Here is a 115,343-nt window from a genome sequence, read left to right as displayed (position 1 = left end):
ACCGTCACAAACCATCAACCTTTTTACCCGGTTTCTGGTCATGGTAATCATGGCATTAAATAAGAAATCACCTTGGTTTACGTGCATCACCGGAAATGTTGCAATCTCGCCAACGGGCGCGTCCTGTGGGAAGTTATCGAGCATTACAGCGTGCAATAAATTGGTTCGTGTGACGATCCCATACGGTAAGGAGCCTGAACCAAAATCTTTTATGCCTTTGTCGTCTAAATGCACCAGCGCCGAGTCTAAGCCTTGCTCTTTTAGGATTTGAGTCACTTGGTTGATGGGTTGCCCAGGATCAAGAATCAGTGGTGGGTGATAGATAGAGTCATCCACTTTGGTCAATATAAACTCGGCAAGGTTTTGTTGCTGCTGAGCGGCCTCTATCAGAGCTTTCCGTGTCGACAGGTTACTATCAAAGTAGGCGGCAAATTGACCATTGGCGTGATAAAGATCGAGAAAAACATCGGTAGGCAGTAGGTAGCTCAAGGTGTCTTCGAGTGCGATATATTGATGTTTGGTGTGAGGTTCAAACTGGCTGCGCACATCAAAAATATCGTCATTGGCGTAATGTGCGTAAATCTCACCATCACTGCTCGCGCGCTCTTCAACGGCTCCTTTGATCAGGATATGCAGGTGTCTGCTCGGCCTATCTGCTTCCAGTATCACTTCTTGAGAGCGGTAATACACCACGTCTAATGAAGAGCGAAGCTTCAATTGTTCCGTATCGGACAGGCTATCGAAGGGTGGGTGCTGCATATTAAATTTTTCAGGCATAAGCATCACAAGAAGTGGGAGTCTTTAATCAGTCTGACAAAATACCAGCGAAGCTCCAGACGACTTTAGTCTAAATGCAGACTAGATATCGATGAACGTGATATAGCTTGGTGATAAGTGATATCTAGGCTAATTGAATATAGGAATGCTATCCCAGTAATAATTCCCTTTTTCATCCTACTCTAGATAGGCATAATTGGAGCCGCCTTTTTCCGCACACTTTCATAGGTTATTTATGTTTAGCCCCTCTCCTTACGGATGGATATCTCAGTATTTTCTTGGTTTCTTTTTTGCGTATGGTGTGTACTTGCCATTTTGGGCGTTGTGGTTTGAAGACCAAGGCGTTTCTGCAGGAGACATCGGTGTATTGATTGGTATTGGTTTTGCGACTCGCTGTGTTGCTAACCTTGTGATTACGCCGCGCATCCATAACGTAGAGAATCTTTTGCCCGCTCTGCGCTGGTTGAGCTTCGCCTCATTGTTATTTGTTGGTTTCCACTTCTTCACTGGAGGCAGTTTTCTATTGATGCTGTTGGCAACAGTATTGTTTAACCTGTGTTGTGGGCCGGTTATCCCTCTTTCTGACGCAATGGCTAACCATTACAGTCGTCTTAAGATGCTTGACTATGGACGCACTCGTTTATGGGGTTCGATTGCTTTTATTGCGGGTTCAACCGTGGTGGGTTATTTAGTCGCACAGTTTGGCACTGATATGATTTTGTATACAGCGCTTGTTGGTGTGCTGTTGTCGTTAGTGTTGGCGATGAGAAACCCTAACGTGATGCCAGTAACGCAATCTGAGAAACAAGCAGTGCGACCAAAATTAGGTGAGTTACTGCGTGAGTCGTCTGTGGTTAAATTTTTGGCCTTGATGGCGTTGCTGCAAGGTAGCCATGCGGCTTACTACAGTTTTAGTGCGATTTACTGGAAAGAAGCCGGTCACTCAGAAGCGATTATTGGTTATTTATGGAGCCTAGGCGTTGTTGCTGAGGTGGCTGTGTTTGCTCTCAGTAAGCGCTTATTCTCTGGCTGGTCAATGCGTACTCTGTTCGTGGTAGCTGCAATCGGTGTGATGGCTCGTTGGGGGATTACCGCATCAACAACGGCAATTTTCGCCTTGGTTATGGTGCAAATGCTGCATGGTGTGACGTTTGCTATGGCGCACATCGCAGCCATTCAATACATTCAATACATTCAATCAGAAGAACAGAATAAAATGGTCGCGCTGCAAGCTCTGTATAATGCGATCCCATTGGGAGCTGTTATCGCACTAATGACGACCTTAAGTGGTTGGGGCTATGAGCTTTGGGGGGCAAACATCTTCTGGGGTATGGCCGCGATGGGGGCTCTTGCTCTGTTCATTAAGTTGGACGAGAGAAGTTCAGTGGTTGAGATTAATCAGTCAGGTTCGGAACAATTAGAATCTAACAGCAAATGCTGATAATTAGAGTCTGAAGCACAGAATTTAAGCGATTCGATTGAGTTAATGACCCATCCTTAGTTAAATGAAACCTCTCCCTTATGGAGAGGTTTTTTTATGGATGAAAAAGGGTTTTTAATGCAAGGATGGATAGTAATTCCAGTCTCTTTAGCCTATTTGGGCGTGTTATTTCTGATCGCTTGGTATGGAGACAGGCAGGTTCGTTGGCTATCGCGTTGGCGCCCATGGATCTATAGCCTTTCGATTGCCGTGTATTGTACCTCTTGGACTTTCTATGGAACGGTCGGACAGGCGAGCAATAACCCATGGTCCTTTTTACCCATCTATCTCGCCCCCATTCTGGTCTTTACACTCGGGTGGCGGATCTTGGCGCGGTTGATCCTGATTGCAAAGCGTGAACACATCACTTCAATTGCCGACTTTATCGCGGCTCGTTATGGAAAATCTCAGGGCTTGGCTGTTGCCGTCACCGTGATTGCCGTGGTCGGTATTCTTCCTTATATCGCGCTACAGCTGCGTGGTATTACGATGGGGCTAGATATTGTTGCGCCAAACCTAGCGTCTGATTTCGGCTATCAGGATTATCACGTGTCTTGGTTTGTGGTCGGTGCTTTGGCCATTTTTACCATGCTGTTTGGTACAAGACACATTGATAACACAGAACATCACCGTGGCATGATGATGGCGGTGGCGTTTGAATCTATCGTTAAGCTTGCAGCATTCTTGATTGTTGGCCTGTTTATTATCTACCTGGCGATGAGCAGTGACAAAATTGACTTGTTTGATGTGGCGGCTTCCACCTACGAATCGCCTAATATTCCGACCTTAATTATTCATACCGTTTTGACCATGTTGGCGATTGTCTGTCTGCCGCGTCAATTCCACACCATGGTGGTTGAGAACGAACGTCCTCAAGATTTGCATACCGCTCGCTGGTTGTTTCCTCTTTATTTGATTTTGATGGGCCTGTTTGTGCTGCCAATTGCTTGGGCAGGACAAGGGCTGCTCACCGACATGCCGGCTGATACTTACGTGATCAGTGTACCAATGGCAGAAGGTGCGAATCACATTGCTTTGTTAGCTTTCCTCGGAGGTACTTCGGCGGCGAGTGGCATGGTGATTGTCTCGACCATCGCATTAGCGATCATGGTATCGAATGATTTAGTGATGCCATTGCTGCTGCGCCGTATGCGCCTAACTCAAAGAACCCATCGACATTTTTCTGGCATGTTGCTGGTGATTCGACGCGGGTTGATTTTACTGCTGTTACTGGGTGCTTGGCTGTTCTATCAAGCGCTCGATACCATTCACTCACTGTCGGCGATTGGCTTTCTTTCCTTTGCGGCGATTGCTCAATTCGCGCCAGCACTTATTGGTGGTTTGTACTGGCGTCCGGGCAACCGGAAGGGGGTTTATGTCGGCTTAATGGTGGGCTCGTTGATTTGGCTGATCACCCTGATGAGCCAAACCAGTATGCTGGCGGGCGATAGTGAAAGTAACCTTTTACTGTGGATTATCACGCCACCAGAGTTGCTCAACAGTTGGGAGATCAGCAGTTCAAACTGGGGGATTGTGCTGAGTATTTTACTGAATACTTTGTGTTATGCCGTGGTTTCGATGGTGACCAGACCAAGCCTAAGTGAGCGTTTACAATCGGCTGCTTTTATTGGCACACCATTACCAGAAAATGAGAACATCAGCCTCTATCAGAGCCGTGTGACGGTCGCTGAATTAGAAATGCTGGCGTCTCGTTTTGTGGGGCGTAAGCGTGCGAAAAGTGCCTTACAGAGTTATTGGCAACAGCACGGGCAGCCGCTACTTCCTAACCAACAAGCGCCCGCAAGCCTGATTCGACATGCAGAACGTGTGCTCGCTGGTGTATTCGGTGCATCTTCAGCTAAGTTAGTACTTACTTCGGTCTTGCAGGGCAGAAATATGCAGCTTGAGGAAGTGGCGACCATCGTTGATGAAGCCTCTGAACTGTACGATTTCAGCCGTGGTTTACTGCAAGGTGCGATTGAACATATTGGTCAAGGCATTGCCGTAATTGACAAACAAATGAGGCTGGTGGCGTGGAATCAACGTTACTTAGAACTGTTTGAGTTCCCTGCAGGCTTGATTCAGGTGGGTCGACCCATTTCAGATGTAATTCGTCACAATGCTGAGCAAGGTTTGTGTGGCCCAGGCGACCCAGAAGATCACGTTCGACGCCGTGTTTATCACCTTGAGCAAGGCACGCGACACACCTCATCTCGTATTCGTCCGGATGGTCGAGTGATTGAGGTGCAAGGTAACCCAATGCCAAGTGGTGGCTTCGTCATGAGCTTTACCGATATCACGGTTTTCAGACAAGCAGAGCAAGCGCTAAAAGATGCTAATGAAAGCTTGGAATCGAGAGTCCATGAACGAACTCAAGAGCTCGAGAAGCTTAACCATCGTTTGGTAAAGGCGACGCAAATATCTGACCAAGAATCACAATCTAAGAGTCGTTTTCTTGCGGCTGTTAGTCACGATTTGATGCAGCCATTAAATGCTGCTCGCTTGTTTGCTTCTTCGCTATCTGAGGTCGCAAAAGAACAAGAGGAGAAGCAGCTTTCTTCTCATATCGAAAGTGCGTTGGGTGCGGCTGAAGATCTGATTGGCGACCTGCTTGATATCTCGCGATTGGAGTCAGGAAAATTAGAAACCAACATTCACGCGATTGCCGTGCATGATGTACTGACCAACCTGAATGCAGAATTTAGCGCTTTAGCGACACAGCAAAAAATACAGTTTCAGATGATTCCATCGTCACTGTTTATTCACTCTGACCCTAAGTTATTAAGACGAGTGATTCAGAACTTTTTAACGAATGCGTTTCGCTATAACCCTGAAGGGAAAGTGGTCCTCGGTGCGAGACGAGTGAATGATCAGGTACGAATTGATGTGTGGGATAACGGAACCGGTATCGATGAAGACAAGCAACAAGAGATCTTCGAAGAGTTTACGCGAGGTAGCCAAGTACGAGCCGATCAGGGGTTGGGATTAGGGTTGGCGATTTCGAAAGGGATTGCTCATGTGCTTGGTCATCAAATATCGATGCGTTCATGGCCGGGAGAAGGTAGCGTCTTTTCCATCACCTTAGCGAGAGCAGAGCAGGTGGCTCCGGTTGTACAAGCTTCGACGCCAATGGCGACCAGTGACATCGAACATCTGAAAATACTGTGTGTCGATAATGAGCGCGAGATTTTAGTCGGCATGGAGAACTTGATTGGTCGTTGGGGCTGTGAGGTTAAGACCGCCGTCGACTTAGTCGAAAGTTTGAAGTGTCTCGATGATGATTGGCAGCCGGATGTGATTTTCTCTGATTATCGCCTCGATAATGGCCGAACGGGTCTCGAAGTGTTGCAACAATGCCGTTTACGTCTTGGAGATTCTTTTGAAGGGGTCATTATCAGTGCAGATAGAACCGATGACATGTTGGCAGCAATAAAAGCCAATAGCTTCAGCTTTATCGCTAAACCCGTCAAGCCGCTAAAACTCAGAGCGGTACTGAATCGGGTGAGTTAATTAGGAATAATCAGCTCGAATTCCTAATTAATGAACGGATGTAAAAAAGGCCTCGGATGAGGCCTTTTTTGTTTCAGTAAGGATCGTTAATGCCTATTCGCTTTTTAACTAACTAGCCCGCAATACCGCCCTGCGTCAGCGTGCTTGGATCAAGCAGCTTGCTGAGTTCTTCTCGGCTAAGATCCGTTTCTCGTTCGGCCACATCAAGAATCGGTAAGCCCTCTTTGTAGGCTTTCTTGGCAATATCAGCCGCTTTTAGGTAGCCAATCACAGGGTTAAGTGCGGTCACCAGAATTGGATTCTTTGACAGTGCCAAATCGAGGTTGTCTTGGCGTACCGTGAAGGTAGAAATCGCTTTATCAGCCAGTGCGACTGAACTGTTTGCTAACAACTCTATGCTTTCTAATACGTTATGAGCAATAACGGGCAGCATCACATTCAATTGGAAGTTACCCGATTGGCCTGCAATCGTAATGGTGGTGTCATTGCCAATCACTTGTGCTGCCGCCATTGCAGCTGCTTCTGGAATTACAGGGTTCACTTTGCCAGGCATGATCGATGAACCCGGCTGTAGAGCCTGCAACTCAATTTCCCCTAAGCCAGCCAACGGCCCTGAATTCATCCAGCGAAGATCGTTTGAGATCTTCATGATCGCAACTGCTGCAGTTTTAAGCTGACCTGACAGTGCAACGATCGCGTCTTGGCTACTGAGGTTAAAAAAGAAGTTTTCACTCGAGGTAAAACTGATCTTTGTCGATTGAGACAGGTTACTTGCAAACTTATCGGCAAAGCGTGGGTCGGCATTAATCCCCGTACCTACCGCTGTACCACCTTGAGCAAGCGCCTTGACTGCTGGCAAGCTGCTTTCTATCGCTTGCTTGGCATGTTCAATCTGAAATTTCCAACCACCAAGCTCTTGAGCAAAGGTAATCGGCATTGCATCCATTAGATGGGTACGGCCAGTTTTGACTACCTCAGCAAGTTCATGCTGTTTTACGGTAAGCGCCGCAAAAAGGTGGGTAAGTGCAGGCAACAGCTTATTTTCTGCCATCAAAGCGACACTGACTTGGATTGCTGTCGGCACGACATCGTTACTGCTTTGCCCCATGTTTACGTGATCATTCGGGTTCACGTCTCCTTGCAGGCTTCTTGAAGCGAGTGTCGCAATCACTTCGTTGGCATTCATGTTGGAGCTTGTACCAGAACCGGTTTGGTAAACATCAATAGGGAATTGCTCGAGGTGTTTACCCTCAATGATCTCTTGGCTAGCTTCGGCTATCGCGTTGGCAATATCACCTTCTAATAAACCTAACTGAGCGTTGGTATCGGCGGCGGCCTGCTTAATCAGCGCCAGTGCTTGAATGAAACTGGCTGGCATCTTGTGTGAACTAAACGCGAAGTTATCAGCGGCACGTTGAGTTTGAGCTTGGTATAGCGCATCGGCAGGAACTTTCACTTCGCCCATGCTGTCTTTTTCTATCCGAAATTGTAGGGTCATCTTCTATCCTTGTTAGCCAAGTGGGGCTTGGACTTGTTGTAGTGTTTGGCTGAGATTCAAAAAACGCGCTTGGCCTTGAGGCTGCTGGCAGTAGTGGCGTTTCAAATAAAATAGTGGTGAGTGAATAGAGTCTAGGCAGATATGACGAAAGGCGAAACTGCGTTCTGGAGACTCAATCGCTTCAATCAAATGGAAGAAAACTTGGCGCAGATACAGCTCGCACAACAAGATATTTTCTTGGGCGGCATGCTTTTCATAGTAAGCAGAAAGCGTGAGTGCGCACTCGATATACTCTCGAATCACAAACGGTTCATGGCCTTGAACTTGTTCTAATGAAGCAAAGCGATCCTGTGCTTTGTAAAACCTCGAATAAAGAACCTGCTGCTCTTTCATCATCTGCATCTCATCAATGAGTGTTAATGATAATTATTATCAAATGAGATTTTAAAAACAACCCTTTGTTTCTCTTTTTATAAAGTGAGTAGGAAAAGAAAAAGCCGATACATGAAGTATCGGCTTTCTGGAGTCAGTACCTAATCCCTACAATGTAAGTACTGATTCATTTTTGCTAAACATCTTTGTTTCGTGGTAGTGCTTAGTGGTCGTGAGCTTCACCAGCACCTTTCGGGTAACGAATGTTCTCAACCATCTCTTGTACATCTTCAGGAACTTCAGCGGTCACTTTGTTCACTGCAATTGATACTACGAAGTTTAGACACATACCTAGCGTACCGATGCCTTCTGGGCTGATACCAAACCACCAGTTTTCCGGTGTGCTTGCTGCTGGGTTAATGAACTTGAAGTAGATGATGTAGCTTGCTGTGAAGGCAATACCTGACAACATACCTGCAATTGCGCCTTCCTTGTTCATCTTCTTGTAGAAGATACCTAGGATGATCGCTGGGAAGAAGGATGCTGCGGCTAAGCCGAAGGCAAACGCTACTACCTGTGCTACAAAGCCTGGTGGGTTAATACCCAAGTAACCTGCACCTACAATCGCGATCATGGCAGCTAAACGAGCGGCTAACAGCTCCTGCTTGTCGGTCATGTTTGGTCTAAAGCCTTTCTTCAACAAGTCATGTGAAATCGACGTTGAGATTACCAATAGCAGACCCGCGGCTGTTGATAGTGCTGCGGCTAAGCCACCAGCTGCAAGCAGTGCGACAACCCAGTTTGGTAGTTTTGCTAGTTCTGGAGAAGCCAGTACGATGATGTCACGGTTAATCTTCATTTCGTTGCGTTCGTCGCCCGAGTAGAACATTTTGCCATCGCCGTTCTTATCTTCCCAACCAACTAGGCCAGTGCTTTCCCAGTTTTTGTACCAGCTTGGTGCTTCTGCTGCTGCGACACCTTGCATGTCTGGGCCATTAATCGTTTCGATCATATTTACACGAGCGAAGGCTGCAACGCCTGGCGCTGTTGTGTATAGCAATGAGATGAACAGTAGTGCCCAACCCGCTGAGATACGAGCATCACGTACTTTTGGTACCGTGAAGAAACGAATGATTACGTGTGGAAGACCGGCAGTACCTACCATTAGAGCTGCACAGATGAAGAATACATCTACCATGCTCTTGTTACCTTCGGTATAGGCGGTAAATCCGAGCTCTTCGGTTAGTCCATCCAGTTTATCAAGTAGGTATACATCTGTACCTGATAGAGTCGAGCCCATACCAACTTGTGGAAGTGGGTTACCTGTCATCATGATTGAGGTAAAGATTGCTGGAACAAGGAAGGCGAAAATGAGGACACAGAATTGAGCTACCTGCGTATAAGTGATGCCTTTCATACCACCAAGCACTGCGTAGAAGAACACAATACCCATACCAATGATGATGCCTAGGTTAATATCAACTTCTAGGAAACGAGAGAATACAACGCCAACACCACGCATCTGGCCTGCAACGTACGTAAATGATACGAAGATTGCACAGAATACCGCTACCATACGTGCTGTTTTCGAGTAGTAACGTTCACCGATGAAATCAGGAACCGTAAACTGACCGAACTTACGTAGGTAAGGTGCTAAACATAGCGCAAGTAGTACATAACCACCTGTCCAACCCATTAGGTAAACCGCACCGTCGTAACCAACGAATGAGATGATACCTGCCATTGAGATGAATGATGCTGCCGACATCCAGTCAGCGGCTGTTGCCATGCCGTTTGCTACTGGGTGTACGCCGCCGCCAGCAACGTAGAATTCACTCGTTGTTCCAGCGCGAGCCCAGATTGCGATGCCGATATAGACTGCGAAAGTAATACCGACGAGAATAAACGTCCAAGTTTGAATATCCATGTTCTAGCCTCTAGTCTTCCTGTACGTTGTATTTTTTGTCCAGCTTATTCATGCGAACAACGTAAATAAATATCAACGCCACGAAGGTATAAATTGAACCTTGTTGAGCGAACCAAAAACCTAGCTTAAATCCGCCAAATTGAATGGTATTTAGGACATCCACAAATAAGATGCCAGCGCCATAAGACACCACAAACCAGACTGCGAGTAGTGTTCCCATTATTCCCAAGTTTTCCTTCCAGTAGGCTTGAGCATGTTCCGTAGATTCGAACGCCATTGCCTTCTCCTTTAATTCCGTTTTCGTAGAAACCGTTTTTGTGAAACCGTTTTGTAAAATAGCGTGTTAACGTAATGTTGCGATTTAGAATGTAGCAAGGATAAGTCAAGGGATCTGTGCAACTTTAGTCGGGACGCTATTAGCGCTAATGTACTGAAATATGGGAGCTAGAAGACAGAACCATAGAAAAACGTGATGTTACAATGATGTTAAATTAGCCAAAGGTCTAACAAAAAGGGATGAATTAGAGTGCGAGTCATAAAATTTAACAACTAAATGACTCAGAAACGGTATTTAGTCCTGCATATGACACGAAGCGAAATATAAGTTTGTTATAGTAACTATGGTGCTTTCACCGGCCGTGACTTGCTTAACGGCAGAAGATCAACAGGCTTAAAGCTCGGGTTTTATTCTTTGGGGGAACGAATTGGACGCAATAACCATTAATCACTTATTTTTGACTGGTGCCGTACTCATCGCCATCAGTGTACTTTTCTCACAAGTGTCCTCTCGATTGGGCGTTCCGATTCTTTTGATCTTCCTTTTCGTTGGCATGCTAGCCGGTGAAGATGGACCCGGTGGCATTAATTTTGATGATTACTCACTCACTTACTTGGTGAGTAATCTTGCGCTTGCAGTGATCTTGCTTGATGGCGGTATGCGAACCAAGGTTGCGAGTTTCAAGGTCGCTTTCTGGCCGTCGCTCTCGCTGGCGACGATAGGTGTCGCATGTACAGCAACCTTAACCGGATTAATGGCGGCTTGGCTGTTCGACTTGTCATTGATGCAGGGTATCTTAGTTGGTGCGATTGTCGGTTCGACCGATGCAGCTGCGGTATTTTCTTTGTTGAAAGGGCAGAGCCTCAATGAACGCGTTGGCTCAACCCTAGAGATCGAATCCGGTACCAATGACCCAATGGCGGTCTTCCTGACCGTGACTTTAATTGCGCTACTCGGCACCCCAGACGCCGAGATGGGAATGAACTTCCTACTCAAAAGCTTCGCGATGCAGTTTGGTATCGGCACCCTCGTTGGTATTGGTGGTGGTTGGGTTCTATGGAGTCTAATTAACCGAGTGCAGCTGGCCGATGGCCTTTACTCGATTCTGGTGCTCAGCGGGGGCGTGGCGCTGTTTGCGTTCTCTAACATGCTTGGTGGCAGTGGCATCTTATCGATTTACCTCGTAGGTCTGTTCATTGGTAATCGTCCAACGCGTTCTCGACACTCTATCCTTAATGTTCTTGATGGCATGACGTGGCTAAGTCAGATCGTGATGTTCTTGGTGTTGGGTTTATTGGTGACACCATCGACCTTAATGGACATTGCACTTCCTGCGTTAGCACTGGCTTTCGGTATGATTTTGTTTGCTCGTCCAGTGTCGGTTTGGTTGGGTTTGCTGCCGTTCAGAAGCTTTACCACCAAGGAGCGCTGGTTTGTCTCTTGGGTCGGTTTACGTGGTGCAGTGCCGATCATTTTGGCGGTTTTTCCGATGATGGCTGGCCTGCCAAATGCCCAACTTTACTTCAACATCGCCTTCTTCGTGGTTATGGTTTCGCTGATTGTTCAGGGCGGTAGCTTGATGAAAGTTGCGAGGTTGGCTCAGGTGACCTTACCACCGACACCGACACCGATTTCTCGTACCGGCATGGAGATTTATCCGACCAGTGAGTGGGAGATGTTTGTCTACAAGCTGAAAGAGGAAAAGTGGTGTGTTGGTGAACCGCTTAAGCGTTTGTCTATGCCTGAAGGGACGCGAATTACGGCGCTGTTTAGAAAAGATGCTTTGCTTCACCCATCGGGCAGCACTGTGTTAGAGGCGAACGATATTCTCTGTGTGCTTGGCCAAGATAAAGACCTAGATAGCCTAAGTGCGCTATTCAGTGAGGCTCCTCTAGCTGAAGAGGCCGCTCGATTCTTTGGTGATTTCTTCTTGGATGTCGAACTATCGGTTGCAGCAGTCAGTGATTGTTATGGCATTGAACTGGGCTCGGAAGAAGAGCGAGAAATGACGCTAAAACAATTGGCTGAGCGAGAGCTTGGTGCCCACCCTGTATTAGGCGATAGTTTTGTGTGGCATGACATTACTTGGGTGGTTGCAGAGATAGATGATCATAAAGTCGTCAGGTTGGGTTTATGTTTACCAAAGACGACTTTAGAAGAGGATATAAGCGAAGCCTAGTTGTGGACTTCTTGTAGCAAGATAACTGCTTGAGTTCGGTTTTTCACATCCAGTTTACGGAAGATGGCTGTCATATGTGCCTTGATAGTCGCTTCCGAAACATTCAATTCATAGGCGATTTGCTTGTTCAGTAGGCCGTCTGAAAGCATCCCTAACACCTTGTATTGCTGAGGCGTCAGTGTGGAAAGCTTTTCCGCAAGGTCGCTACAGGCTGCATTGTTGGTGATAAGCCCTTCAGGAAAGAACGGGTCGCCATTCAGCACTTGATTCAGTGCACTGACCAATTCACGCATATCACTCGACTTAGGGATGAAGCCAAAGGCACCGTGGCTCTTCACTTGAGTGACAACGCTGGCATCCTCGCTGGCTGAGATCACCACAATCGGTAAATCTGGATATTCAGCACGCAGTTGAATTAAGCCCGACATCCCGTTTGCTCCCGGCATTTTAAGGTCGAGAAGCAACAGGTCGGGTTCATCTTCTTTTTTTAGTAGAGTCAGTAAGGCATCGAGAGAATCAGCCTCAAGCAGGTTCGCACCGCTGATAGCCATATGAACTGACTGAAACAGGGCGTTGCGAAAGAGAGGGTGGTCATCAGCAATGATGATGGTATAGGTCGAGTCCATGACGTTCATACTTTTAACAATTTAGTTAATATTTATTATCATCCTGATTGAGTATGTGGACAATATCTATGCATGAAAAGTCTGAACCATATCGACTTTTATCCCCGGAATAAGAAAGCGTTACTCTGAATAGCAAAAAAGCCGCACTGCCATCTCGTTACTGAGGGGCGGTACGGCTTTCGTTTAGGCGGATATTCCGGTGAATATTGCCGTTATAGCTGGTGGTCTTGCATGTGTTTTAAGAATACATCTGCCGGCATAAAACCCGTCACACGAGCATTTGGAACATGGTTACCCTCGCCATCCCAGAACTCTATGGTTGGCAACCCGAGTACCTGCAATTGTTTAAGCAGTTCAATGTCTTGAGGCATGTTTCTCGTTACGTCAGCCTGAAGCAGGACGAAATCAGAAAGCTTGTTCTCAACATCTGCTTGGTGGAAGGTGTACTTCTCAAACTCTTTACATGCCACACACCAATCGGCGTAGAAATCGAGCATCACTGGTTTGCCGAGTTTCTTGGCTTCGATGAGCTGGATTTCTAACTCTTCAACCGTGTTGACGCGGGCAAATTGGATTTGTTGCTCAACCACAACGCTCTTTTCTGCGAACCAGTAATTGAGTGCAGGTTGAGCTGATGCGAACAGGCCAAGCATCGCGATGATACCTACAGCGCTCTGTTTCCAACCACCGAATGGCAGTGCATTCTTGCTGTGGTAAAGCCAACCAAAGGCGATGAACCCAAGACCAGACCAAAGTACCGTTGCCCACAATTCAGGAATAATTCGCTCTAGCAGGAAGATAGGCGCTGCCAGCAAGATAAAGCCGAATACGATCTTCACCTTGTCCATCCAGCTGCCTGCTTTTGGTAGTAGCTTATTACCAAACACCGCAACCAAAATCAGCGGAATACCCATACCCATCGCTAACGCATACAGAGCGATCGCTCCGGTTAATAGGTCGCCACTTTGAGCCACATACAATAACGCGCCTGACAGTGGCGCTGTGGTACAAGGTGAACACACCAAGCCAGAGATAGCGCCCATTGCGAACACGCCCAAGGTATTACCACCTTGTTGTTTGTTGCTTTGGTTATTAAGCCAAGTTTGGATACTGCTTGGCAGTTGTAGGTTATAAACGCCGAACATCGACATCGCCAACGTCACGAACAGAACACTCAGCGCGATTAATACGTAAGGGTGTTGCATCGCAGCTTGGAACTGCATGCCAGCTGAAGCAACCACTAAACCTAATAAGGTGTAGGTCAGCGCCATGCCTTGCACGTAGATGAAGGACAGCATCAGCGCACGACCTTGGCTGAGCTTACCGCCACCTAGCACAATACCCGTTAGAATCGGATACATAGGCAGGACACACGGCGTAAAGGCCAAGCCAACACCGAGTGCGAGGAATAATAATGGCGTCCACCAACTGTCACCCAGCTTATCGGCTAAGCCTGCTTCTTTTGAAACGGGAGCATTGGTTTGTTGAGTGGTATTGCTTGCTGCGTCAGCGGTAGGAGAAGAGGCTTGTACTGAATTGTCAGCTTCACCAGCTGCATCAGAAGAACCTTGTAAAGCACCACTGTTTTGCACATCACTGCTTTTCATATCCCCAGAACTCGTCGCAGTAAACGGTTCAATGTCGATTACTCGGATCTCTGGTGGGTAACAGAAACCAGCATCTGCACAGCCTTGATACTTAACGATCAGCTGTGAGCCATCTTGGTAACTCTGTAGAGGAACTTGCACGAATAACGGCTGAGTATAAATGCTCACCTCACCGAAGAATTCATCTTGGTGTGGTTGGCCATTTTCCATTTCAACATTGCCGATAGTGAGATTTTGGCCAGTGAACGAGAGGCTATGTTGATAGAGGTAGTAGCCCTCTTTTACTTGCCAGTCGAGAAGGACCTTGCCGTCTTGCTGGTAGTAATTGAAAGGGAAAGCTTGGTCTACAGGGACAAAACCGTTGTTATTGCCTCCGAAGCTTGGCTCGGCGTTGTCGTTTCCAAAAAGCGCCCACGCAGGCTGGGTGAACAGGGAAACACAAACAAAAAGTAATGTGGCAAGTCGTCGCATACTATTTAGTCATCAAAATGGAGTTGAAGGTATCTTAACTCAATCAGACCGTAATAGTTTGTGATTAGTTTCATCGGTAAACAAATATCCCCTAAGGCGGGTGGGCTATTTTCTGGGGCAGTCGAGAGAGTGTCAGTCGCTCAACATGAGTTGTCAGCTTTTGCCAATAAGACATTTAAGCCACTCCTAAGCGTGCTCTTACTACTTGTTCGCAAGCATCTATATTCGTGGTGTCTTTCGGAATAATTAACACCGTGTCATTGCCGCCAACCGTACCGATAATCTCGGTATGTGGGTCGATATCAACCAATCTTGCGACCAACTGTGCGCAACCAGGGTTTGTTTTTACGATCACCATTGCTTGGTTGTGAGTAATTAATTCGATTTGTGATGAGATTGACGCATCGACACGTACCGGTGCGCTTTCTACGGTGATGCAGTAAACCTTTTTGCCACAGGCGTTCTGGATTTTGACAACACCGAGTTGTGACAAAATACGAGACACAGTCGACTGGCTAATGCCTGTATAACCAATGTCGACGAGTTTCTCTCGCAGCTGGTTCTGGGTCGAGAAGCTTTGCTGTTGTAGTAAGCGTTTGCACGCTGCGGTCAGTGTTTTATCTTCAGCTGAATACAAGCAACCGTGCTCAGTGATTTGGTTCATGAACAACTCCTTAAAGCCAACGTGTGGGTATCGCTTGTCCATAGCGCAGAACGCACTCCCAAAGCCGTAGAGTACGATTGTTAATTAGGGCTTACCGATGAATCCCGAAATAAATAGGAAGGGTATGCGTGATGTATGATCTTCTATTCATCCAGTCTACCACTAAAGAATAGTTATCTTTTTGAAGGTGATCACCAAACAAAATTCTGGTTATTTGCTTTTTTTGTGGAATTTTATTCTTTAGGTAAGTGGATATTTATTCCGGGTTAGGAATAAATATCCATGTAGTTTGAGCGGTTTCTTTTACGAAGGTAAGAGTGCTAAGGGCTAGCGGATTTCACTCATGATCTCGCGAGAGAATACTTTTTCACAATAGTGACATTTTAGTTGGACGTTTTCGTGTTTTAGCTGCACTTTAAAGCTACTTTCAACGGGTTCACCGTGCGAAATACAGTTGCTATTCGGGCAAGAGTACACACTGTTGATTTGGTCTGGCAGTACTAATGTTAGCTTATTAACCACCTTGTACTCTTCAATCTGATTTACCGTCGCTTGCGGCGCATACAGAGCCAATTGGTTGGCTTGTTCCTTGGTCAGAAAGATGTTCTCAATCTTGATCAGATCTTTATGACCAAGCGCAGATGATGGCAGATTCAACCCCATGGTGATGCGTTGTTCTGTTTTGTGTAGCTTAAACAGTTTGAGGATTTTGATACCAAGATGAGCAGGGATGTGGTCAATCACGCTGCCGTTACGGATCGCTTCTACTTGTAGCTGAGTTTGTTTAACCATGACTGTTTCTCCTGCTTATAAAGTGTCGTTAAGAACTAGGGCCAATAGGGCTTCGCGAGCGTATACACCGTTTTCAGCTTGTTCAAAGTAGTAAGCGTGTGGCGTTTTATCTACGTCGGTTGTGATTTCATCGACGCGTGGTAATGGGTGAAGCACCTTCATGTTCTGGCGTGCATCTTTCAAGGTATCGGCCGTTAGAATGTAAGCCGACTTCATGTGCGCGTATTCTGACGCATCAAAGCGCTCTTTCTGTACGCGAGTCATGTACAGGACATCCAGTTCAGGCACCACTTCTTCAATGCTGCTGTGGGTGCTGTATTGGATGCCCATCTCTTCCAATTCTTCACAGATGTAATCAGGCATCGCTAACACTTCTGGCGCGATAAAGAAGAAACGCACGTTATTGAATTTTGATAGTGCTTGCGTCAAAGAGTGTACGGTACGGCCATATTTTAGGTCGCCGACGAAAGCCACATTGAGGTTATCGAGCGTGCCTTGCGTTTCGTAAATCGAGAACAGATCCAATAAGGTTTGCGTTGGGTGTTGGTTTGCACCGTCGCCACCATTCACAATTGGCACACCGTTAGAAAATTCAGACGCTAAGCGCGCCGCGCCTTCTTGTGGGTGACGCATCACAAAGGCATCCACGTAAGATGAAATCACTTGAACGGAATCGGCAAGTGTTTCGCCTTTTTTCGCCAGCGATGTGTTGCCGCCATTATCAAAGCCGATGACTGTGCCGCCAAGGCGTTGAACTGCGGTTTCAAATGAGAGGCGAGTTCGAGTTGAAGGCTCAAAGAAGCAGCTCGCAACGACTTTATTTTTCAGCAGCTCAGGGTTTGGTTCTGCTTTGAGTCTTGCTGCAGTATCGACGATAAGCTCCAGTTCATCACGAGATAGCTCTGGAATGGAGATGATGTGCTTGTTAAATAACGAATGCGCCATAACGGGTCTTCCTTTTTCTATGCATACAGTCAAATTGCGGACAAAAAAAAGCCCCCTAAAAATAGGAGGCTTCGAAATGATCAATAGAGCAAAATAAAAATGACACCAACGCCGTTCTAAGGCGTATTGGCTGACAATCGTGTGCGAAAAAATTGCGGTTCATTTTTTGCTCTCTTAAGACAAATTGCGGAGGATTATACTCAGATAAAAAGGCCATGCAATACTTTCTGTAAAGTATTCATTTAATGGATTTTTATGCGAGATTACGTCCATTTTAAACTCCCATTTAAGTCTTTGTTGGGGCTGAGACTTACAGGGTTTTTCAGGAAATTATCTCTTCAACCGCATGAAAAAAAATGCGAGCTTTATTCAAGGTCAAAATCCCAAGAACGCCACCCGCATTTCCCTGTCATTGCACTTAACTTATCAACGTATTTCGAACAAGTGAGTGCCTAGCTTCTTAATTTTTAACGTCTTAACTGTTTAATTTCTTAGGTAATTAGCTGCCTAATGTCGCAACCATTACTGCTTTGATGGTGTGCATGCGGTTTTCTGCTTCATCGAACACGATAGAGTATTCAGACTCAACCACTTCATCCGTCACTTCTACGCCATCTTTAAGCTGTGGATATTCAGCAGCAAGCTGTTTACCGACAGTTGTATCTTCGCCGTGGAAAGCAGGTAGGCAGTGCATGAATTTCACATGTGGGTTGCCTGTTGCTTTGATCATGTCCATGTTGACTTGGTAAGGCATCATTAGGTTGATACGCTCAGCCCATGCTTCTTTCGCTTCGCCCATTGATACCCAAACGTCGGTGTATAGGAAGTCACAACCTTGCACGCCTTCTTGAACATCTTCTGTTAGCGTGATTTTGCCGCCAGTGTGTTCTGCGATTTCACGACATTGAGCCAATAGCTCTTCTTGTGGCCAGAATTGTTTTGGAGCAACAAGGCGAATGTCCATGCCCATTTTTGCAGCGCCAACCATTAGAGAGTTACCCATGTTGTTGCGAGCATCACCTAGGTAAGCAAACTTGATTTCATGCAGTTGCTTGCCACGGCCGTATTCCGTCATAGTTAGGAAGTCAGCTAGGATTTGTGTTGGGTGGAATTCGTCAGTCAGGCCATTCCATACAGGAACGCCAGCGTAAGCGCCTAGCTCTTCGACGATTTCTTGACCAAAGCCGCGGTATTCGATGCCATCGTACATACGGCCTAGAACGCGAGCGGTGTCTTTCATTGATTCTTTGTGGCCAATTTGAGAGCCAGATGGGCCTAAGTAAGACACGCGAGCACCTTGGTCGAATGCTGCTACTTCGAATGCACAGCGAGTACGAGTTGAGGTTTTTTCAAAGATAAGCGCAATGTTTTTGCCAGTCAGTGTTGGCTGTTCGTAACCGTTGTACTTCGCTTTTTTTAGCTCCATAGAAAGATCTAACAAGTGTTGAATTTCGCGTGGAGTGAAATCTAGTAGTTTTAGGAAGTTACGATTGCGTAGGTTAAAAGCCATGATGTATTCCTTCTTAGATTTAGGCGCTTCCTTGTTACAGGGAAATAAAATTCAAGAAAGCGCGATTCAATTTTTAGTTAAAGTTGTTCGGTTTTGTTTGTTTCGTTTGATTCTGTTTTCGCAAGCTTTCAAGACTTAAGGTTCTCAAGCTTTAAGTTTTTCAAGATGATAAAGCTCGCTAGTGCATTAACCTTTGGTGATATTGGTGCCCGCTTGGCCTTGCAGGATTTGCAAACCATCTTCGAGTGCGCCGATACCCACTACTTTGCCGCCTTGCTGAATGAACTCGCACGATGCTTCAATTTTTGGCCCCATTGAGCCTGCATCAAATGTAAACTTCGCCAATTCACTTGGTGTAGTACTGCGCAGTGCGTGTTGAGTCGGTTTGCCCCAATCAAGATAAACAGCGTCAGCATCGGTCAGAATAAGTAGTGCATCCGCATCCAATTGTTTCGCCAAGAAAGCCGCTGACATGTCTTTGTCGATAACCGCTTCAACGCCGACTAATTTGCCATTTTCTTTTTTCACTGGGATGCCACCACCGCCAGTACAAATTACGAGGTGACCTGCATCGATAAGTTGAGTGATCGCTTCGTGTTCAACAATGCCAGTAGGGCGTGGGCTTGGCACTACTCGACGGAAATGTTGACCGTCTGGTTTTACGATCCAGTGGAATTTCTCCGCTAACTCACGCGCTTCTGCTTCTTCGTAGATCGGGCCAATTGGCTTAGTTGGATCTGCGAATGCAGGATCGTTTGGATCAACGGTCATTTGCGTCAACATGCATGAGATGTTGCGGTCAGGCAGGTAGTTTTTGAACTCTTGCATCAGCATGTAGCCGATCATGCCTTGAGTCTCACTGCCCAATACATCCAATGGATACGGGTTTACTTTTTTGTACTCCAAACCTTGCAGAGCAAGTAAGCCAACTTGTGGACCATTACCGTGCACTAGAACCACGTTGTACACTTTCGCGATTTCAGAGATGGTTTTAACAGCCGTTTCAATATTACGGCGTTGAACATCGGCTTCTAACGGCTCACCGCGACGAAGTAGGGCATTACCGCCGAGTGCAACAACAACAGTTTGCTTAGTCATAATTGTGTTCTCTCATTTTGGCCAAGTTGAGATTATTTAAGATCGTTCAACTTGGCCGTTTCGTCTTAGTGATTAGATACCATCACGCTCAATTGGGCAGCTCATGCAGCGTGCACCACCGCGACCGCGACCAAGTTCGTCTCCTGGAATCGGAAGAACCGTGATGCCTGCTTTGTCGTATTTTTCGTTGGTGTATGTGTTGCCTTCGTAGCCAATAACAACGCCAGGTTTAACCGTTAGAACGTTGTTTGCATCGTTCCACTGCTCACGTTCTGCATGGAAGTTGTCGCCACCCGTTGTGATTAGGTTTAGCTTGTCTACGCCAAGTGCTTTCTCGATAGCTGTTACGAAGTAGCCTTCTTCTTTCACTTTCACTGCGCCTGACTCATCGCCAGTTAGGTTCCAGCACTGCACGTCTTTACTTACCACTTCAGGGTAAACAGAGAACGTATCTTCGTTCATGTGAGTCATCACGGTGTCTAAGTGCATGCAAGAACGGTGTTTTGGTAGCTGCATTGCGATAACTTGTGTCGCTTGACCGTGTTTGAATAGGCTAGACGCTAAGTGTTCAACACCTTGTGCTGTTGTACGCTCAGACATACCGATAAGAACCGCGCCACGGCCGAGAACAAGAACGTCACCACCTTCGATTGTTGAGTTGTCGTAGTTGATGTTTTCTTCATCACCGAAGTATTTAATGAAGTCTTCGCCTGCGAATGTTGGGTGCCAGCGGTAAATAGCGCGAACGTGGTTTGTTTCACGTTGACGAGCAGGTTTCGCCATCGGGTTGATAGATACGCCACCGTATACCCAGCAAGATGTGTCACGAGTAAATAGGTGGTTTGGTAGAGGTTCGATAATGAAGTCAGTTGGTGCGTGCATGCCTTGCATCATTGAAGATGATTTCATTGGCATTTCAGCGTAAGACAGACCGCCCGTTAGGATTTTTGCTAGCTCTAAGTTTGGTAAGTCGCCCAAGTAGCAGCGCACATCATTAGCGAATGTTTTACCCAAACGGTAATCAGATACCTGGCAGCTTAGTAGCCAGTCTTTCGCTTCTGGCACTGCTAGTGTGTCTGCTAGTAGGTCAGTAAGAAGAAGAACTTCAACACCCTGATCACGTAGCGTTTTAGTAAATGCGTCATGCTCTTTACCTGCGCGCTCAACAGCCAGTACGTCATCAAATAGTAAATCGTGACAGTTAGAGGGTGTTAGGTGAGTCAGTGCGCGTCTTGGGCGGTGAACTAGAACGCGGCGCAATTGACCTATTTCAGAACCTACATAGAACTTACTCATGATCGTCTCTCTCTTATATATTTGAATTACTTTTATCGCTAAGAGTAATTATTTATTTTCAGTGGAGAATAATGAATTATTTTATTCATATCTCTTGTCTGGAATTAATATTACGCCTGCTAGTCAGGTATTCTTAGAGATCTATCACAAATCGTTTTTTATCCTGCAGCCCTTTAAAATTAAGGGTTTTAACAAACTTTATGCACTTTTAGTCATGACGATTACATTCTAAATAGTTAGCTGTTAGGGAACTTTATGCACGCTTTTTTGATGAACCTGCCTAGAGTCAAAATTGTTAGGTATTATATGCATAATAGTTTTATTGATAAGAATGTACTTAGCTTGGAAGTATGCAATGTTTCTATTTAGATATTTAATTTTGGATGTGAAATTAATTATTTATTAACAAAATAAATGCGAATAAAGCTGTTGTGGTCACACTTTATAATTGGTTTTTTTAAGCCGGTTTTCTATAAAAATAGCTTTTATTTCCCCTTTGATTATTACAAGGTGAATAACTTTAAATATAATTAACGTTAATAAATGACTAAATATCTTTATAAACATAATGGAGAGGAATGGATTATTTTTTTATTAGCCTTAATATCAATATTAAAACGTTGATTTACGCTTTGTCGAAGGTGTCCTTGGGTTGTTTAAGGTTGGCTGATGAGGTTGGCTATAGAGAGGCTTAAAATAGAGTGTGTGCAGCTCGTGAGGTTGTTTTGGGGACTGGCTCTGAGGGAGATAGCAATAAAAAAGCCGCTAGAAAGCGGCTTTGAACGAGAAGGTGGTGTGTAGGTTTTAGATAAGCGCACCAATACTTAGTACAACGATGCAGAACACCATCAAGATTCCGATTAATGGCATCACCCATTTAACCCAGCGCACGTAAGGGACACGAGCAATCGCCAAGCCGCCCATTACCACTGCAGAGGTTGGAGTGATTAAGTTGACCAAGCCAGATGCAGATTGGTAAGCGGTGATAACAAGGTCACGACCTACGCCAGCAAAATCGGCTAATGGCGCCATGATTGGCATAGTCAGCACTGCTAGACCAGAGGTTGAAGGTACTAAGAATGACAGTAGAATTTCTAAGAAGAACATCACGTTAATGAAGACAACTGAAGAAAGGCCAGTCACCATTTGTTCTGCTGAGAAAAGAATAGTGTCGGTGATCATACCGCGGTCCATTACGACTACGATACCACGTGCGATACCTATGATAAGCGCAACGCCCAGTAGGTCTCGAGCACCGTCAATGAAGCTAGTTGTGAACTCTTCCTCGCTCATGCGAGACACAATGCCGACAATAATAGTCGCAGCTAAGAACATCGCGGAGATCTCTGCCATCCACCATCCAGCAACGGATACACCGTAAATCATGACAGCGAAAGAGCCACCAAAAATGGCCAGGATCAGTTTGCGAGTCGCGGTGAACTCCAGTTTTTCACCACTTGCGTTGCCAAGGAAGTGCGCTTTGTTCTCTTCGTATTTGTCGTAAACAATCGATGTTGTTGGATCGGCTTGTACCATTCTTGCGTAGCGCATGACGTAGGCGACACAGATACCCCAACCAATAATCAGCATTCCAATACGCAGCGCGATACCGTCGGTAAATGGAATACCAGAGGCGTTGGCAGCAATAACGGTCGCGAATGGGTTAATGGTAGAGCCTAGCACCCCAATGCCCGCGCCAAGCAATACCGTCGCAGCCGCAACTAGAGGGTCAAAGCGAGCTGCCATCATTACTGGTACTAGTAATGTATAGAATGGCAGTGATTCTTCCGCCATGCCGTAGACAGTACCACCTGCGGCAAACAGTGCCATCAGTATTGGTATCATCAACTCTTCTCGCCCTTCTAAGCGGGCGGTAACGCGCTCGATGCCAGCATCAATGGCACCTGTTTTGGTTACTAGTCCTAAGAAGCCACCAATGATTAAGATGAACAGCGAAACGTCGATAGCCGCTGCTTCATAGCTATTGTGGTCGTAGAAGCCATCAATAGGCGCTAGCAGTACATCAATCACGCCTTGAGGGTTACCTTCTACCGCTTGATAGGTTCCGGTTACGGGGACTTCTCGGCCTAGCTCTTCATTCATTGCACGGTCGTATTGGCCTGCTGGAACAATCCAGGTAAGCAGCGCGACGAACGCAATCAGAATAAATAGAATGGTGTAGGCAGAAGGAAATTTAAAGTTGGCAAAGAAGCCGCCCTTTTTTTTCTCGCTTGGTATCGTTTGAGTTGTCATGGCTATCTCCTTACATCATCTTAAATAGAAGTGATGTGAATTAGCGACTAATGATTTATAGATTGTAAATACACGGACACTTATAAAGCACTCAACGATATAAAGTTGCTGACTTTAAATTAAGGTTGTTTTTATATTTACCAATCCAAATGAAGTTAGATTTAATTTAGCTGCGGTTATTTTATTCCTTACGTCAGTATTTAAGTTTGGTGCTGTTCACAAAAATAATGGCTAATGAAAGGGCTGAAAAATGGCAGAAAATTGGCAAGGTTTTTTGGTTAGTTAGCTTGGATTAATATTCGATGGGGATGACGGTAAATCAAAGGGAGATTGACTGGGTAGGCATTCCTAATTAATGGTTTGAATAATCCTGGAATTTTATTCAAACTTTATTTTTAGTTGGTTTTTGAATTTTATAACGGTTATTTGACGTGTATCAAATAACACATTGAGCAGAAAACAAAAAAGGAAGCCGAAGCTTCCTTTTTTAGTTTAGAACATTAGTGATTACTAGATGAATAGGCCGCCAAATGCGAAGCCGAGTGCAACCGCTGTACTGATTGTTACCACACCAGGAATGAAGAATGGGTGATTAAATACGTACTTACCAATACGCGTTGAGCCTGTGTCATCCATCTCAACCGCTGCCAGTAGCGTAGGGTAAGTTGGAAGTACGAACAGTGCACTTACTGCAGCAAAAGAAGCCACGGCTGTTAGTGGTGCTACGCCAATCGCTAGAGCTGCTGGCATTAGTGCAACTGTTGTTGCGCCTTGAGAGTAAAGCAGCATAGAAGCGAAGAACAAAACAAGAGCCAGCATCCATGGGTAGTCAGCCAGTAGAGCACCTGCTACGTCTTTGATCTCAGCAACGTGTGCGTTTACAAACGTTGAACCTAACCAAGCCACACCTAGTACACATACACACGCAGTCATACCAGAGCGGAATGTTGGCGCTGAAGAAATCTTCGCTGCATCAATCTTAGTGAACATAACAATTGCAGCAGCTGCTGCCAGCATCACAGACATGATTGCTTCGTTACGGCCCAGAGCTGGGTTTTCAATTAGGCCAACAGAGCTAGAGATAGCCGCTGCGTAGCAAACCACGAAACCAATCGCTGCTAGGAAGATGTACGTTGCTCTCTTCGCTGTTGGTAGAATTTCACGTTTCTCTTCTGTCGCCAGTTTGATTAGACCTTTCTCTAGACGTTCTTGGTAAACAGGATCGTCTTTCAGTTCGCTACCCATGTAGTTAGCAACAACCGCACCAACCATACAAGCGATGAAGGTTGTTGGGATACAAACCATCAATAGCGTTAGGTAATCAACACCAAACGGTGCCAGCATTGCTGCGAAAGCGACAACGGCAGCCGAGATTGGCGAAGCTGTGATAGCAATTTGAGAGGCGACAACTGCGATAGACAGTGGACGAGAAGGACGAACACCTTGGCCTTTCGCTACTTCTGCGATTACAGGAAGCGTAGAGAATGCTGTGTGACCAGTACCGGCCATTAGTGTCATTACAAAGGTCACAATCGGCGCGTAAAAGGTGATGCGTTCAGGGTGTTTACGCAAAAAGTTTTCTGCAATTTGCACCAACCAGTCCATACCGCCAGCAACCTGCATAGCAGCAATTGCGGTGATAACCGACATGATGATCAAGATTACGTCGATCGGGATGAAAGACTGGCTTGTTGGAACGCCAAGAATCAGTGAAAGGGCAATAACACCAGCACCACCGGCAAAACCTATACCGATACCGCCAATTCTGGCCCCCAAAAAGATAAAGAGCAGGACGACAAATAGTTCTACTGCAATCATAAGTAACACCTCATTTTAGATTTTATTATGTGAGCATTCGCGGCTGGAATGTTCACATAATAGTTCTATGGTTTAGATTCTATTTCGCAAAAGTGCAACCAACAGAAATCCACAAAATTAACATGGTTAACCGTATTGGAGCCTAAAAAAGGGCTCCGTTTGGAGCCCTTTTTCGCTAACGTTATTCGTAGCGTTTTGCTTTATACTGAGGATGCATCAAATTTTCAACAGAGAAAATGTCATCAAGTTCTTCTTCGGTTAATAACCCGCGCTCTAGAACCACATCACGCACGCTTTTACCTGTTTCAGCACAGATCTTACCAACAACATCACCCTCGTGGTGGCCAATGTATGGGTTTAGGTAAGTGACGATACCGATAGAGTTAAATACGTGAGATTCACACACTTCTTTGTTCACAGTAATGCCGTCTACACACTTGTCGCGTAGGTTCACACATGCGTTTGTTAGAATGTCTAGAGACTCAAACATGCTTTGTGCGATAACAGGTTCCATTACGTTCAGTTGAAGCTGACCGCCTTCTGCTGCGAAAGAAACCGTGTTGTCGTTACCTAGAACTTTAAAGCAAACTTGGTTTACTACTTCAGGCACTACTGGGTTTACTTTAGCTGGCATGATTGAAGAGCCAGCTTGCAGTTCAGGTAGGTTTAGTTCGTTAAAGCCAGTGCGTGGGCCTGAAGAAAGAAGACGTAAGTCGTTACAAATCTTAGACAGTTTAACCGCTAGGCGCTTAAGTGCACCGTGCGTCATTACGTATGCGCCACAGTCAGATGTTGCTTCGATAAGATCTTCAGCCGCTACACACTCTAAGCCCGTTACTTCTGCTAGGTGTTTCACTGCTAGGCCTTGGTAACCCGGTGCTGCGTTCAGACCAGTACCGATAGCCGTTGCGCCTAGGTTAACTTCAAGAAGAAGCTTTGAAGTGTATTCTAGGTTTTTGATTTCTTCGTTGATGGTTACAGCCCAAGCGTGGAACTCTTGGCCAACCGTCATTGGAACAGCATCTTGAAGTTGAGTACGGCCCATCTTCAGGATTGTGTTGAATTCTTGGCTCTTAAGCTCGAATGCGCCTTTTAGGTATTCGATAGCGTCAATCAGTTTACGAACGCTGTTGTAAACTGAGATACGGAAACCAGTTGGGTAAGCACAGTTTGTTGATTGGCTGCGGTTTACATGGTCATTCGGGTTGATGAACTCATATTGGCCTTTTTCTTTGCCCATAAGTTCAAGTGCCACGTTTGCCACAACTTCGTTAGCATTCATGTTTACAGAAGTACCAGCACCACCTTGGAATACATCCGATGGGAACTGATCCATGCACTTACCAGTGTCTAGAATGAGGTCACAAGCTTCGATGATGTATTTAGCTACTTCGCTTGGGATTACACCTAACTCTTTGTTTGCTAAAGCCGCTGCTTTCTTTGTCATCACCATACCGCGAACGAATTCAGGTACATCTGAGATCGTTACATTTGAGATGTTGAAGTTTTCAACTGCGCGTAGAGTGTGGATGCCGTAGTAAGCATCAGCCGGAACATGACGTTGACCTAGTAGATCTTCTTCGAGACGAGTAGCTTGAGGAGCTTCAACTTGAGCTTCTGGTAGATTAGCCATAACAGGATCCTTAGAGAATTATTCTGATTATATAGTTAGTTATTAGCCTATTCTGTGTGCAAATACTCCGTTCGCTAGAATATTGGGCTGATAAATCCGTCCTGACTTATGTGGCACATGATACTGTACTTAGCGCATAAAAATATTAAGTTGATCACCTTTTTCGGTTTTGTTTCGTCAATATTTTGCAAAGTTATTCTCGGTCAATAAACACGCTTATTTACAGGATAAATTTGAGATTGATAGGGCTTTCAGCGTAAACTGGATGTAACAAAGGAGGGCGTGTGTTTCCTATCTTATTATTACTATTTATCTTCGTACCCATCATTGAGATTGGGCTATTTATTCAAGTTGGTGGCTTCTTAGGATTGTGGCCAACTATTGCGTTGGTTTTGATTACTGCATTTGTTGGTGCATCGCTTGTTCGTAGCCAAGGCATTCAAACACTTATGTCTGTGCAAGGTCGATTACAACAAGGCGAAATGCCAGCACAACAGATTCTTGAAGGCGTGATGCTTGCGGTTGCTGGTGTATTGCTGCTGACTCCTGGCTTTATGACGGACGCACTCGGTATGTTGGTATTGCTACCAGCACCAAGAGCGATGATTGCTAAGAAAATGATGGAAAAAATGGTGGTGACCAATATGTCTGGCGGTTTCCATGCGGGTGGACAGGCTGGTTTTGGTCAGAGTCCATTTGGACAAGACCCATTCAATCGCGATCCCTCTGACCAATCAAAAGACGGCAACACCTTTGAGGGTGAATTTGAGAAGAAAGACGATGACAACGATCGTAACCGCTTAAACTAATCCGTTTTTTCTCTTCTTTGTTTTTATCTCTTCTTTATATAGAGGGAAAAACAGAAAAGGCTCTTACCTTTATCCTTCGCAAGAAAGTGATAATGGTAAGAGCCTTTTTTATTGCTAGCAGGGGGTGAGCGTTCGGTTATACCGCGCCTTCAAAGCCCATTTGTCGCCACGCTTCGAATGCAATAATAGCAACCGCGTTAGATAGGTTGAGGCTACGCGCATCTGGCATCATTGGAATACGAATGCGTTGTTCCATTGGCATGCTTTCGATGAACTCTGCAGGCAGGCCACGTGTCTCAGGGCCAAACATCAACACATCACCTTGTTGGAATTTCGCATCCACGTGGTGACCTGTGGTCTTTGTCGTGCAAGCAAAGATGCGGAAGTCACCCTCGCGTTCATTCTCTAGATACTCAAGAAAGGCTTCTAGGTTCTTGTGACGCTTAACACGCGCTAGGTCGTGGTAATCCAAGCCAGCACGACGAACTTTCTTCTCTTCAAAATCAAAGCCAAGCGGCTCAATCAGGTGCAGGTTTGCGCCGCAGTTAGCACATAGGCGGATGATGTTACCCGTATTGGGCGCAATTTCAGGTTCGTATAGAGCGATATCAAACATGTTGGTTCACAAGAATAATCAAAGATAGCCAGAGTATACGGTGGCAAGCTGAGTGAGTACAGTTCACCACCATTGGCTTACGCTTTATTCGCGAGTGCTTGTGCGTAGTTTTCAGAAACCGCATTCCAATTCACCACGTTCCACCATGCATTGATGTAATCAGGGCGACGGTTTTGGTAGCTGATGTAGTAGGCGTGTTCCCAGACATCCAGTGCAAGAATCGGCTCACCGTTGCTGGCGATGGTATCCATCCACGGGTTGTCTTGGTTTGAGGTCGAGATGATTTTCAGTTGTCCTTCTTCTACTACCAACCAAGCAAAGCCTGAACCGAAGGTATTGATTGCCGCTTGAGCGAACTGATCTTGGAATGTCTCGAAATCTCCGAAAGTACTTTGGATCGCGTCGCCAAGTTTACCTGCCGGTTCACCCCCGCCATCTTGAGCCATGCAGTTCCAATATAAAATATGGTTGTAGTAACCGCCGCCATTGTTGCGAACGGCAGGGCTGTGCTGAGAGATGTTAGCGAAGATCTCGGTCAGAGATTGCTGCTCAAGTTCACTGCCAGAAATCGCCGCAACAAACTTATCGTAGTAGGTTCTATGGTGCTTGCTGTAATGCACTTCCATCGTCTTAGCGTCAATGTAAGGTTCTAGGGCGTCGTAGGCGTAGGGTAGAGCAGGAAAAGAGTGTGACATGGTAAATCCTCCTTAATTAGAGGACTTACCATAATGATAATGGAAATCATTATCAACTGTGATCTTTGTAGGGGTATTACACTGGCAGGATAGGCAGGGTGATTTTGAGTTGTAATCCACCGAGCTGGCTACGGCTTGCAGTGATGGTTCCGCTGTGTTGACGAATCGCACTCTCTGTAATGGTTAGGCCAAGCCCTGTGCCGCCAGAGTTACGATCTCGCGCCGTTGAAACTCGGTAGAAAGGTCTAAAGATAGAATCCAGTTCGTCATCAGGCACACCATCGCCATTATCATTGACGCAAATCGTCAGCCGATCTTGGACAACATCGAATTGCACATCGACTTGGTCTTTACCGTAGTAGATAGCATTGCGCGTAATATTGTCCAAGGCACTCATCAGTAGCTTAGGGTTACCCGAAATAGAACGGTCTGGGATCTCTGAAAACGTCAGTAATTTACCCATCTGTTCAGCTTCAAATTCTGCATCTTTTAAAATCTCTTCCCATAAGCTCGAAATAGGCTGAACCTCACGAGTAATATGGCTGTCGACCTGCATGCGTGATAGCGTCAGTAGCTCACTGATCATTTGCTCTAATCGCTGAGCTTCCATATCAATACGTTCTAACTCTTGGCTCTCACCCTGTTTACGAATCGCAAGAGCATTGGCCATGCGAAGGCGGGTCAATGGCGATCGTAGCTCGTGTGAGATATCTGAAAGTAGGCGTTGTTGCCCCGAAATCATCTGATTAACCGCTTCGACCATCTGGTTAAAGCTCTCACCCGCTTGTCTGAATTCTGAGGTGCCTTTTTCGAGTGTGGGATCGACCTCAAACTGACCTTTCGCCACACGTTGTGCTGCGCGTTCAAGCCTACGAGCCGGTTGGCTCAATGCCCAAGCTAACCATAATAGCAGTGGGGTACTTGCTAGCATTACCGCAAGCAATAATTGTAAAGGTCTATCAAATAAGCGCAGCAAAAATGGAGGAGGTTGGTTCCATTTTACTCCGGCATACATCAGTAATTCTTCTCCAGCGAGTGTGATAGGGACTGGCCCTGCTACCATGTAATGTCCGTATAACTTTTGCTTGGGTAATTCAGGGTTATCTATCGAGGTAACAAAATTACGAATCGCTTTAAGTTTGTAATTTGAGTGTCTTTTCGATGTAAGGACCGCGCCTTCAAGGTCGGTTAGGTAAATACGAGCACGAGAATCCTTGCGGCTACGCGGAGCCTCAAGTTGGAACACTATTTTTCCCAGGTTAGATTCTTTGGCGTAGCGCTTTTCTGTGAATTTAGCGATACGTTCGAGTTTATCGAGATGATCGGCAGGCACATCGCGCGCCACTCGCGGGTCTAAATGGGGAAGTGACAGTACCGACAAAAGCACCAGTAACATGGTGAACCAAAAGATAGCAAAGATACGTCCATATAAGCTGGTGATTTTAGGTATACGCATTAATCTTCCTCTACCAATAAGTAGCCACGGCCTCGTAATGTCTTGATGCGAGATTTACCGTCACTGCGTTCTGGGATTTTTTTACGTAGGTTGGATATGTGCATGTCTATCGCACGGTCAAATGCTGCAAGCCTTTTGCCCAGCACATCCAAACTCAACGCTTCCTTGGTGATCACTTGCCCTGGGTTCTGGATTAGGTGACTCAGCAAAGCGAACTCGGTGGTGGTAAGATCGATAAGCTGGCCATTACAATAAGCTTCTTGCTTGCCGGGGAACACTTCAATGTCTTGATATTGAATCTTATCACTGGCTGCTTTAGGAGCGGTGTTGATCTGCGTTCTACGTAAGATGGCACGAATACGAGCGAGCAGCTCTCGGTCACTGAAAGGCTTTGGCAAGTAATCATCTGCGCCAAGCTCAAGGCCAATCACACGATCGATCTCTTCACCTTTAGCTGTCAGCATCAGTACTGGCGTTTCCCAATTTTCTCTTAGTTTCTTTAGCGTTTCCATACCGTTAAGGCGCGGCATCATCACGTCCAAAAGAATCAAATCTATCTCATCATTGATAGCTTCCAATCCCGCATAGCCGTCGTTGGCTTCGGAAACAGTGAATCCCTCAAAGCTCAGTATGTCTTTAAGTAAGCCGGTTAGCTCGGTGTCGTCATCAATAAGAAGAATGTTCGCCATTGGGAAGCCTTAATCAGTTGTTTATAGGTTAATAATACTGCTAATTATTCGTCAATTTTCACTCTTTACGATTCTTTACGATTTCTAAACGTCGCTTTACGAGGGAAAGACTAATCTATATCTAAGCGCTGAAAACAAACGCAACACATGACTGATTATACCGAATTGAGGCAAAAATTATGAAAATGACTAAGAAACTTGTACTAGTAGCTGCGGCACTTCCACTTATGTTAGGTACAGCAAGCGCGTTCGCATATGGCGGTGGCGATAAAGGTGACCACAAAGGCATGCACGGCAAGTGTGGCGGCTTTGACAAAAAAGTGATGCGTCAACTGGATCTGACGGATGCTCAAAAAGCAGAGCTAAAAGAGATGCGTGAAGCGAACCGTGCTGAGATGAAAGCAAAGCATTCAGGTAATAAAGCGGACAAGATGGCGCAGATGAAAGCGCACCACGAGAAAGTTCAAGATTTAGTTCTAGCCGATACCTTTGATGAAGCGGCGGCAAACGACCTAGCAACCCAAATGGTAGAGAAGCAAACAGAGCGTCGTTTAACCATGCTGAAGAAGCAACATCAAATGATGAGCGTGCTAACACCTGAACAGAAGACTCAACTGAAAGAAATCCAGCAAGATCGCATGGCTAAATGTGCGGACAAAATGGAAAAACGCATGAACAAAGATAAGTAATTCATGGTTTGAAAAAGCTGAATTGATTGAAAGTGTTTAGAAAGAAGCGGCCTAGTGCCGCTTTTTTTGATCTTTAAAATGAACGTATTAGATCCTAGCTGTCATATTCAATCGGTGTTTTGCGGGTTATACTTTGTGCTATCAGTCACTTTATAGCCAATTTATGAAACAAGAATACGCACGTTTAGTTACGCTCGCCGCTTGGGCTGCCACCATCATTGCCTCCATATTATTGGTTGTGAAGGTTGCAGCGTGGTGGGTGACAGGCTCAGTCAGTTTATTAGCTTCTGTTGTTGACTCACTGTTGGATATCGCCGCTTCTGTCGTCAACCTTGTGGTGGTTCGTTACTCTCTGCAGCCAGCTGATAAAGAACATACCTTTGGTCATGGCAAGGCCGAATCTCTTGCTGCATTAGCACAAGCGATGTTTATTTCTGGTTCGGCTTGTTTCCTTATTCTTAACGGTATTGAACGTTTCTTCCGACCGCATGAACTGAACTCTCCTGAAATTGGTATTTATGTCAGCTTGTTCGCAATGGTCATGACCTTCGGTTTGGTTCGATTCCAAAAGCATGTTGTGAGCAAAACGGGTAGCCAAGCCATTGCGGCTGACTCACTGCATTATCAATCTGACCTCTATATGAATGCGGCGATTATGCTGGCGCTAGCACTGAGTTGGTTTGGTATCGGTCAAGCAGACTCTGTATTCGCGATTGGTATCGGCATCTACATTCTTTACAGTGCTTACCAAATGGCGATGGAAGCGGTGCAATCTCTACTTGATCACAAGCTACCCGATGAAGAGCTCAAGCAAATTAAAGAGGCATCGTTGAGTGTGGAAGGGGTACTGGGTGTACATCAACTAAGAACGCGCCGTTCTGGGCCTGTTCGTTTCATTCAATTGCATTTAGAACTCGAAGATAATATCCCACTGATTGAAGCACACCGCATTTCTGACGAAGTAGAGGACAAGCTTATTTCTGTGTTCCCTGATGCTGATGTATTAATTCATCAAGATCCATATTCGGTCGTATTTGGCCCAGAGAAGCAGCAGAAATTTCACTCATGGTAATGCGTCTAAAAATTAGGCAGCAAATGGCAAGTGAATGGCTTTTGAACTAAAGTGAGTAAAAATTGCTAACTCAAAGGTGATTCAAAAATCACCTTAGTAACAATTAATGTTGATTCTGATGTGAATCAACAAAGTTATTGAGTAAAACTGTAATACTCTTACAGAAGTAGAAATGTTACATAATTTTACGTGATTTAAGTGCTATTCCTGTTGAGGAAATGTAACATAACGTACAAATATAGATTTAAAATCTTGTTGATATACAATCAGCAAGAACAAGAATTGAATAATAGATTCCCAAAAATCGAGGGTGAGCATGATTAAGAAGATCGGTGTTTTGACCAGTGGTGGTGACGCTCCAGGCATGAACGCAGCAGTTCGCGGTGTAGTTCGTACTGCGCTATCAGTTGGCATTGAAGTTTACGGCATTTACGACGGCTACCAAGGCCTTGTGGAAGACCGTATCGAAAAGCTTGACCGTTCAAGCGTATCTGATGTGATCAACCGTGGTGGTACTTTCTTAGGTTCTGCACGTTTCCCTGAGTTCAAAGACGTTGCTGTTCGTGAGAAAGGCATCGAGAACCTTAAGAAGCACGGTATCGAAGCACTTGTTGTTATCGGTGGTGACGGTTCTTACATGGGTGCTAAGAAACTGACTGAGATGGGTTACCCATGTATCGGTCTTCCTGGCACAATCGATAATGATATCGCGGGTACTGATTACACTATCGGTTACCTAACTGCGCTTAACACTGTTATCGATTCAATCGACCGTCTACGTGATACGTCTTCTTCTCACCAACGTATTTCTATTGTTGAAATCATGGGCCGTCACTGTGGTGACCTTACGCTTATGTCAGCAATCGCGGGTGGTTGTGAGTACATCATTACACCTGAGACTGGCCTAGATAAAGATCAGCTAATCAGCAATATCCAAGATGGTATTGCGAAAGGCAAGAAGCACGCAATTATCGCTCTAACTGAACTAATGATGGACGCGAACGAATTGGCTAAAGAGATTGAAACGGCAACAGGTCGTGAGACTCGCGCAACCGTTCTTGGTCACATTCAACGTGGTGGTCGTCCTACTGCATTTGACCGTGTACTGGCTTCTCGTATGGGCAACTACGCTGTTCACCTTCTTCAAGAAGGTCAAGGTGGTCGTTGTGTTGGTATCGAGAAAGAAGCTCTTGTTCACCACGATATCATCGACTGTATCGAGAACATGCAGAACCCAGACCGTTCTGAGTTGTTCCGCGTTGCAGAAGAGTTATTCTAAGCCAAGCTTAGCGTTCGCTTAAAAAATATTAAAAACCGCTGATTGTTCAGCGGTTTTTTTGTGCCTGTCGTTTGAGTTTTTACAAACGGCAGGCACAAAAAAGGCCAACCTAAGTTGACCTTTCATCTAATCTAAACGGTGAAGTTTAAATTAAGCTTTTGCTTCAGCTGCTGCTTTAGCGATAGCTGCGAAGCTTTTCGCGTCAAGTGCTGCGCCGCCAACTAGAGCACCATCGATGTCTGGTTGTGCGAAGTAAGCTGCTGCGTTTTCTGGCTTAACAGAACCGCCGTATTGGATAACAACTTTCTTAGCAACGTCTTCAGATTTCTCTGCGATGTGTGCACGGATTTGAGCGTGGATGCGTTGTGCATCTTCAGCTGTAGCTGCTTTACCAGTACCGATAGCCCAGATTGGTTCGTAAGCGATGATAGCGCCTTCAAGAGCTTCAACACCTTGAGTGTTGATAACAGCGTCAAGTTGACGAGCACATACAGCAACAGTTTCGCCTGCTTCGTTTTGTGCTTCAGATTCACCGATACAAAGAACTGGAGTTAGGCCGTTCTCTTTTAGGAATGCGAATTTCTTAGCAACGAATTCGTCAGACTCAGCGTGGTATTCACGACGCTCAGAGTGACCGATGATGATGTGAGATGCGCCGAACTCTTTAAGCATTGCTGGAGACATGTCGCCAGTGAATGCACCGCTGTTGTTTAGGTCAGAGTTTTGAGCACCTAGGATGATAGCGCTGCCCGCTTCAGTAAGCGTACGCTCAGCAAGATCAACGAAAAGTGCTGGTGGAGCAACTGCTACGTCTACGCCTGTTACGCCTTCAAGTTCAGCGTTAAGACCGTTTAGTAGATCAACAACCATTTCTTTGCTGCCGTTTAGTTTCCAGTTACCCATAACTACAGGATGACGCATAGGAATATCTCCAAAGTATTTAAATAAATCGAATGTAAAAAAGTAAACTTTATTACGAAATAATATAACAGAATAATATCAACAGATCATGACTGTGGTCATGACTTTCTTGGATCTTACTCAATGGTCAGAGTAGATTTTGAGCAAATATCAGTGATCCGGCAGACAGAATAATAGCTAACTTCTCGGATTTTTCATCGTTAGTTGCTATTAAGGGACAAACGATTGCGTTAACAATAGGAAGTAATAATGCCGAATCTAGTTCTAGAGTACTCAAATTCAGTGGATGAGCGAGTGAATATCCAAGGTTTACTGGAAGACCTTCATCAAGTTACATTAAACTGTGGTTTGTTTGATGTACCTTCTGTGAAGTCTCGTTCACTACGCTGTCATAACTGGTTGGTCGGTGATGAAGAGGACAATGTAGATTTTGTTCATATTAGCTTCGAGTTACTTTCTGGACGTACTGAAGAACAGAAAAGAGAATTGTCGCGTTTGTTAATGCAAACCTTACAAGAACAGGCAAGCCATATCCGTAGCCTAACGGTCAACATACGGGATATGGATAAAAGTTGCTTTCAGAAAGTGATTAACTAGCTAAAAATAATCAACTAACTAAAAGTGATTCACTAACTATTTGCTGCTAACTTTTTGGTAGCGTATTAATTTTTGAGTGTTTTAAGATGTCGATGAAAGATTTACTGCTCTCTTTCAAAGGGAGAATTGGTCGTAAGACTTACTGGATTTGGAATATTTTCTACTACATAGCGATTACTGGTTTTGCTTCTGGTATCTCTGTGTTGTTCCCTGCTTACTCTTACATCCTACTGCCAGTATTCCTATTGCTGCTAGTGATCCCAGATCTTGCGGTCACCGCTAAGCGCTGGCACGACCGCAATAAGTCGAATTACTGGTTACTACTAAATGTGCCCCTAGTACTGGGTCGTTTGGCTTCGCCAATGGCTGCGACTACCACTGAGCCGGTATCGCCAATCCATATGGTTGCGACCGTTGCAGCGTTAGTGTGTGGCTTATGGATTCTGATTGAGTGTGGTTTGTTGAAAGGCACAGAAGGCCGTAATGATTACGGTGAAGATCCAGTTTAAAGATTGGATGATTCATCAGTAAAAAGGGAGCATTGCGCTCCCTTTTTTCTTTTTGATACTTTTCTACTTTTAGTACATTTTGGGTTCAGTATTCGGCCTGAAAGGCACGACATTTTCAGGTTTAGGTTCTTCAAAACTACAGCGACCTTCGAGTGCCTCTTGGAATTTACAGACCTGACAGCGGAGCTCTTGCATGAGCACGACATTAACATGATGTGGGTTTTTACAGCGACCGACCACCAAATCGATGTGACTTTGCTGAGCGCGTAGCCTGTCTTGCATAGTTTCTGAGGCCGAACAAATCATCTGTTCGCACATCTCATGTTTGAATTGATTGAATGCTTTCGGATCGCTTTTGGCGAGTTGGACCAGTTCATCAAAGGGGGGCAGTTTTTGATTTGGCTGTGGCTGTGCCATGATTCCTTCCTTAGCATTAAGCGTGTTTCATATGCTTTAAGCTTAAGAAATAAATTTGTACAGATTTTAATCTATTCTCATTTTCTCAATATTGAGACGGAATCGGTGGGTTGGGACTAGCCCTTAGCGCTTGGTATTACGATAAAGGCGTGGGCGTTAAGGTGTAAGTACAGCGTCTCTCGCCGGAAATAATGTGTTCAGTGCGGCTTACATGACACTCATTTTTGAGCAGTTCAGTGAAAACATTGAGCTCAGATTGGCATAGGCTAGGGCAACGAGTTGCTGCTTTGCAGATGGGGCAGTGGTTCTCAATTAAGATGTAGTGCTCATCATGCTCTTGAAGTTCAGCCATGTAGCCTTCGTCTTCACGAAGCTGTGTGAGTTTTTCAAGCTTACTCATGAGCGAATCACAGCCAGACAGTGCAGATTGATACTGCTTCAGAGTGTGTTGTTCTCGCTCGGCAGCAACCTTAGCCAACCCCTCTTTACCGAATAGATTTTCTACGGCATCAATTACTTGAATAGTGAGTTCACCGTGTCGGTCTGAAAACTGGCTATGGCCTTGTTGAGTCAGGGACCAGTGGCGAGTCGGGCGACCCACTTTTACTTTCACATCATGAAACGCAAGAATACCGTCATCTTCCAGGCTTTGCAGATGTTGCCTTGCACCCATTGTCGTCATGCCAAACTCTTCTGACAGTTGTTTCGCGGTTACCGCGCCTTGACGCTTAATGGTCTGTAAGATTTTGTCGCTTGTTTTCATACTATCCCTACCTCATCAACCTTACTATTATGAGGCAAGGTGTTTATAAAGCAAACCATTTACTATATTGATGGGGATTTACTATATAGACAGCGTTTTACTCTAGCGACAGCAAATGGTGAGATTCTGGTGCACTAATAAAACAAAAGGCTGATACTTGGTATCAGCCTTGGAACGTTTCTGTTAGAGCTAGTTTAGGTCTACAGGATGTGACCGATTACTTCTGGGTCTTTACGCTCTAGGTAGTGGATAGATTTGATGCGGCGAATCGTACGACAGCGGCCACGGATAAGCAGAGTTTCTGTGGTTGCGATATTGCCTGTGCGAGTGATGCCCTCTAGAAGATCACCCTTAGTAATACCTGTTGCCGAGAACACAACATTATCGCTGCGTGCCATGTCTTCCATTTTCAAGACGATGCCCGCCGTTACGCCCATTTCTGCACAACGCTCTAATTCAAGCTCACCGTGTTTGCGGTTCTCTTCTGTATCGCCTTTTACTTCATGACGAGGAAGCAGACGTGCGTGCATGTCGCCGTCGAGTGCGCGAATAACAGCAGCCGAAACGACACCTTCAGGCGCGCCGCCGATGCAGTACATTACGTCTACTTCGCTGTCTGGCATACACGTTAGGATAGAAGCAGCAACATCACCATCTGGCACTGCGAATACACGAACGCCCATCGCCTGCATGTCAGCAATCACTTGATCATGACGTGGTTTAGCCAGTGTGGTTACTACTAGTGTATCGAGTGTTTTACCTAGTGCTTTCGCAATGTTTTCTAGGTTTTCTGTCAGTGGCAGTTCTAGGTCAATCACGCCTTTTGCGCCAGGGCCAACAACCAATTTTTCCATGTACATGTCAGGCGCTTTAAGGAAGTTGCCTTTTTCGCCTGCAGCCAATACCGCCAATGCATTTGATTGACCCATAGCTGTCATGCGTGTCCCTTCAATTGGGTCTACGGCTATATCGACTGCATCGCCGCCCACACCGACGTTTTCACCGATATATAGCATAGGTGCATCATCGATTTCACCTTCGCCGATAACAATCTCACCGCTAATTTCGGTTTTGTTTAGTAGGCTACGCATTACTTCTACAGCAGCGCCATCTGCAGCGTTTTTATCGCCACGACCAAGCCACTTGTAACCAGCTAGTGCTGCACCTTCTGTGACACGAGAGAATGACATTGCTAAATCGCGTTTCATGCGGACTCCAAAATTATCAAAGGGGGAATAGAAATTTCGCGGCGAATTTTACCATATCCCAAAGGAAACGTTTGCTTTTTTGTTTTTTGGAGATTGCTCTCGATCAATTCGCAGTGGAAAACAGTTATTATTCATCAAAATAATCGGTTTGCCCTTGTGGCGGTAATCACTCACGTCAATATTCGGTAAAAAGCGCTGTTTTTTTCATCGAATGGCGCAAAATATCGAATATATTGAGTGTTTATCCTTGCTCTGCTGAGTAGAATGGGGAAATAAGTGGAGTGAACCTTCACCATCAAACGGATAACTTAAAGGTAGGCCAGAATGTCTTTTGAAGTACTAGAGCAGCTAGAAGCAAAAATTCAAACAGCAGTAGATACAATTGCACTTCTTCAAATGGAAGTGGAAGAGCTTAAAGAAGAGAAACAAGCACTAGCAACAGAAGCTGGTGAGCTTAAAGCAAGCCGTCACGAGCTAGAGCAAAAAACTCAGCAAATGCAGGAAGAGCATTCAGCATGGCAAGATCGCATCCGTAACCTTCTTGGTAAAATGGATGACGTAGAGTAATCGACTCTTCAGATTTTAAAAAACGCCCGCGACTCAGTAGCGGGCGTTTTCGTTTGTATTCTTATGCTTTGTGTTCTTTGGCTTGTTTTATTATTTGAAGCTGAGTGAGTTACTCGGCCTCTTCTTCTTCAACATCCAGATCGAGTTCTACATCCAAAGGCTCTGCCGAAAGAATAATGCCAGTGTTGTCTGCATAGAGGTAATCTTCAGGTAAGAAGGTCACGCTGCCAAAGTTCACAGGTACATCCAATTCGCCGACACCTTCTTGGCTTGCACCCACAGGAATAGAGGCTAAAGCCTGAATACCAAGATTCATGTCTTCTAGCTCATCGACTTCGCGTACGCAGCCGTAAACCACAATACCTTCCCACTCATTGTCTTCAGCAAGTAGGGCAATCTCAGCATCGATCAGCGCTTTACGCAGCGAGCCGCCACCATCGATTAACAACACACGCCCCAAACCATCTTGTTCTAATACGGAGCGAATTAAAGCATTGTCTTCAAAACACTTTAATGTCGTGATCTGTCCTGCGAAGGATGCACGTCCACCGAAGTTGCTGAACATTGGCTCCACGACATCAACTTGATCCAAATATATGTCGCACAGTGCTGAAGTGTTGTATTCCATTAGTATACCTTTTGAACAATGAGCTTACTTTGAGTATATCGGTGCTTGATCCCTTTGCAATGATTAGTCTCATTTAACTCAATAGAGTTTGAGCTACGACAACCCCTGCAAACAATAGGTTAGTGACCAGTGAACATTTCACTATCACGGGCATCATTGGTGCAATCTGCGCTGGCTTTTCGGTTTCCCAAACGGCCTTACCGTGCTTATAAACAATAATAATGCTCAGTAAAAACGGCAGGCTGATCCAGACCGGTTTTTCTTGAATCAGTAGGTAGATAGCGAAAGAGGCAAGGGCGAGCCCAAGCAGTGCAAAATGATAGTGTTTGGCTTTGCGCTGCCCTAGGCGAACCGCCATGGTGCGTTTGCCACATTCGCTGTCGTTTTCAATATCCCGCATGTTGTTGATATTGAGTACCGCAACCGCCATCAAGCCGCAGCCCAATGCCGGAAGGAATAGGCTTGGTTCAACATGGCCAGTGTGTAAGAAATAAGTCCCTGAAACGCCTAACAAACCGAAGAAGATAAATACCGATAAGTCGCCAAGGCCAATATAACCATAAGGTTTATTGCCGACGGTGTAAGCGATGGCTGCAACAATGGCTAATACGCCTAACGCAATGAAAGATAAGATACTCTCAATCGAGGTTAAGGCATGAAAGATAAGAATCAGCCCAGCGAGCATGGTAAATACGATGTTGAGGATGATCGCTTGCTTCATGGTTTTCGCGGTCACCGCGCCAGATTGCATTGCACGTGTTGGCCCTAGACGGTTTTCGTTGTCTGTGCCTTTTACCGCGTCGCCATAGTCATTGGCTAAGTTCGACAGAATCTGTAATAGAGTGGCGGTTAAAAATGCCAGCAGGGCTATTGATAAAGAAAAATGACCACCAGCGAACGCTAAACTACTTCCTGTAAGAATAGAGACAAGTGCGAGAGGCAGAGTTTTTGGGCGTGCGGCATCAAGCCAAATCAGTAGAGATTGTTTCATCGTAGGTCTAATTCTTTGTAAGTCTTCGTTTCATACTGTGATTTGAGTATACGCCCATTTTTCGGGTAATAAAAAGCCCACTCGAAAGTGGGCCTTGAATTCGCTTATTAGCTGCTATTTCTTTGAGATAGAGCAATAAGTTGGAGTTTCCTGTGCTACAGGATGAAGCGACTTAGGTCTTCGTCTTCTACGAGCTCGCCAAGCTTAGATATTACATAAGCTTCATCAATTACTAATTTGCTGCCTGCTCGGTCTGTTGCGTCGAATGAAATCTCATCCATTAGGCGTTCCATTACCGTGTGTAGACGACGCGCACCGATGTTTTCAGTGGTTTCGTTGACACGCCATGCTGCGTCAGCAATCTGGTTGATGCCATCTTCAGTAAACTCAATGCCGACATCTTCTGTTTTCATCAGAGCAATGTACTGCTCTGTCAATGATGCTTTTGGCTCAGTCAGAATACGTTTGAAGTCATGTGCAGAAAGCGCTTCAAGTTCAACACGGATTGGTAGACGACCTTGCAGTTCAGGGATTAGGTCTGATGGCTTAGCCACTTGGAATGCACCTGATGTGATAAACAAAATGTGGTCAGTTTTAACCATACCGTGCTTAGTCGATACTGTACTGCCTTCGATAAGAGGAAGCAGGTCACGCTGAACGCCTTCACGAGATACGTCTGGGCCTGAGCTGTCGCCACGCTTACAGATTTTGTCGATCTCATCGATGAATACGATGCCGTTGTTTTCAGCATTGAAGATCGCGCTCTCTTTTAGCTCTTCTTGGTTCACAAGCTTCGCAGCTTCTTCTTCCGTTAGTGCTTTGAATGCGTCTTTGATTTTCATCTTACGCTTTTTCTTGGTGTCGCCAGCGAGATTTTGGAACATGCCTTGTAGCTGGTTAGTCATCTCTTCCATGCCTGGAGGTGACATGATTTCAACACCCATTTGTGGCGCCGCTACATCAACTTCAATCTCTTTGTCGTCTAGCTTACCTTCACGCAGTTTCTTGCGGAAAATCTGGCGAGTGTTTGAAGAGGTTGTGTCTTCAGTTGATTGCTCGTTCTGACCCCAAGCATCACGCGCTGGTGGTAGAAGGGCATCAAGAATACGTTCTTCAGCTTGTTCTTCAGCGCGGTATTGTACTTTTTCCATCGCTTGTTGATGTGTCATCTTAATCGCAACGTCCGTTAGATCACGGATGATGGTTTCAACTTCTTTACCTACGTAGCCCACTTCAGTGAACTTAGTCGCTTCTACCTTGATGAAAGGCGCGTTTGCTAGTTTCGCAAGACGGCGAGCAATTTCAGTTTTACCGACACCGGTTGGGCCGATCATCAGGATGTTTTTTGGTGATACTTCAACACGCAGACTTTCTTCAAGCTGCATACGACGCCAGCGGTTACGAAGGGCGATAGCCACTGAGCGCTTAGCGTTGTCTTGGCCGATAATGTGGCGATTGAGTTCGTGAACAATTTCGCGAGGAGTCATCTCAGACATGGTTTTTCCTTAATTCTTTAATCACTGTTGAATACAACGTTATTGATGGAAGCGGTCGTTACTCTGGCTTTGGCAGTTCAACGGTGCTTTCTAGTTCTTCAATAGTGTGGTGATGGTTGGTGAATACACAGATATCGCCCGCAATGTTCAGCGACTTTTCTGCGATTTCACGCGCATCTAAATCTGTATTTTCTAATAGTGCAGTGGCTGCTGCTTGAGCGAAGTTACCGCCCGAACCGATCGCAATCAGGTCGTTTTCTGGTTGAACGACGTCACCGTTACCTGTGATGATCAATGAAGCAGTTTCATCCGCTACTGCTAGCAGTGCTTCTAATTTACGTAGAGCACGGTCGCTACGCCAATCCTTCGCCAGCTCAACGGCAGCTTTGGTTAGGTGGCCTTGGTGCATTTGCAGCTTGCTTTCAAATTTTTCGAATAGCGTGAAAGCATCTGCCGTACCGCCAGCAAAACCGGCCAGTACTTTGTTGTTGTATAGGCGACGTACTTTACGGGCATTGCCCTTCATTACGGTGTTGCCTAGAGATACTTGTCCATCACCCGCGATGACGACTTTATTATTACGACGTACAGATACAATGGTAGTCACGAGTAGGGCCTCTTAATATTTCTTATCTTTGGGTATAAAAAGTATATGAGGATGGTGCTCGGATAATTCAAGGAAGGTCGAGTGATGTCGCGCAACTTATCGGCGGAAGTTGTAAGGAAATTTGGCTAAAGGGTGTAGATAAAAGAAAACCTCCACAATGGGAGGCTTTCGGTGTTTGGTTTTTCTGCTTCTGCTTCTGCTTCTGCTTCTGCTTCTGCTTCTGCGGCTAAATCTATAACTACTCGGTGTCTTTCCAAATAGCACAAGGTTCGATTTTCGCTCGCTGCAGCTTATGGCGATCTCGCTCTGCATCACGCTTCAATTTATATGGCCCTAGAACCACACGGTACCAGCTACTTCCATCTTTTTTACGGATTGAACTTGAGATACCTTGGAAAGCAATATCCAACTTACGTGCTTCAGCTTGGCTTGAGGTTTTGTACGCGCCACATTGCATGATGTAAGGGATCTTCGAGATCTGTTGCTCTTTGGCTTTTACTTCAATCTCACGACTTGGCAAGGTTTCAACGTAATCCCACTTCTCCTCTGGAGGGGGCGGAATTACTTTTGCTGGTTTCGGCTTAGGCTTTGGTTTGGTTACCACTGGAGTCGGTGCTGGCGGCTCAGGATCATTACTCAATAGGTAAAGGCCGTAACCAAAACCACCGGCAAGGAGGATCGCCAAAAGACCACTACGCCATGGTTTACGGCGAGGGGCTTGTTTTTTGGTCGGTTTTTTTGTGCCACGACCGCGCTTTACATAATCTCTATTAGCCACAAGACAATTCAATAGTTGCTGATTCTGCTCTCATGGTAATCCAGATTGAGCGAGGATAACAGTGCAGAAATGGAAGCGGCACATCAAAATGTGCCGCAGAATTATAAGGATATTTCTTCAGATTAGATTCGAGGCGGCGCTGTACTACCTCGAACGACTAATTTGGCTTCAAGCAGGCGCGACCCCGCTTGCACATCGTTGCCTTTAAGTACGTCGAGCATCATCAACATTGCTTGGCGTCCAATCTCATAACGAGGCTGAGAAATAGTGGTTAGCGGTGGATCGCAGTATTGAGCGAATTGGATGTCATCAAAGCCGACAATCGATAGGTCTTGAGGAACGCGTAAGCCTAATTTTTTCGCTTCTTGAATCGCGCCGATGGCCATCGCATCGTTATGACAGAAGATCGCTGTAGGTTGTTCAGGAAGAGCGAGTAATTGACGAACAGCTTGAGCGCCCGCTTCAAAGGTAAAGTCACCGACAGTGCTGTAGGCAGGATTCATTGATACTCCTGCACGACGTAGCGCTTGTTGGTAACCTTGTTGGCGGAATTTACACAGCGTTGCCGATATGGGCCCTGAGATTTGAGCGATACGTTTATGGCCTAACTGAGCTAGGTAGTTCACCGCTTCAAATGCTGAGGTCAGGTTATCGATGTGTACGGTAGGGAGTTCAAGCTCAGGGGCAAACTCACACGCCATCACCATCGGCGGTAAATTTTTTTGTTCAGGCTTACTGACATCAAACGGGTGGTCGGTGCCAAGTAGTAGCATGCCGTCAGCTTGTTTGGTGAATACTAAGTTAACAAATGAAGACTCACGCTTCTTCTGTTGGCCGCTATCACCCAGTAAAACGAGGTAGTCATTTTCTACTGCGGCATCTTCGATACCACGAATGATCTCTGCGAAATACGGGTCACAGATATCAGGAACAATAGTGATGATGGTTTTTGATTCGTTGCGACGTAAGTTTCTAGCTAATGTATTGGGTGAGTATCCAGCTTCAAGTACTGCTGTCTCCACTCGCTTACGAGTAGAAACCGAGACTTTTTCAGGGTTCATCAATGCACGTGATACCGTGGCTGTTGAAACGCCTGCTAGCTGGGCAACATCCTTCATTGTCGCCATAAATTAAACCCTCTTTTTAATTCCTTTGCTGCCTAAGTATCTAAGGCATGAATAATAAATGTAATCGAATAGATATTGTGAAAGTGTTGCTAACACTTTTTTTATTGCAATATTTTATTCGTTTCACCCATGTAAAGTTACGGCTAGATTAACAAAAATCACATGACTAGTGTGAAGTTGCTCACGAGAAATATGAAATATTTGTGAACAAACTTATCATTAGTTTTAACCCAAGTGGGTTTAGCTCAGATCTTGCGGCTCAATATCGAGTGACCAACGGACTTTTTTCGCAGCGGGTAACATATTGATTGCTGGCTTGGCGCTCATTAATAGCTTTTGCATCAACGAGCGAGTCTGTGTTTGTAAAATAAGCTGCCAGCGAGATTTACCTGCTCGTTTGGCTAGTGGTGCCGGGGTTGGCCCTAGCACCATACAATATTGGTCAAATAACGGATGCGATTCCAATGTGTGGCGCACTTGACGCAGAAACTCTTCCACTAAGCGAGTGTCATTGGCTTCCGCTCTAAACAAAGTCATGAAGGTATAAGGTGGCAACATCGCTTGTTTACGCTCTGCCAATGCAGTTTGAGCAAAGTGGTTGTAGTTTTTGTGCAGTAATGCCTGTAATAAGCCGTGTTCTGGATGGTGAGTTTGTAAGATCACTTCCCCCTGCTTACTGGCTCGTCCTGCTCGACCAGCGACTTGAGTAAACAATTGGGCCAATCGCTCAGAGGCGCGGAAGTCACTGCTATATAAAGAGGCATCAACGTCCAGCAATGCCACAAGTGTCACATCTGGAAAGTGATGCCCTTTAGCAAGCATCTGTGTACCAATCAGAATTTGGTATTCACCTTTACGAATCGATTCTAACGCGCTTTCTAAACTGCCTTTGCGGCGAGTGCTATCGCGGTCAATACGAATGGTTTTGTATTCAGGGAACAGTTGACCAAGTTGCGTTTCAAGTTGTTCAGTGCCGACACCCACCGTCACTAAGTTAGCCGAACCACAGCCTTGGCAATTGTGCACGATATGCTGCTGCGAGCCACAATGGTGGCAGCGCATTTCATTGCTGTATTGGTGATAGGTGTAGTAAGCATCGCAGCGTTTACATTCAGCTGTCCAACCACAGTCGTGACACATCAATGCTGGGGAGAACCCACGGCGATTGAGAAACAGCATCACTTGGTTGCCCGCTTTTAAGTGTCTTTGCATTTCTGCAATTAACGATGCAGATAAGCCACTTTCCAGATATTCCCCTTTCACATCCAACACTTTATTGGTGGTCGGCAGTGCGACACCAGCGCGAGAGGTGAGGGTAAGGTAGCTATATTTACCTATCTGAGCGTTGTGCAGCGTTTCAAAAGCCGGAGTTGCTGAACCCAAAACTACTGGAATTTGCGCTTTATGAGCACGCATGATCGCGACATCACGAGCGTGGTAGCGCAGGCTGTCTTGCTGTTTATAAGAAGCGTCGTGTTCTTCATCAACAATGATAATGCCCAGATCCGCAAACGGCGTGAACAGAGCCGAACGGGTACCAATCACGATGCCAGCAATCTTATCGCGTGCTGATAGCCATGCATTGAGTCGTTCAGAATCGTTTAATCCAGAGTGGATAACCTCAACAGGCACATTAAAGCGTCGCTTAAAGCGGTTAATCGTTTGTGGAGTGAGGCCAATCTCAGGGACCAAGACCAACGCTTGCTTGCCTTGATCGAGAATCGGCTTGATCATATTCAGGTAGACCTCGGTCTTGCCCGAGCCTGTGACACCCTCTAGCAAGAAGCACCCAAAATCGGTTTGGCTGTTTACTGTCGCAATCGCGATGGCTTGCTCTGCATTGAGTTTAGGCTTGTCTTGGTCGTTTTCGAGTTCAACTGGCCATGGTTTACGCTTCGGCTTTTTCTCTACCGACTCAATCCAGCCTTTTTCTTCCAACGTCTTCAGTACTGCGCTGCCCACCTCTTCATCAATGAACTCTTGATGAGGAACTGGGCCGTGTTCAAGCATGTGCATCACTTTGGCTTGTTTGACGGCGCGACCAAAGCCTTGCATCAGTTGATCTCTACCTGATGGGGTCAGTTGCCACTCGACAAGCGTCGCGAAATCGGCAGCTTTGCCTTTTCGTAAAGCGCTGGGCAGAGCGTTAGCCAAGGTTTCGCCAAGAGGGTACTGATAAAACTGACTGCACCATACCAAGAGTGAATAGACCGATTCAGGCCAAACGGGTTGGTTGTCTAATAAGGCTTTAATCGGCTTGAGCTTGTCGAGCTCGAATTCTGATTCGTTAACCAGAGCCGTCACGATACCGGTTAAGGTTTGTCGTCCAAAAGGCACAGAGACTCGACCGCCAATAATCGGGAATAGGTGGCTAGGAATCTTGTAATCGAACTGCTTGTCGAGTGGAACCGGCAGTGCCACACGGGCAATCATTGGACGCATAAAGGGACGGCTTTATCTGAGTTGACGAGAGCGAACAGTCTAATGGATAAGGGCGTTAAATTCGAGGAGCAGTTTAGATGACAGAGCTTACTTGAGGCTTGAATGCTACTGGAGCCAGAAAATAACGCTTAATGGAAGGTTTAAGGACAGTGTTGGTGAAAAATGTATCAAATCAGTTGATCCTACCTCACAGATTCATTACTATACTGCGCCTTAAAGGTATGGCTTTATCGCGGTTTAGTGATACAGCGGTGTCTTTATTTATTTTTTAACTACGTGTGGTGTCCGGCTTAGAATCGGATGGCGACGCGGCCTAATTGAGGTTTTCCCATGAAAGTTGGTATCCACCCAGAATACAAAGCAGTTTCTGCAACTTGTTCTTGCGGCAACACATTTGAGTTCAACTCAACGCTAGCAAAAGAATCAATCCACCTAGACGTATGTGACAAATGTCACCCGTTCTACACTGGTAAGCAACGTATCGTAGATACAGGCGGCCGTGTTGATCGCTTCAACAAGCGTTTCGGTGCTCTTTCTAGCAAGAAGTAATTCTCGCTATTTAGACATAAAAAGGACACTTCGGTGTCCTTTTTTGTTGCCTGAAATTTGAAAAAATACTGAATCGTATTTCATTATTAGATCATTTTAAGTGAGAGGTTACTGGCGTAAATTTTATTTCATCACTTACCCCAACACTCCTTCCTCGAAATTCGCTCTAAAGTTGAGCAGGCGACAGTAATTTCAACTGCCCACTGGTCTTATTAGTAGTGAAATCTCGTTTTTTAATGATACAGATGCTTCAACCACCTAGGAACTTTGAAGTACATCCATTAACATGAACAAGATCCCCCAAATAATAATATCCTAGGAACCTACACCTATGTCTGAAGACAGCCGCCAAGATCAATCCTCTCAAGAATTATCGCCTCAAGAACAATTCCGTCAGCAAGCTCTTGATTATCATGAGTTCCCAATTCCAGGCAAAATTGCCGTAGAACTGACGAAGCCTGCAAACTCTGCAGAAGACCTAGCACTGGCATACAGCCCTGGCGTAGCTGAGCCTGTTCGCGAGATCGCACAGAATGTCGATAACGTTTATAAGTACACAGGTAAAGGCAACATGGTTGCAGTTATCTCTAACGGTACTGCAATTCTTGGCTTAGGTAATCTTGGTCCTATTGCTTCTAAACCAGTTATGGAAGGTAAAGCGCTACTGTTTAAGCGTTTTGCTGGTTTAGATTCTATCGATATTGAAGTAAAACACCGCACAATCGATGAGTTCGTTGATACGGTTGCGAATATCGCAGATACATTTGGTGGTATTAACCTAGAAGACATCAAAGCACCAGACTGTTTTGAAATCGAGCGTCGCCTGATTGAGCGTTGTGATGTACCTGTTTTCCATGATGATCAACACGGTACTGCGATTGTAACGGCAGCGGGTATGCTTAACGCGATCGAGCTTCAAGGTAAGAAACTGGAAGAGTGTAAGATCGTTTGTTTAGGTGCTGGCGCAGCAGCGGTTGCTTGTATGGAGCTACTGATTAAGTGTGGCGCTCAGCGTGAGAAGATCTACATGCTTGACCGTAAAGGTGTGATCCACACTCGTCGTGATGACTTGAATGAATACAAAGAGCTGTTCGCAAATAACACCGACAAGCGCACGCTTGAAGATGTTATCGAAGGCGCTGACCTGTTCTTGGGTGTATCGGGTCCTAATCTGCTACCAGCTAAGGCACTTACGCTGATGGCTGATAAGCCTGTTGTGTTTGCATGTTCAAACCCAGATCCAGAGATCAAGCCTGAGCTTGCTCACGAGGTTCGTTCTGACCTTATTATGGGTACTGGCCGTAGTGATTACCCTAACCAAGTAAACAACGTACTTTGTTTCCCATTCATTTTCCGTGGTGCACTAGACGTGCGTGCGAGCGAAATCAATGACGAAATGAAGCTAGCGGCGGTTAAAGCGATTCGTGAACTAGCAAAAGAAGAAGTTCCAGCTGAAGTACTGGCAGCTGCGGGCGAGACTGCACTGGAGTTCGGTAAGGGTTACATCATTCCTAAGCCAATGGACCCACGTCTGCTTCCTCGCGTTGCAAAAGCAGTTGCTGAAGCGGCTGTTGAGTCTGGCGTTGCTCGAATTGAGATGCCTGCCAACTATATGGCTTAATGCCTTAGTAGCTCAGTAGCTCAGTAGCTCAGTAGCTCAGTAGCTTAATAGCTGTTGCTCTATTGAGCGAAAAAGAATAATAAAAAACCGACTAATAGGAGTCGGTTTTTTTATGTCTATCATTCACAGCGCAGCTACAGATAACGTAGTGGGTGATGTGACAAATAGGGTTCAGCTATAGCGAATCAATAATGAAGGCGGTGACTGAGTTGTTTTTATTCTTCGTCAAACGCTTCGAACTCGATGCCCATCTCTGTCATCAGTTTTTTGACTTCAGTCGGGATGTCGTCTGGACGATCTTTACGAAGGTCTTCATCCGTTGGCAGTGGTTGGCCTGTGTACGCATGTAGAAAGGCTTCGCACAGTAGCTCACTGTTTGTTGCATGGCGTAGGTTATTGATCTGGCGGCGAGTGCGCTCGTCAGTAAGAACCTTTAACACTTTTAGAGGGATAGAAACTGTAATTTTCTTTACTTGTTCGCTTTTCTTTCCATGCTCAGCATATGGGCTTATGTATTCACCATTCCAGTCGGCCATTGCGTACCTTCATCACTTTAGTTGTTAGAATAAATTAATAGTGCTGATTTTAGCGGGATTTACTGCCATAAGCAAAGACATATAGACGTCCGGAAGTGTTGACGTCTCACGTTTATGAAAGTAAAGTGAGTAACATATATCTAACACAGCCACAAAATGCCGACAAGCAGCTGTGATTCTCAGACGCAAAACTTGTAAGGAAGCACCTATGAGCAGCCGGAAGCCAGCAACCATCGCAGTACGTACTGGCATCGAGTCAGACACGCAACACCATGCCGTTGTCCCACCTATTTATCTTTCGACTAACTATGGGTTTCCCGCTTTTGGTGAAGTGCCAAAGTACGATTATACCCGCTCTGGTAACCCAAACCGCGGTCTATTAGAAACGGCACTATTTGAGCTTGAGTCTGGTAAAGGCGCGGTTGTTACTAACTGTGGTACGTCGGCACTTAACTTATGGGTATCCGCTTTCTTAGGTGGCGATGATCTTATTATTGCACCGCACGACTGCTATGGCGGTACTTACCGTCTGTTTAACACACGCTCACTCAAAGGTGACTTCAAAGTTCTGTTTGTTGATCAATCGGATCAAGCCGCACTGGATGCTGCGATCGCGCTTAAGCCAAAGTTAATCTTAATCGAAACGCCATCGAATCCATTGGTTCGTGTGGTTGATATTGCAGAAACTTGCCGTAAAGCGAAAGAAGTAGGTGCTCTGGTTGCTGTCGACAACACGTTTTTGACGCCTGTGTTCCAAAAGCCTTTAGAGCTGGGTGCGGATTTTGTTATCCACTCAACCACCAAGTACATCAACGGACACTCAGATGTCATTGGTGGTGTTGTAGTTACTAAGACAGAAGAGCACGCTGAAGAGCTAGCATGGTGGGGTAACTGTATTGGTGCAACCGGCACACCATTTGATAGCTACATGACGCTACGTGGTATTCGTACGCTAGGTGCACGTATGCGCGTTCACGAAGAGAGCTCACGTGAAATTCTGACGGCTCTGCAACAACAAGATCTGGTGGGTACGATTTACCACCCAAGCCTTCCTGAACATCCGGGTCACGAGATCGCGAAGAAACAGCAGTTGGGCTTTGGTTCCATGCTGAGCTTTGAATTTTCGGGATCTTTTGAAGCACTTAAATATTTTGTGGATAAATTAGAGCTATTTTCTTTGGCTGAATCATTGGGCGGTGTTGAAAGCCTGATTTGTCACCCAGCGTCGATGACTCACCGTGCTATGGGCGAAGCAGCATTAGCAGAAGCGGGTGTTTCTCAACAATTACTGCGCCTTTCTGTTGGCCTTGAAGATGCAGAAGACTTGATTGATGATCTCAAGCAAGCGTTTGAAAAAACACAAGGCTTTATCGCAGAAGGGGAGGTTTAATAATGACAACCTTTCGCCAGCTACATAAATTTGGTGGCAGCAGTTTAGCGAACCCTGAGTGTTACCAACGCGTGGTCAATATTCTTAGAGAATACTCGTCAGCTACTGACTTGGTCGTGGTATCGGCTGCGGGTAAAACAACTAACCGCTTGATTGAGTTTGTTGAAGCGCTCGACAAAGATGGTCGTATTGCGCATGAATGTCTACAAACCCTTCGTCAGTTCCAGCTTGAGCTGATTGAAGCGCTGCTTGAAGGTGAGTCTGCGGCTCAGCTAACGGCCACTATTCAACAAGAATTTACTGCTTTAGGTGAGCTAACTGCTCCTCTAAGCGAATCGCAAAAAGCACAGGTGTTAGGACACGGTGAGGTTTGGTCTTCACGTTTGTTAGCTGCTCTGTTGTGCCAACATGACTTACAAGCAGTTGCTCAAGATGCGCGTGCCTTTTTACGTGCAGAAGCGGGTGCTCAACCCGAAGTGGATCGCGCGCGTTCTTATCCTCTGATTAAAGAAGTTTTGGCTCAGCATACGCATTGCCGAGTGGTGATTACGGGCTTTATGGCTCAGAACTGCGAAGGTGAAACAGTACTGCTTGGTCGTAACGGTTCAGATTACTCAGCAACCGTGATTGGCGCTTTGGCTGAAGTTGAACGTGTGACGATTTGGAGTGACGTGGCAGGCGTTTACAGCGCTGACCCTCGTTTGGTTTCGGATGCGTGTTTGTTGCCTCTGCTTCGCCTTGATGAAGCGAGTGAACTCGCTCGTCTGGCGGCTCCAGTGCTCCATAGCCGAACGCTACAGCCTGTGGCTCAAAGTGCTATGGATCTCAGCTTGCGCTGCAGCTACCAGCCGGAGGCGGGCTCTACACAGATAGAGCGTGTACTGGCATCGGGTCGTGGCGCAAAAATCATTACCTCTCTGGATGAAGTTCTGATCGTTCAGCTGACCTTTGGTCATGGCCATGATTTTGACCGCTTAGAAAGTGAAGTTCTTGAAGGTCTTAAACGAGCTCAACTTGAGCCGCTTGCTTATGAGCTTGAACCCGATCAGCACTGTTTGCGCCTTGCTTATACAGAAGAGATCGCTGGTGGCGCTTTAGAATATCTACAAGACCACGCGATTGAAGCGGAAATTAAGCTTAAAGAAGGCTTCTCTCTGATTGCGGCGGTGGGTGCTGGTGTGACTAAGAACCCGAACCATTGTTATGGATTCTACCAACAACTCAAGAGCTCACCGGTTGAGTTTATCTCAGAAGCAAACTCTGGCTTGAGCTTAGTGGCTGTGATTCGTAAGAGTGAAACATCAAGCCTAGTGAAAGGCATTCACTCTCAACTGTTCCAAGCGCAGAAGCGTGTTGCGATTGCTTTATGTGGCAAGGGCAATATTGGTTCAAGTTGGTTAAGCCTGTTTGCTGAGCAAAAAGCGGAACTTGAAAAGCGTCGTGGAATGAACTTTGAATTGGTTGCGGTGATTGATAGCCAAACTTATTGGTTCGATGATCAAGGCATTGATGCGACTTCTGTGAGCAAGCGTTTTGATGATGAAGCGATTGCCAATAACGGCAACGACTGGCTAGAGCGTTTGGGTTCTATTCAGGGCTACGATGAAGCGGTTGTGTTAGATGTTACGGCAAGCCCGGTGCTTGCTGCAAAATACCTGCAAGTCGCACAACAAGGTATTCACCTGATCTCGGCTAACAAGGTGGCAGGTTCTGCATCAAGCGAGTATTACCATCAGGTACAAGATGCTTTCGCTAAGATCAGCCGTCATTGGCTGTACAATGCGACAGTGGGTGCTGGCTTACCGATTAACCACACGGTACGTGACCTGCGCGAAAGCGGTGACGATATTATTGCTCTGTCAGGTATCTTCTCGGGCACTCTATCTTGGTTATTCCAACAGTTTGATGGCACTGTGCCGTTCAGCGAGTTGGTTGATTTAGCGTGGCAACAAGGCCTGACGGAACCGGATCCTCGTGCTGACCTCGATGGCTCTGACGTGATGCGTAAGCTAGTGATTCTGGCGCGTGAATCGGGTTTAGATATTGAGCCTGAAAACGTCAAAGTAGAATCATTGGTACCTGAAGAATTACAAGATCTGTCAGTGGATGACTTCTTTGATAAAGCTTCTGTACTGAGTGAAGAGTTGGCCGAGCGTTTAGAGAAAGCGCAGTCTCAACAGAAGGTCCTTCGTTACGTAGCGCGTTTAGAGAAGAATGGTAAGGCAACGGTAGGCGTTGAAGCGTTATCTAAAGAACACGCTCTGGCGAACTTACTGCCTTGCGACAACATCTTTGCGATTGAGAGCAAATGGTACAAAGATAATCCATTGGTTATTCGTGGCCCAGGTGCTGGTCGTGAAGTGACAGCTGGTGCAATTCAGTCTGATTTAAACAGAATGTCTAGCCTGTTTTAATACTTAGAGCGGTTGGTTTAATACTTAGAGCGATTGGCTTAATAGTCAGATCAATTGCTTTAATACTCAGATTAATTGTTTAAATGCGTAAATAGCATACTATCCACTAAGATAAATAAGGCTGAAAGCACGATGTGTTTTCAGCCTTTTTTCTACATTATTTCTTCTTTGCGACCCACCTATCGGCTTGAGCTTTTCTCACTATCTACTTGAAAAAAATTCATAATGGATCTGTTGACATTAAATCGTATTCAATTCATTCTGGAGACATATAGACGTCTAAACGTCGCTAGGGATTTGAGATTATTTAGTGGTTGCTTTTGCCACAGGGAGAGTAAGATGGGATACACACACGCAAGTCATATCGACGCTTTAAATCAGAATATTGCAGAGCTTTCTGACAACATCAATGTGTCATTTGAATTTTTCCCACCAAGCAGTGAGAAGATGGAAGAGACCCTGTGGAATTCTGTTCACCGTCTTAAAACACTTCAACCTAAATTTGTATCAGTAACCTATGGTGCAAACTCGGGTGAGCGTGATCGTACCCACTCAATCATTAAAGAAATTAAGAACCAAACAGGCTTAGTTGCTGCACCACACTTAACGTGTATTGATGCTAGCCGCGAAGAGCTTATTCAAATTGCCGACGATTACTGGGCAAATGGCATTGAAAGTATTGTTGCGTTGCGTGGTGATATTCCAGCAGGCGGTGGTGCGCCAGATATGTATGCGTCTGATTTAGTCGAGCTGCTTAAATCTCGTCACGACTTTGATATATCAGTAGCGGCATTCCCTGAGGTTCACCCTGAAGCAAAAAGTGCTCAATCTGATCTTATTAACCTAAAACGTAAAGTGGATGCGGGTGCAAATCGTGCAATCACTCAGTTTTTCTTCGATGTAGAAAGCTACTTACGTTTTCGTGACCGTTGTGTGGCGGCTGGCGTTGACGTAGAGATTATACCGGGTATCTTGCCAGTTTCTAACTTCAAGCAAGCATCTCGTTTTGCTGCGATGAATAACGTAAAAGTACCAGGTTGGATGGCGAAGCAGTTCGAAGGCTTGGATGATGATCCAACAACTCGTCAGTTAGTTGGTGCTAGCCAAGCGATCGATATGGTTCGTACGCTAAGCCGTGAAGGTGTGAAAGATTTCCACTTTTACACGCTAAACCGTGCAGAAATGACTTATGCACTTTGCCACACATTAGGTGTTCGTCCACAAGTCGCTGCGCTTTAAGTAAAGTCTAGGAAGTAAAGCCCAAGCGCTTGTAAAAGCTTCTGGTAGTAACATTTCAAATCCTATAGATACAAAAAAGGCTTGGACTCTAAGAGTTCAAGCCTTTTGCTTTTCTAGCTTCTAGCTTCTAGCTTCTAGCTTCTAGCTTCTAGCTTCTAGCTTCTAGCTTAACTTAAGCAAGAGCGCCAAGTTCAAGCAGTACTTCGTCAGCCCATACAATCCATGCTTCACGGATCAGTAGGTTACGACGAAGCGTTAGACGCTCTAGGCGTGCTTGCTTGTCTAGTGTAGATGGCGTTGCGTAGTAAGCCGCTTCGATTTCTTTGTAGTGAGAAACCAGCTTGCGAGACTCTTCTACTAGTTCAGCAAGTTGTACACGGTACGCATCAGAAGGTTGTACAGCACAAGCGATTAACTTAGCTGAGAACTCGTCACGAACGGTTGGGTGTGCAGTTGGTTGTTCAAACCATTCACCTAGCGCGCCACGGCCAGCATCGGTGATAGAGTAAACTTTACGATCAGGTTTGCCTTCTTGAGGCTCAAGTACGCAAGTTACCTGGTCGTTCTGAGCCATTTTATTTAGCTCGCGGTAAACTTGTTGGTGGCTAGCTTTCCAGAAGTAACCAATGCTTGCGGAGAATTCTTTTGTGATATCGTAACCAGTAGCATCGCGTGTACTTAAAACGGTTAAAATTACGTGTGGTAATGACATGTCTGAAATCCAAATGGTAAACAGTAAACAAATACTTGAACAACAAGTGTGCTTCTATGGCACGTTATATTGGTTATGTTCAAGTAGCACCAACTCAATCGTTGGTTATGTCACCTTACAAAGCCGTTTATCACCTAGGTTGACCAGTTTATTGGTCGAGTGCCGCAGATTATTATTTTGGAGTGTTTCTGCAGCGGAGCAGTAGTATATCTAAATAATAAGCATAAAGTAGAATACATGGACAAAATAACCCAAAAAACTGACAAAATACTCACCAGTGGTCGCTTGGTAAAATAAAAAGGCCGCCAATGGCGACCTTTTGTTCTTTTTGTAGATGTAAATGCTGATCAGGTTATAGTAGGAATCACTAATTAACCAGTGTTTCGCATACCTGCTGCAATACCTGCAATCGTCACCATTAGCGCTTCTTCTAGCTCTGCTGGTGGTGTTTCACACTTACGAGTACGGTAAAGCAGTTCCGCTTGAAGCATGTTTAGTGGCTCAACATAGATGTTACGTAGACGAATTGACTCAAGTCCCCAAGGGTCGCTTTGCATCAAGTTCTCGTTATTTTCTACATTCAGCACCGCTTTGATGTCTTTTTGCAGCTGTTCACGCAGTAACTCACCCAGAGGTAATAGCTCTTCGTCAACAAGTCGCTGGTCGTAGTACTTAGCTATTTCCATGTTGCACTTCGAGTACACCATTTCCAACATACCTAGACGAGTCGAGAAGAATGGCCATTCACGACACATCTCTTCAAGTAGCGCTTGATGGCCTTGATCGACAGAGTATTGAATCGCTTCACCAGCGCCTAACCATGCAGGAAGTACCAAACGGTTTTGGCTCCATGAGAAGATCCATGGGATCGCACGTAGGCTTTCTACGCCGCCGTTCGGGTTACGTTTCGCAGGACGAGAACCAAGAGGTAACTTGCCTAACTCTAGCTCTGGCGTCGCTTGGCGGAAGTAAGGAACAAACTTCTCTTCACCACGAACGACGTTGCGGTAAGCTTCGCAAGATACTTCAGACAGCACTTCCATTAGGTCGCGCCATTCTTGTTTTGGCTCTGGTGGTGGCAGAAGGTTCGCTTCTAGAATCGCACTTGCGTATAGGTTGAAGCTATTAACTGCAACATCTGGCAAGCCAAGTTTAAAGCGGATCATTTCGCCTTGTTCAGTTACTCGTAAGCCGCCTTTCAAGCTTTTAGGTGGCTGAGAAAGAAGAGCCGCGTGCGCTGGCGCACCACCACGACCAACCGTACCACCACGACCGTGGAATAGAGTCAGTTCAATGCCTTCTTCTTCACAAGCCTTAACTAGCTTGTCCATTGCATCGTATTGCGCCCAGCCTGCAGACATTACACCGGCATCTTTAGCTGAGTCAGAATATCCGATCATCACCATTTGGTGGTTCTGGATAAAGCCACGGTATAAATCGATGCTCATTAGCTGTTTCATTACGGCTTCTGAGTTGTTCAAGTCGTCTAGCGTTTCGAACAATGGACATACGTCCATGCGGTACGGGCAACCACATTCTTGTAGAAGCAAATGTACAGCCAATACATCCGACGCAGTACGAGCCATAGAGATCACGTAAGCACCAAAGGCTTCTCGAGGTTGAGCAGCAACGACCTTACAGGTGTCTAAAACCTCTTTGACCTGCTCAGATGGTTCCCAGTCGCGTGGTAACAGTGGGCGCTTTGAGCTTAATTCATTGGTTAAGAAAGCAACCTTATCTTGCTCGCTCCATTGGTCGTAATCACCAATGCCTAGGTAGCGAGTCAATTCAGATAGCACATCTGAGTGACGAGTACTTTCTTGACGAACATCGAGACGAACCAAATGCACGCCGAATGCTTTTAGGCGGCGTAGCGTATCAAGTAGAGAACCGTCCGCGATTACGCCCATGCCACATTCGTGCAGTGATTGGTAACATGCGTAAAGTGGTGTCCAAAGTTGGTCTATGTTCTGTAGAGTTTCTTTCTTCGGTACTTCTGCGTCGTGCAGTTTTGCATCAAGCACTTCTAGCGTGTTGTTGAGCAGAGTACGTAGGCTCTTCAGGATTGCACGGTAAGCTTCGTGCTCATCGCCAGCCAATTCACGAACGGCATCATTACACTTGGTCATCGACAGTTCGGTAATCAACTCGTTCACGTCACCTAGGTATAGATCAGCGGCTTTCCAGCGAGATAGACGCAGTACTTCTTTAGTGATGGTGTGCGTTACGAATGGGTTACCATCGCGGTCACCACCCATCCAAGATGAGAAATGAACAGGGCGCGCATCAATTGGCAGGCCTTCACCAAGGTAACCTTTTAATCGACCATCCATTTCACGTAGGAAATCAGGCACAGCTTCCCAAAGTGAGTTTTCGACAACCGCAAAGCCCCACTTAGCTTCATCAAGTGGCGTTGGGCGTTGCTGGCGAATCACATCCGAGTGCCAACCTTGAGCGATAAGTTGCTCTAGGCGGCGTTCTGTCTTGGCACGCTCTTTGTGTGATAGGTCGCTTAATTCTAATTTAGACAGACACTCGTTGATCTTAACCAGCTTGTTGATCATGGTGCGACGAGTGATTTCTGTTGGGTGTGCAGTCAGAACGAGTTCAATGTTCAGGTCGCGAACGGCTTGAGCTGCGTCTAGCTTGCTGATGTCATTCTGATTTAATTTGGAAAATAGAGATTGCAGCACATCTGGTTCACAAACATGCTCCTCACAGTGGCGAGAGATCGTATGGTATTGCTCTGCCATGTTGGTGAGGTTGAGAAATTGGTTAAATGCACGAGCAACAGGAGTGAGTTGTTCGTTCGGCAGGTTTTTGATTTCTTCAACTAGGCTGTCACGGTCAGCTTTGTTGCCTGCGCGGGCGGATTTGGAAAGTTTACGGATAGTCTCCACTTTCTCTAAGATAACGTCACCATGTGCATCTTGGATTGTGTTACCTAGCAAGCGTCCCAGCATGCTTACGTTACTCTTGAGAGCGGCGTATTTCTCGTTCATTGTCATCCTGCCTCGTAAAAAAATTACATCCATTGTTCCTTGTTAAGTACACAATCTAGCGAAAAGTGCTGTATCTAGTCAAATAAAGCATTCTAAGTTTGCAATTATTAGGTTTAAAAATGCGGGAGAAGTAAATTTTTCAAAACTTAGGGAAAAAGTGAAATTTAATTACAAGATCGGGCTGTGTCAGGGATAACAGAATAAAAGCCACCTTTTCGGGTGGCTTTTATATGAAAATATCGGAAGGAAAGTAATAACTAGAAACAATATTTACGGATCGATTTACTCAGAACATCAATTGTAGGGTCAATAAAATCGAAGCTTAAGAACTCATCCGGTTGGTGAGCTTGGTCGATTGAGCCTGGGCCTAACACTAAGGTTGGACATAACTCCTGAAGGAAAGGTGCTTCAGTACAATAGTTCACAGTTTGAGATTCGGTTTCACACACTGATTCCATGCCACCGATAAATGGATGATCGTGCTGACATTCGTAACCCGGAATCGGCTCATGCAGGGGAGTAATCTCAATCCTGCCCGGCCATTTTGCTTCTACTTCCTTGAGCGCGCTGCGTAGCATGTTATCCAAACCATCTAAGCTGATGCCCGGTAAAGGACGAACGTCGTAGTGTAATTCACAACAACCACAGATTCGGTTAGCGCTATCTCCTCCGTGAATATGCCCAAGATTTAGAGTAGGGCTTGGAATCGCGAAACCCGGGTGATGGTACTCTTTGACTAACTTGTCACGCAGCTGCATTAAAGCAAACAGCACTTCATGCATGATCTCGATGGCGTTAACGCCTAATGCAGGATCAGAAGAGTGACCTGATTTACCCGTTACTCGCACAGCATTAGCGACGTGACCTTTATGACCGCGAATAGGCACTAGGCTGGTCGGCTCACCAATAATGCAGTAGTCCGGTTTAAACGGCGCATTTTCAGTGAAATGACGTGCACCTAGCATAGTGGTTTCTTCGTCACACGTAGCTAAAACATAAAGCGGCTTGGTTTGCTTGCTCCAATCCATTTTCTTAGCAGCTTCATAAACGAAGGCAAAAAAGCCTTTCATATCGGCGGTGCCTAATCCGTAGAAGCGGTTGTTGTGTTCTGTCAATGCGTGAGGGTCGAAGTTCCAACGTCCTTCATCGAATGGCACGGTGTCGCTGTGTCCTGCAAGCAATAAGCCCCCTTCGCCAGAACCCATCTTTGCGACCATATTATGCTTGCCGGGTTCGACTTCCACGACCTCAACGCTAAAGCCTACGTCTTTAAACCATTGAGCCATTTTTTCGATCACTTTCTCGTTGCCATGATCCCAGCTTGGATCTGTTGAGCTAATGGAGTCGGTGGAAATTAGGCCTTTATAGACCTCAAGGAAACTCGGTAATTGCATAATATCTTCACTTCTACTATTGACAGGAAAACCATAAGTCGGTAAAACACATATTAAATCATATTTAATGCATAAGAAATCAAATATAGCTAAAAATTAAGTATGAATAGTCAAATTTGAAATATAACTTACCTCAAGAATGGATGTGTTGAGATGTTGAAAACCACGATCATTGGTGCAAGCGGCTATACAGGAGCAGAACTGGCTCTAATGATAAACAGACACCCTGAGCTCACGCTATCAGGTTTATATGTCTCAGCCAATAGTGTAGATGCGGGCAAACCTATCGCTGCACTGCACGGTAAGTTAGCTGGCCTGATTGATATGCCAGTACAACCTTTAACAAATCCGGAAGAAGTGGCTAAACAGTCTGATGTGATTTTTCTAGCAACGGCACACGAAGTCAGTCACGACCTAGCGCCCATTTTTCTAGAGAACGATTGCCAAGTTTTCGACCTATCGGGTGCATTCAGAGTTAAAGGTGAAAACTTCTATCAAGAGTTTTACGGTTTTGAACATCAACACGAACAATGGCTAGACAAAGCGGCTTACGGTTTAGCGGAATGGAACGAACAAGAAATAAAAGAAGCTCAGCTTGTTGCGGTAGCGGGTTGTTACCCAACGGCATCACAACTGGCGATTAAGCCTTTGGTTGAAGCCAAGTTACTTGATGAGAACCAATGGCCAGTGATTAACGCAACCAGCGGTGTAACTGGTGCAGGCCGCAAGGCGACCATGGTTAACAGCTTCTGCGAAGTGAGCCTGCAAGCTTATGGCGTCTTCAATCACCGTCATCAACCTGAAATGGTCGCACATTTAGGATGTGATGTGATTTTCACCCCGCACCTCGGCAACTTTAAGCGTGGCATTTTAGCGACCATTACCATGAAACTGGCTGACGGTGTGACAGAACAACAGATACAAGATGCCTTCGAGCAAGCTTATCAAGGTAAGCCAGCCGTGAGATTGCTCGAAGAGACATTGCCAAGAATTCAAGATGTAGAACAGACACCTTTCTGCGATTTAGGCTGGAAGGTACAAGGTCAGCACATCATCGTTGTTTCGGCGATTGATAACTTATTAAAGGGTGCATCTAGCCAAGCGATGCAGTGTTTAAATTTACGTTATGGTTTTGCGCCATTAACTGCGTTAGTGTAAGGGAATCTAGATATGAGCCTTAATAATCAACCATTAATCATAAAGTTAGGTGGCGCTGCGCTATCTTGTGGTGAAACACTTAGCAAGTTATTTGGTGCGATTTCAGCTTACCAACAACAGGCACAGCGACCAATCGTGATTGTTCACGGCGGTGGTTACCTTGTTGATGATTTGATGAATAAGTTGAACCTCGAAACCGTTAAGAAAGAGGGGCTTCGTGTTACTCCTTATGATCAGATCCCTGTTATCGCTGGCGCGCTAGCGGGCACGGCCAACAAACTACTTCAAGGTCAGGCAATTAAAGACGGTATCAATGCCGTTGGTTTGAGCCTTGCAGATGGTGGTTTATGCAAAGTCAGCGAACTGAACCCTGAACTGGGCGCGGTAGGAAAAGCGGAGCCGGGCGACTCAACCGTTCTGCAAGCGATTCTTAATGCGGGCGCACTGCCAATCATTAGCTCAATTGGTCTGACTGAGCAAGGCCAACTGATGAACGTCAATGCCGACCAAGCTGCGGTTGCCGTTGCAGGCGCGCTTGATGCTGAACTGGTACTGCTTTCTGATGTAAGTGGTGTGTTGGATGGTAAAGGCCACCTGATTCCAAGCCTTAATCAGCAACAAGCCGATGACCTTATTAAAGGTAAAGTGATTACCGACGGCATGATCGTGAAAGTACAAGCTGCATTAGAAGCGGCTAATGACCTTGGACGACCAATCGAAGTTGCCACTTGGCGATACCCAGAAAAACTGACACAACTTTTTGCAGGTAAAAGCATAGGAACGCAGTTTTTACCTCAGTAGACCTCACAACGAGTCACGACTTAAAGAATTTAGACAAATAAATTTAACACATAATAATGAAGTCATTTCCAACGCTGACCGCCATGTGCAGTATGGAAACTAGGAGAAAGAAAATGAGCAAAGTTAACGTAAAGAAAGTTGTAGTAGCCTACTCTGGCGGTCTAGACACATCAGTAATCATTCCATGGTTGAAAGAGAACTATGATTGCGAAGTTATCGCATTTGTTGCAGATGTAGGCCAAGGCGATGAAGAGCTGATTGGTATCGAAGAGAAAGCAAAAGCTTCTGGTGCATCTGAGTGCTACATCGCAGACCTTAAAGAAGAGATGGTGGCTGACTACATCTACCCAACACTAAAAACGGGTGCTTACTACGAAGGCAAATACTTGTTAGGTACTTCAATGGCTCGTCCAATCATTGCGAAAGCTCAGGTTGAAGTTGCACGTAAAGTAGGTGCAGATGCATTGTGTCACGGCTGTACAGGTAAGGGTAATGACCAAGTTCGTTTTGAAGGTGCATTTGCTGCACTAGCACCAGACCTACACGTAATTGCACCTTGGCGGGAATGGGATCTAGTGAGCCGTGAAGAGTGTCTAGACTACCTAGCTGAGCGTAACATCCCTTGTACCGCTTCTCTTACTAAGATTTACTCGCGTGATGCAAACGCATGGCACATCTCTACAGAAGGTGGCGTTCTAGAAAATACATGGAACGCACCGGATGAAGATTGCTGGGCTTGGACTGTAGACCCAGAGCAAGCGCCAAACGAATCTGAAACTGTGACGCTTAAAGTTGAAAAAGGTGAAGTAGTAGCGGTTGATGGCGAAACAATGACGCCATACAACGCACTGGTTTACCTAAATGAGAAGGGTGCGAAGCACGGTGTTGGTCGTATCGATATCGTAGAAAACCGTCTTGTTGGCATGAAGTCTCGTGGTTGTTACGAAACTCCAGGTGGCACAATCATGATGGAAGCACTGCGTGCAGTAGAGCAACTGGTTCTTGATAAAGCGGCATTCGAATTCCGTGAAGAGCTAGGTGTTAAAGCTTCTCACCTTGTATACGATGGCCGTTGGTTCACTCCGCTATGTAAGTCAATTCTTGCAGCAACAGATGAGCTAGCACAAGACGTGAATGGTGAAGTGGTTATCAAACTTTACAAAGGCCATGCAACTGTGACTCAGAAGCGTTCTGACAACAGCTTGTACTCAGAAGAGTTTGCAACCTTTGGTGAAGATGAAGTTTACGACCAAAGCCACGCTGAAGGCTTTATCCGTCTTTACTCGCTATCAAGCCGTATCCGTGCTCTGAATAGCCAAAAGTAATCCGAACAATGAGTTAGTGAGCTAGCCTTTTACGAATAACGGAAGGCTAGCAAATAGACATTATTACGCAAAGCCCATCCACTATTGATTAGTGAATGGGCTTTTTTCTATCTATTAGTCTAATAAATCAGCTTCGGTTTTTATCATTGAATGGCATATAATTCGCGAATCACGCTGAAAATAAATAGTGGATTAAATCATTGGTGAATAAATATGTTAAAATAATGAATTAATACTTTATTTTCATTTTGAATTGCCGTAAGTTTAAACCATCAGAAAAATGCTGAATTTTAATCAGAATTATCATTTGCAAAAACAGTGAGCACTGTGCAATTAGGAGATACACAATGGCATTATGGGGCGGTAGATTTACCCAAGCAGCAGACACCCGGTTTAAAGATTTTAACGATTCTCTTCGTTTTGATTACCGATTGGCTGAGCAAGACATTGTGGGCTCAATTGCCTGGTCTAAAGCTCTACTGTCGGTCAACGTATTAACCGAAGAAGAGCAACAGAAGCTTGAGTTAGCGTTGAATGAGCTAAAACTTGAGGTGATGGAAGATCCTGAACAGATTCTACGTTCTGATGCAGAAGATATTCACAGCTGGGTCGAGCAACAACTTATCGGCAAAGTCGGTGACTTGGGCAAAAAACTTCACACTGGCCGTTCTCGTAATGACCAAGTGGCGACAGACCTTAAACTATGGTGTCGTCAGCAAGGTAACCAACTGCTACTTGCATTGGATCGCCTACAAAGCCAAATGGTGAACGTCGCTTCTCAGCATCAAGAAACCGTACTTCCTGGCTACACTCACTTACAACGTGCTCAGCCGGTAACTTTTGCTCACTGGTGCTTGGCTTACGTTGAAATGCTTGAGCGTGATTATTCTCGTTTGAATGATGCGATTAAGCGTCTAGATACATGTCCGCTGGGTTCTGGTGCCCTTGCTGGAACTGCTTACCCGATGGACCGTGAAGAGTTAGCTCACAACTTAGGTTTCCATCGTGCAACGCGTAACTCTCTAGATTCAGTATCTGACCGTGATCATGTGATGGAGCTGATGTCGATTGCATCTATTTCTATGCTTCACCTTTCGCGTCTTGCAGAAGATATGATTTTCTACAACTCGGGTGAATCGAACTTCATCGAGTTAGCAGATACCGTGACATCAGGTTCATCTCTGATGCCACAAAAGAAAAACCCAGATGCGCTAGAGCTAATCCGTGGCAAAACTGGCCGTGTGTACGGTTCATTAGCTGCAATGATGATGACTGTAAAAGCTCTGCCTTTGGCGTACAACAAAGACATGCAAGAAGATAAAGAAGGTCTGTTCGACGCTTTAGATACTTGGAATGATTGTATGGAAATGGCTGCTCTTTGTTTTGATGGCATTAAAGTGAACGGCGAACGTACACTTGAAGCAGCGAAGCAAGGTTATGCGAACTCAACAGAATTGGCTGATTACTTAGTAGCGAAAGGCATTCCTTTCCGTGAAGCTCACCATATTGTTGGTGTAACAGTCGTCGCAGCGATTGCTAAAGGCTGTGCATTAGAAGAGTTAACCATCGCAGAGATGAAAGAGTTCTCTGAGGTGATTGAAGAGGATGTGTATGACATCCTGACCATTGAGTCGTGTCTTGAAAAACGTAGTGCGCTAGGCGGTGTATCACCACAACAAGTGGCTTACGCGGTTGACCAAGCAGAGAAGCGTTTATCACAGCGTGATACTTCTATCGTTAAGGTTCGTTCTGCTCGTCTGACCGATATTGAAGCGTTGGAAGGCATGGTGGCCTACTGGGCGAATATGGGTGAAAACTTGCCTCGTTCTCGTAATGAACTGGTGCGTGATATTGGTTCGTTTGCCGTCGCAGAGCATCATGGTGAGGTGACAGGTTGTGCATCACTCTATGTGTATGACTCTGGTTTAGCGGAAATTCGTTCGTTAGGTGTTGAAGCTGGTTGGCAAGGCCAAGGGCAGGGCACCGCTATTGTGCAGCACTTGGTTGATAAAGCGCGACAAATGGCCATTAAGAAGGTGTTTGTGCTGACTCGTACCCCAGAGTTCTTTATGAAGCATGACTTTTTACCAACATCGAAATCTTTGCTACCTGAGAAGGTACTGAAAGATTGTGATCAGTGTCCTCGCCAACATGCATGTGATGAAGTGGCGTTGGAAGTGAACTTGGTTGAACAGATTATCGCAAAGGTGAATGTTGCATAAGGCATTGATTTTATGGCACCTAAAAAAAAGATCAAAAATCTGATCTTTTTTGGGAACAAACTAAGAAAAGTCCGGTCTATTAAAGTACCACTGCTTTTTCTTAGAATTTTCTAAGAAAGCCCTAGAATCGATTGGTTCTGGGGCTTTTTTCTATCTGCTGTTTGGGAAGTGAAGATAGGTCGTTAAATCGAAGCACTATCGGGTCATTGAATCGAACATCTAGCCATTATCGTTTATCTAATAAAGTCTCTCTGCTAACGCTTTTTGTTCCTTAAAGGCAGCACGACAAATTTCATTATCCAATGCAACGACAGCAAGCCGCTGAATACGAAAGCGGCCATCATCAAAGCGATGGCATTGATGGTTTTTGGGTCTTCTTTGAAAAACAACCACCATGCTCCCCAACTTAAAATCGACAACACCATCAGCTGATTCATGCAGCGCTGGCAGCGGCCGAGTTTGTTACGGATTTTTTCACTTTTATTGCAATGAATGCATGTCATCTTGGGTTTGATTCGCGTTATGCTTGTTGCCTTGATAATAACACGTCACAAGATATTGGATCACGGTGACACAGAGAGAGAAAGTCGATGATTGAGCGTCAAGAAACCAAACAACGCATGAGCCGTATTGTGAAACACAACGGCACTATCTACCTATGTGGCCAAGTGTGTGCTGATGCAACCAAAGACATCACTGAGCAAACACAAACGATGCTGGATAAAGTGGAAGCCCTACTTGAGCAAGCGGGCAGCGATAAAGAGCACATGCTGTCAGCAACGATTTACTTGAAAGACATGAAAGACTTCCAAGAAATGAACGCAGTATGGGATGCATGGGTTCCTGAAGGTCACGCTCCAGCTCGCGCATGTGTGACGGGCGATATGGCTCGTGAAGCGCTACTTGTTGAGATCTCTGTGATTGCTGCTGAGAAGTAATTGCTTAAAGCTTTTAGTGACGCAATGGCTTCAAGAGATTCCAGATACCTCGTCCCTCTGTTCTGGAATGACGAGTTAAAGCTTGGATTAGTTTATGCGTTGTTCTTATTGGGCTTCGGATTTGCTCAGTATTAAAAGCAGCGTCATTCCCGGTAGCGACGAAGGAGCGTGGTCGGGAATCTGTTATTTGCTCGTTGCCAAAAACAAAAAGGAAAGCCAATGGCTTTCCTTTTTAGTATCTAGTCTTTGTTGACAAATTAAGCTGCTAACTGCCTAGCAATATTCTGCGATTAACAACCAGGGCCACAATCTAGACAGTGTTTCACCATCTCTGGACCTAGGTGCAGTTTCGCATTGAGGTCACGTAGCGCTGTTCGTACACCTTCTTCAATTACTGGGTGGTAGAACGGCATGTCTAGCATTTCAGAAACCGTCATCTTGTTCTGGTGTGCCCAAGCTAATAGGTGAGCTAAGTGTTCTGCGTTTGGTCCCATCATTTCAGCACCAAGGAAGCGGCCTGTACCTTGCTCGCCGTATACGTGCAGAATACCTTTGTTGCGCAGCATGACTCGTGAACGACCTTGGTTCTCGAAAGACACTTCACCTGTTGCGAAACAACCACATGTGCCTAAGCGTGTGGTGATCTCTTTGTAAGTTTCACCAACCATAGCGATTTGTGGATCAGAGAATACCGCAGAGATTTTAGAGCGGCGTAGGCCTGCACGAATCTCAGGGAAGCGACCTGCATTATCACCGGCAATACGTGCTTGGTCTGCTGCTTCATGCAGTAGAGGCAATTGGTTGCTTGCATCCCCCGCAATAAATACTGATGGTAGCGATGTTTGTAGCGTGTAGTAGTCTGCAACTGGCACACCACGTTCATCAAGTTCTAGAGAGGTATTCTCTAGGCCAAGCTTGTCTGTATTTGGACGACGACCTGTAGCTGCCAGTACGTATTCAACGACGTTAGTTTCTAATTCACCTTGTTTATTGATGAACTGGATTTCGACGCGAGCTTCGCCTGATTCCGTCGTAATACGCTTCATGCTTTCGATTTTTACATCAGCATCTAGGTAGAACTCTTCATTGAAGGCTTTGTCTGCGTAAGCCATGATCTCTGGGTCGGTTACTGGGCCAACTTGACCACCTAAACCGAACAGTTTTGTTTTCACACCCAAGCGGTGTAGTGATTGACCAAGCTCTAGGCCAATGACGCCCGGGCCAAATACCGCCACTGATTCTGGTAAATCATCCCAGCTGAATACGTCATCATTAATGATTAGACGGTCGCCAAGTTCATTCCAAGCTGCAGGGTATGCAGGGCGAGAACCTGTTGCGATAACAATACGCTTAGCCGTCACAACTGTGTGGTCATCGATTTGTAGCGTGTTGTCATCTAAGAACTTTGCGTAGCCAGAGATCTTGTCTTGCTCTGGGATTTCATCAACACCTTCTAAAACAAAACCAACAAAACGGTCACGTTCAAACTTCACTCGGTCCATTACTTCACGGCCGTTAATCACGATATCACCTTGTGGGTGAACGCCAAAATCCGGAGCTTTCTCAATTTGGTGTACACTTTCAGCCGCTGCAATAAGCAGTTTAGATGGCATACAACCAACACGAGCACAGGTTGTACCGTAAGGGCCGCCTTCAATCATCACAACACTGTCAGTGTGTGCTTTTGCAGCGCGGTAAGAACCTAAACCTGCCGTACCGCCCCCGATAACTGCTACATCTACATTGACTTGTTTCATAATAATTTTCTCGCAATAGCTAAATTTAGTTTGAACGAACCCCTCCAACTCTGGTGATTTTCTAAGAGTCAGGATTGCGGGTCAGTTTTGTGATTCTGTTTTATTAGGTTTAGCTCGTCGCTCTGCCTTTATTGCTAACTGCTTCTTGTTACTAACTATAGGTTAGTTAAAGACGGACGAGTCACAAGCTATATTCTTTTCCAAAGCTCAGATAAGAGTATTTGGAATAGCTAACCCACAAGAGGGTGGGTTAGCTGATATTGCTTAGTTAACTTAACGATTAAGCTTATATCGATGGTAAGTCATTAACCTAGGAAAGCTTCAAGTTCTTCGCTACCACCGATGTGTTTGCCACCGATGAATACTTGAGGAACCGTTGTACGACCAGAGATTGCACGTAGGCTTACTGTTGTCGCGTCTTTACCTAGTACTACTTCTTCGTAGTTCAAACCTTTGTCGATTAGGTTCTGCTTCGCTTTCATACAGAAAGGACAGCCTGGCTTAGTGAATACTGTGATTGACTCTTGCTCTTTGTGCTCAGGAGCAATGTAGTTAAGCATAGTATCTGCATCAGAAACCTTGAACGGGTCGCCTGGTACGTCTTCTTCGATGAACATTTTTTCTACCACGCCGTTTTTAACCAGCATGCTGTAGCGCCATGAACGTTTGCCGAAGCCGATGTCGTTTTTCTCAACTAGCATACCCATACCGTCTGTGAAATCACCGTTACCATCTGGGATGAATGTGATTTTTTCAGCTTCTTGGTCTGCTTTCCAAGCGTTCATTACGAATGTGTCGTTTACTGAAACACATAGAATGTCATCAACACCGTTTTCTTTGAATACAGAATGTAGCTCGTTGTAACGAGGCAGGTGGCTTGAAGAACATGTCGGTGTAAACGCACCTGGTAAGCTGAATACGATAACTGTCTTGTCTTTGAATAGCTCTTCCGTCGTTACGTTAACCCATGCATCGCCCTGGCGAGTTGGGAATGTTACTTGAGGGATTGATTGACCTTCTTTAGATGCAAACATATTGATTTCCTTAAATAGTATTTTGAATTTTGTTCTATCAGAGCTTAACGTTTTTCTTTGCTCTGTTTCGTTTCGTTGAGCCCATTATTAGACAAATCCTTTGATAGCTCTAATCGTTTGATGTTATGGTTTTGATAGGTAAATTCTATCAAGAGCATTTTTCTTTTAAATGTTTCTATGAAACCCCTTGTTCTTATTAAACCAGAGGTAAGAGACTGATCATGAACATTCGTGACTTTGAATACTTGGTGGCGCTCGCAGAGCACAAACACTTCCGAAAAGCGGCAGAAGCGTGCTTTGTCAGTCAGCCGACACTAAGCGGTCAAATACGCAAACTAGAAGATGAAATTGGACTTCAGTTAACCGAGCGTAGTCCAAGGAAGGTCATATTTACAGAATCAGGGTTACAACTTGTTGAACAAGCCAAGCGTATTCTCAATGAAGTAAAGACTTTTAAGGATATGGCTAGTGGACACGGTGAAGCGATGACGGGGCCGATGCACATTGGTTTTATTCCGACCGTTGGCCCTTATATTTTACCTAAGATCATCCCTCATCTTAAAGATAGCTTTCCCGATCTTGAGCTTTACCTGCATGAAGCGCAGACCCATCAGCTAGTGAGTCAACTTGAAGATGGCAAGCTTGATTGCTTGGTATTGGCTGCAGTTGATGAAACGGCGGCGTTCAAAGAGATTGATGTGTATAACGAACCGTTAAGCGTCGCAGTGCCATGTGATCATGAGTGGGCTAAGCAAGACACGGTCGATATGTTGCAGTTAAATGGACAAACCGTACTTGCACTGGGCGATGGTCACTGCTTACGAGACCAAGCCTTAGGCTTCTGTTTTGCTGCGGGTGCAAAAGACGATGAGCGCTTTAAAGCGACCAGCTTAGAAACGCTGCGTAACATGGTAGCAGCAGGGGCGGGCATTACCTTGTTACCTCAGTTATCGGTTCCAAAGGAAAAACAGAAAGATGGTGTGTGTTACGTTCCAGCGGTGAATCCAACACCTTCACGTCGCATTGTTGTTGCCTACCGACCGGGCTCTCCGCTAAAGGGGCGTTTTGAGCAACTGGCTGAGGCTATCCGAATTCAATTAGATAAAGCTGTTTAGTCATTTAATTTAAATCGTAGATAGATCAGGTTAGAGACATAAAAAAAGGGTTGATATGAATTCATATCAACCCTTTTTGTTGGTTCATGTTACTTGGTTCAACAAACCCTAATTAGAACAGCTCTTCTACTGCTTCACCTGATGACGTTGAGTAGATGTCATCATTGAAACGTTCAGTAATGTACTCGGTTGGCTCAGTGCCTTTCTCGAAATACTCGAACATTGATGAGCTATCGAACTTGTTGGTCAGTAAGCCAGTTTCACGGTCGATACGAACGCGAACGATATTTTCTGGAAGCTCTTTACGTTGTGCAGGAACACCCGCTAACGCTGTGCCCATGAAATCAACCCATGCCGGCTCTGCTGTTTTAGCGCCCGCTTCTGCACCTGTAATTTGATTCTTACCAAGGTTAGAGTTCGCTTTGGTTCGACCTAGGTTACGGTTGTGGTTGTCAAAGCCAACCCATACCGTTGCAACCATGCCTGGGCCGTAACCGCTGTACCAAGTATCTTTCGAATCGTTGGTGGTACCGGTTTTTCCGCCAATATCGCGACGCTTCAGCGGTTGAGCACGCCAACCTGTACCATTCCAGCCTGTGCCTGCACTCCAGTCACCGCCGCCCCAGATATTGCTGTACATCATTTCACGAACAAGGAACGCGTTCTGCTCAGTGATCACTTGAGGTGCGTACTGTACTTGGGCATCCACATCTTGCTCTGCAAACTCATCAGCCATTGAATCTGAGGTCATAGGCTGTTGGCAATCGTCTTTACACACAACTTTCGGTGTCGCTTGGAATTCAGTCTCACCAAATGGTGTTTCAATGCGGCTGATGTAGAAAGGTTCAACGTAGTAGCCGCCATTCGCAAATACTGAGTAACCTTGAGCTACCTTCATTGGCGTTAAGCTACCCGCACCCAGAGCAATGGTTTCAGAGCGCGGTACTTCGTCAATATCAAAACCAAATCGAGTTAGGTAGTTACGAGTATCATCCAAGCCCACTTCGCGCAGTACACGTACCGCCATTACGTTTTTAGATTGAGCTAAGCCAATACGTAAACGAGTTGGACCCACATAGGTCGGTGGTGAATTCTTTGGTCGCCATGCCGTACCTTGGCTCTTATCCCATTGATTAATAGGCGCATCGTTGATCAGTGAGGCTAGTGTTAAACCTTTTTCAATCGCCGCTGAGTAGATAAATGGCTTGATACCAGAACCCACCTGACGAATAGATTGGGTCGCACGGTTGAATTTGTTGTGTACAAAGTTAAAGCCACCCACCATCGACAATACTGCGCCGTTGTTAGGGTTCATGGCAACAAACGCGGTGTTTGCATTTGGCACTTGGCTTAGTCGCCATACAACCGGTGTTTCAGGTTCAGTTGTTGTTTCTTCGGTAGGCTCTTCAGATACTTCATCGCCTGTTACTGCTTCATGTCGAACCCAAACTTGCTCACCAACAGCCAAAATCTCCTTCGCTTGAGAAGGCGCTGGTCCTTGGCGGTTGTCCGTTAGGAATTTACGTGCCCAGTTCATGCCTTGCCACTCGATAGTGCCTTCGCCTTGGTTCTTAACCCAAACTTGAGCACTTTTCGAATCAACAGCAGTTACAACTGCTGGTACTAAGTCACCATAGGTTGGTTGAGACTTAAGGTGCTTAACGATTTGTTCTTGATCCCAAGTTGATTGCGCCGTTTGCCATAATACTTTTTCAGCACCACGGTAACCGTGACGCTCATCGTAGCCGAGCAGGTTCTTAATCGCGGCTTGGTTCGCTGCTTTTTGCAGTTTTGAATCAACGGTCGTGTAAACCTTCATGCCTGATGTGTAAGCGGCTTCACCATAGCGTTCAACCATCCAAGCTCGTGCAACTTCTGCTACATATGGTGCGCTCAGTTCAATCTCGGCACCGTGATATTTCGAGATAAGTTCTTCACTGCGAGCTTCATCGTACTCCGATTGAGTGATGTATTTTTCGTCTAGCATACGACGTAATACCACGTTACGACGGTTGGTCGCACGCTCAACAGAATAAATAGGGTTCATAGTTGAAGGTGCTTTTGGCATGCCCGCAAGCGTAGCCAATTCACTTAAGGTGAGCTCAGGAAGATCCTTACCAAAATAAACACGCGCTGCTGCGCCGAAACCATATGAACGGTGACCAAGGAAGATCTTGTTTACGTAAAGCTCCATGATTTCTTCTTTACTCAGAAGTTGCTCTATGTGGATCGCAATGAAGATCTCTTTGATTTTACGCATGATCTTTTTCTCATTAGATAAGAAGAAGTTACGCGCAAGCTGCTGAGTAATGGTACTTGCCCCTTGTTTGGCTGAACCGGACATAGCAACCACGAGTGCTGCTCGAGTGATACCGATTGGGTCAATACCTGGGTGCTCGTAGAAGCGGCTATCTTCGGTAGCAATCAAAGCTTCAACTAGGTGGCGAGGAATCTCGTCATAAGTCACGGGATTACGACGCTTTTCACCAAATTGAGAGATCAATTTACCGTCTTGACTGAAGACTTGCATTGGCGTTTGGAGTTCTACGTCACGCAAAGTGGCAACATCAGGCAACTCTGGTTTTACGTAATAGTAAAACCCGAAAATTGTACTGACTCCAAGAATCATGCAAATCAATGTAAATATGAATAATCGCTTTATGAACTTCACCGGATAATCCCTGATTAGTTAAGGCTGATAAGCAGCAAACCCTTGTACTCTAGGTTAAAAACTTAGCTTTCGTTTATTAACGCTTATTTAACTAATAATCACAACCCCTAGATAATCAACGAAATGCTTGGCACTTCAGGAGCTAGGTCACATGGGTTCATCATTAATTACAGGTATAGATATAAATCATCACAGCATCAAAGCCGTGGTACTAAAACCCGTGGGGGAGTTGTATGCCCTAGTGGGATACAAAGAGCTGCCGATTTCGGACGACATTTTTACAGCTAACCATACTTTGGAGTATCAGAAAACTGTTAAGAAACTTAAAGAACTTAGGAAAGGACTGCCTTTTGGCTGTCGCAACGTCGCCATTTCGGTACCCGATAACACGGTGATCAGCAAAGTACTGCAAATAGAGAGTGACTTAGAAGACAGAGAAAAGGAGTTTTCTATCTATCAAACCTTTGCTCATCAATCTCCCTTTCCTATCGAGGAGCTGAGTTTAGATTTTGTAAAGCTGGAAGACAAACGATTTGGTAAAGGATCGACAAGTAGCTATCAGATATATGCGACTCGTAAGGAAGTTGTAGACAGTCGAGCAGATGCTTTAAATAAAGCTGGGTTTAAACCTGTTGTCATCGACACCCAAGCACATGGTCTGCTCAATATTTGGCAGTTGGCTTCACGCCTTTATCCTGAAAAAAGTAACTGGTTGCTGGTGGACGTGGGACTTGACCAAACGTCGTTAGGCATTATCCCGCAGGATTCAGCACCTTTCTATAAAGACATCGCCTTTGGTACTCAAGATCTTCGTGGCACTGACAGTCCGAGTTATACAGAAGGTGTGTTCGGCAACGCAGAGGAGACACATCGGTTTATTGTCAATTTGGTTGAAAAGCTTAAGCGACAGTTGCAACTCTATTCCTCAGTGAATGCACTTGAGCCGATATCCGGGATCTGGCTGATGGGCGAAGGAGCCTGTATTCCGATGGTGGCTGAAGATCTAGAGCGCCATTTTCAGATGAGTTGTGAATCGCTCAATCCTTTATCGTTATTTGAGAACAAGGTGGCGAAGCGGCACCAACTGCCGATGAACTGGCAACATTTCGGCATTGCCGCGGGTATGGCGATGAGTGGACTCAAGTGGCAAGGAGAGAAGCATGTTGCATCAAATTAACCTGCTGCCGTGGCGTGATGAGATTCGCGCTCAGCACAAGAAGCGTTTTATTCACCTAGTCATTCTTGGCGTCATCATTGCACTTACAGGGCAATGGGCGGTTGGTCACTATTTTCAAGATCAACAAGCCAAACAGCAAGCTCGCCTCAATTATCTTAATCAATACATTGCCGAGCTCGACCGACAAATTCAATCGTTAAAAGTTGCAGAACAAGAACACAAAGCCATTCTGACTCGACTTGATGTCGTGGAGTCGTTACAGCTTGGCCGTAATAAGACCACCGACTTTATGAATCTAATGCCGGAGCTGATTCCTGAAGGGGTGTATGTCGACAAGATAAAGATGAATGGTCAGGAGATTGAGATGGCCGGTATCAGCGACAGTACGGCTCGCCTCGCCACAATGTTGGACAATCTAGAGCGTTCTGATTCTCTTAAAGGGGTCGAGATGCACTCTATTATCCATAACCGAAAACGCTTCAATAAAGAGTTTCAGACCTTCAAGGTCTCTTTTGTGTTTAGCCCTGTTTCTTTAGAAAACACAACCGCAGAGAGCGCAACCGCGAGCAGAAAAGAGAAGGGGGCAAATCATGGCTAACCTTCAAAGTAGGATTAGCTGGCAAAATAGTGTGAGCTTGCAAGATCTCGATGCTGATGAGATCACCGAATGGCCGTTGTTGTCCCAACTGCTCGTTATTCTGTTGCTGATGATATTAATCCAAGGTGTCGGGACTTGGCTGTATTTGCTGCCTTTAGACGATGAACTGCAGCAGATGAAGCAGCAAGAGCAGACTTTGAAAGCAACGTTAAGGATAAAAGCGAACAAGGTTGCGGCTTTGCCTAAGCTTCAGAGTCAGTTGGATGAGCTAACCAGTCGCTACGACTATCTGTTAGAACAGTTGCCAGTTCAAAAGGAGCTAGCCAGTATGTTGGCCTCAGTGAATGAACTTGGTTTGGATAATGCGCTGACCTTTACGCGCATTGATTGGGGGCAAAAGCAGAACAAGGAATTCCTCTATCGGTTACCCCTCAATATTGAGCTAACCGGTGATTACCACGAGATTGGCGATTTCTCCGCGGCCATCGCGAAACTGCCGCGCATTATTAGCTTTGATGATGTGAATTGGCAGCGAGTCAGTCAAGAAAGCAGCACGCTACATTTCAGGGTTCGAGCTTACACCTATCAGTTTAAATCGGAGGTGAATGATGAAATTCAGTAGCGTCCTTTTGTCCCTATTGTTACTGCTTGTGCTTTCAGGCTGTAAAGCCAATCAGGATTCGTTAGAAGATTTTGTGAGGCAAGTTGAAGCTAAGGCGAGAAAAGAGGTAGAAAAACTTGTCCCAGAAACGGAGTTCTTGGCCGCAACTTATCAACGCCACGCCTTTCGCCCTCCCTTTGAACTTCCTAAAGAAGCCATCGTACAAAACCAACCCTTGGTGAAGAAAGACTGTTGGCAACCAAGCGCACGCTCTCGCAATGGCAAGCTAGAAAAATACCCGCTGAGTAAGCTGCGTTTAAGAGGCGTAATGGGCAGTGGAACAAGCGTTTCAGGGTTAGTACAAACCCCGAAAGGGAACGTGGTCAATGTGAAAAAAGGTCAGTTTATTGGCTTAAACAATGGTCGAGTTACTAAGGTGACGAGCCAGTACGTACAGATTAATGAAACCCTTCCAGATGGTTTAGGTTGTTGGCATAAGCGCAACGTTAAGCTCGCTCTGAAGTAAACCAATGTCACATGATGTGGATATGAGATGTAAATATGATTAAAGGACTAAGTAAGTTAATAAACAAAGGGCTGCAAAGCCTAGTTGTGTCTGTGATGTTGGTGGTTAGCGTGTTCAGCTATGCCGAGAGCTTGCCAAATCAATTGGAAAATATTGATTTTAGGGTCAACAAGGAGAAAGACGCCGTCATCATTATCGAATTGGCAACCAGCACTGCTGTGGTGGATGTTCAACGTGCTCAGGAAGGTTTAAGTATCGAGTTACTCAATACTCAGGTGAATGACGATAAGCTTTACCTCCTGGATGTGAAGGAATTCGCGACCTCAGTTGAAGGTATTGAGGTGTATAAGGAAACGCCCAGTACGCGATTGTTGGCAACGATCGCTGGTGACTATCAATATGAATACAACTTAAAAGGTCGCTTTATTGAGGTAGTGATCAGTAGGCCTACTATTGATGAAGTGACAATAGAGAAAAATGTTTTAGAAAAAGAAGGCAAGGTGATATCGATTAACTTCCAAGATATCCCTGTACGTAATGTTTTGCAGCTTATTGCTGATTACAACGATTTCAATCTCGTTGTTTCTGATTCAGTCACGGGTAATCTGACTTTACGTTTAGATGGTGTGCCTTGGCAGCAAGTTCTCGACATTATCTTGCAAGTTAAGGGATTGGATAAGCGTGTTGATGGCAACGTTATCTTGGTGGCACCTAAAGCTGAGCTCGACCTTAGAGAGCAACAAGCGCTAGAGAAATCTCGTTTGGAAGAAGAGCTAGGTGAACTCAAGTCGGAAATCATCAAGATTAACTTTGCCAAAGCCACCGACATTGCCGACATGATTGGTGGGGAAGGGGCGGTAAGCATGTTGTCCGAGCGAGGCTCGATTACCATTGATGAGCGAACTAACTCCCTGTTGATCCGTGAATTGGAAGAAAACATTGCGGTGATACGAGGCATTATTGAATCGCTAGACATTCCCGTGAAGCAAGTTCAGATAGAAGCACGTATTGTCACTGTTACTGAGGGTAATCTTGATGAACTAGGAGTGCGTTGGGGCGTTTCCTCGACTAACGGAAGCTTCAAAGTTGGCGGCTCGATAGAGGGCAACCATCCATCGCAAATTACGCCGTATGACGATAATGGTGGGAATAGTGCGATTGACGATTTCCTCAACGTTAATTTAGGAGCAACTTCCCCGAGCGCGTCGAGTATTGCGTTTCAGGTAGCCAAGCTGGGTTCTGATACCTTGCTCGATCTTGAATTGTCAGCACTGCAACAAGAGTCGAAAGCAGAGATTATTTCTAGCCCACGCTTAATTACCACCAATAAAAAACCCGCTTATATTGAGCAAGGTACTGAAATCCCTTATTTAGAGTCTTCTTCAAGTGGTGCTACTTCAGTCGCATTTAGAAAGCGGTATTGAGTCTCAAGGTGACTCCGCAGATCACACCCGACAATCGTTTGGTATTGGATTTGAGCGTGACTCAAGATAGGCCGGGGCAAGTGGTGAAAACCGGCACCGGTGAAGCTGTCGCCATTGACACGCAAAGAATTGGAACGCAAGTGCTTGTTAATAATGGTGAAACGGTCGTGTTAGGTGGTATTTTTCAACACAGTGTGAGCAGCCAAGTTGATAAAGTTCCACTATTAGGAGACCTTCCTGTTCTTGGCGCATTGTTCCGTCGTAGCTATGAAAATGTAGGCAAAAGTGAACTACTTATTTTTGTTACACCTAAAGTTGTGATTCAGTAATGAGCAATTAGATTAAAAATAAAGTTGCATTAGTGGCACCTAACCTTGATAATTTCGGGTCTTATCACGAATTATCTGTGAGGAATCGGTGCCACGGGCCTTTTAATTTCAGTACTTGTACTGACCTACCTTGTGGCGATGTCATTGAATTAACGTTGTAAATTACTGCTAAAAACATGGCTGAGAAACGCAATATTTTTCTTGTTGGCCCAATGGGCGCCGGCAAAAGTACAATTGGTAGACACCTAGCTTCCCAACTTCATATGGAGTTTCTAGACTCTGACACTGTGATCGAAGAGCGCACTGGCGCAGACATCGCATGGGTTTTTGATGTTGAGGGCGAAGATGGTTTCCGTAAGCGCGAAGAATCTGTAATCAACGATCTGACAGAAGAACAAGGTATTGTTCTTGCGACAGGTGGTGGTTCAGTGCTGAGCAAAGAAAACCGTAACCGTCTATCTGCACGAGGCATTGTTGTATACCTAGAGACAACAATTGAAAAGCAACTTGCTCGCACTAACCGCGACAAGAAACGCCCTCTACTTCAAACAGACAACCCGCGTGATGTGCTAGAAGATCTAGCTGTATCTCGCAACGCACTATACGAAGAAGTGGCGGACTACACAGTTCGTACTGACGACCAAAGTGCAAAAGTGGTAGCCAACCAGATCGTAAAAATGCTAGAAGAACGTTAAGTTCATTTTTCGGAGAGCAAACCCATGGAACGGATTACGGTCAATCTAGCTGAGCGTAGCTACCCTATCTCTATTGGCGCCGGGTTATTTGAAGACCCGGCGTACCTTTCTTTTTTATCAGGTAAGCAGAAAGTTGTTGTTATCAGTAATGTGACAGTAGCGCCTCTTTATGCTGATAAAATTTTATCGCTATTGGATCAAGTCGGCTGTCAGACATCTCTTTTAGAGTTGCCAGACGGTGAGCAATACAAAACACTTGAAACGTTCAACTCAGTGATGAGCTACATGCTTGAAGGAAATTACAGCCGCGATGTGGTGGTGATTGCTTTGGGGGGTGGTGTTATCGGTGATTTGGTCGGTTTTGCTGCCTCTTGCTACCAGCGCGGTATTGATTTCATTCAAATCCCGACGACCCTTCTTTCTCAAGTGGACTCCTCTGTAGGTGGTAAAACTGCAGTGAACCATCCCCTTGGCAAGAATATGATCGGCGCTTTTTACCAACCAAAATCTGTCATCATCGATACTAACTGCCTATCAACGCTTCCAGAGCGTGAGTTTGCAGCGGGTATGGCTGAGGTGATCAAATACGGCATCATTTACGATGAAGCCTTTTTTGGCTGGTTGGAACAGAATCTAGAGAAACTGTATCAACTTGATGAAGACGCACTGATTACCGCGATTGCTCGTTGTTGTGCAATTAAGGCTGAAGTGGTTGCTATCGATGAAAAAGAGTCAGGAATCAGAGCGTTATTGAACCTAGGTCATACATTTGGTCATGCGATTGAAGCAGAACTAGGCTATGGTAATTGGCTACATGGTGAAGCTGTGTCGTCAGGCACTGTAATGGCAGCAAAAACCGCCCAATTACAGGGACTGATTTCTCAGCAGCAACTTGAGCGAATTATTTCTATACTCAAGAATGCGAAACTACCAATCCATACGCCAGAAAGCATGTCTTTTGAAGACTTTATGAAGCACATGATGCGCGATAAAAAAGTGCTGTCTGGTCAGTTGCGTCTGGTATTACCAACAAGTATTGGTACTGCTGAAGTGGTTGCTGATGTACCTCAAGACATCATTAAACAAGCGATTGATTTCTGCCGTACTCTTTAAATTCGGTTGTGAGGTTGCCTAGCTAAACTCTAGGCAACTCAAGCGCTTTACAGATCGAACTTATCAGTAGGGATCCCCAATGAGTTTGGCTCATGATTTAAGAGTATTGGAGTTAGAGTCTCAAGTTGAGTTGCTAGAGCGTTTACAGCTTTTAACTAACTTTGGTTCAAACTTTGTAAATGTTGCTGGTAAAACGGGTTCTGGCCGATCTTGGTTAGCTCAGCGTTATCTTGAAGCATGGTCGACAGAAAAAAATCAGTGTTTACTGCTTTGTCACCCAAGCCAAGACGATCAACAGCGCCGCGCACTTATTCTTAGTCAGATTGTTTCTGACCCACTCTTTAATCAACATGATTCTTTATCTGATAGCCTTGCTAGGTTGCTGGATGGAGATACGTGTAATGTGCTTATTGTCATTGATGACGCCCACCGACTGTCTGAGCTACTGGTATCAGAATTATGGATGTTGGTACTTGAATCTCAATCAAACCCTCAATGGACGATTAATATCGTTCTGTTCTCGCAAACTGGTCACCTAGACACGCTATTAACACGACTTAGTTACGGTCAGCCGCACAAACCTATCGCCCTTGAGATCGATGATCTTTCGCAACCAGAAGCTGAACATTTCTTTGAGTCACTGGTGATTCGATATGTCGATGATGAGTCAGAATCTCGGGTGCGAAATGCATTTAAAAAAGCGCAACCTTTGCCCGGTGAGCTAATAGCCTTAGGAGAATTGAAAGTGGAAAAAAGGATTATTATTCGCTCAATCATTGGTTCACCTATCAATATTGCGATTGTGGTGGCGTTGTTGTTGCTTGTTATCGGCGGCGGTTACTGGTGGATGTTTAATCAACCAACGCCTGACGATAAAGCGCAATCTATTATCGCCCCTATTGAGCAGACAGTTATTCCAACGTTGGAAGTGGAAAATGTAACTGAGCAAGCCACAATCGACGGAACTGTCGATTCTGAAGCCGAAGTTGATATGAGTTATCAAGGTGCTGACGATGACAGCTCTTCTCTGCCGCCGGTCGTGGTTGAAGAGACAGCCAGTGTTGGTCAGGTAGAACAAGACCAGCAACGTGTGGTGATCACCTCTGATGTGGTCGATGCCTTGCTTGATGATAAACCTGAGAGTGTTGATACCAGTGCAATTGAAGCTGTAGTTGAAGAAAAGACAGATGCAGTCGTTATCCCGCAGCCTGATGTTGTGGAACGTGAGTCATTGCCGGCAACGAATGAAGGTTCAGAGCTAACACAATCAGCACCTCCGATAAAAAAAATCACATTTTCATTTGCACGCGAAGAGCTACAAGCTATCTCGCCGCGCGCTTATACCCTGCAGTTGAGTGCGATGACATCATTGGAAGATGTACAATCTTTCATTGAAGAGTATGAGCTTGAGAACAAGGTTCGTATTTACCCAACACTTCGTAACGACACCAAGTGGTTTATTATCACTTATCAAGATTACCCAACGATTCAAGTGGCGCGAGATGCGGCAAGTGCGTTATCAAAACCACTTCAACAGTTGGAACCTTGGGCAAAATCGATGAATCAAGTGCATCGAGAGATAGAACGTGCGAAATAACCCTGAGCTTAGCCTCAAAATATGTTACATTCCGCAGCCTTATTTTTGAGTTGATAGATAGAGCAGTAAATGAAAAAGCAGCGTGCCTTTCTAAAATGGGCTGGTGGTAAATATGGCCTAGTTGAAGACATCCAACGTCACCTGCCACCTGCTCGTAAATTGGTAGAACCGTTTGTCGGTGCCGGATCAGTATTTCTGAATACTGATTTTGAACAGTACCTACTTGCAGATATTAATCCTGATCTTATCAACCTATACAATCTACTTAAAACCGATCCTGAAACCTATATCACTGAAGCGAAGCGTTGGTTCTGTCCGGAGAATAACCGTAGAGAAGTGTTCTTAGATGTTCGCGCTGAGTTCAATGGTACAGATAACGTTATGTATCGCTCGTTAGCTTTCTTGTACATGAACCGATTTGGCTTCAATGGCTTGTGTCGTTACAACAAGAAGGGCGGTTTTAACGTTCCGTTTGGTTCTTATAAAAAACCTTATTTCCCTGAAGCCGAGCTAGAGTTTTTTGCTGAGAAAGCGAAAAAAGCCACCTTCGTCTGTGAGGGATACCATGAAACCTTTAGCCGCGCGCGCAAAGGTTGCGTGGTTTACTGTGATCCTCCATACGCACCGCTGTCGAACACGGCTAACTTTACTTCTTACGCAGGTAATGGTTTTAGCTTAGATGATCAAGCTGCACTGGCGGATGTCGCTGAAAAAGCGGCGATGGAACGCGATATTCCTGTCTTGATTTCAAACCATGACACCACCTTAACGCGCCGTTTATACCATGGTGCGGAACTGAACGTGGTCAAGGTGAAACGCACAATTAGCCGGAATGGCGCAGGGCGCAATAAAGTTGATGAGTTACTGGCGCTTTTCCATAAAGAGAAAAACCAGCAACACGCTTCAACAGAATTGCCGTCGTCAGCATAATCCTCGAACTCATTAAATTGAGTGACCCACGGGTACTTTCTTAAACTAATCTTTCGAACTGCTAGGATCTGCTTAGGTGCTTAGGTAGAATTGCACACCAAATAGTCTTGGGATTGAGTCTTGTACTTGTGTATGAGAGGTCACAAGGCGGTGATATTCGCAATTTACTCACTCTTAAGAGGTTTGGTATGAAAGATTTTCTAATCGCTCCATCGATTTTGTCTGCAGATTTTGCTCGTCTTGGTGAAGACGTCGAAAAAGTACTCGCAGCCGGTGCCGACGTTGTGCACTTCGATGTGATGGATAACCACTACGTACCTAACCTGACTTTTGGTGCACCGATCTGTAAAGCATTGCGCGACTACGGCATCACAGCTCCTATCGATGTTCATCTAATGGTTAAGCCAGTAGACAGCATCGTACCTGAGTTTGCCAAAGCTGGCGCATCAATGATTACCTTCCACGTTGAAGCGTCTGAGCACGTTGATCGCACTCTACAGTTAATCAAAGAACACGGCTGTAAAGCGGGTGTCGTACTTAACCCAGCAACGCCACTTTCTTGCCTTGATTACATCCTAGACAAAGTCGACATGATTCTACTGATGTCAGTGAACCCTGGCTTTGGCGGTCAATCTTTCATTCCTCATACTCTTGATAAGCTGCGCGCTGTTCGTAAACTTATTGACGAATCTGGCCGTGATATCCGCCTTGAGATTGATGGCGGCGTGAAGGTTGATAACATCCGTGAAATTGCAGAAGCGGGTGCAGATATGTTCGTTGCGGGTTCCGCTATCTTCAATCAACCAGATTACAAAGAAGTGATTGATGAGATGCGTTCAGAGCTTGCAAAAGTAAACGCATAATCGTAAAACTACAGATAGATTGAATATTAAGGGGCTCATTGGCCCCTTTTTTACGTCTTATAGCTCAACTCATAAGGCGAAAATTATAAATAGGAAAGTAAGATGTCATTAAGCTCAATAAAACTGATCGCCTTTGATTTGGATGGAACCTTGTTAGATAGCGTGCCTGATTTGGCTGTCGCTGCTGACCAAGCTTGTCAGGAACTGGGGTTTTCTTCAGTAAGCGAAGAACAAGTTCGCGACTATGTGGGTAATGGTGCTGATGTTCTTATCGGACGTTCACTGAGCCGCAACCTGACGGTTGACCCAAGCCTAGAGCCTGAGCTTCTGAAGAAAGCGCGCATCCTGTTTGATGATTTCTACGAGCAGGGAGGCCATAAGCTAAGCCACCTTTATCCATCAGTAAAAGAAACGCTTGCTGAGTTGGACAAAGCGGGCTTCACCATGGCGCTTGTAACCAACAAGCCATCGAAATTTGTACCAGACGTTCTGGCGCAGCACGGTATCGATAAGTACTTTGTTGATGTGTTGGGCGGCGACTCTTTCCCAGAGAAAAAGCCGAACCCAGTGGCGCTGAACTGGTTGCTAGAAAAGCACAATGTGAAGGCTGAAGAGATGCTGATGGTTGGTGATTCAAGCAACGACATCAAAGCCGCTAAGAATGCAGGCTGCCACTCGTTTGGTCTGACTTACGGCTACAACCACGGCGAGCCAATTTCAGCATCAAACCCTGACTATGTCGCAGACAACATTGCGCAATTACTAGATGTCGTTCTAGTTTCAGCATAAAGCGGACAAAAGTTAGCTAACCTACTAGCAAAATACTTATCAATGAGTACACTGGATGAGCCGTACAGAAGAGCTGTGCGGCTTTTCTATTTTAAAGTTAAGAAGCTAAGTTTTTCAGATACTACGTTAAGAAACTAAGTTAACGAGCTTAGCGAACAAGCAAAGGAATTAAAACCATGAGCAAGCCCATCGTATTGAGTGGTGTTCAACCATCTGGTGAACTAAGTATCGGTAACTACTTGGGTGCTCTACGTCAATGGCAACAGATGCAAGATGATTACGATTGCCAATACTGTGTTGTAGACCTTCACGCAATTACGGTTCGCCAAGACCCGAAAGCACTGCATGAAGCGACTCTAGACGCATTAGCAATCTGTCTTGCTGTCGGTGTTGATCCAAAGAAGAGCACGCTATTTGTTCAGTCACACGTACCAGAGCATGCTCAACTTGGTTGGCTTCTTAACTGTTACACACAAATGGGTGAACTGAGCCGTATGACTCAGTTTAAAGATAAGTCTGCACGTCACTCAAATGACGTAAACGTAGGCCTATACGATTACCCAGTGTTGATGGCTGCTGATATCTTGCTTTACGGCGCTCACCAAGTGCCAGTAGGTAGCGACCAGAAACAACACCTAGAGCTAGCGCGTGATATCGCAAATCGCTTTAACAATATCTATGGCCCTGAAACGCCAATCTTCCAAGTGCCAGAACCTTACATTCCAACAGTGAATGCACGTGTAATGAGCCTGCAAGATGCGACTAAGAAAATGTCTAAGTCGGATGATAACCGTAAGAATGTAATTACTCTGCTAGAAGAGCCTAAGTCGATCATCAAGAAGATCAACAAAGCGCAAACGGATGCAGAAACGCCACCACGTATTGCTCACGATTGGGAAAACAAAGCAGGTATCTCTAACCTAATGGGTCTGTACTCTGCGGCGACGGGTAAAACGTTCGAAGAGATCGAAGCGCAATACCAAGGCGTTGAAATGTACGGTCCATTCAAGAAAGATGTCGGTGCAGCATTGGTTGAGATGCTTGAGCCGATTCAATCTGAATATCACCGTATCCGTGCTGATCGTGCCTACATGGATGCAGTAATGAAAGCGGGTGCTGAAAAAGCGTCTGAGCGTGCTGCAGTAACACTGAAAAAAGCATACGAAGCGGTAGGTTTTGTAACTCGCCCATAGAGTGAACTAAAATAACTCGCTTGAGAATTTGAGCCCAAAGTGACTTTGTTTACTTTGGGCTTTTTATTGCCCGCTCCATTTACCTTCCCAGTAAATCTCTTGTTTGAATTGATAATTTAAGCATTATCTAGCTAACATATTCATAATATTAATGCTGTGCAGACGATCCTGTTAATGGGTTTTTAAGTTTATAAAATTCAGCTCATTTCTATTTGTGTTGGAAATATATAACGTGCCAAACAATTGATGATTCCAAAGTGATAAGTTCCTCATTTTCTTGCCAACTGACTTATTCCTTTCATAAATAAACCTGATAGTTACCACAAAATACATGACTGCCCATAGATGGCAGTGACTATAAATCAATGTACTCAGGTGAAACGGATGGCTCTTTTACACAAACCTTCATTGCTAGCAGTGGCAATTGGTAGCTTGCTAACGGCAAGTGCACATGCTGATTTGTTTATTTCACAATATGTGGAAGGCGGCAGCTATAACAAAGCGGTTGAGATTGCCAATAACGGCGATAGCAGTATTAATTTAGATGGTTATTCACTGGCGAAATCAGCGAACGGCAACGGATCATGGGGCGCCACTTTACCTTTGGATGGCCACGTTTTAGCGCCCGGTGAGGTGCTTGTTGTCGCACACTCTAGTGCGAGTGATGAGATTAAAGCTAAAGCTGACATCATTAATGCTTCCATCGCTAACCATAACGGTGACGACCCGCTGGCTATCTTGAATTCAGATGGTTCGGTACATGATGTTGTTGGTTTGATGGGCGATGTGGACTGGGGCAAAGATGTTACTTTGGTTCGTGCGACACAAACACCTTCTGCGACGTTTGATGCTTCGCAATGGGTATCGCTACCAAAAGACAACATTGAAGGGCTAGGTTCACTAGACAGTGTTGAACTGCCAGAAGCGTTCACTTGTACACAGGATGGCTCTGACCCAGTATTCACCACCATTCAAGAGATCCAAGGTGAGGGCGCAACATCACCGTTCATTGATGGCTATCCTTACATCACTGACGATGAGTATTTCGTCAAAGGTGTTGTGAGTGCGGTGACTACAGGCATAACCAAAGGTTTCTACCTGCAAGCACTTGATGACGACTTCAATTCAAGCACTTCTGAAGGCCTATTTATTCACACCAATCAATCTAGCTCAGAGCTGGCTGCGGGCGATGTGGTGTGTGTGAAAGGTAAGGTTCAAGAATACTACAGCCATACTCAGCTTAAAGTTGAAAACAACCAATGGCTAAAACAGGGCGAACAACAAGCGCCTGAAGCAACGGCGATTGAAGCTCTAGACAGTGATGAGAACTTCTCTGCAACGCTTGAACGCTACGAAGGCATGTTGGTGAAAACGACGGAAGCGCTTGATATGCGTGTCACTCGTACCTTTGGTTATGACTACGCAGGTCGTCGTAACAACATGGTACTGGCGCATGAGCGTATTAACATGCAACCGAACCAGCTTTTCGCAGCAGGTTCTGAAGACGCGAAACAACAAACAGAAGATAACGCAGACCGCCGTCTTTTTGTTGAAACCGATCAAAAAGCCGGTGACGGACAGGTTCCTTTCTACCCAGACTTTGGCCGTACCGATATTGACCAAGATGGTTCAACAGAAGACTACATCCGTATTGATGACACCATTGTTGGCCTAGAAGGCGTGCTGACTTACAGCTACGGCGAGTATCGCTTAGTGACAACCAACCAGATCTCGGCTGAGAACTTTGTCCGAAATGACCCACGTACTGACAAGCCTGATATGGATGAAGGTGATCTACGTATCGCGACCTTCAACGTATTGAACTACTTTAACTCTCCATTTGGCGGTGACGCGAACCAACACGGCAACAACCGTGGCGCGAACACCATCACTGAGTTTGAGATGCAGCAAGAGAAGATTGTGAACGCGATTCTTCGTCTAGATGCCGACATCATTGGTTTGATGGAAATTGAGAACAACGGTTTTGGTGAAGGCTCTGCCATTCAGCAGCTTGTAAACCAACTGAATGATCGCATTGAGCGTAAGAAAGACCGTTATACCTTTGTGGCCGTGGACTCTAACGAAGATGGCGTGACCGACGAGATGGACTCGATTGGTACTGACGTCATTACAACAGGTGTTATTTACCGTAAGAAAGTGGTTAAGCTTAAAGACCGCCGTGTTATCGCGATGCCAAGCCAACAAGCGCCAGAAGTGTTAGACGATTCTGGCAAGGTGATTGAAGACGGTAAGAACTATCAACGTGACTCATTGGCGCCAACTTTTAAAGTCAAAGGCACCAAAGAGAAACTCACCGTTGCGATTAACCACTTTAAATCGAAAGGTTCTAAGTGTTGGGAAGATGCAGCCCCTGTCGAACAGGGCGGTCAAGGTGGCGTTGATGCCGACAAGCAAGGTTCATGTGAGAACTTCCGTGTTGCAGCTGCTGTTGCATTGGGTGAAGCGCTAGACGGCATCAAAGGCCATAAAGTGATTCTGGGTGATATGAACTCGTACGGCATGGAAGACCCAATGCTGGTACTGACGGATTACTCTGAAGAGAAATACGGTAAGCAAATCAAAGCGGCGCGTAACACCTACATTGACGGTGTCGAGCAGTTTGGTGATAACGGTGCGGTGATTACTAAGAACTACGGCTACATTAATGCTGTGGCTCAAAAGCACCCAGACAGCTGGAGCTACTCATACAATGATGAGGTTGGCGCTTTGGATCACCTGTTGATCAGCGACAGCCTGAAAGACATGGTGGTGGATGCGACTGACTGGCACATCAACGGCGGTGAATCGAAGTTGCTTGATTACAACGAAGAGTTCAAAGGTGATCTGCCGAAGTACCAAGATCACTTCCGTTCATCGGATCATGATCCGGCAGTTCTTGAGCTTAAAGTCGGTGGTTCGTTTGGTTTCGGTGCACTGATGTCATTGTTTGGCTTAGCAATGTGGCGTCGTCGTAAGTAATAAGGCTTTTTGAGTCATAATAAACCGCTACCTATAGGTAGCGGTTTATATTTTAGCTACTCATTGATACCAATCGTAGTAAATAACTGTTCACCCTAGCTTGTTAAAAATCTAGATAACGTCGTTAGATTTTTTGATTGTAGAATAACTACTTATCAAAAAAATCCGCCTTGTTCTCAAGCTTTTTTCCTGCGCTATTTTTGAACACTTACTTACTGTGATTGGTATGATTCCATCTTTTCAAGGTCGTATTGGCGTATTTGTACTGCTTTTTCCAGTGATACCGGTTTTGAAAATAAGTACCCTTGGACAATGTCACATCCATATTGTTTAACATATTCTAGTTGTTCAATGGTTTCGACACCTTCAGCGACGGTTCTTGTTCCTGTAGACCGCCCAATTGCGACAATGCTTTTTAATAGTTCATGAGCGGTATTCGATTCTGAAAGTTGCCAAATAAAGCTACGATCTATTTTAATTTCATGAATAGGAAGTAATGACAAATACTTCAACGAAGAGTACCCAGTACCAAAATCATCTAAGGCCAAGTGAAACCCTTTACTACGAAGTTGATACGCAACTTTTGCTACCTCTTCCGGATTTTTTAGCATGATGCCTTCGGTGGCTTCTAGGCATATATGGGATGGGTTTATACCGTAGCGCTCTGTTATTTTTATGATATTTTCAGCAAAGTTTGTTTCACCAATTTGAACGGGTGATAAGTTCAGTGCCAGTAAAATAGGCGCATCGTCTGGAAAATCGAGTTCTGAATACTGTTGGTAGGCTAATTCAATAAAATACCAACCTAATGCGCGTATATGACCACTGACTTCAGCGACGGAGATAAATTCATCAGGATAAACGTTACCCAATGTTGGGCTTTTCCATCGAGCTAGCGCTTCGATTCCCCATAACCTTCCAGACTGTAAGCAATACTGAGGCTGATAATCTAAATAAATTTCTCTTCTTTCTATAGCGGTCAGTAAATTGTCTTCAATCAGAAACTTACGTTGATTTTTCGCAGAGGTTTTTGATGAGAAAATAGCACAGTTTGCTTTGCCTTCTGATTTCACAGAATGGAGCATAATATCAGAGCTTGCGAGTAACTCATCGACAGTGCGACCGTGATCGGGATACAAGGCGGCACCTAAGCTAAAACTGATATCAAATTCATGCTCAAAGCATTGATACTTGGTCGCAAGCTCATCATGAAATAGTTTCATGACGCTTTCTGCCTGTTTTAGGCTGTTTAGAGCAGGGAAAGTAACAATAAATTCATCACCTCCAAACCGGAACACTTCTGAAAAATTAGGGCATACTTTTTTAAGCGTTTGAGATATCTGTATTAAGAGTTCGTCTCCAACACTGTGTCCGTAGTAGTCGTTGATGTTTTTAAAGTTATCTACATCAATAAAACAGACAAGAAATTTATCGTCATCTGATTGAGTTTTGGCCAGCTCTTTCTCCATATAGACTTCAAAAAAGTGTCGATTAAAAAGCCCAGTCAGTTGGTCATGATTAGCAAAGTGATTCAGCGTGCTGTTTGCAGTACAGAGCTTTTCAAAGTCAGATTGAATTTCAGCTTGATAAGATTCAAAGCGACGAGAAACTAGAGTGCTTACATAATATGAGAGTAGTCCGACTAATAGAACGACTATGCTATACATGAGTGCTAAGCGATTGAGCTCATCATTTCTTTTTTCAATCAACTCGGCATTTTTTTTAGCTACAAGTCTTTCTAATGCAGTGACACTAAAGCTCGCGCCTATCGTCCAGCCCCAAGTACTATTTTTGATGACATAACTAAGGTTTTCTAACGAGTGATTGTCGGCAGCTAAGTGTCTAACATAGACATCCGATTGTTCCAACAGCGCGACTGCTTGAGTGCGGAAGTGTATGTTTTGAATGTTATGGATATTAGTGCCAATAAAGCTAGGGGTGGTATGAGCTAGCACATCGCCTTTAGTGTCGATAACGTAGAAGTTACTCTGTTGACCAATTTGAAGCTGACTTAACCATTCGAGCACGTCACTTTGAATGTCTGCCTGGACATCTGTAATAAAGTCACTCGTACCTATATACCAATTATATGGCGAGAAATTAACGATATAGCCGATTTTTTCATACTGTTTTGCGAATGTATTCGGCTTTATAAACCACCATTTATGAAAGCCTTCCTTTTCTTTAATTGCTTTCTTGGTTAATTCCTGAGCAATAAAGTGTCCTTTAGCATCTTTATAGTCCCATCGGGAAGCTCCTTGGGAGCTAGGAAATATAGGGTGGAAAATAACAGTCCCATCATGGTGGTAAATAAAAGGGTAACTACGACCGTCATTGAATCTGTAGTTTTTCAAACTCGAACGAACCAAGGTTGTAAACTCTTGTTCACTTAATTGTGGGTTGTCTTTGTACAGTTGATTTAGTATCGAGTGAGTGCGGAGAGTATGAGTTTTTATACTGTCGCGTAGTGTGGTTATTGTTGTTTCTTCTAAGTAGTTGAGCTGCTTGTTGACATAGCTGACTTGAGATTTTAAATAGGCTTTTTTTTCTTCAACAATGTCGGACTCTATGTGAGTGATTTCTTGATTGGTTCGTCGATAACTATCATTGACCGATAACGAAAAGACGATAATAGAGAATAGAACCACAGTTATAGTCGGTATGTAACGAATTAGGTAGACGAGCTTGTTCTCTTTCATTTTTCTATTAAAGGTCAGTAAATTCACGCTAATGATAACTCAAACAATTATTCATTGAGTTGTTATTTTTCACAAAAAAAGAACTATGTCATAAAAAACCCGCAACTTATAAGGTTTTAATTTTTATGGGAACTTTGGCAGGGATGGGAGACATCTATGTCTTGAGAAGACAAGGTGGATCACTCTGACTTCATTGCCAGTAACGTTTATGAATTTGTAGTGTAAAGTTATCAGGGCAGCGAAAGCTGATTTTCTTTTTATCATTTTCACTTGCCTTTCTTGCTTTATATTGCACAATACCGCCCCTATATCTTCCAATCATTTAGTATTTAGCAAACGATTTCGACCCATGTTACTTATCATCGATAACTACGACTCTTTTACCTATAACTTGTATCAGTATTTCTGTGAGTTAGGGGTCACTGTGAAAGTTGTTCGCAACGATGAGATTGATATTGCGGGTATTGAAGCGCTAAATCCTAGCCATCTTGTTATCTCGCCAGGCCCTTGTACGCCAGATGATGCGGGAATCTCTCTGCAAGTCATTGAACACTTCGTGGGTAAGTTGCCAATCTTAGGTGTGTGTCTTGGCCATCAAGCCATTGCCCAAGTCTTTGGTGGTGAAGTAGTGCGATCCAGACAAGTGATGCACGGTAAAACCTCTCCAATCCGCCACAATGGCAAGAGCGTTTTTCAAGGGCTCAACAACCCTCTAACCGTGACACGTTACCATTCTCTAGTGGTGAAAAATGGCACACTACCTGACTGCTTTGAACTGACGTCTTGGACGGAATTCGAAGATGGCAGCATGGATGAAATCATGGGTTATCAACACAAAACCTTGCCGATCGATGCGGTACAATTTCACCCTGAGTCGATTAAAACAGAGCAAGGACACCAGCTTCTCGCTAACTTCCTAGCACGCTGAGTGTTTAAATTTGACTCTTTCTGCGTCTAAATAAGCCAGTTAAACCTGTTACCCCATTCGTTAAGCGTTTAAATTCGGGCGCTACGCGTCTCTTACTCCTCTGACGCCGATCACTTTTTATAACATTTCTCTCTCTTCAGGCTAAGTTTTTAGCCTATGCAAAATTATTCGCCTTATTTCGTCTCGAACCCTATATACCGCAATGCCAGTAAGGCTTTGCTATTACTGGTTATGCGTTTAGGTAAAAAAAGCTTCATAAAACAGATTAATTGATGCATAAATAGTCATAGGTAGTGACGTTTAGCTGGTTGTTAGGGATGGCTAAAGAATAATCTACTATTGAAAACGTTAATTAAATGTAAATATAATGCTGCAGCGGGATTGTGGCGAGAGAAAATATCTTTGTCTCACTTATGAACCAGTACGCTTATTTGCGAAGCTTGCGGTATCGAGAAGGAATGTACGATGACAGTGGAAAAAAAAGTAGAACGTAGTCTGTTTAATGAGGTGATGGTGCCTTGTTATAACCCAATGGAAATGATCCCAGTAAAAGGGGAAGGCGCACGCGTTTGGGACCAACAAGGCCGAGAGTATATCGACTTTGCTGGTGGTATCGCTGTGAGCTGTTTGGGTCACTGTCACCCAGCAATGGTTAACGCAGTTACTGAGCAAGCAAACAAGATTTGGCATTTAAGTAACGTAATGACCAACGAACCTGCACTACGTCTAGCGAAGAAGTTAACAGACGTATGTTTTGCAGAAAAAGTATTCTTTGCCAACTCTGGTGCTGAAGCGAACGAAGCCGCATTGAAGCTAGCTCGTCGTTGGGCAGCGGATGTTCACGGTCCTGAGAAATCTGAAATCATTGCATTCAAACAAGGTTTCCACGGTCGTACTTTCTTTACTGTAACTGTGGGTGGTCAAGAGGCTTACTCTGATGGCTTCGGTCCTAAACCGGGCGATGTAACTCACCTGCCTTACAACGATATTGCCGCGCTAGAAGCGCACATCTCAGATCGCACATGTGCAATCATGATGGAACCTCTGCAAGGCGAGGGCGGTATCATCTCTCCAACATCTGAGTTCGTGAACACGGTTCGTGAACTGTGTGACAAACACAATGCGCTGCTTATCTTTGATGAAGTGCAAACAGGTAATGGCCGTACCGGTAACTTTTACGCTTACCAAGGTCTAGGTGTAACACCTGACATCCTAAGCACAGCGAAATCACTAGGTGGCGGTTTCCCTATCGGTGCAATGCTAACAACGTCTGAACTTGCAACACACCTAAAAGTCGGTACGCACGGTTCTACTTACGGTGGTAACCCACTGGCGTGTGCCGTTGCTGAAGCCGTTGTTGACGTAGTAAGCCAACCTGAAACGTTGGCTGGCGTGAAAGAACGCGAAGCACTATTCCGTGATGGTTTAGCTAAGATTAACGACAAATACCAAATATTCAGTGAAGTTCGCGGTAAAGGCCTATTGCTAGGCGCTGCGCTTAATGAAGCATGGCAAGGTCGTGCTCGTGATGTACTAGTAGCAGCAGGTGAACAAGGCTTGATGGTACTGGTTGCGGGTGCAAACGTGGTTCGTTTCACACCATCACTGGTTATTACTACACAAGAAATTGAAGAAGGTTTATCAAAACTAGACAAAGCAATCGCTATGTTAGTTTAGCCTGAGCGGCGTCATAGGATGGTCGCCATTAGAGCGATCCCATGACGTACTGCTAAAGGCCCAAGCTTCTGGTTTTGGGCCTGTTTTGCATCTGGAGGGAATATTGATGCTAGTTGTTCGCCCAATAAAATTATCTGATTACGATGCGCTGCATACCTGCGCGGTTGAATCTGGTCACGGATTCACATCTCTTCCGGTTAACGAAGAACTGTTAACTAACCGAATTACTCACTCTGAATACAGTTTTGCCAAACAAGACGTGACTGAACCCGGTGATGAAGGCTACCTAATGGTTGGCTTCGACACTGAAACGGGAGAAGTCGCAGGTACCACAGGCATCGAAGCCTCAATTGGCTGGGATGTTCCGTTTTACTCTTACCACATCAGCAAAGTGGTTCACTCATCGCAAAAGCTTGGCGTGAATAACGTCGTTAAGCTGCTGACTTTCGGTAACAACTACACCGGATGCAGTGAGATCTGCACACTGTTCTTGCGTCCAGCTTTCCGTGGTGGATTGAATGGTCGTTTGATGTCGAAGTGTCGCTTCCTGATCATGTCTGAGCACCCAGAGCGTTTCTCGAAAACGATTTTTGCTGAGATGCGTGGTGTATCGGATGCGGAAGGTAACTCACCTTTCTGGCAATGGCTGCAAGAGCACTTCTTCTCAATTGATTTCACGCTTGCAGATTACCTCACTGGTATCGGTAAGAAAGGCTTCATTGCTGACCTAATGCCAAAGCTGCCTATCTACGTGAACCTACTGAGCAAAGAAGCTCAGGCGGTGATTGGAGAGGTACATGATAATACACGCCCAGCACTTAAGCTGTTGGAACGTGAAGGTTTCACTAACCGTGGTTATGTCGACATCTTTGATGCAGGCCCAACGGTTGAGTGTGATTTAAGAAACATTGAATCAGTGCGTCATGCGATTCGAGCTCAGGTGAAAATTGCAGAGCACTCCAGCTCTAAAGACTTCCTAATTGGTAATACCTCATTTGAGAACTTCCGCGCAGTAGCCGCGAAAGGCGCGTATGACCAAGCAAGCGACACAGTGATTTTATCATCTGAAGTAGCAAGCGCTCTTGAAGTAAAAGAAGGCGAATTCGTTCGTATGTTGGCTCAATAAGAGCGGCGATTATCTGTCGAAGATTTTAAGGATAGAAGTATGACTCAGTGGATAGCAGGACAGTGGGTGGCAGGTCAAGGCGACGCCATGACATCAGTAAGCCCATACAACAATGAAGTCGTGTGGCAAGGCGATAGTGCAACACCAGCGCAGGTTGAATCTGCAGTAGCAGCGGCTCGTGATGCGTTCTTAGTTTGGAAGAAACTGAGCTTTGCAGAGCGTGAAGCGATCGTGTTGAACTTTGCTGAGAAGGTAAAAGAGAACAGCGAAGAGATAGCACAGATTATTGCAAAAGAGACGGGTAAACCGATTTGGGAAACTCGTACTGAAGCGGGCGCGATGGCGGGCAAGATCGCTATCTCTATTCGTGCATATCACGAACGTACTGGTGAAGCTTCGCGTGAAGCGGCAGGTAACCAAATCGTACTGCGTCATCGTCCATTAGGCGTTATGGCGGTATTTGGCCCTTACAATTTCCCTGGTCACCTACCTAATGGTCATATTGTTCCAGCACTGCTATCGGGTAATACCGTGGTATTTAAGCCGTCAGAGCAGACACCTTGGACTGGTGAGTTTGCGATGAAGCTATGGCAAGAAGCTGGCCTTCCAGCCGGCGTGATCAACCTAGTGCAAGGCGCTAAAGAGACAGGTATCGCACTAGCCGATGCTAAAGGTCTTGATGGCGTGCTATTTACGGGCAGTGCTAATACCGGTCATATCCTTCACCGTCAATTCGCAGGTCAACCGGGCAAGATGCTGGCGCTAGAGATGGGTGGCAACAACCCTATGGTAATCAGTGACCAATTTGGTGATGCTGACGCGACGGTTTATACCATTATCCAATCGGCTTTCATCAGTGCTGGTCAACGTTGTACATGTGCGCGTCGTTTGTATGTTCCTGTTGGCGAGAAGGGTGATCAACTGCTCGATAAGCTCGTTGCGGCTACCTTGAAGATTCGTGTTGATCAGCCATTCGCTGAGCCTGCACCCTTCATGGGACCACAAATCTCCGAAGCTGCGGCTAAGTTCATTCTGGACGCGCAAGCTAATCTGCAATCACTCGGTGGTGTAAGCCTAGTTGAAGCAAAAGCGGGCGAAGCGGCGTTTGTTTCTCCGGGGATTATCGATGCAACCAACATTGCCGAACTGCCAGATGAAGAGTATTTCGGTCCATTACTGCAAGTGGTTCGTTACCAGTCACTAGAGCAAGCGGTTGAACTGGCTAATGACACACGTTTTGGTTTGTCTGCAGGCTTAGTTTCAACAGACGATTCAGAGTGGGAATACTTCGTTGACCATATCCGTGCGGGCATTGTTAACCGTAACCGCCAGCTAACAGGCGCAAGTGGTGATGCACCATTTGGTGGTCCTGGTGCTTCAGGCAACCTACGCCCAAGTGCTTACTACGCGGCTGACTACTGTGCTTACCCTATGGCGTCAATGGAAGGTGGTGAGACTCAACTACCAGCTACGTTTAGCCCAGGTATTGAGCTGTAGTTTTGGCTTTTAAGCTATAACTTGATGAATCACAAGCTTATGAGCTCTAGGTTCATGAATAACAGATTCATTGGTTAATTGTGTAATAAGGAAGTGGTGTTATCGCTTCCTTTTTCCATCACGTCCAACACCTAGATTGGGCGGTAGATAATAATAGAACAAGTATGTCACAGGCTGATGGCTGCTGACTCTGTGTCCAGCCTCTCCCTCTCTAATCCAAATTACTAGCTTGCTAGAACCTCTGACAAGGAGTCACCATGACGCCCGATCTACTCTTTAAATCACTATGGGACGATTACATTCACAGGCTTTGCCCATCGGCTGAGAAAGTTCATCATCTGCTGAAAGAAGACGAAGCCCTGATTAATGATCATATTGCACTGCGAACTTTCAATGTTGCACCGCTAGGTATTGAAACATTGGCTAAACCTTTCCTTGAATTAGGTTACAAGGCGTGTGGCGATTACTTATTTGAGAGCAAGAAGCTAGTGGCTAAGCACTACGAGCACCCAGATCCAAACCAACCAAAAGTGTTCATTAGTGAGTTGAAGGTAGAAGAGTGTTCAAGTGACCTGCAACAGATCGTTGCTAAGTTGGTTGAGCAAGTTGACGCAAGTAAGCTTCAAGGTCATGAATTCTTGTTTGGTGGTCGTCTTTGGGATTTGAATTTCGCAGATTTCCAAGTACTAGCAAAAGAGAGTGAATACGCTTCTTGGCTCGCAGCTCATGGCTACGGTGCAAACCACTTTACGGTGAGTGTGAACCAGTTAAATAAGTTTGATGAAGTGCAGGCCGTGAATGACTATCTGAATGAGTCGGGATTCACTATCAATGCGTCAGGTGGTGAGGTGAAAGGCTCTCCAGAGGTCTTATTAGAGCAATCATCAACCATGGCAGACAAAGTCCCAGTTTCATTTGTTGAAGGCAATGAGATGATTCCTGGAGGCTTCTATGAGTTTGCTAAGCGTTATGCGGTGGCCAATGGTGAGCTTTATACCGGATTTGTTGCGGCATCAGCTGACAAGATCTTTGAAAGCACCAACGGTTAAAGAAAGGTACGAGCACGGGCTTTGCCCTAGAGGTGCGGGTACGCTTCGCTTCGAGATACTTTAGAATAGTGAAGTCCGATTTCTAACTTTGCTTCCGCATCTGTTCTCTAGATATTTAGAAAATAAAAAAGCCACCAAATTCGCATTTGATGGCTTTCAAATTTTTGGCTCAGTTAATCGAGATTAACGAGTGCCGTATACCACGATAGTCTTACCGTGTGCAGAAATTAGGTTCTGCTCTTCTAGCATCTTCAAGATACGACCTACGGTCTCACGAGAACAACCAACAATCTGGCCAATCTCTTGACGAGTGATCTTGATTTGCATGCCGTCAGGGTGAGTCATTGCATCTGGCTGTTTTGCTAGGTTTAGTAGCGTTTGAGCGATACGACCTGTTACGTCAAGGAACGCTAAGTCACCAACCTTTTGGCTAGTTACTTGTAGACGGTTTGCCATTTGCGCTGAAAGACGCATTAGAATATCTGGGTTCACTTGGATAAGTTGACGGAATTTCTTGAAAGAAATCTCAGCTACTTCACAAGGAGATTTTGCACGAACCCATGCAGTACGCTCTTGGTCTTCTTCGAACAAGCCAAGCTCACCGATGAAGTCGCCTTGGTTTAGGTAAGAAAGAATCATTTCCTTACCTTCTTCGTCTTTGATAAGAACTGCCACAGAACCTTTAACGATGTAGTACAAGGTCTCTGCCTTTTCACCAGCATGAATCAAAGTACTTTTTGAAGGGTACTTATGAATATGACAGTGTGAAAGGAACCACTCTAATGTTGGATCGGTTTGGGGTTTACCTAGAACCATAATATCTTACTTCCTCTGCAGGGTATGCTTGCCGCTTTCCATATTTTAGCTAAGCCTGAATTGACCTAGCTAGGATAAGAGCACTCGTTGAGTGCTGCAAGCTATCTTGTGTTTCGTTTAAGAATAGTATCCTTTTTCAGGTACTATTTCTTGATTTTAATCGTGACCAAGCTACGATTTTTTACGCAAAATTGTGCACATGATCACGGTATGAAAAGTAATCAACCAGAATGTTGTTTTGTTAGCCTATTTTCCCGGTTTCGATTAGTTGTTGTAGAATTGGCCTTACAATGAGCTCCATAGCAAAACTCATCTTACCTCCTGGCACCACAAGCGTGTTATGACGTGACATAAATGAGCCATCAATCATAGCCAACAGGTAAGGGAAATCGACGTTTTTGATGCCGCGCAAACGTATAACCACGAAGCTTTCGTCTAAACTTGGGATCCCTTTTGCATTCAGTGGATTTGATGTATCTACGGTAGGGACACGCTGAAAGTTGATATGAGTACGCGAAAACTGCGGGGTAATGTAGTTAAGGTAATCATCCATTGAGCGAACAATAGAATCCATCACCGCTTCGCGAGAGTGACCACGATCGCGTGTGTCACGAACGAATTTCTGGATCCACTCCAAGTTTACGATAGGTACCATGCCGATAAGCAGATCGACGTGTTGAGAAACATTGATGTCACCATCGACTACGCCACCGTGAAGACCTTCGTAGAACATCACATCCGAGTTTTCAGGGATCTCTTGCCATGGCGTAAAGGTGCCGGGCATTTGATTGTAAGGCACGGCTTCATCGAAGGTATGCAGATAGCTACGGACTTTTCCCGTGCCTTCATTGCCGTATTGACGGAAGAAATCTTCTAATGCACCAAAATCGTTAGCTTGTGGACCAAAGTAGCTGATGTGCTTACCTTGCTCGCGCGCCTTACGGATCTCGACATCCATCTCTGGTCGAGTGAAGCGATGGAAACTATCCCCTTCAACCCAAGCTGCCTTCACGTCCATCATATTGAACATTTTTCGGAAGGCTTCTGAGGTAGTGGTGGTGCCGGCTCCAGATGAACCCGTCACCGCAATAATTGGATGTTTAGCGGACATGACAACCCTTGTCTTTTGAGTAACTTACTTGTTAGCAATCGTTTACCACTATAACACGGCTCCTTTATGAGCGCAGCTTAGAAGCGTTTTGTGACTTGAATATCAACGGTTTCATGCAGTTCAGAAAACACGATACTCACTTCTCCTGAGGCTAATTGATGTTTCACTTGGTCAATTTTGTTTTGCAGTGAAACTTCTACGTCACCATAGTCTGTACCTTCACGCAGTACGAATTCTTTGATGAGGTTTTCCAGTGTCTCTGGCGCAATGTCTTGCCACGGGATGATCATAAATACTTCTCTCTTTTATGTTCATGGATAGGTTTATTGTTGTAGAAATGAGTGAGCTTAGTAATATCTTTACTGCTATTTACTAAGGCTCGTCATTATGCCGAATCTTGTAGACTTTCATAGTAGGCGGGTAATGCTTCTTCTAACCAAAATCTTGGCTTGAGTGTGCTGCCAGTAATGAACCCCACATGACCGCCTTTTTGAAACAGTCGATAATCGATGTTATCAGGCAGAACGAACTTTGGAATCACATCATCGGTCATGAAAGGATCGTCCTTGGCATGAATGATCTGAGTTGGTAGTTTGATCTTCTTGAGTTTAGGCAGTGCGGAGCATTGTGCATAATAATCTTGGGCATTTTTGAACCCATGCAGAGGCGCCGTAATTTGTTCATCAAACTCATACAGTTTGGTGATCTTCTTAATGGTTTCCGCTGTGACCCCCAGCTTTTCCTGTAGCAGGTTAACTTTTTTCAAGGCGTTTGATTTTAGAGAGTTGAGTAGATACTTCTTATAGAGCTTGGAGAAGCCCTGCTCAATGCGACTAGAACAACAAGCCAAGTCAAATGGAGCTGATACTATGGTCGCCGCCGACAGCAATGGGTCGTCTGCATACTCAGCCAAATAATTCGCCAGCATGTTACCACCCAAAGAGATACCAACTGCAACTTTGGGGTTGTTGGGGAACTGCGCGTGCAGATGCCTTAGGAAAAAGCGCGCATCTTCAACTTCACCTGAATGGTATGCACGAGCCAAGCGATTTGGTTTTCCGCTGCAACCTCTAAAGTGCATCATCACTGATAGCCAACCATCTTTAGCAAATGCATTCATCAGCCCGTTGGCGTAAGGGCTCTCAAAGCTCCCTTCTAATCCGTGGAATAGAACGAATATTGGCTTGTTACTTTTATCATCATTGCTTGGCGTGTCACTGTCTGGCGATTCACTCCATGCAAGGTCTAGGAAATCGCCGTCGGGAGTTTCTAAGGTCTGCCATTGAGGAGCAAACAACGCCTGCTTTCTAATAAATCTTGGCACTAAGGTTTGTAAATGTGGATTCGATAGGCCAGCGGCAGCGGTAAATATTGTCATAAAAACAGTCCATGCTTCTTTTATGGGCTTTGATAAAGTGTTGAGCTTTTAGCGAAACGCCCACGTTTTTATTTGAGCTTGGTTGATTCTTAGCATAAGTGCAAGGGTTTCACTGATATGATCGACCAAAACAGGCGATGGGTAACTGGTTGAATAATATCAAGGTTGGGCGTATTAAAGACTCCCCCAAATGTGTTTTAGTCAGCATGCGATCATGGTAGCGAGAGAGCGCAGTTAAGCTTGGAGCTTGATTGAATAAAAGGAAAAGGAAATGCGTTAGGGCTGTGGTGCTGGTTCAGAAAAAGCGTCGTAGAGATTTTCCGCCCCTAATAAACGACAGTACTGCAAAGCGAGCGGTGATTGTTGGTTCGCAGTAAGTTGAAGAGACTTAATGCAGTCGACGAGATCGGATTGCTGTTGTTTCTCAAGCTGCAGCTCAAATTGTAAGGCTTCACGGTAGAGTGAATCAACAACGTGTGCTTTGAGGTGTTTACGCAGCTCTCGATAACTATGAAGCAAGGTTTCAGAGCGACTTAAGCATTGTTGCACCTTGTGCCACTCCTCCTCAGCGAAAGAGAGTTGCTGCTCATCAAGCCATTTGAGAAGCAGCAGTAGATTGACGTTGCCATGGAATTGGTTTTGCAAAGCTAAGCACGCATCCTTAACACCGCGCACACTGTAATACTGAAGGCTAAATTGCCATAGTCGTTCCAGTGTTAGTGATATTGGTGCGTGCTCTGGGCTCATAAGCTATCCATATCCAGTTCCATCTGCTCAAGCTCTTCTTGAGTGGACATCCAATCCATTTCAACTTCTTCTAGCTGTGACTTACTGCTCGCTTGTAGAGCGAGTACTTTATTCAGTTTAGCCTTATTTTCAGCTTCATACAGTGAAGTATCGGATAATTCTTGCTCGGCTTCTTCAAGAGCCAACGTTAATTTATCCATCTGCTTTTCAAATTGAGTCAGCTTTTTACGAATGGGTGCCGTTAGTTTCCGGAACTCTGCTTCTTTACGTTTCTGATCTTTTTTTGCTGCTGCACTGTTGGCGCCATCTTTTGCTGGTGCCAATGCTTGTGCTTCTTTTCGCTCAACTTTCTGTTGTTCGGTTAGCCACTTGTAGTAATCGCTAAGGTCACCATCAAACGGTGCAACTTGACGGTCGTGTACAAGGTATAAATCATCAGTAGTGGCACGAAGTAGGTAGCGGTCGTGCGATACGATAACCATCGCGCCTTCAAACGTCTGCAATGCAAACGTTAGTGCCTGACGCATATCGAGATCCAAGTGGTTGGTTGGTTCATCGAGTAGCAACAGGTTCGGTTTTTGCCATACCAGTAGCGCCAAAACTAAACGCGCTTTTTCACCACCAGAGAACGGTGCCACTTTATCGAGCGCTTTTTCACCTTGGAAGCCAAAGCTACCTAGGTAGTCACGCAGTTGTTGCTCGGTGTGTTTTGGCGCAATCTGCATCATGTGCTGAAGTGGTGTCTCTTCCGGGTGCAGCGTCTCTAATTGGTGTTGGGCAAAGTAACCCATTTTAACGCCTTGCGAATAGCTTAGCTCGCCACCTTGTTGTTTCAGTTCACCTGAAAGCAGCTTAATCAGCGTCGATTTACCTGCACCATTTCGACCAAGCAAACCAATACGGCTGCCCGGTACTAGGTTTAGGCGAATCTTCTCTAGAATCAGATTGTCATCGTAACCTGCAGAGACCTCGTCCATCATCATGATTGGGTTTGGTAGTGCGTCTGGTTCTCTAAATTCAAAGCTGAAAGGGTTGTCAAACTGAGCGGGCAGTACTTGTTCCATTTTCTCTAGCGCTTTAATACGGCTTTGCGCTTGGCGAGCTTTTGAAGCTTTATAACGGAAACGGTCAATGTAGCTCTGCATGTGCGACATTTGTTTCTGCTGCTTTTGGTACATCGCTTGTTGCAGAATTAGCTTTTGCGCTCGTTGGGTTTCGAACGACGAGTAGTTACCTGTGTATTCATTGAGCAGTTGATTTTCAACATGCACGATGCGGTTGACGATAGGATCCAAGAAGTCCCTATCGTGTGAGATAAGAACGAGTGTGCCTGGGTAGTTTTGTAACCAGCGTTCTAGCCACATTACAGCGTCTAAATCCAAGTGGTTGGTTGGCTCATCGAGTAACAGTAGGTCACTGCGACACAGTAGGGCTTGCGCTAGGTTCAAACGCATACGCCAACCCCCTGAAAATTGAGTCAGGTTCCATGTCATTTGTTCTTGGCGAAAGCCCAGGCCGTCTAACAGCTCAGCCGCGCGTGCCTTGATGCTATAACCACCAATGGTTTCAATCTTGCCATGGATCTCTGCGACTAATGTGCCGTTGTCGGCTTGTTCAGCTTTCTCAAGTTGATCTTCAAGGCCACGGTATTCACGGTCGCCATCAATCACGTATTCAATTGCTGTTCTTTCTAATGCAGGTGTTTCTTGAGCAACCCAAGCCATTTCCCAATGGGCTGGTTTACTGAATGAGCCAGCATCAATAGACAGTTCGTCCTTAATTAGGGCGAACAGCGTAGATTTACCACAGCCATTCTTACCAACCAAACCGATCTTGTCGCCAGGGTGAAAAGTCGCAGATGCTTGGTCGAGGAGTGGCTTACCGCCGCGTAGCAATTGAATATCAGAGAAAGTAATCATAATTGAAATAGCATAGAAATTAGAGGTGAACAGACGCCTGCATAGTAGGCTGAAACCAGATAAAAGTCGATCACAATGCAATTTGCGTTATGATGCCAATAACATATTAGTAACTTTTGCTTAAATTCTTGTGGCCTTGCCACCGTTTAGCCTTCAAAGGAATGTTTCAAAGGAATGAGTAATACTCCCTCGACAGACAACCCCGTGCCAAAGGTGCTGGTCATCTATGCGCACCCAGAGCCGCAAACCTCTATCGCTAACCAGATCATGGTTAAAAAGATAGAGTCGCTTGGGAATGTCAAAGTCCACGATCTCTACGCCATCTATCCTGACTTCTTTATTGATGTGCCTTCTGAGCATGCATTGCTGCTTGAATATGATGTGATCGTGTTCCAACACCCTTTGTTTATGTATTCCTGCCCATCACTGCTTAAAGAGTGGTTTGACCGAGTATTAGGCAAGGGTTTTGCGTTTGGTGAGCAAAGTGCGCTTAAAGGTAAACACTGGCGCAGTGTGATTACTACCGGTGGTAAAGAAGAGGCGTTTGGTGCCGCAGGCTATAATAAATATCCATTACAAGAGATTTTGCAACCATTCGAGCTAACTGCTGCTTTGTGTCAGATGCACTGGATATCCCCTTTGGTTTTACATTGGGCACGAAATGTCACCGATATGACGCGTTACCAACACGCAGAAGCGTATCGAAATTGGTTGCGAGACCCGCTACAAGATATAGGAGCGAATGATGGCTCTGACTAACGATTTTCTACAAAGTAGCGTTATATTTTTAGCAGCTGCTGTGGTTGCGGTTCCTATCGCACAGCGCGCTGGATTAGGGTCGGTACTCGGTTACTTATTAGCGGGTGTGGCGATTGGCCCATGGGGGCTTGGTTTAATCAGTGATGTAGAGGCGATTCTACACTTCTCCGAATTCGGGGTGGTACTGCTGCTCTTCTTGATTGGTCTCGAACTTAATCCGAAAAAACTGTGGCAGATGCGAGCCCCCATTCTAGGACTCGGTGGCGCGCAAGTGCTGATCACCACTCTGATTATTACCGCCATCGCGTGTATGTTTGGTTTAACTTGGCAAACTAGCTTAGTCATCGGTATGGGTTTAGCTTTGTCTTCGACCGCTATTGCCTTGCGTGTTATTGAAGAGCGAGAGCTTGGTGGCAAAGAAGCGGGGCAGTCAGGCTTTGCGGTATTACTTTTCCAAGATATTGCCGTAATCCCTATGTTGGCGATGCTGCCTTTGCTTGCGGGTAATACGGGCGGCAGTTGGGCTGACATGTTATGGATGCTAGGCGGTGTGATTGGCTTGCTTGTCGGTGGTCACTTCTTGTTGAGACCACTGTTCCGATATGTAGTCATGAGCGGTGTGCGTGAGTTGTTCACGGTAGCAGCGCTGTTATTGGTGATTGGTATTGCCGTCATCATGCAGCAGATTGGTTTGTCGATGGCATTAGGTACTTTCTTGGCGGGCGTACTTCTGGCTGAAAGTGAATATCGACACGAGTTAGAAATTGCGATTGACCCATTCAAAGGGTTACTGCTTGGTCTGTTCTTTATCTCTGTGGGTATGGCAGTAAACCTAGGTTTATTGGCAGAAAGCCCATTCGCAATACTTATCGCAGTGTCGTCTCTGGTCATATTGAAAGGTTTGGTGCTGTATGCGCTGGATCGTATCTTCGGCACTCAAGCTAAAGCGCGCAGCCGAATGGCGATGATCCTTAGCCAAGGTGGTGAGTTTGCCTTCGTTATTTTTACCGCGGCGAGTGCACAAGGCATCTTAAGCGGCGACCAAGTGTCGTTCTTACTGGTGGTTGTGAGCCTTTCTATGGTGACCACGCCATTGATGCTTAAGCTGCAAGACCGATTCTTTGCGCGTCAGCTTAATCAAATCAGTGAAAGTGCGATGTCTTCGGATGTGGTTGATCGTAGCCCTCGAGTGATTATTGCAGGCTTTGGTCGTTTCGGTCAGATCATTGGTCGTCTGATGTATGCCAACAAGATTCGTATCACCGTCCTTGAAAGTGATGCCAGCCAAATACATATCCTTAGGAAGTTCGGCTACAAGGTATTTTACGGTGACTCGACTCACCTTGAACTATTACGAGCTGCGGGAGCTGACAAGGCAGAAGCCATTGTGTTATGTACCGATTCTCCTGATGAAATCATGAAGACCGTCGATTTGTGTAAGCAGCATTTCCCACAGTTAAAGATTTTAGCGCGTGCTCGAAGCCGTGTTGAAGCGTATCAATTACTTAACCACGGTGTGAGCAACTACTCGCGTGAAACCTTCCTTGGGGCATTAGATTTAGGTCGTCAAACATTGACCGAACTTGGCATGCATCCATATAAAGCGAAGCGAGCAGAAGCACACTTTAGGAAACTGGATAATGGTATGCTGAAAGAGTTGCTGCCTCAGCATAACGAAGATGCCGAGTTAGCCCAAAGAGCGAAAGAGGCTCGCAAAGAGCTTGAAGAGATTTTTGGACACGAGATGGAAAACGATCACCAATCTCGAAACTATTGGCAGTAGCTTGAAGTGATAACTAATGCTTGAGCTATAGAAATAAAAGTCTAGATAACTAATCTAATAATAAACGTGGTCTCTGCTTTGTCTTTAATAGATCTAGATGGGAAGAACTGCGAATCCAGAGTAGTAAAGGATATCAACGTGAAACAGAAAAAACGCTTTATCGCAGGAGCGAGCTGCCCAAGCTGCAAGACTCAAGACACACTCCGCTGGTGGATTGAAAATAATATCGAGTTGGTGGAATGTGTCGATTGTGACTTCACAGAACAGCGTAAACCGAAAACTGTAGAGAAATCTGAACACGCGAATCAAGAAATGATCGGTATTTTTAAGCCTGAGTGATTGAGTTTCGTCAATTGATCCCCATAATATCCGGGTACAGAATTTTTCCTAAGCTCAACTGTTCGAGCTTAGTCCAAACCTCCTTGGAGCTCTCATGAAAATTGAAAAGAACGTAGTAGTTAGTGTTGCATATCAAGTGAAACTTGAAGATGGCGTAGTAGTTGACCAATCAACTGCAGAAGCTCCACTAGATTACCTTCACGGTCACAACAACCTAATTACAGGTCTTGAAAAAGAGCTTGAAGGCAAAGTCGCTGGCGACAAGTTCTCAGCAACTGTTACTCCAGAAGACGCTTACGGCGAGCACAACGATGACCTAGTTCAACGTGTTCCTGCAGACGTATTCCAAGGTGTTGAGCAAATCGAAGTTGGCATGCGTTTCCTAGCGGATACTGACCAAGGTCCAATCCCAGTTGAAGTTACTGAAGTAGATGGCGACGAAGTTGTTGTTGACGGTAACCACATGCTAGCTGGCCAAACTCTAACGTTTGACGTTGAAGTTGTAGCGGTTCGTGAAGCGACTGAAGAAGAAGTTCAACACGGTCACGTACACCAAGAAGGCGGCTGTGGCGGTCACGACCACGATCATGATCACGAAGGTGGTTGCTGTGGTGGCGAAGGCCATGACCACGCTGAAGAGAAAAAAGACGGCTGCTGCGGCGGCGGTAGCTGTGGTTCTCACTAATACCGAATTAACGGTTTAGTTTAAGAATATTGAAAGCCTCCCTTGTGGAGGTTTTTTTCGTTTAGGGTGCTAGCTTTTTGAGTTGGCTTTTCATCTACCAAACTAAATGTCAGTAAATCTTAGTGTCCGCAAATCTAAGCGTTCGTAAATAGTTTGGTTTTCGCTATCAGACATCAAACCATGGATGTGGTATTGATAGCACAACATTATAAGACGACGTCAGTGGAGAGTTCGCATGTCACAGCCTTTTTCAATTGCCATTCATGGTGGTGCAGGCACCATCTTACGAGAGCAAATGAGCGATGAATTAAAAACGGGTATTACCGAGGCTTTGGAAAAGTCTGTTTTAGCCGGCTATCAAGTGTTGCAATCGGGTGGTGACGCTCTGGATGCAGTGGTTGCATCGGTTAAAGTGATGGAAGACAGTCCGCATTTTAATGCAGGTAAAGGTTCGGTTCTGACTCATGATGAATTTGTTGAGATGGATGCTTCTGTGATGCACGGTCGTGAAATGGATGCGGGGGCTATTGCCGGTGTCCGCCATATCAAAAATCCAATTGAGCTTGCGCGTGATGTGATGCTTAAAAGCGACCATGTGCTGCTGATTGGTGAAGGCGCCGAGAAGTTTGCGTTTGAGCATGACCATACTTTCACCGAGCAAGATTACTTCTTTACTGAGCGTCGTTATGACCAACTTCAGTCGATGAAAGAGAAAGGTATTTTTGCTTTGTCTGAAGCGAAATATGATGAAGAGCAAGCAGATAAATATCCAGATGATAAAAAGTACGGCACGGTTGGCGCGGTCGCATTAGACCAAGCCGGAAACTTAGCAGCCGCAACCAGCACTGGTGGCGTAACCAATAAAAAATACGGTCGTGTGGGAGATTCTCCAATCATCGGTGCAGGCACTGTTGCTGAAAATGGCAACGTGGCCGTTTCAACAACAGGCATGGGGGAGTTCTTCCTTAGAAAGATGGTTGCCAGTGATGTGGCGGCAAGAATGCGTTATCTCAAGGAAGATGTGCATACGGCTTGTGAACACATCATTCAAGGTGAACTGAAAACCATGGGTGGCGAAGGCGGCTTGATTGCTATCGATGGACAAGGTGATATTCATTTCGGTATGAACAGTTCAGGAATGTACCGTGCGAGTGTTGATACTAATGGCTGCGTGGAAGTGAAAATTTATGCCGATGACTAAGTTTGTATTGGCTTAACTGACTTTAGTTGAATTAGCGCAGATTAAACAAACAAAAGGGTGACAGATAAGTATCTGTCGCCCTTTTAGTTTTCTATGTCCCGTCCTGAAATGTGTTTACACATTGAGGACGAGAAACTAACGATATGCGTCGCTAGAATTAATTCGTTATCTTTAAACCGCACTTAATAGTGTGGGGGTGGCGTCTCTTCTGATGCGTCAGCGAGGTTTGAGCCATCCATATTTTTTACTTTGCCAACCACGAACTTCATCTGGTCTTGCATTCTCGTGATCAACATCTGTTGTTGGCTAAGCGCTTCATTAAGTTCTTCAATGGTTTGCTCTTGGAAAGCCAACTGACATTCTAGGTCATTCACGCGGCTTTCTAATTGTTCAACTCGCTTTTCTGTCATCGTTCTTAATCCACATTCCAAGCTTGGGCAATGCCCGCAGAGGTGCCCGATATCACACGGTTCTTATCATCAAAGGCTGCATCATACACTACCGCACGAGGAGGGCGAGCATCTTTTAATGGCTCGGCGTCGTGGCGAGAAATGCGTTTACCATCTTGAGTATTCCACACGCTCACTTGGCTAGATGGCGTACCTGTTACCAACATACTGCCGTCATCAGAAAAGCGAGCACTGGAGAAAATTAGCTGTCGAGACCAGCTCTGTAATTGAGCTTGAGGTTCACCTGTCTCAAGATCCCAGATCATCGCTTGATTCCCTCCATCGGAGGTAAAAGCTAGCTCTCCATCTCGTTGTAAGGCAACTCGTACGACTCTTTGTTCATGCTCGAATGTACGCAATACCAAGCCTGATTCGGTATCCCAAAGGTAAGCTTTATAGTCGTTACCACCTGATAATGCGTAGCGCCCATTCGAAGATAGGGAGACGGAATTAACTTTTTCTCGGTGAGCGAGGAACTCCAGACGGCGTCCGGTGACTAAGTCCACATAGATAGCTTTGCCATTAGATAGGCCCAGCAGGACTTTTTCACCGTTGCTAGAGATATCAACATCGCGAATTAAGCCATCGGAAATCGACCATAGCCCTTCAGCTTGTGTCCAAGATAAGTCCCAAACGGCGAAATTCATCTGACTGGCGGTAATGGCAAAGCGACCATTGTCAGAGATGCGAATACGCGATACTTGATTTTCGGATTGATCTTGTGGACCAAGTTGAGCCAGTTCTTTGTTTTGGGCAAGATCCCAAAGGAGCAGCTGTTTTTGCTGCGAGTAGAGCAGCGCGAAGCGACCATCTCTACTTAGGGCAAAGCTGGTGGCGCCGTTGGGTTCAATTTCCCAGCGTTGGTCATCATCTTGGAAGAAAAAGCAGCCATTTAACAAGGTGATGACAATCGTACATAGCAATGAGTGGAAAAATATTCGCATCACATCCAATAATCCGGTTTGTGTCGAAAGACATATGACTAGTATATTGTTATAACTAACGTATTCACACCAATCTAATCATTAGATTTGTGCACAATAACCAATGGCTTGGCCATTAATTGGAGAATTCAATGAAATCAGTTTTAAAAGTATCACTGCTTGCCGCAACGGTTATGCTAGCAGTTGGTTGTCAGAAAGAAGAACCAAAGGCAGAAGCTCCACAGGTAGAAGAAGTTAAAGTTGCAGCAGTAAACTTTAAAACAGAAGATGACAAAGCGGCATACGCAATCGGTGTATCTTTCGCTAACTACTTAAGCACAAGCATTGATAAGCCAAGCGAGCTAGGTATTAACCTAGACAAAGCGATGGTTCTTCAAGGTATCGAAGACGTATTCGCAGAGAAGACGGCACTTAACGAAGAAGAGACTCGTGCAGCTCTTGAAGCTCTAGACAAGCGTGTTGCTGAAACGATGCAAGCACAAGCGGCAGAAAAGTCTGCCGAAGTGAAGAAAGCGGGTGATGACTTCCGCGCTGAGTTCGCTAAAACTGAAGGCGTTAAGCAAACTGAATCTGGTCTACTTTACCAAGTAATGACGGCTGGTGAAGGCGCTTCTCCAAAAGATACTGATACGGTTCAAGTACACTACAAAGGTACGCTAACAGACGGCACTCAGTTCGACAGCTCTTACGATCGTGGCGAACCAGCAACATTCCCACTAAACCGCGTAATCCCAGGCTGGACTGAAGGCGTACAATTGATGCAAGTGGGTTCTAAGTACAAGTTCGTTATCCCGCCAGAGCTAGCATACGGTGAGCAAGATACACCGACTATCCCAGCTAACTCAACGCTAGTATTCGAAGTAGAACTACTAAATATCGATAACGCTGAAGCAGCTCCTGCACAATAATATCGGTTAAAAGCCTCGTACTAAAATACGTTGATTGAATAAAAAGCCTAACTTTAAGTTAGGCTTTTTTTATGACTTGAATATGAGTATTTGATTTTTAAACTTGTTCTAAATCACTAGTTGCAATGTTAGCTAGGTGTGCAATTAAAATTTTCTGATAAACTTACATAAATTTGTTGATTTTTCACACGAAGGTAAGGAATAAGTGACTACTACAGAAACAGTCAATGCGGACATGTTACTCGAAATGGAATCAGTCCATGTCATGCCATTCAGTGAACACGATAAAATTATCTTAAGATCTTATGAGGCCGTAGTTGATGGTATTGCGAGTCTGATCGGTCCGTTTTGTGAAATCGTTTTACACTCTTTAGAAGACCTCAATACATCTGCGATTAAAATTGCCAATGGTGAAAATACAGGCCGTCAGGTTGGTTCGCCAATCACCGATCTTGCATTGAAGATGTTGAAAGATATTGAAGGTTCTAAGCGTAACTTCTCTCGTTCATATTTTACTCGCGCTAAAGGCGGGGTACTAATGAAGTCGATCACGGTTGCTATCCGCAATGGTGAAGACCGAGTGATTGGCTTACTGTGTATTAACGTGAACTTAGATGCGCCATTCTCACAAGTGCTGCAATCTTTCATGCCTACGCAAGACGCGGACGAAGCAGCGTCATCTGTTAACTTTGCTAGTGACGTTGAAGAACTTGTCGACCAAACGGTTGAACGCACGATTGAAGAAATCAATGCAGACAAATCTGTATCGAACAACACCAAAAATCGCCAAATCGTGATGGAGCTATACGACAAAGGTATTTTCGACATCAAAGACGCGATTAACCGCGTTGCTGAGCGATTGAATATCTCTAAGCACACAGTGTACTTGTACATCCGTCAACGTAAAACAGAGGATGAAGAGGGTTGTTAAGCTATACACTCTTAGTTAATGGACCCGTTTACGGCTCACAATCCGCAAGAAGTGCTTATCAGTTTGCTGTGGCTCTATTGAAACAGGGCCACAAACTTCACAGTGTGTTCTTCTATCAAGACGGCGTCAGTAATGGCTCTGGCATTACTGTGCCTGCTAATGATGAATTTGATTTAGCTGCCGCTTGGCAAAAACTGGCGGACGAGCACAATGTTAGCTTAGAGACATGTGTTGCTGCTGCGCTAAGGCGTGGAGTTATCAGCACTGAAGAAGCGGCGCAACATCAATTAAGTGCATCTAACTTGGCGACAGGGTTTACCCAAGCTGGCTTAGGGAGTTTATCTGAAGCACTTCTGACGCAAGATAGGGTTGTCCAGTTTTGAGCACATTAGCATTTATATTTAACAGCTTTCCTCATACAACGGCTGCAGGTAGGGAAGGGCTAGACGCATTGTTAGCGGCTTCAGCTTACAGTGAAGACATCAGCGTATTCTTTGTCGGTGATGGCGTTACACAGCTTCTCAAAGCGCAACAGCCTGATGAATCCTTATCACGTGACTATATTTCTGCATTCAAGCTTATGGACCTCTACGACATCGAGCAGGTTTACGTGTGTCAACATAGCCTCAATCAGTTTGGTCTCTCGACTGATAGCTTACTGATCGATGTGACTGCGCTAGAAGTGAATGAGTTGACGCAGAAGTTAGCTCAGAGCAAAAAAATACTGACTTTCTAGGGAACGTTATGCTTCATATTGTAAAATCAGTAGACAAACTCAAGCTTGCATTAGCGTACTCGCAACAACAGGATCACATCCTTTTGGTTGAAGATGCGGTGTATGTTTGCCTTCCAAATCATGAGTTATTCAATCAAATCTCAACCGTTAAACATGTGTCGGTATTAAAAACAGATCTTTATAGTCGAGGTCTACAACAACTTGCTTCAAGCTCTCTGGATCAAGTGGACTTCGATGGATTCGTAAAACTGACTGTTTTGAACGACAAATCAGTCACTTGGTAGCTGCATTTTATCAGTGTGGTTAAAAAAAGACCATCCTGAGCTCTAGACGGCTAAAAAAGATCTGTATATTTCTTGACACACATCCCACTGCTGAATAGAATTTTGCGTCCCTATTTACACTATGTGTAATAGGGCTAGATTTTTCATCAAGCTTACTTTCAAGTAAATCAGGAGCTAGTTAATGGCAACTATTAACCAGTTGGTACGTACTCCTCGTGTAAAGCAGGTTGTTAAAAGCAACGTGCCTGCACTAGAAGCGTGCCCACAAAAACGTGGTGTATGTACTCGCGTATATACTACTACTCCAAAAAAACCGAACTCAGCACTACGTAAAGTATGTCGTGTTCGTCTAACTAACGGCTTTGAAGTTACTTCATACATCGGCGGCGAAGGTCATAACCTTCAAGAACACAGTGTTGTTCTTATCCGTGGTGGTCGTGTTAAAGATTTACCAGGTGTGCGTTACCACACTGTTCGCGGTGCACTTGACTGTGCAGGCGTTAACGACCGTAAGAAAGGTCGTTCTAAGTATGGTGTGAAACGTCCTAAGTCTTAATGCGTCTTTTTTTTAAAAGAAAGCGTTAAGTAAGGCCAAACACTATTTATTTATTATTCTGAAAAGTTTTGGAAAAAACCTGAAGAAGACAACGGAGAAATTCCATGCCACGTCGTCGCGTAATAGGCCAGCGTAAGATCCTTCCAGATCCTAAGTTCAAATCTGAGCTGCTGGCAAAATTCGTTAACATCCTTATGGTTGACGGAAAAAAATCTACTGCAGAGAAGATTGTTTACACTGCACTAGAAGTTATGGCTGAGAAATCTGGTAAAGATCACTTAGCTGTATTTGAAGAAGCTCTTGAAAATGTTCGTCCAGCGGTAGAAGTTAAATCTCGCCGTGTGGGTGGTTCAACTTACCAAGTACCTGTAGAAGTTCGTCCGGTTCGCCGTAACGCTCTTGCTATGCGTTGGGTAGTTGAAGCTGCGCGTAAGCGTGGTGAAAAATCTATGGCTCAACGCCTAGCTGCTGAAATGCTAGATGCGTCTGAGAACAAAGGTACTTCGGTTAAGAAACGTGAAGACGTTCACCGTATGGCTGACGCAAACAAAGCGTTCGCACATTACCGCTGGTAATACCTTTTTAGTGCTGCAAGTTTCCTTGCAGCACTTCTTTAGTTCCTATGCTTATGCTAGGAACTATTGCTATTTCTAGGGCAAGCACTTTTTAGCGAAGTATCGCTTTTAACGCATAATCTAGACATAGCAATAGTCCCTAAGTCTCTAATAAGAGGATTCAACCGTGGCTCGTAAAACTCCTATTGAGCAATACCGTAATATCGGTATCGTTGCTCACGTAGATGCAGGTAAAACAACCACAAGTGAACGTATTCTGTTCTATACCGGTCTTTCTCACAAAATCGGCGAAGTTCACGATGGTGCAGCAACCATGGATTGGATGGAGCAAGAGCAAGAGCGCGGTATTACGATCACTTCAGCAGCAACTACTACGTTTTGGCGTGGTATGGAAGCTCAGTACTCTGACCACCGTATTAATATCATCGACACTCCGGGGCACGTTGACTTCACAATCGAAGTAGAACGTTCTCTGCGTGTGCTTGATGGTGCAGTTGTTGTGTTCTGTGGCTCATCTGGTGTTGAACCTCAGTCAGAGACTGTATGGCGTCAAGCTGATAAGTACCAAGTTCCACGTATGGTTTTCGTTAATAAAATGGACCGTACAGGCGCAGACTTCTTGCGTGTAGTTGAACAGATCAAGGATCGCCTAGGCGCAACTCCTGTTCCAATTCAACTGAACATTGGTGCTGAAGAAAACTTCCAAGGCGTTGTCGATCTTATCAAGATGAAGGCGATTAACTGGAATGAAGCTGACCAAGGCATGACTTTCACGTACGAAGATATTCCTGCAGACATGCAAGAAATGGCTGAAGAATATCGTACAGAACTTGTTGAAGCTGCTGCAGAAGCAAATGAAGAGCTGATGGATAAGTACCTTGAAGAAGGTGAACTAACAGAAGCTGAAATCAAACAAGGTCTTCGTACTCGTACCCTTAATAATGAAATCGTACTTGCTACATGTGGTAGTGCATTCAAAAACAAAGGTGTACAAGCTGTTCTAGATGCAGTTGTTGACTTCCTTCCTTCTCCAGTCGATGTACCTGCAATTAAAGGTATCGACGAAGACGAGAACGAAGCAGAGCGTCATGCAGACGACAAAGAACCGTTCTCAGCGCTAGCATTTAAAATTGCAACAGACCCATTTGTTGGTACTTTAACTTTCATCCGTGTTTACTCTGGTGTTGTTGAAAGCGGTAAAACAGCTTACAACTCTGTGAAGAAACAACGTGAACGTTTAGGGCGCATTGTTCAAATGCACTCAAACAAGCGTGAAGAAGTAAAAGAAGTACGAGCAGGTGACATCGCAGCCATTATCGGCCTTAAAGATGTTACTACTGGTGAAACTCTATGTGATCAGAACCATAAAATTGTTCTTGAACGTATGGAATTCCCAGATCCAGTTATTCAGATCGTTGTAGAGCCTCGCTCTCAAGCTGATCAAGATAAAATGACTATCGCGTTAGGTAAGCTAGCGGCAGAAGATCCATCGTTCCGTGTTGAAACGGATGACGAGACTGGCCAGACACTAATCTCTGGTATGGGTGAACTGCACTTAGATATCATCGTTGACCGCATGAAGCGTGAATTCAGTGTGAACTGCAACGTTGGTAATCCGCAAGTTGCTTATCGTGAAACCATTCGTGGTACAGCGAAAGCTGAAGGTAAATTTATCCGCGAACATGGTGGTAAAGGACAGTACGGTCACGTGTGGCTGAAACTGGAACCATCAGAAGCCGGTGAAGGCTTTGTCTTCGTAGATGAAATTGCCAATGGTATCGTGCCAAAAGAGTTCATTACCTCTGTCGCTAAAGGCGTTGAAGAGCAAATGAACAATGGTGTATTAGCGGGCTATCCAGTTTTGGATATCAAAGCTACACTATATGATGGTTCTTACCATGAAGTAGATTCAAGTGAGATGGCGTTTACAATCGCTGCCTCTATGGCTTTCAGAACAGGTGCACTAGAAGCGCAACCAGTTTTGCTTGAGCCTATGATGAAAGTTGAAGTAACTACTCCAGAAGACTGGATGGGTGACGTTGTTGGCGATATTAACCGTCGTCGCGGCATCATCGAAGGTATGGACGAGGGGACAGCTGGCCTGAAGATAATTCGTGCACAAGTTCCGTTGTCTGTCATGTTCGGTTACGCAACTGATTTACGTTCTGCGACACAAGGTCGTGCTTCTTACTCTATGGAGTTTAGTGAGTACGCTGAAGTGCCAAAAAATGTTGCTAATGCAATCATTGCAGAGCGTGGTTAAACAAAAGGGACGCATTTTTTTCATTTTTTGAAAGAACAATGCGTCCAAATATTGCGCTAACGAGAGTTGGCGCATAAAATAGCAATTTCTGGCGCGTCTCGCTCAATAATGAACGTGGCGAATCATAACTAGGAAGGAACACGATTGTGTCTAAAGAAAAATTTGAACGTACGAAACCGCACGTAAACGTTGGTACTATCGG

The 115,343-nt window shown here is 45.2% G+C and carries 99 protein-coding genes and 1 pseudogene (1 of these 100 running past the window's edge); 52 read left to right on the top strand and 48 right to left on the bottom strand.

Annotated elements, in window-relative coordinates; translation table 11 throughout:
- On the bottom strand, positions 1–783 hold the beginning of the coding sequence (locus ACED60_RS10045; protein WP_371727436.1) for a DUF294 nucleotidyltransferase-like domain-containing protein. Its footprint begins 1,047 nt before the window's first position; only the first 783 of its 1,830 coding nucleotides appear in the window; the start codon lies at positions 781–783; the stop codon falls past the left edge of the window.
- Positions 784–1,012: 229 nt separating this feature from the next.
- On the opposite strand from ACED60_RS10045, the gene ACED60_RS10040 reads away from it, so the two are divergent.
- Positions 1,013–2,218: a 3-phenylpropionate MFS transporter gene (locus tag ACED60_RS10040; protein ID WP_371727428.1), complete on the top strand. Its 1,206-nt coding sequence runs from the start codon at positions 1,013–1,015 to the stop codon at positions 2,216–2,218.
- A 117-nt stretch (positions 2,219–2,335) separates the two neighbouring features.
- Entirely contained in the window at positions 2,336–5,767 is a 3,432-nt protein-coding gene (locus tag ACED60_RS10035) for a PAS-domain containing protein (RefSeq protein WP_371727427.1), read from the top strand.
- Positions 5,768–5,879: 112 nt separating this feature from the next.
- On the opposite strand, the gene ACED60_RS10030 is transcribed toward ACED60_RS10035, so the two are convergent.
- From ACED60_RS10030 to ACED60_RS10015, 4 genes are all read right to left on the bottom strand, one after another.
- Positions 5,880–7,265 (bottom strand): lyase family protein, encoded by a 1,386-nt coding sequence (locus ACED60_RS10030; protein ID WP_032554988.1) that lies wholly within the window; start codon positions 7,263–7,265, stop codon positions 5,880–5,882.
- Between the two features lie 12 nt (positions 7,266–7,277).
- Positions 7,278–7,661: a hypothetical protein gene (locus ACED60_RS10025; protein ID WP_009844699.1), complete on the bottom strand. Its 384-nt coding sequence runs from the start codon at positions 7,659–7,661 to the stop codon at positions 7,278–7,280.
- Positions 7,662–7,860: 199 nt separating this feature from the next.
- The gene (locus ACED60_RS10020; protein WP_009844700.1) at positions 7,861–9,564 is read right to left on the bottom strand and encodes a sodium:solute symporter family protein; all 1,704 of its coding nucleotides are present in this window, start codon (positions 9,562–9,564) and stop codon (positions 7,861–7,863) included.
- A 10-nt stretch (positions 9,565–9,574) separates the two neighbouring features.
- The gene (locus tag ACED60_RS10015; protein ID WP_009844701.1) at positions 9,575–9,841 is read right to left on the bottom strand and encodes a DUF4212 domain-containing protein; all 267 of its coding nucleotides are present in this window, start codon (positions 9,839–9,841) and stop codon (positions 9,575–9,577) included.
- A gap of 427 nt (positions 9,842–10,268) precedes the next feature.
- Between ACED60_RS10015 and ACED60_RS10010 the strand changes: the two genes are divergently transcribed.
- On the top strand, positions 10,269–12,020 hold the full coding sequence (locus ACED60_RS10010; RefSeq protein ID WP_371727426.1) for a potassium/proton antiporter: 1,752 nt from the start codon (positions 10,269–10,271) through the stop codon (positions 12,018–12,020).
- Here ACED60_RS10010 and ACED60_RS10005 read toward each other — a convergent pair.
- The 11 genes from ACED60_RS10005 to aspA all read right to left on the bottom strand — a co-directional run bounded on the left by ACED60_RS10005 (position 12,017) and on the right by aspA (position 26,733).
- On the bottom strand, positions 12,017–12,646 hold the full coding sequence (locus ACED60_RS10005) for a response regulator transcription factor (RefSeq protein WP_012604978.1): 630 nt from the start codon (positions 12,644–12,646) through the stop codon (positions 12,017–12,019). The two genes, ACED60_RS10010 and ACED60_RS10005, sit on opposite strands and share 4 nt — an antisense overlap.
- 212 nt (positions 12,647–12,858) lie before the next feature.
- Positions 12,859–14,724 carry a protein-disulfide reductase DsbD gene (locus ACED60_RS10000; protein WP_371727425.1) on the bottom strand — a complete coding sequence of 622 codons (1,866 nt, stop codon included), beginning with the start codon at positions 14,722–14,724 and terminating at the stop codon, positions 12,859–12,861.
- 175 nt (positions 14,725–14,899) lie between these two features.
- On the bottom strand, positions 14,900–15,388 hold the full coding sequence (locus ACED60_RS09995) for an arginine repressor (RefSeq protein ID WP_009844705.1): 489 nt from the start codon (positions 15,386–15,388) through the stop codon (positions 14,900–14,902).
- A gap of 327 nt (positions 15,389–15,715) precedes the next feature.
- On the bottom strand, positions 15,716–16,180 hold the full coding sequence (gene pyrI, locus ACED60_RS09990; RefSeq protein ID WP_009844706.1) for an aspartate carbamoyltransferase regulatory subunit: 465 nt from the start codon (positions 16,178–16,180) through the stop codon (positions 15,716–15,718).
- Positions 16,181–16,195: 15 nt separating this feature from the next.
- Positions 16,196–17,125: an aspartate carbamoyltransferase gene (gene pyrB, locus ACED60_RS09985; RefSeq protein WP_004729720.1), complete on the bottom strand. Its 930-nt coding sequence runs from the start codon at positions 17,123–17,125 to the stop codon at positions 16,196–16,198.
- A 499-nt stretch (positions 17,126–17,624) separates the two neighbouring features.
- Positions 17,625–18,635 carry an ornithine carbamoyltransferase gene (locus ACED60_RS09980; protein ID WP_076675508.1) on the bottom strand — a complete coding sequence of 337 codons (1,011 nt, stop codon included), beginning with the start codon at positions 18,633–18,635 and terminating at the stop codon, positions 17,625–17,627.
- Positions 18,636–18,821: 186 nt separating this feature from the next.
- On the bottom strand, positions 18,822–19,733 hold the full coding sequence (gene arcC, locus ACED60_RS09975) for a carbamate kinase (protein WP_009844708.1): 912 nt from the start codon (positions 19,731–19,733) through the stop codon (positions 18,822–18,824).
- Between the two features lie 72 nt (positions 19,734–19,805).
- Positions 19,806–21,029 carry an arginine deiminase gene (gene arcA, locus ACED60_RS09970; RefSeq protein ID WP_009844709.1) on the bottom strand — a complete coding sequence of 408 codons (1,224 nt, stop codon included), beginning with the start codon at positions 21,027–21,029 and terminating at the stop codon, positions 19,806–19,808.
- A gap of 804 nt (positions 21,030–21,833) precedes the next feature.
- The gene (locus ACED60_RS09965; RefSeq protein ID WP_012604975.1) at positions 21,834–23,282 is read right to left on the bottom strand and encodes a YfcC family protein; all 1,449 of its coding nucleotides are present in this window, start codon (positions 23,280–23,282) and stop codon (positions 21,834–21,836) included.
- A gap of 510 nt (positions 23,283–23,792) precedes the next feature.
- Positions 23,793–25,100 carry an anaerobic C4-dicarboxylate transporter gene (locus ACED60_RS09960; RefSeq protein ID WP_009844713.1) on the bottom strand — a complete coding sequence of 436 codons (1,308 nt, stop codon included), beginning with the start codon at positions 25,098–25,100 and terminating at the stop codon, positions 23,793–23,795.
- A 181-nt stretch (positions 25,101–25,281) separates the two neighbouring features.
- Entirely contained in the window at positions 25,282–26,733 is a 1,452-nt protein-coding gene (gene aspA, locus ACED60_RS09955) for an aspartate ammonia-lyase (RefSeq protein WP_371727424.1), read from the bottom strand.
- Positions 26,734–27,017: 284 nt separating this feature from the next.
- Here aspA and ACED60_RS09950 point away from each other — a divergent pair, with 284 nt between their 5' ends.
- Positions 27,018–27,542, top strand: a complete 525-nt coding sequence (locus tag ACED60_RS09950; protein WP_012604974.1) for an FxsA family protein — start codon at positions 27,018–27,020, stop codon at positions 27,540–27,542.
- 136 nt (positions 27,543–27,678) lie between these two features.
- Here the strand turns inward: ACED60_RS09950 and trmL are convergent, their stop codons facing one another.
- The 4 genes from trmL to ACED60_RS09930 all read right to left on the bottom strand — a co-directional run bounded on the left by trmL (position 27,679) and on the right by ACED60_RS09930 (position 30,998).
- Positions 27,679–28,158, bottom strand: a complete 480-nt coding sequence (gene trmL / locus ACED60_RS09945; protein WP_009844716.1) for a tRNA (uridine(34)/cytosine(34)/5-carboxymethylaminomethyluridine(34)-2'-O)-methyltransferase TrmL — start codon at positions 28,156–28,158, stop codon at positions 27,679–27,681.
- Between the two features lie 77 nt (positions 28,159–28,235).
- Complete coding sequence (locus ACED60_RS09940; protein WP_012604973.1) at positions 28,236–28,853, bottom strand: superoxide dismutase; 618 nt, start codon at positions 28,851–28,853, stop codon at positions 28,236–28,238.
- A gap of 76 nt (positions 28,854–28,929) precedes the next feature.
- Complete coding sequence (gene cpxA / locus ACED60_RS09935) at positions 28,930–30,309, bottom strand: envelope stress sensor histidine kinase CpxA (RefSeq protein ID WP_012604972.1); 1,380 nt, start codon at positions 30,307–30,309, stop codon at positions 28,930–28,932.
- A complete protein-coding gene (locus tag ACED60_RS09930) occupies positions 30,309–30,998 on the bottom strand; it encodes a response regulator (protein WP_009844719.1) in 690 nt (229 codons plus the stop codon). The genes cpxA and ACED60_RS09930 overlap by 1 nt, the downstream gene beginning before the upstream one ends.
- 179 nt (positions 30,999–31,177) lie before the next feature.
- Here ACED60_RS09930 and ACED60_RS09925 point away from each other — a divergent pair, with 179 nt between their 5' ends.
- From ACED60_RS09925 to pfkA, 3 genes are all read left to right on the top strand, one after another.
- Positions 31,178–31,687: a CpxP family protein gene (locus ACED60_RS09925; protein WP_135444592.1), complete on the top strand. Its 510-nt coding sequence runs from the start codon at positions 31,178–31,180 to the stop codon at positions 31,685–31,687.
- A gap of 163 nt (positions 31,688–31,850) precedes the next feature.
- Positions 31,851–32,759 (top strand): CDF family cation-efflux transporter FieF, encoded by a 909-nt coding sequence (gene fieF / locus ACED60_RS09920; RefSeq protein ID WP_009848870.1) that lies wholly within the window; start codon positions 31,851–31,853, stop codon positions 32,757–32,759.
- A 316-nt stretch (positions 32,760–33,075) separates the two neighbouring features.
- Positions 33,076–34,038 carry a 6-phosphofructokinase gene (pfkA, locus tag ACED60_RS09915; RefSeq protein ID WP_009848871.1) on the top strand — a complete coding sequence of 321 codons (963 nt, stop codon included), beginning with the start codon at positions 33,076–33,078 and terminating at the stop codon, positions 34,036–34,038.
- A gap of 150 nt (positions 34,039–34,188) precedes the next feature.
- On the opposite strand, the gene tpiA is transcribed toward pfkA, so the two are convergent.
- Positions 34,189–34,959 (bottom strand): triose-phosphate isomerase, encoded by a 771-nt coding sequence (gene tpiA / locus ACED60_RS09910; RefSeq protein ID WP_012604968.1) that lies wholly within the window; start codon positions 34,957–34,959, stop codon positions 34,189–34,191.
- Positions 34,960–35,208: 249 nt separating this feature from the next.
- On the opposite strand from tpiA, the gene ACED60_RS09905 reads away from it, so the two are divergent.
- Positions 35,209–35,556 (top strand): 5-carboxymethyl-2-hydroxymuconate Delta-isomerase, encoded by a 348-nt coding sequence (locus ACED60_RS09905; protein ID WP_004729703.1) that lies wholly within the window; start codon positions 35,209–35,211, stop codon positions 35,554–35,556.
- Positions 35,557–35,642: 86 nt separating this feature from the next.
- Entirely contained in the window at positions 35,643–36,065 is a 423-nt protein-coding gene (locus ACED60_RS09900) for a DUF805 domain-containing protein (protein WP_009848873.1), read from the top strand.
- 69 nt (positions 36,066–36,134) lie between these two features.
- Here ACED60_RS09900 and ACED60_RS09895 read toward each other — a convergent pair whose 3' ends face one another.
- The 3 genes from ACED60_RS09895 to glpX form a co-directional block, all read right to left on the bottom strand.
- On the bottom strand, positions 36,135–36,482 hold the full coding sequence (locus ACED60_RS09895; RefSeq protein WP_102250562.1) for a DUF3135 domain-containing protein: 348 nt from the start codon (positions 36,480–36,482) through the stop codon (positions 36,135–36,137).
- A 136-nt stretch (positions 36,483–36,618) separates the two neighbouring features.
- Entirely contained in the window at positions 36,619–37,245 is a 627-nt protein-coding gene (locus ACED60_RS09890; protein ID WP_102250563.1) for a metalloregulator ArsR/SmtB family transcription factor, read from the bottom strand.
- A gap of 200 nt (positions 37,246–37,445) precedes the next feature.
- Positions 37,446–38,453, bottom strand: coding sequence for a class II fructose-bisphosphatase (gene glpX, locus ACED60_RS09885; RefSeq protein WP_371727423.1), 1,008 nt, complete (start codon positions 38,451–38,453; stop codon positions 37,446–37,448).
- Positions 38,454–38,777: 324 nt separating this feature from the next.
- Here glpX and zapB point away from each other — a divergent pair, with 324 nt between their 5' ends.
- The gene (gene zapB, locus ACED60_RS09880) at positions 38,778–39,020 is read left to right on the top strand and encodes a cell division protein ZapB (protein WP_009848877.1); all 243 of its coding nucleotides are present in this window, start codon (positions 38,778–38,780) and stop codon (positions 39,018–39,020) included.
- 109 nt (positions 39,021–39,129) lie between these two features.
- On the opposite strand, the gene rraA is transcribed toward zapB, so the two are convergent.
- The 7 genes from rraA to priA form a co-directional block, all read right to left on the bottom strand.
- Positions 39,130–39,648 (bottom strand): ribonuclease E activity regulator RraA, encoded by a 519-nt coding sequence (gene rraA / locus ACED60_RS09875; RefSeq protein WP_009848878.1) that lies wholly within the window; start codon positions 39,646–39,648, stop codon positions 39,130–39,132.
- Positions 39,649–39,721: 73 nt separating this feature from the next.
- Positions 39,722–40,639, bottom strand: coding sequence for a 1,4-dihydroxy-2-naphthoate polyprenyltransferase (locus tag ACED60_RS09870; RefSeq protein WP_009848879.1), 918 nt, complete (start codon positions 40,637–40,639; stop codon positions 39,722–39,724).
- 155 nt (positions 40,640–40,794) lie between these two features.
- The gene (hslU, locus tag ACED60_RS09865; protein ID WP_009848880.1) at positions 40,795–42,135 is read right to left on the bottom strand and encodes an HslU--HslV peptidase ATPase subunit; all 1,341 of its coding nucleotides are present in this window, start codon (positions 42,133–42,135) and stop codon (positions 40,795–40,797) included.
- Between the two features lie 58 nt (positions 42,136–42,193).
- Positions 42,194–42,742 (bottom strand): ATP-dependent protease subunit HslV, encoded by a 549-nt coding sequence (gene hslV / locus ACED60_RS09860; protein ID WP_004729692.1) that lies wholly within the window; start codon positions 42,740–42,742, stop codon positions 42,194–42,196.
- A 238-nt stretch (positions 42,743–42,980) separates the two neighbouring features.
- On the bottom strand, positions 42,981–43,520 hold the full coding sequence (locus ACED60_RS09855) for an SPOR domain-containing protein (protein WP_009848881.1): 540 nt from the start codon (positions 43,518–43,520) through the stop codon (positions 42,981–42,983).
- Positions 43,521–43,642: 122 nt separating this feature from the next.
- On the bottom strand, positions 43,643–44,647 hold the full coding sequence (gene cytR / locus ACED60_RS09850; RefSeq protein ID WP_009848882.1) for a DNA-binding transcriptional regulator CytR: 1,005 nt from the start codon (positions 44,645–44,647) through the stop codon (positions 43,643–43,645).
- A 240-nt stretch (positions 44,648–44,887) separates the two neighbouring features.
- Positions 44,888–47,089, bottom strand: a complete 2,202-nt coding sequence (priA, locus tag ACED60_RS09845; protein ID WP_371727422.1) for a primosomal protein N' — start codon at positions 47,087–47,089, stop codon at positions 44,888–44,890.
- 330 nt (positions 47,090–47,419) lie between these two features.
- On the opposite strand from priA, the gene rpmE reads away from it, so the two are divergent.
- Positions 47,420–47,638: a 50S ribosomal protein L31 gene (gene rpmE, locus ACED60_RS09840; protein WP_009848884.1), complete on the top strand. Its 219-nt coding sequence runs from the start codon at positions 47,420–47,422 to the stop codon at positions 47,636–47,638.
- Positions 47,639–47,969: 331 nt separating this feature from the next.
- Positions 47,970–49,259 carry a malic enzyme-like NAD(P)-binding protein gene (locus ACED60_RS09835; protein ID WP_135444596.1) on the top strand — a complete coding sequence of 430 codons (1,290 nt, stop codon included), beginning with the start codon at positions 47,970–47,972 and terminating at the stop codon, positions 49,257–49,259.
- 215 nt (positions 49,260–49,474) lie between these two features.
- On the opposite strand, the gene metJ is transcribed toward ACED60_RS09835, so the two are convergent.
- Positions 49,475–49,795: a met regulon transcriptional regulator MetJ gene (gene metJ, locus ACED60_RS09830; protein WP_004729686.1), complete on the bottom strand. Its 321-nt coding sequence runs from the start codon at positions 49,793–49,795 to the stop codon at positions 49,475–49,477.
- Positions 49,796–50,003: 208 nt separating this feature from the next.
- Between metJ and ACED60_RS09825 the strand changes: the two genes are divergently transcribed.
- From ACED60_RS09825 to metF, 3 genes are all read left to right on the top strand, one after another.
- On the top strand, positions 50,004–51,185 hold the full coding sequence (locus ACED60_RS09825; protein WP_029223036.1) for an O-succinylhomoserine (thiol)-lyase: 1,182 nt from the start codon (positions 50,004–50,006) through the stop codon (positions 51,183–51,185).
- Between the two features lie 2 nt (positions 51,186–51,187).
- The gene (locus tag ACED60_RS09820; RefSeq protein ID WP_371727421.1) at positions 51,188–53,599 is read left to right on the top strand and encodes a bifunctional aspartate kinase/homoserine dehydrogenase II; all 2,412 of its coding nucleotides are present in this window, start codon (positions 51,188–51,190) and stop codon (positions 53,597–53,599) included.
- Between the two features lie 339 nt (positions 53,600–53,938).
- Entirely contained in the window at positions 53,939–54,838 is a 900-nt protein-coding gene (metF, locus tag ACED60_RS09815) for a methylenetetrahydrofolate reductase (RefSeq protein ID WP_371727420.1), read from the top strand.
- Between the two features lie 172 nt (positions 54,839–55,010).
- Here the strand turns inward: metF and ACED60_RS09810 are convergent, their stop codons facing one another.
- The 3 genes from ACED60_RS09810 to argE form a co-directional block, all read right to left on the bottom strand.
- Positions 55,011–55,550: a PadR family transcriptional regulator gene (locus ACED60_RS09810; RefSeq protein ID WP_009848889.1), complete on the bottom strand. Its 540-nt coding sequence runs from the start codon at positions 55,548–55,550 to the stop codon at positions 55,011–55,013.
- Positions 55,551–55,921: 371 nt separating this feature from the next.
- Complete coding sequence (gene ppc, locus ACED60_RS09805; protein ID WP_017096539.1) at positions 55,922–58,558, bottom strand: phosphoenolpyruvate carboxylase; 2,637 nt, start codon at positions 58,556–58,558, stop codon at positions 55,922–55,924.
- 251 nt (positions 58,559–58,809) lie between these two features.
- On the bottom strand, positions 58,810–59,946 hold the full coding sequence (gene argE, locus ACED60_RS09800) for an acetylornithine deacetylase (protein ID WP_009848891.1): 1,137 nt from the start codon (positions 59,944–59,946) through the stop codon (positions 58,810–58,812).
- 153 nt (positions 59,947–60,099) lie between these two features.
- Here argE and argC point away from each other — a divergent pair, with 153 nt between their 5' ends.
- The 4 genes from argC (at position 60,100) to argH (ending at position 65,452) form a co-directional block, all read left to right on the top strand.
- Positions 60,100–61,104 carry an N-acetyl-gamma-glutamyl-phosphate reductase gene (gene argC, locus ACED60_RS09795; protein WP_102258061.1) on the top strand — a complete coding sequence of 335 codons (1,005 nt, stop codon included), beginning with the start codon at positions 60,100–60,102 and terminating at the stop codon, positions 61,102–61,104.
- A gap of 12 nt (positions 61,105–61,116) precedes the next feature.
- Positions 61,117–61,905: an acetylglutamate kinase gene (argB, locus tag ACED60_RS09790; RefSeq protein ID WP_269335894.1), complete on the top strand. Its 789-nt coding sequence runs from the start codon at positions 61,117–61,119 to the stop codon at positions 61,903–61,905.
- 113 nt (positions 61,906–62,018) lie between these two features.
- Entirely contained in the window at positions 62,019–63,230 is a 1,212-nt protein-coding gene (locus ACED60_RS09785; protein WP_009848894.1) for an argininosuccinate synthase, read from the top strand.
- Between the two features lie 347 nt (positions 63,231–63,577).
- Positions 63,578–65,452, top strand: a complete 1,875-nt coding sequence (gene argH, locus ACED60_RS09780; RefSeq protein WP_009848895.1) for an argininosuccinate lyase — start codon at positions 63,578–63,580, stop codon at positions 65,450–65,452.
- Positions 65,453–65,706: 254 nt separating this feature from the next.
- On the opposite strand, the gene ACED60_RS09775 is transcribed toward argH, so the two are convergent.
- Positions 65,707–65,955, bottom strand: coding sequence for a DUF3624 domain-containing protein (locus tag ACED60_RS09775; protein WP_029225380.1), 249 nt, complete (start codon positions 65,953–65,955; stop codon positions 65,707–65,709).
- An 87-nt stretch (positions 65,956–66,042) separates the two neighbouring features.
- Here ACED60_RS09775 and ACED60_RS09770 point away from each other — a divergent pair, with 87 nt between their 5' ends.
- Positions 66,043–66,390 carry a RidA family protein gene (locus tag ACED60_RS09770; protein WP_004729674.1) on the top strand — a complete coding sequence of 116 codons (348 nt, stop codon included), beginning with the start codon at positions 66,043–66,045 and terminating at the stop codon, positions 66,388–66,390.
- A gap of 290 nt (positions 66,391–66,680) precedes the next feature.
- Here ACED60_RS09770 and ACED60_RS09765 read toward each other — a convergent pair whose 3' ends face one another.
- Positions 66,681–68,147 carry a dihydrolipoyl dehydrogenase gene (locus ACED60_RS09765; RefSeq protein WP_371727419.1) on the bottom strand — a complete coding sequence of 489 codons (1,467 nt, stop codon included), beginning with the start codon at positions 68,145–68,147 and terminating at the stop codon, positions 66,681–66,683.
- Positions 68,148–68,452: 305 nt separating this feature from the next.
- Positions 68,453–69,181, bottom strand: coding sequence for a glutathione peroxidase (locus ACED60_RS09760; RefSeq protein ID WP_010435300.1), 729 nt, complete (start codon positions 69,179–69,181; stop codon positions 68,453–68,455).
- A gap of 221 nt (positions 69,182–69,402) precedes the next feature.
- Between ACED60_RS09760 and oxyR the strand changes: the two genes are divergently transcribed.
- On the top strand, positions 69,403–70,296 hold the full coding sequence (gene oxyR / locus ACED60_RS09755) for a DNA-binding transcriptional regulator OxyR (protein ID WP_102250575.1): 894 nt from the start codon (positions 69,403–69,405) through the stop codon (positions 70,294–70,296).
- 112 nt (positions 70,297–70,408) lie between these two features.
- Here the strand turns inward: oxyR and ACED60_RS09750 are convergent, their stop codons facing one another.
- Entirely contained in the window at positions 70,409–72,967 is a 2,559-nt protein-coding gene (locus ACED60_RS09750) for a penicillin-binding protein 1A (RefSeq protein WP_198592283.1), read from the bottom strand.
- A gap of 151 nt (positions 72,968–73,118) precedes the next feature.
- Between ACED60_RS09750 and pilM the strand changes: the two genes are divergently transcribed.
- From pilM to ACED60_RS09685, 13 genes and pseudogenes are all read left to right on the top strand, one after another.
- The gene (gene pilM / locus ACED60_RS09745) at positions 73,119–74,144 is read left to right on the top strand and encodes a type IV pilus assembly protein PilM (protein WP_269335883.1); all 1,026 of its coding nucleotides are present in this window, start codon (positions 73,119–73,121) and stop codon (positions 74,142–74,144) included.
- Positions 74,128–74,742, top strand: coding sequence for a PilN domain-containing protein (locus tag ACED60_RS09740; protein ID WP_065679726.1), 615 nt, complete (start codon positions 74,128–74,130; stop codon positions 74,740–74,742). Before pilM ends, ACED60_RS09740 begins: the two co-directional genes overlap by 17 nt.
- Entirely contained in the window at positions 74,735–75,364 is a 630-nt protein-coding gene (locus tag ACED60_RS09735; protein WP_371727418.1) for a type 4a pilus biogenesis protein PilO, read from the top strand. The genes ACED60_RS09740 and ACED60_RS09735 overlap by 8 nt, the downstream gene beginning before the upstream one ends.
- A complete protein-coding gene (locus tag ACED60_RS09730; RefSeq protein ID WP_371727435.1) occupies positions 75,351–75,869 on the top strand; it encodes a pilus assembly protein PilP in 519 nt (172 codons plus the stop codon). The genes ACED60_RS09735 and ACED60_RS09730 overlap by 14 nt, the downstream gene beginning before the upstream one ends.
- A gap of 95 nt (positions 75,870–75,964) precedes the next feature.
- A pseudogene (locus ACED60_RS09725) lies at positions 75,965–77,622 on the top strand (type IV pilus secretin PilQ).
- Between the two features lie 176 nt (positions 77,623–77,798).
- On the top strand, positions 77,799–78,317 hold the full coding sequence (gene aroK / locus ACED60_RS09720; protein ID WP_009848907.1) for a shikimate kinase AroK: 519 nt from the start codon (positions 77,799–77,801) through the stop codon (positions 78,315–78,317).
- A 24-nt stretch (positions 78,318–78,341) separates the two neighbouring features.
- Positions 78,342–79,430, top strand: coding sequence for a 3-dehydroquinate synthase (gene aroB / locus ACED60_RS09715; protein WP_009848908.1), 1,089 nt, complete (start codon positions 78,342–78,344; stop codon positions 79,428–79,430).
- A 79-nt stretch (positions 79,431–79,509) separates the two neighbouring features.
- Positions 79,510–81,027, top strand: coding sequence for an SPOR domain-containing protein (locus ACED60_RS09710; RefSeq protein ID WP_009848909.1), 1,518 nt, complete (start codon positions 79,510–79,512; stop codon positions 81,025–81,027).
- Positions 81,028–81,096: 69 nt separating this feature from the next.
- Positions 81,097–81,957, top strand: coding sequence for a Dam family site-specific DNA-(adenine-N6)-methyltransferase (locus ACED60_RS09705; protein WP_009848910.1), 861 nt, complete (start codon positions 81,097–81,099; stop codon positions 81,955–81,957).
- A 188-nt stretch (positions 81,958–82,145) separates the two neighbouring features.
- Positions 82,146–82,820 (top strand): ribulose-phosphate 3-epimerase, encoded by a 675-nt coding sequence (gene rpe / locus ACED60_RS09700; protein WP_009848911.1) that lies wholly within the window; start codon positions 82,146–82,148, stop codon positions 82,818–82,820.
- A gap of 102 nt (positions 82,821–82,922) precedes the next feature.
- On the top strand, positions 82,923–83,609 hold the full coding sequence (locus tag ACED60_RS09695; protein WP_017104654.1) for a phosphoglycolate phosphatase: 687 nt from the start codon (positions 82,923–82,925) through the stop codon (positions 83,607–83,609).
- Positions 83,610–83,785: 176 nt separating this feature from the next.
- Positions 83,786–84,802 carry a tryptophan--tRNA ligase gene (gene trpS / locus ACED60_RS09690; protein WP_017103608.1) on the top strand — a complete coding sequence of 339 codons (1,017 nt, stop codon included), beginning with the start codon at positions 83,786–83,788 and terminating at the stop codon, positions 84,800–84,802.
- A 384-nt stretch (positions 84,803–85,186) separates the two neighbouring features.
- Positions 85,187–87,781: an ExeM/NucH family extracellular endonuclease gene (locus ACED60_RS09685; protein WP_371727417.1), complete on the top strand. Its 2,595-nt coding sequence runs from the start codon at positions 85,187–85,189 to the stop codon at positions 87,779–87,781.
- 212 nt (positions 87,782–87,993) lie between these two features.
- On the opposite strand, the gene ACED60_RS09680 is transcribed toward ACED60_RS09685, so the two are convergent.
- Positions 87,994–90,507 carry an EAL domain-containing protein gene (locus tag ACED60_RS09680; RefSeq protein WP_371727416.1) on the bottom strand — a complete coding sequence of 838 codons (2,514 nt, stop codon included), beginning with the start codon at positions 90,505–90,507 and terminating at the stop codon, positions 87,994–87,996.
- Positions 90,508–90,829: 322 nt separating this feature from the next.
- On the opposite strand from ACED60_RS09680, the gene ACED60_RS09675 reads away from it, so the two are divergent.
- The 5 genes from ACED60_RS09675 to ACED60_RS09655 all read left to right on the top strand — a co-directional run bounded on the left by ACED60_RS09675 (position 90,830) and on the right by ACED60_RS09655 (position 96,757).
- The gene (locus ACED60_RS09675) at positions 90,830–91,408 is read left to right on the top strand and encodes an aminodeoxychorismate/anthranilate synthase component II (protein ID WP_371727415.1); all 579 of its coding nucleotides are present in this window, start codon (positions 90,830–90,832) and stop codon (positions 91,406–91,408) included.
- A 465-nt stretch (positions 91,409–91,873) separates the two neighbouring features.
- Positions 91,874–93,085, top strand: a complete 1,212-nt coding sequence (locus ACED60_RS09670) for an aspartate aminotransferase family protein (RefSeq protein WP_371727414.1) — start codon at positions 91,874–91,876, stop codon at positions 93,083–93,085.
- A 106-nt stretch (positions 93,086–93,191) separates the two neighbouring features.
- A complete protein-coding gene (gene astA / locus ACED60_RS09665; protein WP_029223029.1) occupies positions 93,192–94,211 on the top strand; it encodes an arginine N-succinyltransferase in 1,020 nt (339 codons plus the stop codon).
- A 39-nt stretch (positions 94,212–94,250) separates the two neighbouring features.
- The gene (astD, locus tag ACED60_RS09660; RefSeq protein ID WP_012604932.1) at positions 94,251–95,708 is read left to right on the top strand and encodes a succinylglutamate-semialdehyde dehydrogenase; all 1,458 of its coding nucleotides are present in this window, start codon (positions 94,251–94,253) and stop codon (positions 95,706–95,708) included.
- Between the two features lie 257 nt (positions 95,709–95,965).
- Positions 95,966–96,757, top strand: coding sequence for a DUF1338 domain-containing protein (locus tag ACED60_RS09655; RefSeq protein ID WP_371727413.1), 792 nt, complete (start codon positions 95,966–95,968; stop codon positions 96,755–96,757).
- A 183-nt stretch (positions 96,758–96,940) separates the two neighbouring features.
- Here ACED60_RS09655 and crp read toward each other — a convergent pair whose 3' ends face one another.
- The 6 genes from crp to ACED60_RS09625 all read right to left on the bottom strand — a co-directional run bounded on the left by crp (position 96,941) and on the right by ACED60_RS09625 (position 102,728).
- Positions 96,941–97,573: a cAMP-activated global transcriptional regulator CRP gene (crp, locus tag ACED60_RS09650; RefSeq protein WP_004729651.1), complete on the bottom strand. Its 633-nt coding sequence runs from the start codon at positions 97,571–97,573 to the stop codon at positions 96,941–96,943.
- 241 nt (positions 97,574–97,814) lie between these two features.
- Positions 97,815–98,684, bottom strand: coding sequence for a phosphoribulokinase (locus ACED60_RS09645; protein ID WP_012604929.1), 870 nt, complete (start codon positions 98,682–98,684; stop codon positions 97,815–97,817).
- 77 nt (positions 98,685–98,761) lie between these two features.
- The gene (locus tag ACED60_RS09640) at positions 98,762–98,974 is read right to left on the bottom strand and encodes a YheU family protein (protein ID WP_010435208.1); all 213 of its coding nucleotides are present in this window, start codon (positions 98,972–98,974) and stop codon (positions 98,762–98,764) included.
- A gap of 95 nt (positions 98,975–99,069) precedes the next feature.
- Complete coding sequence (locus tag ACED60_RS09635) at positions 99,070–100,062, bottom strand: hydrolase (RefSeq protein ID WP_371727411.1); 993 nt, start codon at positions 100,060–100,062, stop codon at positions 99,070–99,072.
- Positions 100,063–100,338: 276 nt separating this feature from the next.
- Entirely contained in the window at positions 100,339–100,809 is a 471-nt protein-coding gene (locus ACED60_RS09630) for a TIGR02444 family protein (protein ID WP_009848923.1), read from the bottom strand.
- Positions 100,806–102,728, bottom strand: coding sequence for an ABC transporter ATP-binding protein (locus ACED60_RS09625; protein ID WP_017096560.1), 1,923 nt, complete (start codon positions 102,726–102,728; stop codon positions 100,806–100,808). Before ACED60_RS09625 ends, ACED60_RS09630 begins: the two co-directional genes overlap by 4 nt.
- 174 nt (positions 102,729–102,902) lie before the next feature.
- On the opposite strand from ACED60_RS09625, the gene kefG reads away from it, so the two are divergent.
- The 5 genes from kefG to ACED60_RS09600 all read left to right on the top strand — a co-directional run bounded on the left by kefG (position 102,903) and on the right by ACED60_RS09600 (position 107,495).
- On the top strand, positions 102,903–103,487 hold the full coding sequence (gene kefG / locus ACED60_RS09620) for a glutathione-regulated potassium-efflux system ancillary protein KefG (protein WP_009848925.1): 585 nt from the start codon (positions 102,903–102,905) through the stop codon (positions 103,485–103,487).
- Entirely contained in the window at positions 103,474–105,270 is a 1,797-nt protein-coding gene (gene kefB / locus ACED60_RS09615) for a glutathione-regulated potassium-efflux system protein KefB (protein ID WP_371727410.1), read from the top strand. Before kefG ends, kefB begins: the two co-directional genes overlap by 14 nt.
- 138 nt (positions 105,271–105,408) lie before the next feature.
- On the top strand, positions 105,409–105,609 hold the full coding sequence (locus ACED60_RS09610) for a YheV family putative zinc ribbon protein (protein ID WP_009848927.1): 201 nt from the start codon (positions 105,409–105,411) through the stop codon (positions 105,607–105,609).
- A 94-nt stretch (positions 105,610–105,703) separates the two neighbouring features.
- Positions 105,704–106,294: a peptidylprolyl isomerase gene (slyD, locus tag ACED60_RS09605; RefSeq protein WP_009848928.1), complete on the top strand. Its 591-nt coding sequence runs from the start codon at positions 105,704–105,706 to the stop codon at positions 106,292–106,294.
- 235 nt (positions 106,295–106,529) lie between these two features.
- Entirely contained in the window at positions 106,530–107,495 is a 966-nt protein-coding gene (locus ACED60_RS09600) for an isoaspartyl peptidase/L-asparaginase family protein (protein ID WP_371727409.1), read from the top strand.
- A gap of 182 nt (positions 107,496–107,677) precedes the next feature.
- Here ACED60_RS09600 and ACED60_RS09595 read toward each other — a convergent pair whose 3' ends face one another.
- Both ACED60_RS09595 and ACED60_RS09590 read right to left on the bottom strand, forming a co-directional pair.
- Positions 107,678–107,905 carry a SlyX family protein gene (locus ACED60_RS09595; RefSeq protein ID WP_009848930.1) on the bottom strand — a complete coding sequence of 76 codons (228 nt, stop codon included), beginning with the start codon at positions 107,903–107,905 and terminating at the stop codon, positions 107,678–107,680.
- Between the two features lie 5 nt (positions 107,906–107,910).
- A complete protein-coding gene (locus tag ACED60_RS09590; RefSeq protein WP_009848931.1) occupies positions 107,911–108,888 on the bottom strand; it encodes a WD40 repeat domain-containing protein in 978 nt (325 codons plus the stop codon).
- 131 nt (positions 108,889–109,019) lie between these two features.
- Here ACED60_RS09590 and fkpA point away from each other — a divergent pair, with 131 nt between their 5' ends.
- The 8 genes from fkpA (at position 109,020) to fusA (ending at position 115,141) form a co-directional block, all read left to right on the top strand.
- The gene (fkpA, locus tag ACED60_RS09585; protein WP_009848932.1) at positions 109,020–109,796 is read left to right on the top strand and encodes an FKBP-type peptidyl-prolyl cis-trans isomerase; all 777 of its coding nucleotides are present in this window, start codon (positions 109,020–109,022) and stop codon (positions 109,794–109,796) included.
- 205 nt (positions 109,797–110,001) lie between these two features.
- Positions 110,002–110,727 carry a transcriptional regulator gene (locus ACED60_RS09580; RefSeq protein WP_012604921.1) on the top strand — a complete coding sequence of 242 codons (726 nt, stop codon included), beginning with the start codon at positions 110,002–110,004 and terminating at the stop codon, positions 110,725–110,727.
- The gene (gene tusD, locus ACED60_RS09575; protein ID WP_017103600.1) at positions 110,721–111,110 is read left to right on the top strand and encodes a sulfurtransferase complex subunit TusD; all 390 of its coding nucleotides are present in this window, start codon (positions 110,721–110,723) and stop codon (positions 111,108–111,110) included. Before ACED60_RS09580 ends, tusD begins: the two co-directional genes overlap by 7 nt.
- On the top strand, positions 111,107–111,463 hold the full coding sequence (tusC, locus tag ACED60_RS09570; RefSeq protein ID WP_065679718.1) for a sulfurtransferase complex subunit TusC: 357 nt from the start codon (positions 111,107–111,109) through the stop codon (positions 111,461–111,463). Before tusD ends, tusC begins: the two co-directional genes overlap by 4 nt.
- Positions 111,464–111,471: 8 nt before the next feature.
- Positions 111,472–111,747 carry a sulfurtransferase complex subunit TusB gene (gene tusB / locus ACED60_RS09565; protein ID WP_135382425.1) on the top strand — a complete coding sequence of 92 codons (276 nt, stop codon included), beginning with the start codon at positions 111,472–111,474 and terminating at the stop codon, positions 111,745–111,747.
- A gap of 181 nt (positions 111,748–111,928) precedes the next feature.
- Positions 111,929–112,303, top strand: coding sequence for a 30S ribosomal protein S12 (gene rpsL, locus ACED60_RS09560; RefSeq protein ID WP_012604917.1), 375 nt, complete (start codon positions 111,929–111,931; stop codon positions 112,301–112,303).
- 104 nt (positions 112,304–112,407) lie between these two features.
- Positions 112,408–112,878 (top strand): 30S ribosomal protein S7, encoded by a 471-nt coding sequence (rpsG, locus tag ACED60_RS09555; protein WP_012604916.1) that lies wholly within the window; start codon positions 112,408–112,410, stop codon positions 112,876–112,878.
- 166 nt (positions 112,879–113,044) lie between these two features.
- Positions 113,045–115,141, top strand: a complete 2,097-nt coding sequence (gene fusA / locus ACED60_RS09550; RefSeq protein WP_012604915.1) for an elongation factor G — start codon at positions 113,045–113,047, stop codon at positions 115,139–115,141.
- Positions 115,142–115,343: the final 202 nt, after the last annotated feature.

Source organism: Vibrio sp. 1F279, assembly GCF_041439815.1.
Lineage (GTDB): Bacteria > Pseudomonadota > Gammaproteobacteria > Enterobacterales > Vibrionaceae > Vibrio > Vibrio tasmaniensis_A.
This window is presented reverse-complemented; position numbering and strand designations above follow the sequence as displayed.

Bases quoted from the DNA above. Each gene is read 5' to 3' on its own strand.
- ACED60_RS10040 (WP_371727428.1), top strand. From the start codon at position 1,013: ATGTTTAGCCCCTCTCCTTACGGATGGATATCTCAGTATTTTCTTGGT.
- ACED60_RS10035 (WP_371727427.1), top strand. From the start codon at position 2,336: ATGCAAGGATGGATAGTAATTCCAGTCTCTTTAGCCTATTTGGGCGTG.
- ACED60_RS10030 (WP_032554988.1), bottom strand. From the start codon at position 7,265: ATGACCCTACAATTTCGGATAGAAAAAGACAGCATGGGCGAAGTGAAA.
- ACED60_RS10025 (WP_009844699.1), bottom strand. From the start codon at position 7,661: ATGATGAAAGAGCAGCAGGTTCTTTATTCGAGGTTTTACAAAGCACAG.
- ACED60_RS10020 (WP_009844700.1), bottom strand. From the start codon at position 9,564: ATGGATATTCAAACTTGGACGTTTATTCTCGTCGGTATTACTTTCGCA.
- ACED60_RS10015 (WP_009844701.1), bottom strand. From the start codon at position 9,841: ATGGCGTTCGAATCTACGGAACATGCTCAAGCCTACTGGAAGGAAAAC.
- ACED60_RS10005 (WP_012604978.1), bottom strand. From the start codon at position 12,646: ATGGACTCGACCTATACCATCATCATTGCTGATGACCACCCTCTCTTT.
- ACED60_RS10000 (WP_371727425.1), bottom strand. From the start codon at position 14,724: ATGCGACGACTTGCCACATTACTTTTTGTTTGTGTTTCCCTGTTCACC.
- ACED60_RS09995 (WP_009844705.1), bottom strand. From the start codon at position 15,388: ATGAACCAAATCACTGAGCACGGTTGCTTGTATTCAGCTGAAGATAAA.
- pyrI (WP_009844706.1), bottom strand. From the start codon at position 16,180: ATGGTTAAACAAACTCAGCTACAAGTAGAAGCGATCCGTAACGGCAGC.
- pyrB (WP_004729720.1), bottom strand. From the start codon at position 17,125: ATGGCGCATTCGTTATTTAACAAGCACATCATCTCCATTCCAGAGCTA.
- ACED60_RS09980 (WP_076675508.1), bottom strand. From the start codon at position 18,635: ATGGCTTTTAACCTACGCAATCGTAACTTCCTAAAACTACTAGATTTC.
- arcC (WP_009844708.1), bottom strand. From the start codon at position 19,733: ATGACTAAGCAAACTGTTGTTGTTGCACTCGGCGGTAATGCCCTACTT.
- arcA (WP_009844709.1), bottom strand. From the start codon at position 21,029: ATGAGTAAGTTCTATGTAGGTTCTGAAATAGGTCAATTGCGCCGCGTT.
- ACED60_RS09965 (WP_012604975.1), bottom strand. From the start codon at position 23,282: ATGACAACTCAAACGATACCAAGCGAGAAAAAAAAGGGCGGCTTCTTT.
- ACED60_RS09960 (WP_009844713.1), bottom strand. From the start codon at position 25,100: ATGATTGCAGTAGAACTATTTGTCGTCCTGCTCTTTATCTTTTTGGGG.
- aspA (WP_371727424.1), bottom strand. From the start codon at position 26,733: ATGGCTAATCTACCAGAAGCTCAAGTTGAAGCTCCTCAAGCTACTCGT.
- trmL (WP_009844716.1), bottom strand. From the start codon at position 28,158: ATGTTTGATATCGCTCTATACGAACCTGAAATTGCGCCCAATACGGGT.
- ACED60_RS09940 (WP_012604973.1), bottom strand. From the start codon at position 28,853: ATGTCACACTCTTTTCCTGCTCTACCCTACGCCTACGACGCCCTAGAA.
- cpxA (WP_012604972.1), bottom strand. From the start codon at position 30,309: ATGCGTATACCTAAAATCACCAGCTTATATGGACGTATCTTTGCTATC.
- ACED60_RS09930 (WP_009844719.1), bottom strand. From the start codon at position 30,998: ATGGCGAACATTCTTCTTATTGATGACGACACCGAGCTAACCGGCTTA.
- ACED60_RS09925 (WP_135444592.1), top strand. From the start codon at position 31,178: ATGAAAATGACTAAGAAACTTGTACTAGTAGCTGCGGCACTTCCACTT.
- fieF (WP_009848870.1), top strand. From the start codon at position 31,851: ATGAAACAAGAATACGCACGTTTAGTTACGCTCGCCGCTTGGGCTGCC.
- pfkA (WP_009848871.1), top strand. From the start codon at position 33,076: ATGATTAAGAAGATCGGTGTTTTGACCAGTGGTGGTGACGCTCCAGGC.
- tpiA (WP_012604968.1), bottom strand. From the start codon at position 34,959: ATGCGTCATCCTGTAGTTATGGGTAACTGGAAACTAAACGGCAGCAAA.
- ACED60_RS09905 (WP_004729703.1), top strand. From the start codon at position 35,209: ATGCCGAATCTAGTTCTAGAGTACTCAAATTCAGTGGATGAGCGAGTG.
- ACED60_RS09900 (WP_009848873.1), top strand. From the start codon at position 35,643: ATGTCGATGAAAGATTTACTGCTCTCTTTCAAAGGGAGAATTGGTCGT.
- ACED60_RS09895 (WP_102250562.1), bottom strand. From the start codon at position 36,482: ATGGCACAGCCACAGCCAAATCAAAAACTGCCCCCCTTTGATGAACTG.
- ACED60_RS09890 (WP_102250563.1), bottom strand. From the start codon at position 37,245: ATGAAAACAAGCGACAAAATCTTACAGACCATTAAGCGTCAAGGCGCG.
- glpX (WP_371727423.1), bottom strand. From the start codon at position 38,453: ATGAAACGCGATTTAGCAATGTCATTCTCTCGTGTCACAGAAGGTGCA.
- zapB (WP_009848877.1), top strand. From the start codon at position 38,778: ATGTCTTTTGAAGTACTAGAGCAGCTAGAAGCAAAAATTCAAACAGCA.
- rraA (WP_009848878.1), bottom strand. From the start codon at position 39,648: ATGGAATACAACACTTCAGCACTGTGCGACATATATTTGGATCAAGTT.
- ACED60_RS09870 (WP_009848879.1), bottom strand. From the start codon at position 40,639: ATGAAACAATCTCTACTGATTTGGCTTGATGCCGCACGCCCAAAAACT.
- hslU (WP_009848880.1), bottom strand. From the start codon at position 42,135: ATGTCTGAGATGACTCCTCGCGAAATTGTTCACGAACTCAATCGCCAC.
- cytR (WP_009848882.1), bottom strand. From the start codon at position 44,647: ATGGCGACAATGAAGGATGTTGCCCAGCTAGCAGGCGTTTCAACAGCC.
- priA (WP_371727422.1), bottom strand. From the start codon at position 47,089: ATGCGTCCAATGATTGCCCGTGTGGCACTGCCGGTTCCACTCGACAAG.
- rpmE (WP_009848884.1), top strand. From the start codon at position 47,420: ATGAAAGTTGGTATCCACCCAGAATACAAAGCAGTTTCTGCAACTTGT.
- ACED60_RS09835 (WP_135444596.1), top strand. From the start codon at position 47,970: ATGTCTGAAGACAGCCGCCAAGATCAATCCTCTCAAGAATTATCGCCT.
- metJ (WP_004729686.1), bottom strand. From the start codon at position 49,795: ATGGCCGACTGGAATGGTGAATACATAAGCCCATATGCTGAGCATGGA.
- ACED60_RS09825 (WP_029223036.1), top strand. From the start codon at position 50,004: ATGAGCAGCCGGAAGCCAGCAACCATCGCAGTACGTACTGGCATCGAG.
- ACED60_RS09820 (WP_371727421.1), top strand. From the start codon at position 51,188: ATGACAACCTTTCGCCAGCTACATAAATTTGGTGGCAGCAGTTTAGCG.
- metF (WP_371727420.1), top strand. From the start codon at position 53,939: ATGGGATACACACACGCAAGTCATATCGACGCTTTAAATCAGAATATT.
- ACED60_RS09810 (WP_009848889.1), bottom strand. From the start codon at position 55,550: ATGTCATTACCACACGTAATTTTAACCGTTTTAAGTACACGCGATGCT.
- ppc (WP_017096539.1), bottom strand. From the start codon at position 58,558: ATGACAATGAACGAGAAATACGCCGCTCTCAAGAGTAACGTAAGCATG.
- argE (WP_009848891.1), bottom strand. From the start codon at position 59,946: ATGCAATTACCGAGTTTCCTTGAGGTCTATAAAGGCCTAATTTCCACC.
- argC (WP_102258061.1), top strand. From the start codon at position 60,100: ATGTTGAAAACCACGATCATTGGTGCAAGCGGCTATACAGGAGCAGAA.
- argB (WP_269335894.1), top strand. From the start codon at position 61,117: ATGAGCCTTAATAATCAACCATTAATCATAAAGTTAGGTGGCGCTGCG.
- ACED60_RS09785 (WP_009848894.1), top strand. From the start codon at position 62,019: ATGAGCAAAGTTAACGTAAAGAAAGTTGTAGTAGCCTACTCTGGCGGT.
- argH (WP_009848895.1), top strand. From the start codon at position 63,578: ATGGCATTATGGGGCGGTAGATTTACCCAAGCAGCAGACACCCGGTTT.
- ACED60_RS09775 (WP_029225380.1), bottom strand. From the start codon at position 65,955: ATGACATGCATTCATTGCAATAAAAGTGAAAAAATCCGTAACAAACTC.
- ACED60_RS09770 (WP_004729674.1), top strand. From the start codon at position 66,043: ATGATTGAGCGTCAAGAAACCAAACAACGCATGAGCCGTATTGTGAAA.
- ACED60_RS09765 (WP_371727419.1), bottom strand. From the start codon at position 68,147: ATGAAACAAGTCAATGTAGATGTAGCAGTTATCGGGGGCGGTACGGCA.
- ACED60_RS09760 (WP_010435300.1), bottom strand. From the start codon at position 69,181: ATGTTTGCATCTAAAGAAGGTCAATCAATCCCTCAAGTAACATTCCCA.
- oxyR (WP_102250575.1), top strand. From the start codon at position 69,403: ATGAACATTCGTGACTTTGAATACTTGGTGGCGCTCGCAGAGCACAAA.
- pilM (WP_269335883.1), top strand. From the start codon at position 73,119: ATGGGTTCATCATTAATTACAGGTATAGATATAAATCATCACAGCATC.
- ACED60_RS09740 (WP_065679726.1), top strand. From the start codon at position 74,128: ATGTTGCATCAAATTAACCTGCTGCCGTGGCGTGATGAGATTCGCGCT.
- ACED60_RS09735 (WP_371727418.1), top strand. From the start codon at position 74,735: ATGGCTAACCTTCAAAGTAGGATTAGCTGGCAAAATAGTGTGAGCTTG.
- ACED60_RS09730 (WP_371727435.1), top strand. From the start codon at position 75,351: ATGAAATTCAGTAGCGTCCTTTTGTCCCTATTGTTACTGCTTGTGCTT.
- aroK (WP_009848907.1), top strand. From the start codon at position 77,799: ATGGCTGAGAAACGCAATATTTTTCTTGTTGGCCCAATGGGCGCCGGC.
- aroB (WP_009848908.1), top strand. From the start codon at position 78,342: ATGGAACGGATTACGGTCAATCTAGCTGAGCGTAGCTACCCTATCTCT.
- ACED60_RS09710 (WP_009848909.1), top strand. From the start codon at position 79,510: ATGAGTTTGGCTCATGATTTAAGAGTATTGGAGTTAGAGTCTCAAGTT.
- ACED60_RS09705 (WP_009848910.1), top strand. From the start codon at position 81,097: ATGAAAAAGCAGCGTGCCTTTCTAAAATGGGCTGGTGGTAAATATGGC.
- rpe (WP_009848911.1), top strand. From the start codon at position 82,146: ATGAAAGATTTTCTAATCGCTCCATCGATTTTGTCTGCAGATTTTGCT.
- ACED60_RS09695 (WP_017104654.1), top strand. From the start codon at position 82,923: ATGTCATTAAGCTCAATAAAACTGATCGCCTTTGATTTGGATGGAACC.
- trpS (WP_017103608.1), top strand. From the start codon at position 83,786: ATGAGCAAGCCCATCGTATTGAGTGGTGTTCAACCATCTGGTGAACTA.
- ACED60_RS09685 (WP_371727417.1), top strand. From the start codon at position 85,187: ATGGCTCTTTTACACAAACCTTCATTGCTAGCAGTGGCAATTGGTAGC.
- ACED60_RS09675 (WP_371727415.1), top strand. From the start codon at position 90,830: ATGTTACTTATCATCGATAACTACGACTCTTTTACCTATAACTTGTAT.
- ACED60_RS09670 (WP_371727414.1), top strand. From the start codon at position 91,874: ATGACAGTGGAAAAAAAAGTAGAACGTAGTCTGTTTAATGAGGTGATG.
- astA (WP_029223029.1), top strand. From the start codon at position 93,192: ATGCTAGTTGTTCGCCCAATAAAATTATCTGATTACGATGCGCTGCAT.
- astD (WP_012604932.1), top strand. From the start codon at position 94,251: ATGACTCAGTGGATAGCAGGACAGTGGGTGGCAGGTCAAGGCGACGCC.
- ACED60_RS09655 (WP_371727413.1), top strand. From the start codon at position 95,966: ATGACGCCCGATCTACTCTTTAAATCACTATGGGACGATTACATTCAC.
- crp (WP_004729651.1), bottom strand. From the start codon at position 97,573: ATGGTTCTAGGTAAACCCCAAACCGATCCAACATTAGAGTGGTTCCTT.
- ACED60_RS09645 (WP_012604929.1), bottom strand. From the start codon at position 98,684: ATGTCCGCTAAACATCCAATTATTGCGGTGACGGGTTCATCTGGAGCC.
- ACED60_RS09640 (WP_010435208.1), bottom strand. From the start codon at position 98,974: ATGATCATCCCGTGGCAAGACATTGCGCCAGAGACACTGGAAAACCTC.
- ACED60_RS09635 (WP_371727411.1), bottom strand. From the start codon at position 100,062: ATGACAATATTTACCGCTGCCGCTGGCCTATCGAATCCACATTTACAA.
- ACED60_RS09630 (WP_009848923.1), bottom strand. From the start codon at position 100,809: ATGAGCCCAGAGCACGCACCAATATCACTAACACTGGAACGACTATGG.
- ACED60_RS09625 (WP_017096560.1), bottom strand. From the start codon at position 102,728: ATGATTACTTTCTCTGATATTCAATTGCTACGCGGCGGTAAGCCACTC.
- kefG (WP_009848925.1), top strand. From the start codon at position 102,903: ATGAGTAATACTCCCTCGACAGACAACCCCGTGCCAAAGGTGCTGGTC.
- kefB (WP_371727410.1), top strand. From the start codon at position 103,474: ATGGCTCTGACTAACGATTTTCTACAAAGTAGCGTTATATTTTTAGCA.
- slyD (WP_009848928.1), top strand. From the start codon at position 105,704: ATGAAAATTGAAAAGAACGTAGTAGTTAGTGTTGCATATCAAGTGAAA.
- ACED60_RS09600 (WP_371727409.1), top strand. From the start codon at position 106,530: ATGTCACAGCCTTTTTCAATTGCCATTCATGGTGGTGCAGGCACCATC.
- ACED60_RS09595 (WP_009848930.1), bottom strand. From the start codon at position 107,905: ATGACAGAAAAGCGAGTTGAACAATTAGAAAGCCGCGTGAATGACCTA.
- ACED60_RS09590 (WP_009848931.1), bottom strand. From the start codon at position 108,888: ATGCGAATATTTTTCCACTCATTGCTATGTACGATTGTCATCACCTTG.
- fkpA (WP_009848932.1), top strand. From the start codon at position 109,020: ATGAAATCAGTTTTAAAAGTATCACTGCTTGCCGCAACGGTTATGCTA.
- tusB (WP_135382425.1), top strand. From the start codon at position 111,472: ATGCTTCATATTGTAAAATCAGTAGACAAACTCAAGCTTGCATTAGCG.
- rpsL (WP_012604917.1), top strand. From the start codon at position 111,929: ATGGCAACTATTAACCAGTTGGTACGTACTCCTCGTGTAAAGCAGGTT.
- rpsG (WP_012604916.1), top strand. From the start codon at position 112,408: ATGCCACGTCGTCGCGTAATAGGCCAGCGTAAGATCCTTCCAGATCCT.